Source organism: Allobosea sp. NPDC003192, assembly GCF_050275675.1.
In the GTDB taxonomy this organism is placed as follows: domain Bacteria; phylum Pseudomonadota; class Alphaproteobacteria; order Rhizobiales; family Beijerinckiaceae; genus Allobosea.
On record NZ_JBNNPK010000012.1, the window covers coordinates 53692 to 165425 of the forward strand.

The following is a 111734-nucleotide window of genomic DNA, read 5'->3' on the forward strand; positions in this document are numbered from 1 at the left end:
TGGATCGTGCGGCCTTCGAGATGTCGTTGGCCGTGCAGAAAACAGGCTTTCGGAGGAGTGCCCCATGGCCAATCTGTCCGTGACGGTGAACGGCAAGCCCGTCACCGCGAATGTCGATCCGCGCACCCTCCTGGTGCAGTTCCTGCGTGAAAACCTGCGACTGACCGGAACGCATGTCGGCTGCGACACCAGCCAGTGCGGTGCCTGCGTCGTGCATCTCGACGGCAAGGCGGTGAAATCCTGCACCACGCTGGCGCTGGCCTGCGAGGGCGCTTCGGTGACGACGATCGAGGGGCTCGCAAATGGCGGGGTGCTGCATCCGATGCAGGAGGCGTTCCGCGAGCATCATGGCTTGCAATGCGGCTTCTGCACGCCGGGCATGATCATGGCGGCGGTCGATATCGTGAACCGGCGCGGCAACAGCCTCGACGAGAAGACGATCCGCGAGGATCTCGACGGCAATATCTGCCGCTGCACCGGCTACCACAACATCGTCAAGGCGGTCGCTGCCGGTGCCGAGGCGATGGGCAAGGGCGCTAAGCCGATCCGGCAAGCTGCCGAGTGAGCGATTTTGACCCGCGCCGCCGCGCGGGCAGCAAGCACGATGTGATCCCCGAAACATGCTGATAGCGCCCGCCAAGAGGCGTCACGCCAGAGCAGGATGCGAAAAAGTGGGAACCGGTTTTTCGCGCTGATCCTGCTCCACCGCCAGGAGGAATCCATGTCCGCCACCGGAATCGGCGCTCCCGTCCGCCGCAAGGAAGACCATCGCTTCATCACCGGCCAGGGCCGCTATACCGACGACATCAACCGGCCGGGGCAGGCCCACGCCTATTTCCTGCGTTCGCCGCACGCCCATGCCACGCTGAAGAAGATCGATACTAAAGCCGCTGCGGCGATGCCGGGCGTGCTTGGCATCTTCACCGGCGATGATCTCGCCGCCGACAAGGTCGGGGGCCTGATCTGCGGCTGGATGATCCATTCCAAGGACGGCTCGCCGATGAAGGCCGGGCCTCATCCGGCGCTCGCGCAGGGCAAGGTCCGCTATGTCGGCGACCATGTCGCGGTGGTGGTGGCCGAGACGCTGGCGCAGGCGCGCGACGCGGCCGAGGCGATCGTGGTCGACTATGGCGTGCTGCCGGCGGTGGTCGACACTGCGAGCGCAGCCAAGTCGAAGACACAGGTGCATGCCGAGGCGCCGGACAACACGGTGTTCAACTGGCATCTCGGCGATAGGGCTGCGACCGATGCCGCCTTCAAGGCGGCCAAGCACGTCACCAGGCTCGACATCGTCAACAACCGGCTGGTGCCGAATCCGATGGAGCCGCGCGCCGCGGTCGGTGATTACGACCAGGGCGAGGGCACCTTCACGCTCTACACCACCAGTCAGAACCCGCATGTGGCGCGGCTCGTGCTCTCGGCCTTCATCGGCATCGCGCCGGAGAACAAGCTGCGGGTGATCGCGCCGGATGTCGGCGGTGGCTTCGGCTCGAAGATCTTCATCTATGCCGAGGAAACGGTCTGCGTCTGGGTGGCGAAGAAGGTCGGCCGGCCGGTGAAGTGGACCTCGGACCGGACCGAGGCCTTCCTCTCCGACGCGCATGGCCGCGACCATGTCACCCATGCCGAGCTTGCGATGGACGCAGACGGCAAGATGCTGGCGATGCGGGTGCACACCACCGCCAATCTCGGCGCCTATCTCTCGACCTTCTCCTCCTCGGTGCCGACCTATCTCTATGCGCCGCTGCTGTCGGGCCAGTACGACATCCCGGCGATCTATTGCGAGGTCGACGCGGTCTACACCAACACCGCCCCGGTCGACGCCTACAGGGGCGCGGGCCGCCCGGAGGCGACCTTCGTGGTCGAGCGGCTGGTCGAGGTCGCGGCGCGCGAGCTCGGCAAGGACCCGGCCAAGTTCCGCACGCAGAACTTCATCAGGAAGTTCCCGCACCAGACGCCGGTGATCATGATGTACGACACCGGCAACTACGGGGCATCGCTGAAGAAGGCGATGGAGATCATCGACTACAAGGGCTTTCCGAAGCGCCGCCGTGACTCGGCCCGTGCCGGCAAGCTGCGCGGCATCGGCTTCTCTGCTTACATCGAGGCCTGCGGCATCGCGCCGTCAGCGGCGGTCGGTTCGCTCGGCGCCGGCGTGGGCTTATGGGAATCGGCCGAGGTCCGGGTCAATCCGATTGGCACGATCGAGGTGCTGACCGGTTCGCACAGCCACGGCCAGGGCCATGAGACCACCTTCGCCCAGCTCGTCTCCGACCGGCTCGGCGTGCCGCTGGAGAACGTCTCGATCGTCCATGGCGACACCGACAAGGTGCAGATGGGCATGGGCACCTATGGCTCGCGCTCGGGCGCGGTCGGCATGTCGGCGATCTTCAAGGCGATCGACAAGGTGATCGCCAAGGGCAAGAAGGTCGCGGCCTATGTGCTGGAGGCGGACGAGGCCGATATCGACTTCAAGGACGGCAACTTCACCGTCAAAGGCACCGACCGGAAGCTCGATTTCGGCTCCTGCGCGCTGCAGGCCTATGTCGCCCACAAGTTCAATGGCCAGGATCTCGAGCCGGGCTTGAAGGAAGGGGCGTTCTACGACCCGACCAATTTCACCTTCCCGGCCGGCGTTCATATCTGCGAGCTCGAGATCGATCCCGACACCGGCGTGACCAGGATCGAGCGCTGGGCCGCGGTCGACGATTTCGGCAATGTCATCAATCCGATGATCGTCGAGGGGCAGGTCCATGGCGGCATCGCCCAGGGCGTCGGCCAGGCCTTGCTCGAAGGCGCCCGCTACAATGCCGACGGTCAGCTCGTGACCGCGAGCTTCATGGACTACTGCATGCCGCGCGCCGACGACCTGCCGTCCTTCGAGGTCGGCATGACGGTGACGCCGTGCCCGTCGAACCCGCTGGGCATCAAGGGCTGCGGCGAGGCCGGCGCCATCGCCTCGCCGCCCGCCGTCATCAACGCCATCACCGACGCGCTCGGCCATGAGGACATCGCCATGCCGGCGACGCCGCAGGCCGTCTGGCGCGCCGCGCAGAAAACGCTCAGCCGCATGGCTGCCGAGTGATCTGAAAGGACGAGACGATGTACGCCTTCACCTATCACCGCCCGGCGACCGCGCGTCAGGCCGCCAGCCTCCTTGCCAAGAAGGAGGATGCCAAGCTCCTCGCCGGCGGCCATACCCTGCTGCCGACGATGAAGCAGCGCCTGGCCTCGCCCAGCGCGCTGGTCGATCTCTCGTCCTGCACCGATCTCAAGGGCATCGCCCGCAAGGGCCGCAATCTCGTGATCGGCGCGATGACGACCCATGCCGAGGTCGCCGCCTCGCCCGAGGTGCAGGAGGCGATCCCGGCGCTGGCCTATCTCGCCAGCCATATCGGCGATCCGCATGTGCGCCATCGCGGCACGATCGGCGGCTCGGTCGCCAACAACGACCCGGCGGCCGATTACCCGGCGGCGCTGCTGGCGCTCGGCGCGACGGTGGTGACCAACAAGCGCAAGCTCACGGCGGACGAGTTCTTCACCGGTCTCTACGAGACGGCGCTCGACGAGGGCGAGATCATCGTCAAGGTCTCGTTCCCGGTCGCCTCCAAGGCGGGCTATGCCAAGTTCCGCAATCCGGCCTCGCGCTACGCGCTGGTCGGCGTCTTCGTCGCCAAGCGCGGCGGCGAGATCGCGGTCGCGGTGACCGGGGCGGGCGAGGGCGGCGTCTTCCGCTGGCCGGAAGCGGAAGCGGCGCTGAAGGCGCGCTTCGCGCCGAAATCGCTGGATGGCCTCAAGCACACCGCCAAGGGCATCAATGGCGACATCCATGCCGACGCCGAGTACCGCGCCCATCTGATCGGCGTGATGGCGAAGCAGGCCGTGGCGCAGGCGACGGGGAAGGCTTGAGGCCGCCATCGCGCGTCATGCTCGGGCTTGCCCAGAGCATCTCAGGCCGAAGGAGGCGCTGGTCGGCGCCTTCTCGTCATGAGATTCCCGGGTCTGCGCTCCGCTTCGCCCGGGAACGACGCAAGGAGCATCAATAAAAGAACCGCTCCTCGGCGATCTTGCCGTCCTTCACGGTGTAGAGCCCGATCTCGTGCATCTTGCGGCGCTCGCCGCTCTCCTTGACCGTGACGTCGAAGTAGAAGTGCACGGCGAACTGGTCGCCGTTGAGATAGGGGCCCGCGGTGGTGAACTCGTGCACCTCGTGATTGGCGGTCCACCATTCGCCCTTGCCCTTCACCGCCTGCTTGCCATGGCTCTGCGCCATCGGCCCCGGCATGTTCTCGTAGCTGGCGATGTCGTCGGCATTGTAGGTCGCGGCGGCTTCCTCGTGCTTGCCCTCCTTCAGCAATGCGACGAAACCATTGGCGAGTTCCTGCGCGGTCATTGGCGTCTTCTCCGTGAGGCCGGGATGGTAGACTCCGATCCGGTCCCGATCGTGGCAGCAGAGCGCCCTGCGCCGGCGCGACTTCCACCGTTGCCGGTCGCAGAGTAGAGCTTGTCCATGCTGACCTCATCGCGCCTTCCGACCTCGATCGACGCCACGCTCTCTCTGCTGCAGGCGCAGGGCTATGTCGCCGACCGGGCGCTGGCGACCGTGCTCTTCCTGGCGCTGCGGATGAAGCGGCCGCTCCTGCTCGAGGGCGAGGCCGGCACCGGCAAGACCGAGATCGCCAAGGTGCTCTCCGCCGCGCTCGGGCGCCGCCTGATCCGCCTGCAATGCTATGAGGGGCTCGACCTCGCCTCGGCCGTCTACGAATGGAACTATGCCGGCCAGATGATGGCGATCCGCCTTGCCGAGGCCGGCGGGGCCGCCGGCGATCGGGAGCGGCTGGAGAGCGACCTGTTCTCCGAGCGCTATCTGGTCAAGCGCCCGCTGCTGCAGGCGCTCGAGCCGCAGGAGGGCGGTGCGCCGATCCTGCTGATCGACGAACTCGACCGCACCGACGAGGCCTTCGAGGCCTTCCTGCTCGAAGTGCTGGCCGATGCGCAGGTGACGATCCCCGAGCTCGGCACGGTCAAGGCGGCCGAGCCGCCGATCGTGATCCTGACCTCGAACCGCACCCGCGAGATCCATGACGCGTTGAAGCGCCGCTGCCTCTACCATTGGGTCGGCTATCCTGACGCGGCGCGCGAGCTCGCCATCCTGAAGGCGAAGACGCCGGCTGCGCCGGCCAAACTCGCCAAGCAGGTGGTTTCCTTCGTGCAGGCGATCCGCAAGGAGGAGTTGTTCAAGGCGCCGGGCGTCGCCGAGACGCTCGACTGGGCGAGCGCGCTGGTCGAGCTCGACGCCGTGGCGCTCGATCCGGCCATCGTCTCCGACACGCTGGGCGCATTGCTGAAATACCAGGACGACATCCAGGCGATGCAGGGCTCGAAGGTCGGCGAATTGCTCGACCAGGCCAAGCTGGCGGCGCGGGGATAGCGCATCGTCATGGTCGGCCTTGTGCCGACCATCCACGTCTTTCCCTTCATCCGCGCCGTAAGGCGTGGATGCTCGGGACAAGCCCGAGCAAGACGGAGTGAGCAATGAACGACGACATCAAGGCGATCGAGGCAGCGACCTGGACCTATCTCGACGGGCTCTATGAGGGCGATGTCGAGAAGCTGACTTCAGTCTTCCATCCGACCAGCGCGCTGACGCAGTCGCTCGACGGCGAGCTCAAGGTTGTGCCGCGCGAACAGTGGTTCGAGGCAGTTCGCAACCGCAAATCGCCGAAGGAGACCGGGCTGGAGCGCGGCGACCATATCCTCGCGATCGATCTGGTCGGACCGTCCATGGCGCTGGTCAAGGTCAAGTGCCAGATGCCGCCGCGCTATTTCACCGACCTTTTGTCCTTCCTGAAGGTCGACGGCAAATGGGTCGTGGCGCAGAAGGTGTTCATGACCGAGACGGCCGCGTGAAGACGACGTCCGGAGTGAGAGGCGCGGGGAACCCCTCTCCCGGATGGGAGAGGGGCAGGGGTGAGGGACCGCCGCTGATTACTGGAGCGAGGCGGTTGCCGCTGTACCTTCTGTGGCAATGGCAGGCCCTCATCCGGCGCTCCGCGCCACCTTCTCCCATCCGGGAGAAGGAAGGGGGCGTCGCGCGCTTCATCGGCGGCGCAAGACGTGGATGCTCGCCACAAGGGCGAGCATGACGGTGGCGAGATGACCGGCAAGCTCCCCGAGAACGTCGCCTATTTCGCCCGCGCTTTGCGGGGCGCCGGGCTGCGCGTCGGGCCGGGCGCCGTGGTCGAGGCGGTCGAGGCGCTGGCCGATGGCGCGCTTGGCGGGCGCGACGACGTCTACTGGGCGCTGCATGCGATCTTCGTGAAGAAGCACGAGGATTCGGCGGTCTACGATCAGGCCTTCCGGCTGTTCTGGCGTCGGCGCGGGCTGATCGAGAAATTGATGGCGCAGATGTCGCCGGTGACGCCGCGGGTCGACAGCGAGCCGCAGAAGCCGGAGGCGGGGGCGTTGCGCGTCGCCGAGGCCTTCACTCCGCCGCCGCGCGAGGAGGAGCCGCCGGTCGAGCTGACCGAGCTCACCGCGCGGCTCACCGTCTCCGAGCGCGAGACGCTGAAATCACGCGATTTCGCCCAGATGAGCGCGGCCGAGATCGCCAAGACACGTCAGCTGATCGCAGAGCTGCGGTTGCCGAATGATGCCGTGCCGACGCGGCGCTTCCGGGCGGCGCATGTCGGGGCGCGAATCGATCCGCGCCGCACCTTCCGTCGCTCGCTCAGGGGCGGCGGCGCTTCGATCGATCTCGCCTTCCGCGAGCGGGCAGAAGTGCATCCGCCTGTTGTCGCGCTCGTCGATATCTCCGGCTCGATGGCGGAGTATTCGCGGATCTTCCTGCACTTTCTGCACGCCATCACCGAGCAGCGCCGGCGCGTGCATTCCTTCGTCTTCGGCACGCGCCTGACCAATGTCACCCGCATGCTTCGCGCCCGCGACCCGGACGAGGCGCTGGCACTTGCCGGCAAGGCGGCGCCGGACTGGGAGGGCGGCACGCGCATCGCCTCGGCGCTGCACGCCTTCAACCGGGTCTGGTCGCGCCGGGTGCTGGCGGGCGGGGCGGTGGTGCTGCTCTTCACCGACGGGCTGGAGCGGCATCTCGGCCCCGATCTCTCCTTCGAGATGGACCGCCTGCACCGCTCCTGCCGCCAACTGACCTGGCTCAACCCGCTGCTGCGCTATGATGCCTTCGAGGCGCGGGCCAGCGGCATCCGGGCGATGCTGCCCCATGTCGACCAGTTCCGGCCGATCCACAACCTCGCGGCGATGGCCGATCTCTGCGCCGCACTGTCATCCGACGCACGGCAGGTCACCGATCCGCGCCAGTGGTTGAAGAAGGCGGGTTGAGTCATGATCTCAGCCCTATCCGTAGCGGGACCGCTTCCATGATCAGCACCGACACCGATATCCTCGCCACCGCCGAGGCCTGGGCTAAGGCCGGGCGCGGCGTCGCGCTCGCAACCGTGGTCGAGACTTGGGGCTCGGCCCCGCGCCCGGTCGGCTCGCATCTCGTGATCGACGGCGAAGGCAATTTCCTCGGTTCGGTTTCCGGCGGCTGCGTCGAGGGCGCGGTCGTCGCCGAAGCTGGCGACGTCATCGCCGAGGGCAAGCCGCGCACGCTCGAATTCGGCGTTGCCGACGAGACGGCCTGGCAGGTCGGCCTCTCCTGCGGCGGCCGCATCAAGGTCTATGTCGAGCCGGTCCGGGCTTAAGGAAACGAACCGATGGCCTCCTGGGAAACGCTTCTCGCCTTCGCGACGGTGACGCTGGTCATCGCCTACTTCCCCGGTCCGGCGCTGCTCTATACGGCGGCGCAGACCATCGCCCATGGCCGCAAGGCCGGGCTGATGGCGATGCTCGGCATCCATCTCGGCTGCTATGTCCATGTCGTCGCTGCGGCCTTCGGCCTGTCGGCGGTGTTCAAGCACGTGCCCGAACTCTATGTCGCGGTGAAGATCGTCGGCGCGCTTTATCTGGTCTGGCTCGGCATCGGCATGATCCGCTCCAAGCTCGGCGGCGAGATGCAGGCCGTGGCGCCGGCCAAGACGGTCCGGCGCGCGCTGGTCGATTCCTTCATCGTCGAGGTGCTGAACCCGAAGGTCGCCCTGTTCTTCATCGCGCTCCTGCCGCAGTTCGTCGATCCCGCTGCGGCGCTGCCGGTCTGGGCGCAGTTCCTGATCCTCGGCACCATCGTCAATTTCGCCTTCTCCTCGGCCGATCTGATCACTGTCCTCGCCGCCAGCCTGGTGATGAAGACGATGAAGGCGAGCCGCGCCGGCTTCGCCTTCGGGCGCTGGCTCGGCGGCTCGCTGATGATCGGGCTCGGCCTCAAGCTCGCCACCGACAAGGGCTGACCCGATGGCCTCGATCGAAGTCCTCTTCGCGCTCGTCCTGGCGACGCTCGTCTTCGCCTATATCCCAGGGCCGGCAGTGCTCTACATCGCCGCCCAGACCATGTCGCGCGGCCGCAAGGCCGGCTTCATGGCGGTGCTCGGGGTTCACCTCGCCGACTATGTCCATGTCCTCGCCGCCGCCTTCGGCCTGTCGGCGATCTTCCGGCATGTGCCCGAGCTCTATCTGGCGATGAAGCTGCTCGGAGCGGCCTATCTGATCTGGCTCGGCATCAGCTTCTTCCGCCGTGTCGCGCCGATGCAGGCAACTGCTGAAGTATCGCCGCGCACGCCGATGCGAGCCCTTGCCGACAGCCTCGCGGTTGAGCTGCTCAACCCGAAGACGACGATCTTCTTCGTGTCGTTCCTGCCGCAATTCGTCGATCCGTCGGCGAGCCTGCCGCTCTGGGCGCAGTTCCTGATCCTCGGCGTGGTGGTCAACCTGCTCTTCACCTCTTCCTCGATCCTGACGGTGCTGACCGCCTCCTATATGCAGGCGAAGGTCGCCGCTAACGGCGCGGCGCAACGCGTGATCCGGGCGATCGGCGGCACCATCCTGATCGGGCTCGGCGCCCGCATCGCGCTCGACCGGAACTGAACCATGGAGCTTGCGCTTCTCTCCACGCTCAATGCCGAGCGCGCCGCCCGGCGCGCGACGGTGCTGGTGACCGATCTCGGCTCGGGCGAACAGCGTCTGGTCAAGGAGGTCGATCTTGCCGGCGATGTTCTGGCCGAGGCACTCGACAAGCAATTGCGCAGCGGCAAGAGCGGCACTGTCGAGGTCGACGGCAAGGCCTGGTTCCTGACCGTGCAGGCGCCGCCGCCGCGCATCGTCGTCACCGGCGCCGTCCATATCTCGCAGGCTCTGGCGCCGATGGCCAAGCTCCTCGATCTCGACGTCACCGTCATCGACCCACGCACCGCCTTCGCGACGCAGGAGCGCTTCCCGGAGGTGACTCTGCTCGCCGAGTGGCCCGAAGAGGCACTGCAGAAGGTGCCGTTCGACGGCTACACCGCCTTCGTCGCGCTGACGCATGATCCGAAGATCGACGATCCCGCATTGCAGGCGGCGCTGCGCTCGGACTGCTTCTATATCGGCGCGCTCGGCAGCCGGAAGACGCATGGCAAGCGATTGGAGCGGCTCGCCGCCGTTGGCTTCGGCGAGGCCGATGTGAAGCGCATCCACGCGCCGATCGGGCTCGACATCGGCGCAGTGTCCCCGGCGGAGATCGCGCTCGCCATCCTCGCCGAGATCGTGCAGGGCCTGCGCGGCCCGCGCCGCAAGCCTGCCTGAGAGACGCCTGATGAAATTCGGTCCCGTTCCCATAGCTGAAGCCGTCGGCGCCGTTGCGGCCCACACCGTGCGTGCCGGCGAGGGGATCGTGCGCAAGGGCGCGACGATCGGCGAGGACGATGCGCGCAAGCTCGCCGCGGCGGGCCTGCGTGAGGTCGTCGCCGTGCAGCTCGAAGCCGGCGACATCGACGAGAACGCTGCCGCCGAGCAATTGGCGCGGGCGCTGGCGGGCCGGGCGGTGGTGACCGAGGCGCCGTTCACCGGCCGGGTCAACCTGTTCGCCGCCGCGGCTGGCGTGCTGCAGATCGATGCAGGCGTGGTCGATGCGCTGAACGCCATCGACGAGGCGATCACGGTCGCGACGCTGCCGGCGCTGAAGCCGGTGGTCGCCGGCGAGATGGTCGGCACCGTCAAGATCATCCCCTATGCGGTGCCGGAAAAGCGCATCGCAGAGGCATTGGAGCGGCTCGGCGCTGACAAGCCGATCTCGGTCGCCGAATACAGGCTGAAATCGGTCGCGGTCGTTTCGACCCTGCTGCCGGGCCTGAAGACCAGCGTCGTCGACAAGACGCTGCGGACCATGGCCGAGCGGCTCGAACCGGCCCGCGCCGCGATCGAGCGCGATGCGCGTGTGCCTCATGAAAGTCCGCCGCTGGCAGAGGCGATCCGTGCCGCGGTCGCCGGGCCGGCCGAGCTCGTCGTTGTGTTCGGAGCCTCCGCCATCACCGATCGACGCGACGTCGTGCCGAAGGCGCTGGTCGAAGCCGGCGGCACGGTCGAGCATCTCGGCATGCCGGTCGATCCCGGCAACCTCCTGATGCTCGGCACGCTCGACGGCAAGCCGGTGATCGGCGCGCCGGGCTGTGCCCGCTCGCCCAAGGAGAACGGCTTCGACTGGGTGCTGCAACGCAGCCTCGCCGGCGTGCCGGTGACGCGCGCCGAGATCCAGAAGATGGGCGTCGGCGGACTGCTGATGGAGATCGTCTCGCGGCCGCAGCCGCGCGCGCCGGGCCATGGCGAGGCCGCGCCCGTCGCCGGGATCGTGCTGGCGGCCGGCCGCTCGACCCGAATGGGCACCGGCAACAAGCTGTTGCAGGAAGTCCGCGGCAAGGCGCTGGTGCGCCACGCCGTCGAGGCGCAGATCGCCTCGCGCGCCGCCCCGGTCATCGTCGTCACCGGGCACCAGCAGGACGAGGTTCGCGCTGCGCTCGCGGGGCTCGACGTCACCATCGTGCACAACCCCGTCTTTGGGGATGGGCTCGCCGGCTCGCTCAAGGCCGGGCTCGCTGCGCTGCCGGCGGAGGTGACCGGCGTCGTCGTCTCGCTCGGCGACATGCCGAACGTCACCGCCGCCGTGATCGACCGGCTGGCCCAGGCCTTCGCCGACCGGCCGGATGCGCTCGCTGTGGCGCCGACCCTGCTCGGCCGGCGCGGCAATCCGGTGCTGCTGGCGCGCAAGCTCTTTCCGGAGGTCGCCAAGCTCGACGGCGATCAGGGCGCGCGCCGCCTGCTCGATGCGGCCGGTGACGCGGTCGAGGAGATCGCGCTCGACGACCCGGCCATCGCGCTCGACATCGACACGCCGGAAGCGTTGCGGGCGCTGACGGGGCAGGGGGCGCGCGGCTGAGCTGCCGGTCTCGTCACCGTTTCCAGTGCAGTCCCAGCGTGACATAGGCGCCGGCCTTTCCGCCGCTCGCCTTCTGGAGGCCCGCGGCGAGGCGCCAGTCCAGTCTGAGTAGGCGCAGGCCGGTCAGATGCGCACCAAGACGCACCTTGTGATAGTCGCGTTCACGATAGCCTTCTATCTCGGGCCCGAGATGGAGGTCGCCGATCACCTGCCAGCCTGGTGCGAGGCGGCCCCAATAGCGGCCGCCTTCGGTCAGGATCGCGTAGGCATTTGCCTGAAGAAACGAGTTCTCGGTCGGCTTCGACCAGAAGTCCGCCTGCAGGCGCAATGCCGTGCGCTGCTCGAAGCTGAGATACCGGCGCGTTTCGCGATAGGCGGTTTCGACCGTGGGCCCGGCGGAAAGGGCGAGATAGCTGTCGCCGATCCGCCATTCATAGCCCGCCAGCGTATGGACTTCGGCTCTGTAGAGGCGGCCCTCTCTTGGCCTGCGATGGGCGGGCTCGGCGCTCGCCTCCCACTTCATCCCGAACCGGAAGCCGCTGGCGTCGAGGCCGCCGAAGGCGCCGAAAGCCCGTTTGAAACCGATCGAGCCATGGGTCTTGCTCGGGTCGGCTTCGAGCGAGCCGAAGATCACCAGTGAGAGCGGAGGGCGCTCCATCAGGGCAGGGTCGGCCCGCGACGCCGTGGAGGCGAGCATGATCGCCGCGCCGATCCCACGCGCGAGCATGCCAGACCGGCTCGCGACCCCCCACGCCACGCCAACGCCCCTTCCATCCGTCTGGATGGCTCCTTACATGTCATAAGTGTGGCAGTTGGAGAATTTCCCGCAAGCGTTTGTTAACCATAGCGGCGCAGCCTGATGACAGCCGGCTCATCGTCTTCTCGGCAAGGAGCGCATCGGTCATGGTCTCGCAGGACTTCATCCGCCAATTGGCAGGCTACGGGTTGACGACCGCCACCATCCTCTACCGGATGCCGGACCACCCCGACTTCCTGCAGAGTTACATCTGGCAGGAATACGACCTGGCGCCACGCTTCCCTGAGCTGCACAAATTCCTCGATTTCTGGCGGCGCGAGCTCGAGGGGCCGCTGCATTCGATCACGGTGGCGCATTCGCGGCTGATCCGGCCGGCCGAGATCGTCAATGTGAACGGCGTGTTGACGTTGCACTGACAGGCATGCGCCGCCGCGGGGTTGTTGGCGCGGCGGCGGGCATGCTAGGCCGCAGGCCCTGCTCATCGCCTGGCGAGCCTGCTTGTCTTCCCCTTTGCGCACCTCCGGACTGCTGATCGCGCTCGCTCATCTGCCGGGCCCGCGCGTCGCCGTCCGCGACATCGTCGCAGCGCTGCGGGACCGCGCCTATGCGCTGCTGGTCGTGCTGCTCGGCCTGCCGAACTGCCTGCCGATGCCGCCGCCGATCCCGTTGGTCTGCGGCCTCGTCCTCGCCTTCATCGCGGCGCAGATGCTGATGGCGAGGGCTACGCCCTGGCTGCCGCTGCGGTTGCTCAACCGCAGCATCGCGCAGGCCGATCTCGCGCGCGCCGTCGAGCGGGCGCTGCCGCCGCTGATCCGGCTCGAGCGCTTCTCCAAGCCGCGGCTGACCATGCTCGGCGGCCGCTTCGCGCTGCCGGTGCTCGGCGCCGTGCTGCTGATCCTGGCGCTCGGCCTGATCGTGGCGGCCCCCTTCATCGGCCAGATTCCGCTCGGGCTCGCGGTCTGCCTGGTCGGGCTCGGCCTGGTCGAACGGGACGGGGTGCTGATCATCGCGGGCGCCGTGGTCGGCATCGCCGGCCTCGCTCTGTCGGCGGGCTTCGCCTATGCGCTGGTGAGCTGGATCGCGAGCTTCTTCTGAGAGGCTGTCCCAAAACTCTACTCCAGCGGCCGTCTGACGGCGTTTTCTGCGCTTCCGGTGCTCACGGGCCAATGTCCGCTGCGCTCCGGTTCTCGAAAACACTGCTAGCCAACTCGCAGGAGCGACTTTCGAGATGGCCTCTGGATCTGCCGCTCAGGCGGCGAGGGCTTGCTCGAACGGCAGGTCGAGGGTCAGCAGCCGGTCGATCTCCTCGGGCGGCACGCCCTTGGAGAACAGGAAGCCCTGCAATTCGTGGCAGCCGATCGCCTGCAGGAAGCGGTGCTGCTCGGCGGTCTCGACGCCTTCGGCGCAGACGCGCAGGCCCAGAGCGCGGCCGAGATGCACGACCGAATGGACAAGGATCGCCGACTCGCCGGTCGCTTCCATGTATTCCAGGAAGGAGCGGTCGATCTTGATCTTGTCGAAGGCGAAGCGGCGCAGATAGATCAGGCTCGAATAGCCGGTGCCGAAATCATCGAGCGCCAGGCTGACGCCGTGGGCACGCAAGTCCATCATCGCGGCTTCGGCCGCATCGGCGTCCTCGACCACCACGCCCTCGGTCAGCTCGAGCTCGAGCCGCTCGGGATCGAAGCCGGTCTCGTCGAGGACGCGGATCACGCTCGCGACGAAATCCTTGTGGCGGAACTGGATCGGCGAGACGTTTACCGCGAGCTTGATCCCCGGCCATTGCCGGGCCTGCTCGCAGGCGCGGCGCAGCACCCATTCGCTCAGCGGCACGATCAGGCCGCGCTCTTCGGCGATGCCGATGAACTCCGATGGCGGCACCATGCCGTGCTCGGGATGCGGCCAGCGCACCAGCGCCTCGACGCCGACGATACTGGTTCCGTCGATCGAGACCTGCGGCTGATAGTGCAGCAGCAATTCGTTGCGGACGATCGCGTTGCGCAAATCCTCCTCGACCATGCGCTTGAGCTGCAGGGCCCTGTTCATCTGCGGTTCGAAGAACGAATAGCGGTTCCGTCCTTCGTTCTTGGCCTGGTAGAGTGCGGTGTCGGCGAGGCGCAGCAGCGTGCTGCGGTCGGCGCCGTCGCGCGGCGCATGGGCGATGCCGATCGAGCAGCCGATTGTGACGGCGACGCCGGCGATCTCGAAGGGTTCCGTCAGCGCATCGAGGATGCGCTGGCCGAGTGCGGCGCTGGCGTTGGCAGCGGTCATGTTGGTCTGGATGATGCCGAACTCGTCGCCGCCGAGGCGGGCGACGGTATCGCCGAGGCGCAGCACCGTGGTCAGGCGCTGTCCGACCTGACGGATCAATTCGTCACCGGCATTGTGGCCATAGGTGTCGTTGACGGCCTTGAAGCGGTCGAGGTCGAGCATCAGCACGGCGAGCCCGCTCTTGGTCCGGCCGAGCTGTGCGATCTCCTGATCGAGCCTGAGATCGAAGGTCCGGCGGTTGGGTAGGCCGGAGAGCTCGTCCTGGCCAGCCAGGCGATGGATCTGGCTCTCGCGCAGCGCAATCTGCTGCGCGGCGTTGCGCAGGCGGTGAAAGACGTAAACGAAGAGCGCGGCGAAGAGGGCGGTGATCGCACCGAGTGCCCAGGCGAACTGGTTGATCATCGCATCGCCGGGCCGTTCCGGTGTCCAGCTCAGCCAGGCATTCACCGAGCCGTCGGGCGAGGGAATGTCGCGCCGCCGCAGCGGGTCAGCTGGGCGTTCGGCGACGATTTCCAGGCGCGGAACGCGATAGCGCCGGCCGAGCTCGTCGAGCTGGGCCTGCGCTACCTTGCGATAACCGACGATGAAGGCTGCCGTCTCGGGCGCGGCCGCGTCGCCTGCGGTCTGCTGACCCTTGCGCAGGTCAGCGGCGATGATGCCGAACGTGTCCGAGCCGTTCTGTATCAGCATGACGCTGACCGGGCCGTTCCCGATGCCGCGCGCTTCCGGCGTGGCGGAACCGCCCGGCAGGTCGGGCCTGAGACGAACCAAGGCATCGTAGCCCGCCTGCGATCCGGTTTCGCGCTGCTCGACGCCGGCGAGGACACGGCCCGAAGCGGTCACCAGATAGGTGCCGTCGAAATCGAGGAAGCGATTGGCGACCTGGGCGAAGGCCCATTGCAGGGTAGCGTTCGGCAGGAGGCTGTTGAGGACCGGCTGCAGCACGCCGGCAGCCTGCAAATTCTCGAAGCGCAGCCGGCGCAGATGCACCTGCGTGGTCAGTGCCGCCTCGACGCGGTCACGCTGGCGGGTCGCCTCGAGCTGGTTGGCGTCGCTGACCATCGCGGACATCACGCCGAGCACCGCCGCCAGGACGAGCGCGAACGCACCGGCCAACGTCGCCAGCGTGCGAGTCAGCATGCGCGCCGACGATTCGGTGTTCGTCATCTTAACGTTTGTCGGCAAAGACCCGGACCTGTAGCGGCACGCTGACAGCGGACCTTGGCAGGGGAATCTTGCCATCCGGTTTCCAGAACCACCGGGAAGCCAGCGAAGTTGCCGAACTTTCGACTGAAATCGCCTCGTCGAGGGCTATTCGCCAGTCGGCTCATAGGGCGGTCGCGGGATCGCCATATGGGCGGCACGCAGGGCGGCCGACCAGCGCTCGCGCAGATCGTGAAAATAGGGCTCGCCCGCCTCGATGCGTCGGTCGAGCTCGGGCCCCGCGGCGTCGCGGCGGAGCACGATCAGGTCGATCGGCAGGCCGACGCCGAGATTGGAGCGCATAGTCGAATCCATCGAGATCAACCCGACCTTGAGCGCATCGTAGAGATGGGTCTTGAAGGTGACGGCGCGGTCGAGGATCGGCTTGCCATATTTGTGCTCGCCGATCTGCAGGAAGGGCGCGTCCATGCCGCATTCGATGAAGTTGCCAGCCGAGTAGACCATGAAGAGGCGCATCGGCTGACCGATGATCTGGCCGCCGAACAGGAGCGACATGTCGTATTTGAGGCCGGCTTCGCGCAGCGCCTCGCCGTCGGTCTCGCGCACGATGCGCACGGCGCGACCGACGAGTTGTGCGGCGCGGAACATCGACGGGGCGTTCTGCAATGTCTCGAGCTCGCCGGTCTCCGGATTGGGGATGCCCTCATGCAGCAGGCTGACGACCGACTGGGTGACGGAGAGATTGCCGGCGGTGGCGACCGCCATCGTCCGCTCGCCCGGCCAGGAGAAGACGTGCAGCTTGCGGAATGTCGAGATGTCGTCGAGCCCGGCATTGGTGCGGGTGTCGGCGATCATCACGAGCCCGTCCTGGACGAGGATGCCGGCGCAATAGGTCAAGATCGATCTCCAGGGCGAGCCGGGACGGTGCGCGAGGCTGGTATCAGGCGCTCATGACGGGGACAATGCGCCGGACGGCTATTGCCCCTGGAAACGGGGCTTCGCTGCCTGGGCGCTGACCTCGACCAGCAGACTCTCGCCATAGCCGCCGGTGCGGGCGCCGCGGACGGGGGCGGCATCGGCAAAGTCGAGCCCGGCGGCGACGCGCACATGCGTATCGATCGGGCAGAGCCCGTTGGCGGCATCGAAGCCGATCCAGCCATAGTCGGGCAAGTAGGCCTCGGCCCAGGCATGGGCGCCATCGGCATGGGGCAGGCTGTCCGAGGCGGCGACATAGCCCGAGACATAGCGCGCCGGGACGCCGAGCAGGCGGGCACAGGTCATGAAGACATGGGCGATGTCCTGCGGAATGCCTTCGCCGGCCTCGGCGCAGGCGGCCGCGCCGATGCCGAGATGGTCGGCGGTCGGTACGCAGCGGAGTTTCTGATGAATCGCCTCCATCAGCGCGTGCAGCCTGGCGAGGTCGCCGCCGTCACGGCCGGCGGCCTTGTCGGCCAGGGCGCGCAACGGCTCGTTCGCCTGCGTCAGGCGGGTGTCGCGCATGAAGACCTCGGGCGGGACCTTCTCGTTCACGCCGCGGACCACGCCGGCGAGATCGACGGTCTCGACCAGGCCGTTGATCTCGATTGCGTAACTTTCGATCGGGCCGTCGGCCGAGAAATCATGGGTGATGTTGCCGAACGCGTCCTGCCCGGCGTGCAGGCGTCCATCGATATTGGGCGCGATGCGCCAGGAGACGACGTGCTGGCCCTCATGGTCGCGCGGCGTCAGCCGCAACACCTGCCGGAGCTGGCGCACGGGCTCGGCGTAGGAATACGCGATGCTGTGGGAGATCCGGATCCGCATGTGGCGTGGAACCCAAATTCAAGAAAGCGGGCGAGCAGCCCTTACTGCAGATACTGCTCGACGATCACGTTTCCGAGGCGGTTGTTCTCGGAGATGAAGTCCTCGATGAACTCGTGCAGCCCGCGCTGGAGCACCTGCTCGATCGGCGTGTTGTCGAAATTGGTCAGGGTTTTGCGGGCCTGGCGCTGGGCGGGGCCGTGCCGGTTGTAGGCGTCGCCGATCTGGTCGAGGAAGCGCGAGATGTTCTCGTAGCAGCTCGCCAGCGAGCGCGGCATGCGCTTGTTGAGGATCAGGAGGTCGGCGATCAGCGTCGGTTTCACCGCCTGGCGATAGACCCAATGATAGGCGGTCAGCGCCGAGACCTCGCGCAGCATCGTCGTCCACTGGAAGTAGTCGAGCGAGCCGCCGACCTGCTCGGTCTCCGGCAGGAGGACATGGTATTTCACGTCGAGGATGCGGGCGGTGTTGTCGGCCCGCTCGAGATTCACGCCGAGCCGCGAGAACCAGTAGCCGTCGTCGCGCAGCATGGTCCGGTAGGCCGAGCCGTCGAAAGCGAGCGAGACGTTCTTGACCCAGTCGAGAAAGCGGGCGAATTCCTCGCGGTCCATGCGCCTGCGCTCGAAGCGCTGCAGTTCGAGCCAGGCGCCGTTGAGCGCATCCCACATCTCCGAGGTCAACGCGGTGCGCACCGCGCGGGCGTTCGAGCGGGCCAGCGCCAGGCAGTTGCGGATCGAGGACGGATTGTCGGGGTTGAAGCTGAGGAAGTCGCAGACATTGCGCTCGTTCGCCTCGCCATAGGCCTTGGCGAAGGTCTCTTCGCAGCCGGCTGTGGCGACCGCGCTCTGCCATTCGGTGCCGGCGCCGCCATAGGCGGAGGGCAGGTTGGTCAGGCGGGTGGTGGCGTCGAGGATGCGGGCGAGGTACTCGGCCCGCTCCACATAGCGCGAGACCCAGTAGAGGCTGTCGGCGGTACGGGAAAGCATGCTCAGGTCCGGGATTCCGGGGTGACGCGAACTACGGTGAAAACAGGATTCGTCATGCGTCGAGCACCCAAGTGTCCTTGGTGCCGCCGCCCTGGCTGGAATTGACCACGAGCGAGCCCTCCTTGAGCGCGACGCGGGTGAGCCCGCCCGGCACGCAGGAGATGCCGTTGGCGCCGGAAAGGACATAGGGCCTGAGGTCGACATGGCGCGGCGCCACGCCCGAGGCGACGAAGGTCGGGCAGGTCGAGAGCGCCAGGGTCGGCTGGGCGATGAAGCCCTCGGGCTGGTCCTTCAGCTTCTGGCGGAAGGTGTCGAGCTGCGCCTTGCTGGCATGCGGGCCGACCAGCATGCCGTAGCCGCCGGAGCCGTTGACCTCCTTGACGACGAGCTTTTCGAGATTGTCGAGTACATAGGCGTTGGCCTCGCGCTCGCGGCAGCGATAGGTCGGCACGTTCTTCAGGATCGGCTCCTCGCCGGTGAAGAACTTCACGATCTCCGGCATGTAGCTGTAGACCGCCTTGTCGTCGGCGACACCGGTGCCGACCGCGTTGGCCAGCGTGACGTTACCGGCCTTGTAGGCGCCGATGATGCCGGGCACGCCGAGCACGGAATCGCTGCGGAAGACCAGCGGGTCGATGAAGTCGTCATCGATGCGGCGGTAGATCACGTCGACGCGCTTGGGCCCCTGCGTCGTGCGCATGTAGACGACGTCGTCCTTGACGAGGAGGTCCGAGCCCTCGACCAGCTCGACGCCGAGCTTGTCGGCGAGGAAAGAGTGCTCGTAGAAGGCCGAATTGTACTGGCCGGGCGTCAGCAGGCAGATCGTCGGATCGGACGAGGCGGTGCGCGGGGCGACCGAGCGCAAGGTCGCCAGCAACTGGTCGGGATAATTGTCGACCGGCGCGACGCGGTGGGTGGCGAAGAGCTCGGGGAAGAGCCGCAGCATCACCTCGCGGTTCTCCATCATGTAGGAGACGCCGGAGGGGGTGCGGGCATTGTCTTCCAGCACATAGAAGGTGTCGGCATCGACGCGGACGATGTCGATGCCGGCGATATGGCAGTAGATGCCGTGCGGCACCTGGAAATCGACCATCTCAAGCTGGTAGCAGGCGTTGCGATAGACCAGCTCGGGCGGGATGATCCCGGCCTTCAGGCACTCCTTCTTCCCGTAGACGTCGGCCAGGAACATGTTGAGCGCGGTGACGCGCTGGCGCAGGCCCTTTTCCAGCTTGGTCCATTCCGGCTTGGTCAGGACGCGCGGGATGATGTCGAAGGGGATCAGGCGCTCGGTCGATTCCTCGTCGCCATAGACGGCGAAGGTGATGCCGATCCGGCGAAAGAACAGCTCGGCCTGCGACCGGCGCAGCGCCAGCATCTCGGGCGGCGCCTCCTTCAGCCAGCGATCCAGTTCGCCATAGGCAGCCCGCAGGCCGCCTTCTCCCCCTGTCATCTCGTCGAATGCGACCATGCAGCCGTCTTCCCCTGTTTCGGGTAGCCTATGCTCATTCGCTCCAGTTGGGGAAGAGGGGGTGTTGCCCGCGCTTTGACGTGCTCCTGCTCATTTCTTGGGCGGGCCGGGAGGCTCGAAAGCGGCCGGGCTCAGCCGGAGAAGGCGGGCTGGGCCCGGATCGCCGCGGTGATCAAGGCTGCGAGGCTCCTTGCAGCTCGCGCCTCGTCGATATGGCCGCGCAGCAGCTCCAGCGAGATCGCCTCGCCGGCGCCGAGAATGCCGATGCAGCGCAGGCTCAACTCGTCCGGCGGAAGATGGGCCGCGTGCGGCGCGAAGGCATCTCGCCAGATTCCGACATAGCGGGCCACGAGCTCGCGCTGCACCGCCTCCATCGCCTCGCTGCCCTTCAGCGCGGCCGAGAGCGCGTACCACTCGGTACCGACCTCCAGGGCGCAGCTCATATAGGCAGCCGCGATCGTCGCGGCGATGGCGTCGAGCCGGCCTTCCGTCGACTTCAGCGTATCGACGAGCAGGGCCGTCTGCCGGTCATCGATGCGCCGGAAGAGCTCGACCATCAGCGTCTCGCGGGTGCCGAAATGGTCATAGGCGACCGGCTTGGTGACGCCGGCGCGTTCGGCGACGCGCGCCAGGGTGAGCGACTCCGTGCCCTCTTCGCGGATCATCTCCTGCGCGCAGGCCAGCAACTGCTCACGGCGTTCCTGCTTCGGCAGCTTGCGGGTCGAGGCGACGGCGAAGGTCGGTGGCATGGCGATTCAAGAATCCCGGCGAAGGCCCGCTTGACAAGAGGGAAATCACATTCCTACTTATAGTAAGTTACTTTTAGTAGGAATGCCAGCTCCCTTGCGACTGGCCCCGTCACGGAGACCATCAGATGTCCAGCATACAGCATCCCGTTCTCGTCATCGGCGGCTCCGGAGTCGTCGGCGCGCAGGCCGCCGCGATGATCCGCCGCCTGCATCCGAACCTGCCTGTCACGATCGCCGGTCGCGACCTCGCCAAGGCGCAGGCCGTCGCCGACAAGCTTGGCGTCGAGGCACTTGCCGCCGACCTGTCGAAGCCCGATCTCGGCCTGCCGGAGACCGTGCGCTTCAGCGCCGTGATCGTCTTCGTCAAGGATGACTGGGGCAATGCGCTCCGTTTCGCTCAGCAGCACCGCATCCCGCATCTCAGCGTCTCCAGCGGCGCCTTCGAGATCGGCATCGAAGCCGCGCGCTTCATCCATGCGCCGCAGGCGGCCCCGGTCGTGCTCGCCAGCCAGTGGCTCGCCGGCGCGGCGCTGTTCCCGACATTGGAATACGCCAGGGCCTTCCGCTCGATCGAACGGATCCATGTCGGTGTGCTGCTAGACCAGGAGGACATGGGCGGGCAGGCGGCGCTCGCCGACTATGAGCGCATCACCCAGGCCGGCTCTGCTGCATTGACGCTGAAGGACGGGCGCTTCGCCTGGATTGCCGGCGAGGAGGCCCAGGCGCGCTATCGCAGCGTCGACGGCGTCGACTTGCCGGCGGCGGCCTACGGCCCGCTCGACGTGCTCAGCCTGGCGACTGCCACCGATGCGAAGCATATCCGCTTCGACCTCGCCTTCGATGTCTCGGCCAGCCGCCGAGCTGGCGAACCATTCTCGACCGAGAGTGTGATCGCGATCGAGGGCGTGCTGCATTCGGGCGAGCGCGTGACGCGGACCTATGAGGTCGTGCACCCGCAAGGGCAGGCGCCGCTGACCGCGCTCGGCGTCGCGCTTGCTACGGAGCGAGCGCTCGGCCTCGCTGGTGGCGAGGCGCTGAAGCCCGGGCTCTACTTCCCCGACAGCATCATCGAGCCCGCCTATTACATTGCCCGGATGAAGGAATTCGGCGCGGTCTTCACGGAGGCCAACGCCAATGGCTGATCCGGTTTTCGGCCCCGTCCTGATCCTCGGCGGCTATGGCAGCGTCGGCTCGCGCACAGCCCGCGCTTTGCGCCTGCTCCATCCCGAACTGCCGCTGGTGATCGCCGGGCGCGATACGGCCAAGGCGCAGGCGCTGGCGGCGGCACTCGGGCACGCAACCAGCGCTCCGCTCGATCTCGAACGCGACGATCTCGGTCTGCCGGCTGAGTTGAAGCCGGCGGTGGTGCTGATGGCGGTGCGCGACCTTTCGCTGCGGACGCAGCGTTGGGCAGCAGGGCAGGGCGCGGCCTATGTCGCGCTCTCGGATGGCGTCTTCGAGGTCGGGCCGGCGATCGCCGGCTTCATTCGCCAGCCCCAAGCTGCGCCCGTCGTCCTGCTCGGCCACAGCATGGGCGCGGTGCCGGCGCTTGCGGCTCTGCATGCTGCCTCCGAGTTCGAGCGCGTCGATGCGATCGAGGTCGGCCTCGTCTTCGATCCGGCTGACCCGCTGGGGCTCGCCTCGCAGAAGGACATGGACCGGATCGGTGCGATCGGCCCGGCGCCGCTGGTTAAGTCGGACGGTCTGTGGCGCTGGATCTCGGCGCCGCAGACCGAGCGCAGCTACGCCGGCGTCGACGGGCGCGAGCACCACGGCGCGACCGTCGGCCTAGTCGACGTCTTCAGCCTGTCGGCGAGTGAGGCGGGAAGCGTGCGCGTCGATTTCGCCGAAGGGCAGACGGCGAGCACTTTGCGCGGCGAGGAACCCTCCCACGAGGTGATCATCGAGATCGCCGGAATGCGTAAAGACGGCCGCGACGGCCGCTTCCGCTGGGAACTGGTCGACCCGGATGGCTATGCCGCGCTCAGCGCCAAGGGCATCGCCGTGGTGATCGAAGGCCTGTTCGGCCTCGCCGGCAAGCCGCGCCCGACCTCAGGGCTGCATCTGCCGGAGACGCTGGTCAACACCGGCCATTTGATGCGGCGGCTCGCCGAGTTCGGCATCGTGCTGCGCGAGGTGTGAACTTCTCCCGTCGTGGTCGGGCTGTTGTCCCGACCATCCACGGCGGCGGCACTCAGATCAGCCCCAGCCCCTTGAAGCTGGCATGGCCGTCGCGGCCGACGATGATGTGGTCGTGGATGGCTATGCCCAGGGGCTTCGCGATATCGACCAGCTCGCGGGTCATGCGCATGTCGGCGCCGGACGGCGTCGGGTCGCCGGATGGATGATTATGGACTAAAATCAAAGCCGTAGCTGAGAGTTCCAGCGCCCGGCGCATCACTTCGCGGGGGTAGACCGGAGTATGGTCGACCGTGCCGGTCTGCTGCACCTCGTCGGCGATCAGGGCGTTCTTCTTGTCGAGGAAGAGGATGCGAAATTGCTCGCGCTCGGCGAAGGCCATGGCGAGGCGGCAATAGTCGATCACCGACGACCAGGAGGAGAGCACCGGCTTCTTGGCGATCTGGCCCTTCATCGTCCGCTTCAGCGCCGCCTCGACGATCTTGAGGTCGAGCGCGACGCTCTCGCCGATGCCCTTGACCTCACGCAGCCGCGAGACCGGCGCGCCGATCACCTCGGCGAAGGAACCGAAATGCTGGATCAGCTGCTTGGCGAGCGGCTTGACGTCGCGCTGCGGGATGGAGCGGAAGAGCAGCAGCTCGAGCAGTTCGTAGTCGGGCAGGGCGGCATCGCCGGCGTCGAGGAAGCGCTGGCGCAGGCGCTCGCGATGACCGAGATGGTGTGGCGTAGCGTCGTCCGGGGCGGCGGCAATCGGGGCTGACTTGCCGCTGCCGCCGTTCTTCATGTGCGCGGCGCGAGCGGGTTGTCGAGGCCGGCGGGCGAGAGCGTGAAGATCTCGCAGCCCGTCTCGGACACGCCGATCGTGTGCTCGAACTGGGCCGAGAGCGAGCGGTCGCGGGTCACCGCCGTCCAGCCATCGGAAAGCACCTTCACGCTCGCCTTGCCGAGATTGATCATCGGCTCGATGGTGAAGAGCATGCCGGGCTTGAGCTCGACGCCTTCGCCGGGGCTGCCATAGTGCAGGATGTTCGGCGCGTCGTGGAAGACCTGGCCAAGGCCGTGGCCGCAGAAATCGCGCACCACCGAGCAGCGCTCGCCCTCGGCATAGCGCTGGATCGCGAAACCGATATCGCCGGTGGTGGCGCCCGGGCGCACGGCGCGGATGCCGCGCAGCAGGCTCTCATAGGTGATCTCGACCAGCCGCTCGGCCTTGCGCGGGATGTCGCCGACCGCGAACATCCGGCTGGAATCGCCATGCCAGCCATCGACGATCAGGGTGTAGTCGATGTTGACGATGTCGCCTTCGCGCAGCGGCTTGTCGTCCGGGATGCCGTGACAGACGACATGGTTGATCGAGGTGCAGATCGACTTGGTATAGCCGCGATAGAACAGCGTTGCCGGGTAGGCTGAATTGTCCATGGCGAACTGGAAGGCGAGGTCGTCGAGGCGCTGGGTGGTGACGCCGGGTCTGACCTCGCCGGCGAGCATGTCGAGGCCACGCGCCGTGAGCTGCCCAGCCTTGCGCATCGCCGCGAAGGCCTCGGGGCCATGCAGCTTGATGGCGGGGTCGCGCCGCGCGCGTGAGATCGATTCGTTCAGGGTCATTCCGTAAGGCGCTCCTAGCCCTCCTTATCTATTGGGTTTGAGTTGCGGCGCAAGGCGGATGCGCTGAACGACCTGACTCGCGCTTGGCCGCACGGGGCCTGCGCTGGCCGTGAGGCGGTCGCGCCGGCCGCTGCCGCGCTCGTAGGCGGATCAGGATGACGTTGCGGCACAAGATGTCGTTCGATATTTGAAGTATATGTTGTCGGCATTTCCTTGTAATAATTCAAAACTATAATGTATTGACCGCTCGATTTTCGATTGTTAGGCCGCGATCGTCGTTTTCGTCGAGAGTCGTGTGCCGTGAATATTCGTTCTGCCTTGCTCGGTTCGACCGCGCTGCTGTTCGCCCCGATCGCCGCGCTGGCGCAGGGGACCGAGCGCATCCAGCTCGACACGATCGTGGTCGAAGGGCAGGGCAGCGGCGAGAAGGGGGTCTTCAGCGCCAACGGCTATGTCGCGACCTCGGGCCGCAGCGCCAGCAAGACGGACACGCCGCTGCTCGAGACGCCGATGTCGATCTCGACGGTGACGCAGACGCAGCTCGAGCAGCGCAAGCCGCAGAACCTGCTGGAGGCGCTGGCCTATACGCCAGGCGCACGCATCGGCACCTATGGCTTCGACCCGCGCTATGACGCCTTCACCATCCGCGGCATCGACGTCACCCACAACGCCGTCTTCCGCGACGGGTTGCGCCAGATCGGCAGCCCGAACGGGCTGATGCGGCTCGAACCCTATGGGCTGGAGGCGATCAGCGTGCTGCGCGGGCCGGCCTCGGCGATCTACGGCGCCAGCACCAGCGCCGGCATCGTCGACCTGATCTCGAAGCGACCGATGCAGACGCCGTTCCGCGAAATCGAGGTCCAGGGCGGCTCCTTCGGCCGCAAGCAGTTCAATTTCGACATCTCCGGCCCGGCCAATCCGGAGGGGACGCTGCTCTACCGGCTGACCGGCGTCGTCCGGGATGCCAAGAGCGATATCAGCGCGATCAAGGACGACCGCATCTTCATCGCGCCGGCCCTGACCTGGAAGCCGAACGAGGCGACCAAGCTCACCGTGCTCGGCGAGTACATGGATTCGACCACCGGCGGCACGGCGGCCTATCTCAACCAGTATGGCCCCTATGTAGACCGCCAGGGCAATGTGCTGTCCAAGACGCTCGGCGCGACCAAGCTCTATGTCGGCGACAAGCGCTACAACGACTTCCGCCAGCAGCAGGCCCGCATCGGCTATGAGTTCGAGCACAAGTTCGACGAGGTCTTCACGCTGCGCCAGCGCGCACGCTACCAGCAGCTCGGCAACAACCAGCAATACGTCTATTTCGGCTCGGGCCTGACCCGCGAGAACACCGCTGGCTTCTCGGTCGACACCTCGCTGGAGGCGAAGGTCCGGACCGGCGCGGTCGACCATACCCTGCTAGCCGGCGTCGATGTCAGCCGCCTGCACTACAAGAGCAAGGAAGCCTTCGGCGGCGTACCGCTCGGCTACAATCCCGCCTTCCTGTGGCGGACCGAGCAGACGCTGACCACGACCGGCGTCTATCTGCAGGACCAGATCAAATGGGGCGGCTGGCGCCTCTCGGCCGGCGTCCGCCAGGACTGGGTCGACAGCAAGTTCGAGGCCGGCGCGGCCGGCGCCGTCCCCACCGAGAGCAAGCGCACCGACGGCAAGTTCACCGGCCGCGCCGCTTTGTCCTACGTCACCGAGTTCGGCCTCGCGCCCTATGTCAGCTACGGCACCTCCTTCGTGCCCAATCCCGGCACGGTGCTGAATGGCGGCGTCGCCCAGCCGACCACCGGCAAGCAGGCCGAGCTCGGCGTGAAATACGACCTGCCGGGCTACAATGCCTCGCTGCGCGCCGCGGTGTTCAACATCCGCCAGGACAATGGTGTGGTCTACGAGGTCGTCGACGGCCTCAACCGCCAGGTCCAGATCGACCTGCGCTCCAGCGGCTTCGAGATCGAGGGCGTCGCCTCGCTGGCGAACGGGCTGAGCCTGCAGGCTTCGTATTCGTACAACGATGCCCGCATCAAGAAGCTGACCGAGGAGACGGTTGGCAACCGCCTCTCCAGCATCCCCTACCATATGGCATCGCTCTGGCTCGACTACACCGTGCAGGACGGGCCGGCGCGCGGGCTCGGGATCGGCGGTGGCGTGCGCTATGTCGGCTCCAGCCTCGGCGACAATCTCGGCCGGCCGGTGATCGACAACAAGGCGCGCGCCTTCCTCGACGGCTCGATCCGCTATGATCTCGAGAACCTCAGCCCGCAGCTCAAGGGCATGCGCTTCCAGGTCAACGCGACAAACCTGCTGAACGAGGTCCAGCAGACCTGCACAGCGGGCTATTGCTATTTCGACGAGGGACGCAAGGTCATCGCCAGCCTGCGCTATCGCTGGTGAGGGCGCTCATGCTGTCACCGGCGGCGATCGTCCTCGCCATCGGGGGCTTATATGTCGGCCAGAGCATCATTGGCGGGCTGACCTTCATCGCCCTGCCGAGCGTGCTGCGCGAGCGCGGCCTGCCGCTCGACCAGATCGGCCTGACCTATCTCGCCGTGCTGCCCTGGGCGCTGAAATTCTTGTGGGCCCCGGCGATCGAGCGCTACCGCCTGCCGGATACCGGCCCGGCGCGGTCGCGGACGATCGTGCTGGTAACGACGTTGATCTCGGCGCTCGGGCTCGTCGCGGTCGGCCTGATCGGTCCGGTCGCCTTCGTGCCCCTGATCGCCGTCTTCGTGCTGATCGCCTTTTCTGCCGCGACCGGCGACATCGCCTGCGACGGCCATGCGGTCGAGACGCTGGCGCGGGCCCATCATGGCTGGGGCAATGCCGCCCAGGTCGGCGGCGCCTATCTCGGCTCGGCGCTCGGCTCCGGCCTCTTCCTAGTGCTGGTGGCGAGGCTCGACTGGCAATTCGCGACCTTCGCCATGGCCGGGCTGCTCTTCGTGCTGGCGCTGCCCTTCCTGCTTTCGCCGGCCCCGGCCGCGCCGGCACGGCGCACACACCAGCCCGCGCTGAGGGAAGCGCTGAGGCGGCCGGAGATGCGCTCCGGCCTCCTGCTCGCCGCCATCTACGTGCCGGCGCAGAAATGGGGCGTCGCCATGCTCGGCGCCTATCTGGTCGATAGTGGGCTCGATCTTGAATCGATCGGGCTGGTCAACGGCATTGGCGGCCTTGCTGTCGGCTTCGCTTGCGCGCTGCTCGGTGGTGCGCTGGTGCGGATTCTGGGCGCGCGCAGCGTGCTCGTGCTGGCGCTGCTGTTGCAGGCATTCTCGCTCGCAGGCCTTGCCTTCGCCGCCTGGCGCGGCCTGCCACAGCCGCTCGTGCTGGCGCTGGCTCTGGCGAGCTCGTCGGGCATCATGGCGCTGGGCTTCGTCGCGCTCTATGCCCGCTTCATGGCGCTGTCCGATCCGCGCCAGGCCGGCGTCGACTTCACCTTGCTGCAATGCATGGACGGGCTGGTCAGCATGGCCGGCGGCATCGGCGCCGGCTGGGTCTCCCAGCATTTCGGCTATGGCGTCTGCTTTGGGCTGGCTGCCATCGTCGCCCTGATCGCAGCGCCCCTGGCGGCCTTGCTCGGCGGCTGGTCCGCCACTTCGCAGCGGCCGGCGGGGCGGGAGCAGGCGGCGCTCGGATGAGCGAAGCAGGGCCGCTGCCGTCCTTCGCCACGTGCTTTCCCGAGGCGCTGGCCTGGTACGGGGACAAGCTGGTGCTGCCTGGCGGAGCACGGGACGTCATATCCGGGCAGGAGCTGCTGGCGAGCGGAGCCGAGCAGCTGATGGCGCGCTTCGCCACGCTTTATCCGGACAGCGACCGGCGTGCGCTGGTCTCGATGTGGTCGCAATGGCATTTCGGCGCACTGATCATCCCGGCGACGGTGGCGATCCTGCTCGGCGACCGCGACCTGCCGCTGGAGCTTGATCGGATCGCGATCGTGCCGCAGGAAGCCGGACTGACCAGCGCGATCGTCATCGCCGATGAAGGCGTCTTGCGATGCGCTGACGGAGACCCGTTCGCGCGTCTGTTCGAGGGCCATGTCGCGCCGTTGGTTACTCTGCTTGCCGAGCAGTTCCGGGTCTCACCGCGGCTGCTCTGGGCCAATGCCGCGGCGATCTTCGAATGGACGCTGCAACAGCTGCCGGCTGATCTCGCCGATCCGCAGGCGCTGGCGGCGGCGCATCTGCGGCTGGAGCGGCGTCTCGAACCCTCGGGCCAGCGCAACCCGATGTGCGAGGCGGTGCGCTATCCGGTCGAGCAGGGCGAGCCGGTCCGGCGTCGGAAACTCTGCTGCTTGCGCTATCTCCTGGCCGGCGTCGCCGATTGCGGCAGCCTCTGCCCGCTGCATGCCGATTGCGCTTCGGCGGCGAGCGATGCCGCCTGACACGTCTTCGCGCCGCCTCTGTGATGATCCGGCTCTGGCGCCATCGGCGCTGGGGGTGTACAGCGCGCCAATGGCATTCAATGAGATCAGACCGGCCGAGGATCAGCCCTTCGGCACCTTCGCGCCGCGGGGCAGCATCGCCCGCATCATCGCCTGGACGCGCTGCGCCTCCGGCTCCTTCCTCGGTCGCAAGCTCGCCTTCGCGCTGCGCCGTCTCGGACTCAACCGGCTGAAGGGGCAGCCGGTCGACATCGAGGCGCTCGGCGCGCAGATGCGACTCTATCCCGAGGGTAATGTCTGCGAGAAGCGGGTGCTGTTCACCCCGCAATATTTCGACGCGCAGGAGCGCGAGATGCTCGCCTCGCGCATCCGCGACGGCTTCAGCTTCATCGATGTCGGCGCGAACATCGGCGCCTATTCGCTCTTCGTCGCCGCCCGTGCCGGGCGCGGGGCGCGCATCCTGGCCGTCGAGCCGCAGCCCGACATCTTCGCGCGGCTGACCTACAACATCGCCCAGAATCCCTTCGGCACGGTCAAGGCGATCGCCTGCGCGCTCGCCGACAAGCCGGGCGAGCTGACGCTTTTCCTCGACCCCGCCAACAAGGGCGAATCGAGCGTGCGTATCCTGCGCTCCAGCAATGCGAACTCGGTGCGCGTGCCGGCGACGACCTTGCTCGCGCTGGTGCAGAGCGAGGGCTATGAGCGGATCGACGCGATCAAACTCGATGTCGAGGGCGCCGAGGACCTGATCCTCGAACCGTTCCTGCGCGATGCGCCCGAGGCGCTCTGGCCCGGCTTCGTCATCGTCGAGGATTCGCGCGGCCGCTGGCAGGTGGACCTGCCCGCTCTGCTGGAGAGCAAGGGCTACAAGCTGGTCGCCCAGACCCGGCTCAACCTGGTCTACGAGCGCACGACCTCGTGACCCGCTGCGCCGCGCGCGCATAGCCGCCCCGACTGGCGTGACGCTTGAGCAGTTGTGCGCAAGCAGCTTAGCTCGCTGGCGTATCGGGGCACGCATGCGGCGACATCGAAAAGTAGGGACAAGCCCATGACGGCAGCGCCAGCGCCCGCCTTCCAGCCGGTGGTCACCGCCGCGATCCTGGTGATCGGCGACGAGATCCTCTCCGGCCGGACCAAGGACAAGAACATCGGCTACATCGCCGAGTACCTGACCAATATCGGCATCGAGCTGCGCGAGGTCCGGGTCGTGCCGGACCTGACCGACGAGATCGTCTCGGCGCTGAACGCGCTGCGCTCGCGCTACACCTACGTCTTCACCACCGGCGGAATCGGCCCGACCCATGACGACATCACCGCCGATGCGGTCGCCACCGCCTTCGGCGTACCGATCGACTACGATCAGCGCGCCGTCGACATGCTGCTGGAGCGCTTTCCCAAGGACCAGCTCAACGAAGCCAGGATGCGCATGGCGCGCATCCCGGAGGGCGCCGACTTGATCGCCAATTCGGTGTCGAAGGCGCCCGGCTTCCGGATCGGCAACGTCCATGTCATGGCCGGCGTGCCAGCGATCATGCAGGCCATGCTCGACGTCGTCGCACCGACGCTGAAGACCGGCGCCAGGATCCTGTCCGAGACGGTGAGGGCGGGCCTGAAGGAAGGCGATATCGGCACGCCGCTCGCCGAGATCGCGAAAGCCCATCCCGATTGCTCGATCGGCTCCTATCCGTTCTGGTCCGAGACTGGCCCGGACACCAACATCGTCATCCGTTCGCGCGACCCCGAAAAGCTCGCTCTGGCGACGGCGGCCGTGCAGGCGATGGTGGAGGAAGTACGACGACGCCTGAATGCATAGGATGTGTATTTAATTCAGCACAATCTATGATTGCGTATATCCAGATTTCTAACGCCGTTCAAAGTTTAGCCAATTCGGGATTCTGAACAACTGGCTGGTGACCTCAGGGAAGGGGTGAGACTCATCCTTGATTGATCCGAGTTATAATAAGATTGTATCGATTGTAATCTGACATGTATTTGCTGCTGCTGAATGTGAGTTGGCGGCCGCGGTTAGGATAATTATCGGGGATTTTTTTATTCAGCGCTGCGATGTCGTGATTTAAGTTCTCGCCCAATCTTTGGATTAGCGGGGCATAAACCATTTTCATCCATTCTGTTCTTGCAGGTCAGGAACCTGCGGGGCTGAATGCGGGGCAAGGGGCATGCGGCTGAATCCATTTGGAGGCGGCGTTTCGCGCCGCGAATTGGAAGGCGAGATGGCGGCGCTGAATCGCGCCATGGCAGTGATCAGTTTCAAGCTCGACGGCACCATCCTGGATGCCAACGAGAACTTCCTGAAGACGGTGGGCTATACGCTGGAGCAGGTGCGGGGGCGCCATCACAGCATCTTCGTGCCGAAGGATGAGGCGCAGAGTGCGGAGTACAAGGCGTTCTGGGAGCGGTTGCGGCAGGGCGAGTACGATGCCCGGCAGTTCCTGCGCGTCGCTGCCGACGGCAGCGAATTCTGGATCGAGGCCAGCTACAACCCGGTCTTCGATTCCAGCGGCAAGCCGATCAAGGTCATCAAGTTCGCGACGGTGGTCACCGACCAGAAGAATCGGGAAGCCGACATGGCCGGGCAGGTCGCGGCGATCCGCAAGGCGATGGCGGTGATCGAGTTCACGCTCGACGGCCACATCCTCGACGCCAACGAGAATTTCCTCGCCGTTACCGGCTATTCGCTCGACGAGATCAAAGGCAAGCATCACGCCATGTTCTGCGATGCCTCTTATCGTAGCTCGGCGGAGTATCGCTCGTTCTGGGAGAAGCTCGGACGCGGCGAATACGATTCCGGCCAGTACCAGCGCTTCGGCAAGGATGGCCGCGAAGTCTGGATCCAGGCGAGCTACAACCCGATCATGGACGCCAAGGGCCGGCCGACCAAGGTGGTGAAATACGCCACCGACATCACCGAGCAGAAGGCCGCGCGCCAGCTCGCCAAGGCGGTCGGCGAGGCGCAAAGCGTGATCGGTCGGGCCAAGGACAAGGATCTGACCAGCCGGATCGACATGGCCGGCAAGGAGGGCGAGGTCGCGGTCCTCTGCGGCGGCATCAACGAGTTGATCGAGATGATGGCGCAGGTGATCGGCGCCATCGGCGCGATCTCCGGCAAGGTCGGCGCCGCGGCCGACAAGATGGCGAGCGAAAGCATCGAACTCGCCGAACGGGCCGAGTCCCAGGCTGCGAGCCTGCAGGAGACGGCGGCGACGACCGAGGAACTCGCCGCTTCGATCAAGACCAGCGCCGGCAATTCGCGCCAGGCGGCGGCGCTGGGCGACGAGGCCAGGTCGGTGGCCTCGCGCGGCGGGGCGATCGTCAGCGATGCGGTCGCGGCGATGGGCCGGATCGAGCAGGCCTCGGCCTCGATCGCCGACATCATCTCGATGATCGACGAGATCTCGTTCCAGACCAATCTGCTCGCGCTCAACGCCGCGGTCGAGGCGGCGCGCGCCGGCGATGCCGGGCGGGGCTTTGCGGTCGTCGCCTCGGAGGTCCGGGCGCTCGCCGGCCGCTCCAGCGAATCCGCCAACGGCATCAAGTCGCTGATCGCCAATTCGAGCGAGCAGGTCCGCTCCGGCGTCCAGCTGGTCAAGGATGCCGGCCGCACGCTCGAGGAGATCGTCGACGCGGCCAACCGCGTCGCCGGCACCATCGCCGAGATCTCGAGCGCCGCGACCGAGCAGGCCAATGGCGTCGAGGAGATGGCCAAGACCGTCGCCCATATGGACGAGATCACCCAGCGCAACTCGCTGATGGCGGATGCCAGCTCGAAGCTGTCGCGCGACCTGCAGGGCGAGACGCAGGCGCTGGCGGCGCTGGTCGGCGCCTTCCGGCTCGGTGATCAGCCGGCACGGCTTGCAGCCGATTTGCGCTCGGTGCTGCCGGCGATGAGGGCTGCGGCCGCGCCGGCGAAGCCTGCGCCGCTCCCACGCGCCAGGGTGGCCGGTGGTGGCCGGGGTGACGACGGCTGGGCCGAGTTCTGAGGCTCAGCTGATCGCGACGGAAGCTGCGATCAGCACCAAAGCGAGCGTCGCGAAGACGGCGCGGATCGCATGTCCGCGCTCCCAGCGATCGCGCAGGGCTCTCCAGTCGGCGCCGGCCTGATCGCCGGCGCCGATGGCGAAGAAGCCCTGGCTGGCGGCGTCGACTTTCGAGTCCTTCAGCCAGAACTTGTTCACCGGATGGACGAGCAGCCAGTAAAGCGCCTGCACGGTCAGGGCGCTGGCGCAGGCGATCCAGGCGAGACTCGATGCGGCGCTGCCCGAAGGCAGCATCAGCGCCAGCCCCGCGCTGGCGACGATCGTGCCGATCTCGCCGAGGCCGCCGCCGATGGTGAAGCCGGGATAGTAGATCGGCTGGACCGCGAGATAGTGTTCCTGCGCCAGCCTGAGCTTGCCCGGCATTTCCAGCGCATGGCCGAGCGCGGCCGTCATCGAGAGCGCGGCGAGCAGGATCGCGAGGATCTGGACGGCGACGAGCATGGCAGGACTCCACGTGCTGTTCGGTGTCCTTCGAGCAACCGCCACCGGGCGCGATCGTTCCTGAATCGGGCCGTTGCGGCGGGGATTGTGGCAGGCATGCTCTTGCCAGCGTCCTCCGGATGCGCTTTGCGGAAAGGCTCTTTCTTCGCTTATTCCGCAGGACCCGCCATGGCCGACGCTTCCGCCAACAAGGCCTTTCCCGTTTCCTGGGACCAGTTCCACCGCGATGCCCGCGCGCTCGCCTGGCGCCTTGCCGATGCCGGCCCGTTCGAGGCGATGGTCTGCATCACCCGCGGCGGTCTGGTGCCGGCGGCGATCATCTGCCGTGAGCTCGGCCTGCGCCTGATCGAGACGGTCTGCGTCGCGAGCTATCACGACTACAAGAACCAGTCCGAGCTCAAGGTGATGAAGGAGATCGCTCCCTCGATCCGCGCCATCGGCGACGGAAAGGGCAAGGGCGTGCTCGTCGTCGACGATCTGACCGACACCGGCAAGACTGCCCGCGTCGTGCGCGAGATGCTGCCGAATGCCCATTTCGCCACGGTTTACGCCAAGCCGGCCGGCGTGCCGGTGGTCGACACCTTCGTCACCGAGGTCAGCCAGGACACCTGGATCTATTTCCCCTGGGACATGGGCCTGTCCTATGTCGAGCCGATCGCCAAGGACCATAAGGGCTGAGCGCGACTCTCAGGCGCTGCTCGGCGCCCTGAGCGCGACCAGCATGCCGGTGACCGCCAGCAGCATGCCGGCGATTTCCAGCGTCGAGGCCTGTTCGCCGAGGAAGGCGGCGCCCGAGAGTGCCGTCACCACCGGCACCAGCGGCAGGAAGAGGGCGGCCCTGGCGGCGCCGAGGATGGCGACGGCTTCGGTGTAGAGGAAGAGCGCCACCGCGCCGACCAGCACGCCCTGATAGAGCGCCTGCAGCGCGATCGCCGGCAGCGGCACCTGGAGCAGGTGGACCGGCTGGACCAGCGCCAGCAGCGGCAGCAGCGGCACCGAGAGCAGGCAGGTCGCCATGGTGACCTCGACCGCATCGGCGCCCCAGCGCCGGGCGAGCAGGCCGAACACCGACCAGAGCACCGCGATCAGCACGAAGAGCAGGTCGCCGATCCAGGCGCCTTCGCGGGTCGGCGTGTTCGCCATCGCCTCGAAGGAGAAGACCACGATCCCGGCGACGATGATGGCAAGGCCGATCACCCTGAGCGGGCTGATCCGGTCGCCGAGCACGAGGACGGCGAGCAGGGCGGTCGCGACCGGGATCAGCCCGGGCGAGATCACCGAGGAGTGCAAAGCCGGGGCGAAATGCGCCCCGCCGACCAGGATCAGGCTGTAGCTCGGGCCGACGATGGCGGTGAGGATCAGCGCCCGCTTCCAGCCGAGCTTGCCGACCGGGAAGGGTTTCAAGCGCTTCAGCGCGAAGGGCAGCAGCACCAGCGCGGCGGCGAGGAAGCGCAGGATGGTGACGTCGCCGGCCGAGAGCCCGTCGACCACCGATTGTCGCGAGACCACCGACTGGATGCCCCAGATCACGGCCGCGAGGATGCCGCAGGCAAAGCCGATGGCGAGGCGGGGGGAGGCGGGATTTGACACTGGCGATGAGCCTTGCGGGAGCAGGGCGGCTTATGGGCGCAAGGGGAAATGGCGGCAAGGGTGGTCGGCGAGGGCGGTTCTACGCTGGGCGCATGGGCGAGGAGCGGTGTGAGGGGCGCGGGGAACCCTCTCCTTGAAGGAGAGGGCAGGGTGAGGTGTGGGCCCTGTGACCAGTTCCGCGAGCGCTCACGGCGCGGTCAGGTTCGGGCTAACGACCTCTCTCCCGAACACCTCACCCCTGCCCCTCTCCTTCCAGGAGAGGGGTTCTGCGTCGAGGTCCCCTCACTCCACCGCCGCGACCAGCCGCTCCAGAAACCCGTCGATGGCCCCCTTGTCGATCCAGCGCAGCACGGCGACGAGGTCGTGCTCGGGGTCGATCCAGATCAGGTTGTTGCCCGCTCCTTGCGCGCTGAAGGCGCTCGCCGGCAGCTTGGGATTGGCCGCCGGGCCGCGGTTCAGCCACCAGAGGAAGCCGTAATTCGGCAGGGTCGGCGAGGGCACGACCGACTGCGCCAGCCAGGCGGACGGGATCAGCTCGCGCCCGTCCCAGACGCCGTTCTGCGCGATCAACTGGCCGAAGCGGGCATGGTCGCGGGCGCTGATGAAGAGGCCGCCGCCCCAATGGCCGCCGCCGGGGACCGACTGCATAAGCTGTCCGTCGATCTCGACCCACGAGGTCTCGTAGCCCTCCCAGCGCCAGCCCTGCGAGGCGCCAATCGGGTTCATGATCCGCTCGCGCAGCACCTGCGGCAGCGGCCGGCGGAAGCGGCGCAGCAGCGCATAGCCGAGCGCGTTCACCCGGACGTCGTTGTATTCGTAGAGGCTGCCGGGTTCGCGCAGCTCGCGGCGCTGGCCTTTCCGGCTGTTGTCGGCGCCGATGCCGATCTGCCTGTAATGGTCGACCTGGTCGGATTTGCCGAAGATCTCGCCCTGCCATTCGCTGTTCATGTTGAGCAGATGGCGCCAGGTGATCCCTGCATTGTGCGGGCTGGAGAAATGCGGGCCGTCGACGCTTTTGCCCACGGGCTCGTCGATATCGGCGATCAGCCCGTCGGCGACGGCGAGGCCCGCCAGCACCGAGAGATAGCTCTTGGCGATCGAGAAGGTCATGTCGGCCCGCTCGACATCGCCCCATTCGGCGATCGTCTCGCCGCCCTTCAGCACGACCCCGGCCGGACCGCCGCGCGGCTCGACCGGCCCGACGATCTCGGTCCACGGACCCTTCTCGTCCCATTCGCGATTCCCGACATAGGCGCCGTCCGGATAGAACATGCTGCGCGGCCAGGGGGAATCATGCGCCTGCGCGAAGTCGATGGCGGCCTGGAGGCGGGCGGGGGAGAGGGGGTCGGGCAAGGCGGGGACTCGGGAGGGAGAGGCTGACAGGGTAGGTTTAGCATCGTTGTCGCAAGGCGTCTGCGGCTGCTGGCGCGGGCTTCGTGGCGGCTGAAAGAATGCCTGCTTTGCGTGGGACGCGGACTTCTCGCACGAAGGCGGTGACTATCCAATTTCGGACGGGCGTGAATGTCCGCTCATGGAATTGACAGCAGTTTGACATTCTACCACGCTGTAATTTTGGCTCTCACGCGCAATCGCGACCAAGCTACGGCCTCATATTGCCAACTGAATTCTGACGCGACTCGTGATCTTACAGGGAGGAGCACGCGATGGCTGAATTCAATGCGAGCTTATCGCCCGTCGGCGATACTGATCGCGCGGCTACCCATAAATTGGAATCTGTACTAAGGCAAAAGAATCAGATAAATCGTTATCTTTCAGCCGCATCATATATTAATTTGAGCTTTCGTTCGAGGGTTCTTAATGAATTTGCAAACGTAAAATTCCGCGGAATCGCACCTGATTTGGCGGTTGATACACAATTAATCATTTCTCATTGTATAAAAGCGCAAAATATAAAAATTGTACGTGATTTTGCACTTTTTATTGTATTATTGTTTTCAGCTTTTATATTCTTCAACGTAAAATCTAGCTCGATAACTGAAGTTGAATTTATTGGCAATTCGGAAATATTTATTATTTGTGTTGCTCTAACTTTGGCATCAATTATAATATTTGTTGAAGCTGTATATGTAGAGTTGGTTATAGTTCGACAGAAGTTTTCAGCGGCAAACTGGCGTGCTTCTCAAAAAAGCAATGAGGCCAGAGATCAGAATGTTATCGTCTATAGTGGCTTTTCGCCGTTCGTTGGGGCCGGCGTCGAGCTTGCCTCCTGGTCGTTCGCGGTCAACTTGGAAAAGGGCGCGCACGGCGTCCATGGTAGGGAGTCGCCCAGGGGCTTCACTCCTGAGCAGCTATATAATCAAATTGCGGCAGGGCTGGAGCGTTTGGCGATAGGTGGCATGTCACTGGAGGACAAGCTGTTCGTGGACGGGAGGGCGATTCGAAATGACCGCCGGTTTCTTCCTAGAATAATTTCACGCCCAAAGAATGTCATAGATGATAGCATAATATCTACCTATAAAGGACTAAATTCTGATCGAATTCGCCACTATTTACTTATTAAAATTGTCGACTGGAATGGCGATTTAGTTACAACTTGCTTTACAAGATTTACTAAATCGGGGAGTCAGTTATTTATAGAGGCTAATTTTTTTGTTACACCTCCGTTAAAGAGCGAGTTTTATCAAATAGATAATAATAGCACAACGTTGCTTGTGAGCAATATTATTGGGTTGATGTTCTATTCGGCCTTATGTGCGATAATGCTGCTTCCGCTATCTTTATATAACATTGCATCCATTTCTTTGTTGCCCCTCGCGCAAGGTTTACGGGGGCGCAGCGAGCGAAATGAGATCCTGCATAACGAATTATTTGACTACGGCGCTAGAACAACGATTCGAATGATCGCGTCTGATGATAAGTATCGTAGCTATTTTCAACGACTTGACTCTCAAATGCACTGGAAAGTAATTCAAAAGCAATTACTCGACAGTTTGAGTCAATTTCTCGAAGACCACAACATCGATGCGTCGGACCTGGCTGATCGGGGTTCGGCGATTATTAATAGTGGGATCATTGTCTCAGGAGGCTCAATTTCCGCGGAGGTTATGGCAGTAGGCTCCGGCGCACAAAGTAAGCTTGCTCGAAACGTAAATCCACAAGGAGGTCAGCGTGGGAACGCGCAATAGCGGAATTATGATCTCAGGCAAAGGCCAGGTTGTGGCCGACCAGCTCGCGGTTGGGCCGAATGCAAAGGCAACAAAATTCGTCGCGGACACAGCCAGAGATCCTCCATATCCACAGGCGGGAAGTTCGGAGGCGCCGATTGGCGCGCTGACGACCGGTTTGCGGGACGCCGAACAAATCGAGCGGAGATTACTTCTTTTTGTTCACGGCCTTGGAGGGGATGCACGAGCAACTTGGGGTAAACTCCCAGGACTCCTCGTCGAGGGCGCAGCGTTCCAGGAACCGCCAACGATTGGATACTATACCTTCCCGACGTCATTATTTCGTCTGCCGTTCATGGCGAAGGCCCCTAAGATACAGGAATTGGCAGCCGGGTTACGTAGCCAAATTGAAAACCGATACGCAGATTTCAACAAGGTGGATTTAATATGTCATAGCCTTGGTGGATTGATTGCACGACGTTATCTTATCGAAGAGGTTAAGGCGTCCCGCTCTCTGCGAGTAAAACATTTAGCACTTTTGGCTACACCAAATAATGGAGCCGGCCTAGCAATTCTGGCAAATTTAGTGTCTTGGAGGCACAATCAAATTTCGCAGCTTTGTAGAAATGCGGATATAATTGAACTTTTGAACGAAGATTGGGTTCGTTTTGAGCTTCAGAAGAAGGTCGCGACAAAATTTATTATCGGAACGCAAGATAGGGTTGTAGATAGATTCAGCGCCTCTGCCTATTCAGGGAATTCTGACGTCGAAACTGTCGTTGGCCGCGATCATATCGATCTTGTCAAGCCCGTTAACTCGGATGACGACGTTTTGATTATATTGAAGCGATTTATGCAGCTGTAATGTGTGGTGGAGCGTCGCTCAACAACGTCCTCGCAATTGTTCGTCCGAATGTAGACCGCGCGAGCGTTCACTCCTCCATCATCGTCTCCACGAAGGTCGCCGGGTCCAGGCAGAATTCGCGGATCAGGCGGAAATGCTGGGTCTGCTCGATCGTTACCGGATCGAGCCCGTATTTGCTTAAGGCCAGCAGGCGGGCGCCGGGATAGGCCATCAGGATCGGGGCGTGGGTCGCCATGATCACCTGGCACTGGCCGAGCCGGTCCATGCGGCGCAGCAGCTTGAGGAACTCGATCTGGCGGGCCGGCGACAGCGCCGATTCCGGCTCGTCGAAGATGAAGATGCCGCGGCGCTGGCAGCGCTCCTCGAAGAAGCGCAGAAAGCCCTCGCCATGCGAATGGGAGAGGAAATCGGGGCCGCGCTGGCCGGCATCGAGCGCGGCCTTGTCGAGATAGCGGGCGACGCTGAAGAAGCTCTCGGCCCGGAAGAACCAGCCATCGGTGACCTTGGGCAGCCAGCTCGCCTTGAGCGAGCGGGCGAGCGCCCCGCCCATGGCCTCGACGGCCTCAGCATGATCGACCGGGCGGTAGCCCTTGCCGCCGCCGGCCTCGTCATAGCCGGCGAGCACGGCGATGCCTTCGAGCAGCGTCGATTTCCCCGTGCCATTCTCGCCGACGATGATGGTGATCGACCGGTCGAAGGAAAGCTCGAATTCCTCGCGCAGGAAGGGCAGGCACCAGGGATAGGCTTCGGCGTCCGGCACCGCCTCGCGGTCGAGCCAGATGCGCCTGAGATAGGGCGCGGGCAGGCGGGTCTGGCTGCTTCGTCGCATCGGCGCTCCGCTCGGTCTCTCGATCGTCTCCTATCGCCTGATCAGCATCACCCCGGCCACCAGCAGCACGATGCCGGCGAGGCGGGGCAGGTCGGCGCTGCGCTGGGGCAGGCCGAGCCAGCCGAAATGGTCGAAGGCGACGGAAGCGGACATCTGGCCGGCGATCAGCAGGGCGATGAAGGTCGCGGCGCCGAGCTGCGGCACGAGATAGATCGCCAGCACGATGAAGACCGCGCCGAAGACGCCGCCGCCCCAGGCCCACCACGGAATCCGGGCCGCGAGCGCGGCGGAGGGCAGGGGCTCGCGCAGGGCGGCGACGACGACGGCCATCGCGATCAGGCCGACCAGATAGCTGATGAAGCCGGCCCAGGCGGCCGACTCGAGCGCGAGGCGCAGATTGTTGTTCAGCACCTGCTGGATGACGATGCTGACGCCCGCCAGGATCGCGAGCGCCACGGGCAGGATCAACTGGATGCTCATGCTCGGCGCGTGCCTCCCGATTGCGCGTTTCGTCGCGCTCTTGCGCAATCTCTCCCGGTTTCCCTGCCGCCGGGAAGGGCGGCCGGCGAATGGCCGGGTGCACGCGAACGGGCGTTGCGCCCGCCGGAGCGTCTTTCCGGGGCAGGCAAAGGCCTGGGCCCGGAAGCGATGGACACCGCCATTCTTCGTCATGGTCGGGTTTGTCCCGACCAGCCACGTCTTCATACCGGCGCGGCGTTCAAGTCGTGGATGCTCGCCACAAGGGCGAGCATGACGCGGCTCCAGACAGGCCGATGCGCTCGCCGGCTCTTCGCCGCGAGGGTTCGATTGGTCGCCATCCGAGGGAGGCGCGGGGTCAAGGCGGCGTCGCAGTCGACGGCTGCGTGCCGAATGTCGATGTCATCTGTCGAGGCAGCGCCACTGGCCACTGCCCAACCCCGCGCGCGGTTCTCTTTAAGGTGCTCTCGCCGTCTGGTTACGTCCGGCAGGACTGGGAGGGCCTCTCCCATCGACGAAAATCCCTCCGCGCTACTGCGAGCTTGCAAGGCTCCTTCGCCACGGACACCGCTCTCCCGCCCGGCCTCATGATGCCTCGCGAAGCCCCCTCGGTTCGGGCGGGACAAGGAGAAGCATAACCCAGGTTTGAAGGGCGGGGATTGATTGGGGAGTTGTCCCCGCTGGCGCGACCGTCATGCTCGCCCTTGTGGCGAGCATCCACGTCTTGAACAGGGCCTTGCCCGAAGGAAGGCGTGGATGTCGGGACAAGCCCGACCATGACGAAGGAGGCGCGGGGAACCCTCTCCTGGAAGGAGAGGGCAGGGTGAGGTGTAGGCCGTTGGACCAGGGACGCGAGCGCCGACCGCGGCTGCGTTGCAGCTAACGAATTCTCTCCCGAATACCTCACCCCTGCCCCTCTCCTTCCAGGAGAGGGGTTCTGCGTGGTGGTTCCGGTGAGGCTCAGTTCTGCTGCAGGCTGCCGCGCAGGGGGCGGGAGGGCGGCATCAGCGCCGCGAGGCGGCCGTCGTTTTTCGGCGGCGCGATGAAGGCCTGCGCGGTCTTCCGGGACATGCCGAGATCGTAGGGCCGGCTCGGCGGCAGCGTCATGGTGCTGACGAGATGCGTCGCCGGGCTGGCGGGCGCGGCTGCGGCGGCCGGGGCCTCCGGCGCGAAGGCGAGCGGGGCGCTGGCGAAGGAGGTCGAGCGGGTCGAGCCGGCGGTGGCGAGCGGCGCGGGCTCGGTGACCGCGGCGATCTGGTAGCTCGGCTCCTCGATGCGGCGGCGCTCGGGGCGCTCGCCCTTGACGTAGAAGGCGTTGCCGCCGGCCACCGTCACATAATGCATGTTGGGATAGGAGAAGCGCAGGCCGGCCATGTGGAAATGCTTGGCGTTGCCGACGGCCTCATGGCGCTTGCCGGCGAGGATGGCTTCGGCGGCGGCCTCGGCCTTGGGCATTTCGCGGGCGGCCATCTGGCGGGTCAGCACGCCCGGGGCGAACTGGCGCGGCGCGCCGACGACGCCGCAGATCGTCTCGGGATAGCGGGGCGAGCCGACGCGGTTCATCACCACCGTGCCGACGCCGAGCAGGCCCGACTCACTGGAGCGGTTCGATTCGAAATACATGGCGCGGACCAGGCATTCCTTCTCGCGCGGATCGGCCTTGGCCAGTTCGATGGCGCGCTTGCGGATTTCCTGGGTCTGCTTCGTCGTCGTCGCCGGGCTCGCCGTCGCGGTCGAGGCGGTCTGGACCGGGGCGGTGCTGCAGGCGGCCAGCGCCGGGGCAGCGAGAGCCATCAGAAGCGGGATCGCTGCGCGGCCGTGGCGGTTCTCACCGGTGGAACGAACGGCTTTGGCAGCGATCATGGCCCGCTTCATGCGGCAACCTCCTGAATACGGGACCCGGATTGCCGCAGGCAGCAGACGGTCGTCACCGGCAAGGAAACCCGATCCTCTTACCAGAAAGTTAATCACGGAAGAAAGATGCAAAGCTGCGCCAGGGCGGAGCGGCCCGATTCGGTGATGTGCGGCCAGCCTGTCCCGCTCATGCACGGACATTCGGCCGGCGGGTACGCGTGAAGCGTCAGACCACGCCGCAATCGGAATTGGACGTGCCAGGGGGTGCAACCGTGACGGTGAAATCCTTGCGCGCGAGTTCCTCGCCGCGCGACGAGACGATCATCGTCCAGGGGCCTGGCACCATCTCCCAGTCATGATCGAAGGTGAAGCCGACATGGCTGACGCCGTCCACCACGAAGCTGGGAAAACGCGTCTCCGCGCTCTCCTTGCCATCCGGGCGCGTCAGCTTCGGGTGCAGCACCCGCACCTCGACCCGATGCGGCATCCGAAAGGGCGGCGGCGCAGAGAGCTTCACCGTGATGCCGAAATTCCGGCAGAGCCGGGCCTCGATGCGATCGGTACGCTCGATATAGCGGGGTTTCTCCATGGCCCGGATCGGTTCGAGAGCGCTCTGTCCGGTATCGGGTGGAGTGTCGAGACGGCGCCCGGCCACCATGCCGAAGTCGAGGATTTCACCTTTGGGGCCGGCAGCGGCGGGCTCGGCCATGGCAATGAGCGCCAAGGCAGCCCAGGTCGTCGCAATCCATCGTGATCTCATGATCTCTTCAAAGCGCGATCCGATGGAGAGATTGTGGCAGGCGTGGCAATGCGTCTCCGGAGCCCGGCGGGCGCGCTCCTCGAATCTCAGGCCGCGGTGCCGCCGATCAGGCGCAGATAATGCTCGGCATGTTGGTAATAGCGCTCGGCCTCGATGCGATCGCCGGCAAGTGCCTTGGCCTTGGCCAAGGCGAGATAGCGCTCGTAGTTCGCCTGCGGGTTCGCGTTTCGGCTCGCCGCGGCGCCGGCGCGTGATGCCGGGCGCTTGTCGAAGGCGGCGGATTTGCTTTGGTGGATGGCCATGTCCAGCCTCCTCATCCCAGGATTTTCCTGACGATCCGGCGCAGCTCGCTGCGGGAGAGGCCGCAGGACTGCGGCTTCCAATCGGGGGCGGCGGTTTCGGATCTCGGTGGCGTGGTCTTCTTCGGTGACGTGGTCCTGGCGATCGCATTGGCGAGGCGCCCGGTCTCGGGTGACTTCAGTCGTGTCGATACTTGCATTGATATCCATGTTCCGCCCGGCCGGGGCCGCGCGGTCTTGTGACGATATCGCCGGACCCGAAGGTTTGCGGCGATGGTGCTGTCCTGACGGCAGCGCTCGGTTTTCGATGGGTAGGGTTGCAGGCGTGCCGCGGGTTCCTCGAAGGGGAACCGGCCGGTCGTTCCTAGCCTGCTCCTCACCTTCTAAAGAGGCAATGTGGCCAAAAGAGGTTGAGCCGAGCCTGGGCTCGGGCGGGTCGCTGCTGCGCTGCCGCAATGCTTTTCGCAGTTGCGATAGAATCGGAATCCTGCTCACCTGCGGCCCGCCTCATCAAACGATTTAAAAAAGCGGAGAGCGGCGTGGCGGGTGTGGAGGAATTGTCGCCATCGGCGCTGGCGAGCGAATTGTCGGCGGCGATCGTGCAGGCGCGCTCGGATGCGCGCGAGGATCCGTTCGGCAACCCGGTGCTACGTGTCACGCTCTGGCTGACGCGCAAGATGGATCGTGGCGAGGTGACGCTTGCCGATACCGCCGCGCTGATCCGCCAGCTTGGACGCGCCGCCCTCGCCGACCGGGCGGCGCGCGTCGCCTCCTATGTCGGGTTCGAGCGCGACGAGAGCGAGGCCTATGCGGCTTTGGCCCGGCGCGTCGCCGAGGAGGCGAGCGGCTCGGCGCAGCCCTTCGAGGCCTATGGCGCGGCGCTGGCGCGGGTGCGCTTCGCCGCCGTCTTCACCGCGCATCCGACCTTCGGGATGAGCCGTGCGGTCGCGCATGCGCTGGCCGAGCTCGCCTCGAACGAGGGCGAGGCGGCGGCGCTGATGGCCGCAGACCTGTCCTTCCGGCCGGATGCGGCGATCACCCTGCAGGACGAGTTCGAGCAGGCACGCTTCTCGGTGCGCAACGCTCGCGATGCGATCGACCGGCTCAACGCCGCCTTCCTGGCCGAGGCGCGGGCGCGCTGGCCGCAGCGCTGGCGCGAATTGAAGCCGCGCGCCTTGCAGCTCGCCTCCTGGGTCGGTTGCGACACCGACGGGCGTACCGATATCGGCTGGTGGGACACGCTGCGCTATCGGCTGGAATCGAAGCGCGGCCAGTTCTTCCGCCTGCTGGAGAAGCTGCCGGAAGCGCCGGCGACAGCCGAGGTGAGGGCGCTGGTCGAAGGCGCGCTGGCGGCCGTCGAGCGGCAGCTTGCGCTCTGCCCGCCGCTCAACAGCAAGCCGGAGATCGCGGCGCTGCAGGCGTTCTCGCTTTCGCTGGTCGGCGAGCGCGAGGCGGCCATGCCGGAGTCTTCGAAGCTGCTGGCGGCGCTCGACAAGGCGATCGTGCTGGCCGAGGACGAGGCGACGGCGAGCGCGCTGGTGCTGGCGCGCGCCGGGGTGATCGCCCATGGCGTCTCGATCGCGCTGCCGCATTTCCGGCTCAACGCCTCGCAGCTTCACAATGCGATGCGCGGCGTCATTTCGCTTGAGGAGGAACCGACCCAGCCGGCGCAGCGGCGCGCGTTCCTTGCCGCTGCGAACCAGGCGCTCGCCAGGGCCAAGCCGACGCCGGTCGATTTCGGCGCGCTCGCGGTCGAGCGCGCCTCGGCGGCGCGGATGATGATGATGGTCGCGCAGATCGTGAAGCATGTCGACGGCTCGCGGCCGGTGCGCTTCCTGATCGCCGAGACCGAGACCGGCTATACGCTGCTCAGCGCGCTCTACCTCGCCAAGCGCTTCGGCATCGCCGACCTCGTCGAGATCTCGCCTCTCTTCGAGACCTCGGACGCGCTCGAACAGGGGCCGCGCATCATCGACGAGGCACTGCGCAGCCCGCATTGGCGCGACTATCTCAAGCGCCATGGCCGGCTCTGCGTCCAGTTCGGCTATTCCGATTCCGGCCGCTATATCGGCCAAGTCGCGGCGACCTTCTGGGTCGAGCGATTGAGGAGCCGCATCCTCGAATTGCTGCAGCGCTACGGGCTGACCGAGGTCGAGCTGGTGATCTTCGACACCCATGGCGAGTCGGCCGGGCGCGGCGCCCATCCCGACAGTCTGACCGACCGGCTCGCCTATCTCGATCCGGAATGGCCGCGGCGCGCCTTCGCCAAGGCCGGCGTGAAGGTCGCCCGCGAGACCAGCTTCCAGGGCAGCGACGGCTATCTGCTGTTCGGAACCAAGGGGCTAGCGGGGGCGACGGTCGCGCGGATCGCGGAAAGCGTCTTCGCCAATCCGGCTGCCGGCGCGGACGATCCGATCTATGCCGAGCCCGACTTCGCCACCGAGTTCTTCCAGACGGTGCGCGAGGAGATGACCCATCTCGTCGACGATCCCGGCTATGCGGCGCTGATCGGCACTTTCGGCCCCTCGCTGCTCGACAAGACCGGCTCGCGCCCGGCGGCGCGGCAGAGCGATGCGGGCGGGCCGGCGGTGATCCGCCATCCGCGCGAGCTTCGCGCCATCCCGAACAATGCCATCCTGCAGCAGCTCGGCTGGCTGGCGAACAGCGTGCACGGCATCGGCCAGGCGGCCGCGCGGGCGCCGGAGCTGTTCGCCACCATGCGCGATGGCTCGGAGCGCTTCGGCCGGGCCTATCGGCTCGCCGCCCATGCCATGGCGAACAGCGATCTCGACGTCCTGCGCGCCTATCTCGACACGCTCGATGCCGGTTCATGGTTCGATCGGGCTCGGCGGACCGAAAAGGAGGGACGGCGCGACGAGTTGCTCGCCGTCGCCGAGGCGCTGGCACAGCTCGACCTTGCTCCGGCGCTGCGACGGCTGTTCTGGCGCTTCGCCTCCGACCGGCTGAAACTGAAGGAAGCGGCGGGCGAGCCGCCGGCGATGCCCGTCAGGTTGGTGGCGCTGCATACGCTACGGCTGGCGCTGCTGCACCGAATCTGGCTGTCGGCGACGCATATCCCGGATTTCCGGCCGCATGCCGGCGTGACGCGCGAGCTTCTGTTGGAGCGCATCCTCAGGCTCGACATGACCGGCGCGCTGGCGCTGCTGGGCGAAATCTTCCCGCTCAATCCCGATCCGGCGCTCGGCCTCGATTTCGGCGAGCCGCCAGGACCGCGCGAGGGCGGCGCCTACACGGCCTTGCATCGCGATGTGGTCGAGCCGATGCGCGAGTGCTTTGCGCTGCTGCGCGAGATTTCCGGCGCGATCCAGCACGAGATCGGGGCGTTCGGCTGACGTTCGCCATCGGGCGTTATCCTCGGGGAACCCTTCTCCCACACGGGAGAAGGGTTCTCGCGCGGAGTCGGGAGGCCTATGCCCTAAGCCGCCTTGTCGAGCGCGACCACGATGTCGGTGTATTCCGGCTCGTGCGGTGAGAGGTTCCTGCGGGTCTCGTCGCCCCAGCGCGCAAGCTTGACGACGCGGCCCATGACCTCGGCGGCTCCATCCGTCTTGACCGGCTCGAGGATGGTCAGGCCGCCGGCGTCGAGGAAAAAGGTATGGTCGCCGAACAGCTCGCTGAGCTGGACCGTGGCAGGGTGGTTCTCCGGAATCGCCTGAGCCTCGATCTGGTGCAGGGCGCTGTCGATGCGTGCTTCGGTCAGCTTCATGATCTGTCCTTTCGAGCTGGCGCTGCGAGAATTCGGGCAGGAGCGCCGGACTGCCCGTGGAAACGCTTCGGCCGTGCGGCCGGCATCCCTCGGATCACCTGGTCTCTCAGATCGATTCTTCGGCGATCAGCGTCAGATCGCCGTCCTCGTCGAAGGCGACTGCGATCACTGCGGCCGCGTTCATGCCCCTGGCCTGCAAGGCCCTGGCGGCGGCCGGAATGGTTTCGATCGCCTGCCTGAGCTGCCGCAGGTCGTCCGGGCTTGTCTGGGCCACGGCGCTGTCGACCTGCACGCGCAGTTGCGGCGGCAATGAGCGGCGCTCGATGACGGTGGCGTTGCGAATTGCGGCGGGGTCCTGAAGACCCGGACTGTCGGGGGTGGGGACGGCAGGCGACTGGGCCTGCGCCGCCGCGGCGCCGGCGACCAGCACGAAGGATAGGCCGACGGCCCTGGCGAACTCTCGCATCCTTGGCTCCTTTCCATTGCTGGAGGGAGGGGCAAATGCCCGATGCGGCGCAAAACTAGAGGCGAAATCCGGTCAGCCTCTGGCGCTGGTCTGACCGTTCGAAGGTATCAATGCGACGGTAATGCGATGGTGCGAGCCTCGCCCCGGGCTCAGCGCGTGCGCTCGGAGAGTTCCGCCGAAGCGCTGGTGTTGCGGTCCGAGATCGACTGGACCGGCTCCCAGACGGTGTAGTTGTCCCGCGGAGTCGAGATCAGGTATTTGAGCTGGCTCTTGGCCTTGGTCGAGAGCAGCTTGCTGGTCTGGAAGCTGGCGAAATTGGCGTAGTCGCGGGCGCCGCCGTCGAAGACGACGACCCGGTCCTTCAGGACGATGATATCGCCCTTCTTCAACGTCTCGTCCTTGAGGTACCAGAACGGATCGTTGGCGTACTCCATCGGCTTGACGAGCTTCGGCTTCGGCCCGTCCTTGCCGGCGTCGAGCGTGGTCGCGGCCTTCTTGCGCTTCGGCCGCACCGTCATGTGCAGCGGATTGCTCTCCTGCATCGGCGCGTAGGCCGGGCGCTGCGGAGCGCCGAACAGCGTCTCCCAGAAGCCCGCGGCGCTCGCCGGCGAAGCGGCAACAGACACCACCGCAAGCGCGGCGGCGGCGATGATCTGTTTCGAAATGGTCGGCACGGCTGCAATCCCCAGCTCCGCAACCGGAGATAGCGATTAGTATGCCCGATCTCAATGACGATGGCGCGACGTGATGAACGGCTTCTTCGTCAAATTTCAGCGATTGCGCCGCCGCATTTTCAGGATCGTTGAGATGTGGACGGTTTCGGGCTGATTCTTGTTGCGATGCAGCATGGCTGCCGCGTCCGGCGCATTGCAACCATGCACCGGATCGCTACGTTCCGCTGTGGAGAGAGACGAACCCGGAGCGCAAGCCGAAATGGCCGCAACCGAACTGCCGGCACAGCCCTTCGACGTAGAAGGCGCCCGGATGACCCTGTTCCAGGCGCTGCTGGCCGCTGCCGGCAAGCATGGCAAAGCCAGAGTCGCGCTGGAGGATCCGGAGCGCAAGCCGATCACCTATGGCCGGCTGGTGCTGGGCGCACTGGTGCTTGGCCGCAAGCTTTCGGTGCTGACGAAGCCCGGCGAGACTGTCGGCCTGATGCTGCCGAACGTGCAGGGCATGGCGGTGACGCTGTTCGGGCTCTCGGCCTATGGCCGCGTGCCAGCGCTGCTCAACTTCACCGCGGGCCTGAAGAACCTCACCGCCGCCTGCGAGATCGGGCCGATCTCGACCATCGTCACCTCGCGCCGCTTCATCGACCAGGCCAAGCTCGACGACATCGTCGAGGCGCTCGCGCCGGGCCGGCGGGTGATCTATCTCGAAGATGTCCGCAAGGAGCTGACCAGCCTCGACAAGGCGCTCGGTGCGCTGGCCTCGCTCGTGCCAGGCAGGGTGCATGCGCGTCATGCCGCCAGGCCGGACGATCCGGCCGTCGTGCTGTTCACCTCCGGCACCGAGGGCAAGCCGAAGGGCGTGGTGCTGAGCCATGCCAACCTGGTCTCGAACGCGCGCCAGATTTTCCAGCTCGCCGCCGGCTTTCTCAGCGAGCGTGACGTGGTGATGAACCCGCTGCCGGCCTTCCATTCCTTCGGGCTGACGGCGGCGCTGCTGATGCCGCTGACCCATGGCATGAAGGTCGTGCTCTATCCGAGCCCGCTGCACTACAAGCAGGTGCCCAAGCTGATCGGCGAAACCGGCGCGACCTTCCTGTTCGCCACCGACACCTTTCTTCAAGGCTATGCCCGCGCTGCGGACGAGGGCGACCTCAAGAGCGTGCGCTATGTCGTCGCCGGGGCCGAGCGGGTAAAGCCGGAAACGCGCCGGATGTGGCAGCCCTATGGCACCACCATCCTCGAAGGCTATGGCTGCACCGAATGCTCGCCGGTGCTGGCCTGCAACACGCCCGTGGCGATGAAGGACGGCAGCGTCGGCCGGCTGCTGCCGGGGATCACGGCGAAGCTGGAGCCGGTCGAAGGCATCACTGAAGGCGGGCGGCTCTGTGTGGAGGGGCCGAACGTGATGCTCGGCTATCTCAACGCCGACAATCCCGGCGCGATCGTGCCGCCGGAGGGCGGCTGGCACGACACCGGCGACATCGTCGCCATCGACGACGGCTTCATCACCATCAAGGGCAGGGCGCGGCGCTTCGCCAAGCTCGGCGGCGAGATGGTCTCGCTGGCGGCGGTCGAATCGATGATCGCCGGACTCTGGCCCGGTCACAATCACGTGGTCGTGGCGCTGCCCGACATGCGCAAGGGCGAGCAGCTCGTGCTCGTCACCGAAAAGCCCGATGCCGAGAAGAAAGCCCTGCAGGACGAGGCCAAGCGCCAGGGTTTCCCGGAATTATGGCTGCCCAAGGCGATCCTGGTCACCGGCTCGATTCCCGTCCTCGGCAACGGCAAGATCGATTATGGTGGCACGCGCGAGCTCGCCATCACGATGAGGCCGCTGCTGTGACGCCACAATCGCATGATCAGGGAAGCCGCATGATCACGCTTCTTCCCCTCGTCCTCGCCCGCGCAGCGGCCTTTGCCGTTGCCGGGATCGCCCTGACGCCTGCCGATGTTGTCGCCCAGGCTGCCGGCCAGACCTATGTCCGCCGCGACGAATGCATCGAGGCCGGCAAGCTCTCGGCCGAGCAATGCGAGCATGCCTATCGCAATGCCCGCGCCGAATTCGAGCAGAAGGCGCCGCGCTATGCCTCTCGCAGCGCCTGCGAGCGCGCCCATAAGCGCTGCGGCGCCCAGGTCTCGACCACCGGCGGCTGGGATGCGCTGGCGCGCGGCGGCGGCGGGCAGACCTACGTGCCGCGCTTCATCGGCATCCGCGTCACCGGCGAGGGTGCTGCGGGCAAGGCCTTTCCGATCATCGAGGGGACGGCCAAGGTCGCCTTCTCGGCTCGCCAGGTCGCGGGGCTCGACGACAAGGTCGCCGGCCGCCGGGCGGTGATGGGCGGGGGCAGCGGCGGCGGCCAGCATCAGCAGGCGAGCGGCCCCTATATCCGCCGCGGCGACCGCGACGACACGGTGCGCGTGCCGATGCAGGAGAAGAAGATCGGCTCCGACGTCGCGCCCGGGCTCTATGTCGATCCGGACGGTGTCGAATGGTACAAGCCGGCGCACCGGCGCTGAGGACGGATGCGCAACCGGCGCTTGTCGCCGGGCGCTGGTATCGCTAACCAGTCTCGCCGCGCGGACGTGGCGAAACTGGTAGACGCAAGGCACTTAAAATGCCTCGCCGGCAACGGCATGCGGGTTCGATCCCCGCCGTCCGCACCAAGCTTCTGAAAGGCTGCTTGAGGTTGCGTATTGGATCGCGGTTGCGATGGGCTCGCTACCAGCTGATCCTGAGGCCGGCCCGTCCAGTGATGCCATTGCTGTCGGCGAAATGGGCGAGACTGGTCCGCGCCTCGACCTCGCCATAGAGCGCATAACGATCCCATGCGTATTTGGCGCCGAGGCCGAGACCACCCTGGAGCCGCTCCTGGCGGCTGGTCAAGCGGGCGTCGGCGACCACTGCCGTTATCCCGCCGAGAAACTCGTAGTGCAGGTTGGCGATGCCGTAGAAGGCCATGTCGGCCTTCTGCCCGACAGCATTGCGCCAGCTCGCCCGATAGTCGGCGGAGAGGCCGAGGCGGCCGCTTAGGCTGTCGCCGCCGCCCGCGGCGACGCGGGCTCCGAACGGATCGACGAAGCTGTCGGCATCGATGCGGGCATAGCTCAGCTGCGCCTGTGGCGTCAGCGACCAGCCGCCTGCAAGCGCGAAGCGCTGCCCGAGCTCAAGCCCCAGAGCATAGCCGAGGCCTGCCTTGCCCTTGGCAAGCCGGCGCCCGGTCGTGGTCGAGGTAAGATCACTGTCGAACCAACTGAGCTGCGCCTGGGTATCGGCATAGAAGCCGCTCGCTCCATACCAGGTCAGCGAGCCGCCGAAGCCGCTGCCATGCGAGGCGATCCTGCCATGTCCGAAGACCGAGGAGACCTCGGCCAACGCCTTGCCATGGTGCAGCGAGAGCCCTCCCACCAGGAACCCGGCACCGTTGGTGAACATTTGCCCGTCGACACCGGCCTGCAGCCGCAAGCTGTCGATCTTGTAGCCGGTGCCACTGCTGGAAAAGCTGGGCGCCACCCGGCTGCGGGCGCCGTCGATGCGCGCCCAGATCGCGCGCCCCGCCGCCGGCGAGGATGCGTCCGGCCGGTCGTCGAAGCGCTCGCCGACGCGCTGGCGCAGCGTCTGCAGCTGGTTCAGGCTCTGCAGCACCTGACCATAGGCCTCGTAGAGCGGCGCTCCCGGCTGGTAGATCGGAGAGATGACCGCTCCGGACGATGCGCCCGGCGACGAGCCCGATGGCACGATGTAGGCTGAGCGCAGATACCAGTCGCCGTCATTCGGCGTGCTGACGCCGTTTTTGTTCAGTGTGTAGGCATAGGCGCCGGCGATGACGGCTTGCTGTCCCTGGAAGGCATAGTCGCCCTGCAGCGTGAAGGCGCCGTTCGAGTTTCCGCCGACATCGATGACCTTGATGCCCTCGACGGTCGGCGCGCCTGTCCCACCTCGATTCAATACCGTGACCGTGGTGGTGCCGGAGGTATCGCCGGTGACGACGAGACGGTCGGATGGCGAGGCATCGCCGCCGAGAACGGCCTCGATCTCGAGGCGGCCACCATTCCCGACATAGTCGCCGTTGACTGTCAGCGTACCGATGGAGTTGCCCGGCGCGATCGTGCCGCCTGGCCGGTTGATCGTGGCGCCGACCGTGCCGATGCCCTGCAGGCGGCCGCCGATGACCTCCATCGTCCCGCCGAGGACGCCGTTCACGGCGAGCGTGCCCGCCAGCACGCTACCGGCGCCGGTGAAGGTCGAGCCGCTGTCGCCGGTCAGCGTCAGCTTGCCCAGGCCATCCTTGATCAGGGCTCCCGCGCCGGTCAGGCTGGGGGAGATGCCGATATCATGGCCATCCGTGTCGATTACGATGCCATTCGCGCCGATGGCGATGGTGCGCGTGTCGAAACCTGCGAAGAAATTGGGGTTGTCCGATGTGGCGCGCAGCAGGCCGCCATCAAAGGTGACGCTGACAGCGCCAGCGCCACCAAATATCCGGCTGGTCTCCAGAATGCCGCGATTGTTCGTGGGTCCCTGCAGAAGCAATGTCCCGCCGGAACCCGAGGCAACGCCGAGCAGGACGCCGCCTTCGGCGCGCACCAGCCCACCATTCTCGACCGTCAGCGAACCGGTGCCTATATTGCCGATGGTCAGGCTGAATGGCGACATCGACCATTTCGAGCCCGCTCCGGTCACCGTGACGGTACCTGTATCGTTGGCGCCGATATAGCCCTGATTGCTGGTGACGGTTGCGCCGTTTTCGATACGCAAGGTGCCCGCGCCAAAGCTGCCGACGGTGAACTGTCCGGTATTGGTCCATGTCGTGCCCGTGCCGGTCAGCACGGCACTGCCTTGGGCGCTACCGCCGACGATGCCGTCCGCGCTCGAAACCGTCGCACCGTCTTCGACGCGCAGAGTTCCGGCAGTGAACCCGCCGACGGTCAGTCGGCCACTGTTCTGCCAGGACGAGCCTTGCCCGCTGACCAGCGCGGTGCTGTTGCTATTGATGCTGCCGGTGATGTTTGAAACCCGGCCGCCAGCCAGAATGTTCAGTGTTCCGGCGCCATCGTATCCGACATAGAGATCACCGGTGTTGGTCCATGTCGAGGCCCTGCCGTTGCTGTCGGCGCCCGAAACAGTGACTGTCCCGACCGCCGTGGAGTCGGCACCGATATAGCCGTCCCGATTGTTGACGACACCGCCGCCGCTGATCACCAGCGAGCCGGTTCCTGCCTGGCCGATGACGAGGTCGTTCGCATTGGACCAGGTCGATCGATTGCCGCTGCCGTCCTGCCCCGAGACGGTGACGCTGCCGTCGCTGCCGTTCTGATTGCCGATGAAGCCTGTGCCGGCGGCGCTGACGGTGCCGCCGGCCACGATGGTCAGCGTGCCGACCCCGGCATCCCCGATCGTGAGGTCGCCGCCCACCGCCCAGTCCGGCGATAAGACGGGACCTGGGGCCACCTCGCCACCGCCCGTCACGGATTGCGCGCTCGCCGGCCGCATGCCGGAGACCGCATAGATCAGCGTGGCGAGCGCCGTCGTGAGTAACAAGGATCGGCGATAGGTCGGAGCGGCCGTGCCGTGCTTCACCGTTCGCATCGTCAAGCGTCATCCCCCGGCGACAATGTCTCAACGTGATCTGGGACGCCATACGAACGCGACACACAGTCCCGCGAACTCAACTGAAGGGCGAATCGAGGATGATGCTAGACCGTCGATTCTTCTTCAAATCTTAAGGCGGCGAGAGACCTAAGCCCGCTTGGGATTGCTGGTCTGTTCTGGAGCGGAGCTGTCACGTCTAAGCCGTCGCTTCCGGACGCCACGCCGCTTTCGGTCAGAGTGGTCGGCATCGGATTCGGCTGCCGCTGGCCGGCGATGTGAATTGACCGGGACAGGGTAACCGCCGGCGTCATTTCAAAGGCGGATCCCGACCTTCCTCGCCGATCATGGCAGCAGTTATCCCCGCCGGTGCTCCACCTTCGGCAGAAACCAGGCCAGCAGCCCGATCGCCGGCAGGAAGGCGCAGATCCGGTAGACCGCCTCGATGCCGATCCAGTCGGCGACTTCGCCGAGGATCGCCGCCGCGAGGCCGCCGAGCCCGAAGGAGAGGCCGTAGAACAGGCCGCCGATCAGGCCGATCCGGCCCGGCATCAGCTCCATCGCGTAGATCAGGATCGCGGCGAAGGAACTCGCCATGATCAGGTTGATCACCACGGTCAGCACACCGGTCCAGAACAGGTCGGCGAAGGGCAGGATCAGCGAGAAGGGCAGGGCGCCGAGGATCGAGAACCAGAGGATGCGGTTGCGGCCGATCCTGTCGCCGATGATGCCGCCGGCGAGCGCGCCGACGGCGGCGGCCGCGAGGAACAGGAACAGCATCAGCTGCGAGCCCTGCACGGAGATGCCGAACTTCCCGATCAGGTAGAAGGTGTAATAGGAGCTGAAGCTCGACGAATAGGCGTTCTTCGAGAACAGCAGGATCACCAGGATGGTGATCGCGAAGGCGATCTGGCCCTTGGTATGCGCAGGCACCGCGGGCGCGGCCGCCACGACCTTCGCGGGTTTCGGAGCGGCCGCGGCCGCCTTGCTTAGCTCGGCATAGCGGCGCGCCGTCCAGACCATCAGGATCATGGCGAGCAGCGCCGCGGCCGAGAACCAGGCGACGCTGGCCTGGCCGCGCGGCACGATGATGAAGGCAGCGAGCAGCGGGCCGAGCGCACCACCGCTCTGGCCGCCGACCTGGAAGATGCCCTGCGCCAGCCCCTGCTGGCCGCCCGAGGCATTGCGGGCCATGCGCGTCGCTTCGGGATGGAAGATCGACGAGCCCAGGCCGACGCAGGCGGCCGAGACGAGCAGCAGCGCATAGCTGCCGGCATAGGCGAGCCCGATCAGCCCGGTCAGCGTGCAGCCCATGCCGACGACCATCGAATAGGGCATCGGGTTCTTGTCGGTATAGGCGCCGACGACCGGCTGCAGCAGCGAGGCGGTGATCTGGAAGGTCAGCGTGATCAGGCCGATCTGGCCGAAATCGAGCGCATAGGCCGTCTTGATGATCGGGTAGATCGCCGGGATCAGCGACTGGATCATGTCGTTGAGCAGATGCGTCGCGCTGAGCGCGAACAGCACCGGCAGGTCGGCGCGGCGGGTGGAGGCAATCGGCTGGCTGACGTTCATGCGGATGATCTATCCGGGCGCAGCTCCGGGCGACGACCCGCCGGATGGTTGCAGAGCCGGCTCATAGCACTGCGTCCGGCTGACCACCCAGAGCCACGGGCACAGAGCCGTTCTGATGTGGACGCGGGATGGGCGGCGGCAGGCGAGTTGCCGCCGCGATCCGCCCGCTACTTCACCTCGCCGGCGATCTCCGTGAGCGCCGGCGCCTTCTTGATCAAGCTGCGTTCGACGAGGAAGGCGCCGAAGCGCTCATAGCGGCCCTGGTCGAGGGCGCGCGGGCGCTTGGCGAAGCGCGGCAGCGTGTCGGTCCAGGCCTGGCGGTTGAGCGCGTCGTCGAGATCGGGATGGGCGGCGATGAAGAGCTTCCAGGCTTCCTGCGGATGGTTGGTAAGATAGAGCGCCGCCTTCTCGATGGCGTCGAGGAAGCGCGGGAGACGGCTGTCAGCGAGGGCGTCGCGGCGGGTGATCAGGATGAGCTCGTCATAGGCGGGAACGCCGTGCTCCTCGGGATAGAAGGCCGTGCCGGGATGGCCTTCGAGCTTCATCTGGGTCAGCTCGAAATTGCGGTAGCCGCCGATGGTGGCGTCGACTTTGCCGCCTATCAGCGCGGCCGAGAGCGCGAAGTTGACGTTGACCAGCTTGACGTCGTCGAGCTTGAGGCCGGCCTTGGCCAGCATCTGGCCGAGCAAAGTGGTCTCGGTGCCGGAGACGGCATAGCCGACCGTCTTGCCCTTGAGATCGGCGAGCGACTTGATCGGCCCGTCGGCCTTGACGATGACGCTGTTGAGCGGGGTCTCGACCAGCGTGCCGACGCGGACGATCGGGATGCCGGCGGCGTGGTCGAGATAGAGATTGGGCTGGTAGTGGATGCCGATATCGGCCTGGCCGGCGGCGACGAGGCGCGGCACGGCGGAGGGGTCGGAGGGCGGCACCATGGTGACGTCGATCCCGGCCTCCTTGAACAGGCCGAGCTTGTCAGCGACGACCAGCGGGGCATGGTCCGGGTTGACGAACCATTCGAGCATCACGGTCAGCTTGTCGGCGGCGCGGGCCGGGCTGGCGAGGCCGGCGGCGAGGGCGATGCTGCCGGCGAGGAGGGCGCGTCGGGACAGGGCGCGTAGGGTCATCGGGCGAAATCCTTCTGCGTGATCGATTTGAAGCGGAGTGGCGTCATGGCTCGCTCGCCCAGGGGAGGAGGCGCGGGCCGAGCGCATCGACGAGATGGCGCAGGACGAGGCTAAGCACGGCGAGCACGGTCATCGCGGCGAAGACCGTGTCGGTCTGCATGCGGGCATTGGCCTGGACCATGACGAAGCCGAGCCCGGCCGAGGAGCCGACCCATTCGCCGATCACCGCGCCGAGCGGTGCCAGCGGGGCCGCGACCCTGAGGCCAGTGAGGAGGGCTGGCATCGCCAGCGGCAGGCGTACATAGCGCAGCGTCTGCCAATGCGTCGCCGAGGTCAGCGCTGTGGCGTCGATCAGCTCGGGGTCGGTCCGGCGCAGGCCGTCAGTGAAGGCGGAGGCGACCGGGAAGAAGATGATGATCGTCGCCATGATCACCTTCGAGCCCATGCCGAAGCCGAACCAGACGACCAGCAGCGGCGCGATGACGAAGACCGGGAAGGACTGCAGTACCAGCAGGATCGGCCAGAGCAGGCGGCCGAGCCGCGGCAGCGCCACAATGGCGAGCGCTGTCAGCGCGCCGAACGCTGAGCCGAGCACGAAGCCAAGAGCCATCTCGGCGATGGTCGTCAGGCTGTTGCTGAAGAGGAAGCCGGGCTGGCGCTGGAAGGCCAGCGCCACGTCGAGCGGCGAGGGCAGGATGTAGCGCGGCGGCTGGAACAGCCAGACCGCGCCCTGCCAGGCCAGAAGCAGGACGAGAATGGTGCGGAGCGCCGGCGCGAATGCCGCCATCACCGGCTTCACGCCGAGAGTTGGGCTGCGCTCTGTCGCGTCCTGCGTCGTCAAAATCCGCCTTTCCGGGGGAAGGCGGGCACGGGGAAAAGCACTGACGAGGCTGCCCCGAGCGACTCCCTCCGCCAGCATGATCTGGTTCAGGTTCGAAGGGTGCTTCTCAGCCCGCCTTGCGGCGAACGCCCCCGTCTCTCGATTGTGCTTGTGGCAGAAAGACTTGTGCCTGTCACGCCTATGTCAGGTTAGAGGCGCGCCGCTCAGGCTTCCACAAAAGCCGAGTCAAAAAAGGCCTTCTCCAGCGCGACAGTGCGCAGGAAGAAGTCCCGGCTGGTCTCAGCCTCGCTTGGACCAACCCGGTCGAGCTCGCTCCGCAGGAAGCCGACGAAATCGCGGAAATCGGGATTGTCGTGCAGGGTGACCCATTCGGCATGGACGAAGTTCGCCGGCAGCGGCTGCGAGGCCTGCAGGGCCCAATCGAGATAGAGCCATTCGGCCACGACCAGCACGGAGAGGGCGGCGGCGTAGGAGCGCGTCGCGGCGGCCTCGCGCATGATCGCCTTGAAGCCAGCGGTAGGCTTGGTATCGGGCGGGGCGATGCGATCCTGCTCGCTGACGCCGAGCGCGTCGAAGGAGCGCAGGAAATAGGTGTTCTCCTCGCCGCTGACCATGCCGATGAAGCGGCCGAAGCGGATGCGGGCCTCGAAGCTGTCGGCGCTGGCGAGCGCCGCTCCGAGCAGGGTCAGGAAGCTGTCGAGGAAGCGGTGGTCCTGAATCAAATAGCGGGACATGACCGCATCGGAGACCGACCCGTCGAGCAGTTCGCGGACAAAGCGGTGGCCGACGGATTGCGACCAGGCCGGCTGGCTGGCCTGGCGGAGAGTCTCGGTGAAACGGGTGGTCATCGTCATCGCCTTCTGCTGATCGGGCTCTCCCTATCAGCAGCGGCGCTGCATCGGAACCAGCGGCCGGACATAGGCTCCGGCCGCCAGTCTTCAGAACGAAGGCTCAGCCCTGCGGCGGCTTCCAGTCGCCGGTCGGAATGGTGTTGACCATCCACGGCACGCCGAACTTGTCGACCAGCGAGCCGAAGCCCGGCGACCAGAAAGTCTCGCTGAACGGCATCACCGCCTTGCCGCCTTCGGAGAGCTGGTCGAACCAGCGCTGGCCTTCCGCCTTGTCATTGGTGTGCAGGGTGACGTCGAAGCCGTTCTTCGGCTTGTCGATATTCTGGGCCCAGTCGACATCCATGTCGGCGCCCATCAGCGACTGGTCGCCGACATCGAGCCAGCAATGCATCAGCCAGTTCTTGTACTTGCCGTCGGTGTCCGGCATGCCCATGCCGGGCGGTGCATCGCCATAGGGCATGGCGGCGGTGATCTTGCCGCCGAGGACCTTGGCGTAGAATTCGAAGGCCTCGCGGCACTGGCCGCGGAAGCTCAGGCTGGTCACGATCTTCATGGTCGTCTCCTCTCACTTTTGGGGCATGTCGGGTCGGCAAACCGGCCGTGGCCGATGCGGCTCAATTGAGTTGATATCAACGTTCTATGTCTCGGCCATGTCAATTGTTCCAACTCTCCTCTGGCAGCTTCGTTCAAACTCAGGATCGCAGAAAGCGGCGCTTGTCCGTGTCAGCAGACGATGGGAGCGCGATATCCGCTCCCATCCGGAACCTTCGCCGCCTACTTCAACCGCCCCGCGACGATCTTCGCGAGCTCGCCGACACGGGCCTTGGCCTCAGCGTGCAGCGCCTGGTCGCGTTCGCCGCCGGAGACGCGGACGTCGACGGTGGTCAGCCCCTTGCGGATATGGATGCGATTCATGATGTCCAGCGCCGCCTCGTCGCCGAGGCCTTCGATCGGCGTCTTGGCCTCCGAGACCTTGATCGCGCTCTGGAACCAGCGCTTCGACAGATCCTCATTGGCGGCGACGTTGCGGACGCTGACCTGGATCTGGTTGAGCTCGACCGTGCGCTTGCCGTCCTTCTCGACGGTGCGCTTGGCGTCGAACTGACAGCCGATCGGGTTCGGCAGCGCCTCCTGCCGGTTCTCGCGGCTTTCATGGGTGATCTTGCCCATCAGCTTGCGCGGCTCGCTCACGCTCATCTCGGGGAAGGCGGCCTTGACCTCGGCCGGTGTCAGCAGGGCGCAGGCATCCGGCCATTGCTCGACAGGCGCGACGGAGGAGATGCGGGTATCGGCCGGCACCGTCACCGCGCTGTTGCTGGCGATCTGTGCCGGCGCATCGATCATGCCTGTGCCGCCCCGCCAGCGCGCCGCCGCCTGCTTCGCCAGAGCGAGCGCGTTCGGCGCGGTCTGCTCGGAATAGAGATCGAGCGAGACGGTATAGATCAGATCGTCCTTGCGGGCGCGGATCATCACGCTGGAGCTGTTGGTCTCCTGGAAGGCCTCGTCGCCGATGCCGGAGAGCGGCTCGAGCTTGAGCGTCAGTCTGGGATCGGCCGCGACCTTCTCGCGCGTTCCCTTGATCGAGGCGAAGGCCTGCGTCGGCGTCTCGCGGCCCTTCGAGACGCCGTCCCAGCGGATCACGGTGAGCGAGGCGAAGCGGGCGTGGTCGAGCTTCGAGGTCGGGCTCGGCAGTTTCACGGAATACATGCAGCTCTCGGCATATTGCGGGCCGCGATGGATCGGGCTCAGCGTCGGGCCCTTGGCCGTAATCGGCCGGCCGGGGAAGAGCGCTTCAAGGTCGGCCTGCGGCAGCAGGCGGCAGGCATCGGGCGCCTTGCTCGCGGTCGGCTCGGTGGCGGCAGGCGCAGCTGTCGTCGTTGCAGTCTGGGCGAGGGCAGGGGCGGCGAGCGCCAGCAACAGCGGGGTCGCGAGCAGGGAACGGGCGGGCATCGCATCGGTTCTCCAGGGACGGGCGCGCGCCGCGATCGCTCGCGGTGCGTGCCGTTCAGGAGCGCCACGCTAGGCGCGATGGTGGCGCGAGCATGGCGCTGCGACAGGTCATGGGCGAGATTGCTGACAAAGGCTGTCAGCCGGAATGGTCTCAATACAAACTAATCGGTATGTATCGGAGGAGGCGATGATGAAGCTCTATGGTTTCGGGCCGACGCGGACCTTGCGGGCGATGTGGGGCCTCAAGGAGCTCGGCGTGCCGTTCGATTACATCCATGTCGACCTGCTTGGCGGCGAGGCGCAGACGCCGGAATTCCTCAAGATCAACCCGGCCGGCAAGCTGCCGGTGCTGATCGATGGCGACAACGTCCTGCCGGAGTCGGCGGCGATCATCCTCTATCTCGCCGAGAAATTCCCGGAGAAGCGCCTGCTGCCCGATGATCTTAATGAGCGGGCTCAGACCTATCGCTGGATCCTGTTCGCGATGACCGAGCTGGAGCAGCCGCTCTGGCGCATCACCAAGCACAGCTTCCTCTATCCCGAGGAGCACCGGCTGCCGCAGGACATCATGCTCGCCAGCGAGGAGTTCCGGCTCATGGCGGCCGTGCTCGAAGCCCATATGGAGGGGCGCGAGTTCATCGTCGGCAACAGGATGGGGGCCACCGACTGCGTCACCGCCTATCTGATGGACTGGGCGAACGAGCAGGAGCTGCTCGACGGTTTCCCGCGCCTTCAGGGTTATCTTAAGCGCATGTATGCCCGCCCGGCCGCGCCGCAGCGGATCGCCGAAGCCTTCGCCAGCGTTCAGCCGACGGCGTAGTCAGGGCGAGGCGGTCAGCGGTGCGGAGCGCCGTCCGTGTGCCTGACGGTCGCGCGGGTAGGCGAGCGCTTCCACCAGAAGCGTTCGCACAGCGCTGCCACGGCAAGCCCGGTGACGCCGCCCATGACCTTGACGGCTGCGTCCAGCGCCCGGGCATGCCGGCTCGCCTCGAAATGCTGGGCGAGCTCGAGCCCGGCGGCGCCGGCGACGATGCACAGCAGAATCACGCCCTTGCGCGCCGGGTAGGCGACGGCGAGAGCCGCGGCGGCGACCAGATAGGCGACGAAACGTTCGATCTGCGGTCCGAGATGCGCGATATGCGGGCGAGCGCCGATCGGGGACAAGGTCGCGACGATGACGAGGGCGACCGCGCCCCAACCGATCAGGGCGGCCGAGCGACGCACGGTGAGTTCGAACCCGAAGAGCCGCAGCATCGCTGTTTGCCTCTCGCGCCGCACCATTTTCGTCCCGGAAAGCAAAAGGGCTCAAGCGGTCGTCGCTCAAGCCCTTGAAACTGCTGGCTCCCGGAGCAGGATTCGAACCTGCGACCAATCGATTAACAGTCGATTGCTCTACCGCTGAGCTATCCGGGATCGGTGGGGGGCGTATAGCGACGCTCCCGGGATGGCGCAAGCCTTTTGCTGGCATCGCGATGGAGAAAATCGTGGGCAGTCGATCTGCCCCATGGTCAATTCACATTGTCGGCAGAGTTTCGGTTGCGGCGCGCTGCGGCATGTGGTTATACGCCCGCCGAGGAGCGCGCTTCGGTGTCGCTCCGGGATGGCCTCGTGGCGGAGTGGTTACGCAGAGGACTGCAAATCCTTGCACCCCGGTTCGATTCCGGGCGAGGCCTCCAAATTTCATCGCGGCAACGACCGATACGCCGCGCTGCTCCTCAGACAAGATAGAATATCGTCAGCACCCCGCCTGAAGCAGGCTGAGCGGCGGCGTACAAATGCCTCGGCCGCGCGGGCGAGCGCTGATGCGGATTTATCCGTTTCATCGCCAAGCCCCATGTCGCGGTCAATGTGACAAGCGACGCGGGCACGGCGCTCCTGAACTCAGCTCATCGGCTGGCGGCTTGTTCTCATTGTCTACCAGGGCCGCTTCAAGCACTGCGAGTATCAGCCTGATCTTGCCGATCGGCTTCCTGCAATGTTGGCATTCGAGGACGGTTTGATCGTCCGTCCATTCCGGGATTTCGATCGTGGTGGCGCCACATTCGTTGCACGCAAATTCCGGGGATCGAGAGTCGATAGCCAAAGCATATCCCTCACCTTCCGCACCGCATTCTTTCTGCACTTGCTGGCTGGACGATGGGCTCAGGCGTAGCGAATTCCAGCCAGGTCAAGCTTTTGAAGCGTAGCCGCTCATCATACGTTTGCACTACCCATTTGGGGGTGGTTGCCGCGGAAGCTAAGCGGGTGCGGCCGCGCTCGCGCTGGCGATCGATCAACCCGGACGGCGATTCCTGAAACGCTCGATCAGTCCCAGGCACCAGTTGGCGAAGCGCGCCATCGGCCGCTGCAGAAACGGGATGTCGGCCGCGAGCAGCATCAGGCCCAGCGGCAGCATCCAGGCCCCGAGGATCGGCAGGAACGAAAAGATGCCGCCGATGATCAAAGCGAGGCCGGCCGGAATCCTGATCAGGCGCGAATCGCGATGCCGGAGCCAGCGCATCGCCTTGGCGAGGCGGGGAGGGAGCTCGGCCTCGATTCGTTTGAAAGCGGCTCTCAGCTCTTGCCGTCCGGATGAAAAGTGCATGTCACCTCAGTCTTTGCCACCCGGCTGAAACGCCCGGCTTGCCCGATCGTTCGCCTGTGATGGAGATATCGCGTGCCGGCGCGAAGAGGCGCGGCGGATCGAAGACGAATATGGCGAGAGCGGCGCAGATTTCCGCAAGGGCGCGGCATCGAGGCGAAGCGGCCATGTGTCGCGCCGGCGGGGCGGGGAAGGGGGCGGCATGGGCTGGAAGGATCTCGTCCGCAGCGTGCGCGACAAGATGCTGGGCAGGCCGGCAGCGGAGCCGGCCGAGGAACTGACCAACTACGAGATTCTGCTGCGGGACTACGATCTGCATTCGCTGTTCCTGCACGACGAGATCCCGCGCCTCTTCGGCGAGCGCGATGCGATGCGCCGGGCCTGGCAGGAACGGGATTTTCCGGCCTATCGCGCCGCCTTCGAGGCGGCACGGGTGCAAGGCGATCTCGCCGAGAACGGCAAGCCGCGCTACCTCCTGATGAAGGACTGGTTCCTCGAAGAGTTCATGGCGCTTCCCGACGGCGACGAAGCCGGGCCGCGGCACGAGGCGCTGCTCGACGGCTTCGCCGCCTATTTCCGCAACGACCCCTCGCCCTTCTCGGCGGCGACCTATGCCGATGCGCTGCGGGTGACCGCCTATGCCTGGCGTGGGACCGCCTGCGCCGCCGATGTCAACATGGATCAGGCCGAGCAGTTTCGCAGGTTCCTGCAGCAGGCGGATGCGGTGCTCGACAGCCAGCCCGATCCCGATGATTTCGCCTGGAGGGCCAGCCATTTCCGGCGCGGCGCCGAGACCGGCTCCTTCAGCGAGTATCAGCGCCGCTTCGAGGCGGCCTGGGCGCTCGATCGCTACAATATCGACCTGTGCCGCAACTTCGCCCGGATGATCATGCCGCGCTGGCTCGGCCGCGACGAGCATGATCTCGAAGTCTTCGCCCGGCGTGCCGCCGAATTGACCAAGGACCGCTTCGGCTACGGCTTCTATGCCTTGATCCAGGCGGCCAATACCGAGGTCGGGGAGCACGAACTCGAGGACACGCTCTGCGATCCCGTCCTGGTCAAGCAGGGCTTCGAGGACCTCGTCGCCCGCTTCCCGACGCCGAGCAACTTCAACCTCTATGCCGACATGCTGGAGTGGATGAAGGATACGCAGGCCCTGGCCGACCTGCTCGAGAGCCGCTTCCGCACGATCGTGCCGGAGATCTGGTACGGCGACACGCTGGACGACAAGTTCGTCTACGCCTTCGAGACGCTGCTGGAGGCCGACGAGGTGCTGAAGGCACGTCGGCGGCTGGCCTGAGCGAAAAGAAACCGGCCCCAGGGCCCGAGTAACCCATGGGAAGATTTAGGCTTTGCGCCGCCGGATCATGAGGTTAGCCTGATTATTCGGCCGCATTCCGCGGCCGGTGCCGTAGCGGACGATGCCGGGCCGAGGGGGAAGGCCAGGTTTCGCCGGCAAAGCGTATGGCTGGCCGAGGGCTTTGATGGTGCGGGCGAATCTCGATGCGGTCACCGGCGCCGTCGACGGTCTCCTGGATGCGGCGCTCGACTTCCGCCAGATGCCCGGCGCGATCGAGATGGTCCGCCATCTCTTCGACGGCTCCAAGATCTGCCTCGGCTATTTCGGCCCGGATTCGCATCCCGACGATGCGATCACCAACGCGTCGGATCCGGACCTCAACGCCTTCCTCTATCGCGAGCTGATGCCGGATGCCGTGCGTTTCAGCGCGCGGGTCGCGTCGGTGCCGATCGGCTCGGCCTATCGGGATCACATCCTGTTCGGCGAGGACTTCCGTAACAGCCGCCTGTGGCGCGAATGGATGGCGCCGCAGGACATGTTTGGCGGGATGGCCAGCCGCGTGCTCGATATCGACGGCTCGTTCTGGATGTTCGACGTCCAACGCGGACGCCGGCAGGAGCCGTTCGACGCCGCCGAGTTCGAACTGTTCGAGCGGGTGGCGGGAGTGATGCGACGCGTGACGTTGCTGCATCAGCAGCTCGGAGGCGTCAGCATCGAGCGTGAGATGGCGCGCCGGGCGCTCGACGAACTCTCGCTCGCCGTCATCATCGTGGATCGTAACCTGCAGCTCGCCTATGCGAACGCTGCCGGCGACGAATTGCTGGCCGATCCGGCGGGGCCTCTCGGCCTGCGAGGCGGCAGATTGTGGGCCCGCGCGGCGCCCGAGCAAAGCGGGCTCAAGGATTTGGTTGCCGGGGCGAGCGACCTCGCCGGCGCGCGCGGGCAGATGCTGCTGCGGGCGCGCACCGGGGCGGCATGTGACGTCTCGCTCTGCGTTACGCCGCTGCCTGCGGCCTATGCCCTGCCCGGGCGGATGAACGATGTCATGCTCGTGGCGCGTCCGCTCGAACCGGCCGGCGGCGGCCTCGCCGCCGTGAGGCAGATGTTCGACCTGACCGAAGCCGAAGCGAAGCTGGCGCTGGGGCTGGCCTCCGGCCTGTCCCTGATAGACTTGGCGCGGCAGCAGGGCATCAGGATGACGACGGCGCGCACCCATCTGGCCCGGGTCTTCTGGAAGACCGGGACAAGGCAGCAAAGTCAGGTCGCCGCCCTGTTGCGGGCGGCGGAGTTGCCGATGCGGAAGCGCTAGGACGGCGTTGCTGCCCACGGCTCAGCGCCGGACCAGTTCGACGCGGCGATTGCGCGCCCGGCCAGCTTCGTCGGCATTCGATGCGACAGGCTGCTCCAGCCCCCTGCCGAGGGCGTTGAGGCGGCTGCGATCGATGCCGTAGCGGGTCGCGAGCTCGGCTACGACGGAGAAGGCACGCATGTCCGAGAGCTTGAGATTATAGGCGGCGCTGCCCTGGTTGTCGGTGTGGCCGACCACGTCCAGCCGCAGGGCCGGGCTCTTGCCCAGCAGTTCGGCGATCGCCTTGAGCTGAGGCTGCGATTCCGGCCTGATGTCGGCCCTGTCGTAGTCGAACAGGATGCCATAGACGTTCGTTCGGCCATTCTGATCGATCTCGCGGCCGAGCTGGCTGGCCTCGACCACCTGGATCTGGCCCGTCTGCATCGCGCCCGCTTCGATGACACGGGCGATCACCGTGCGGCCCCGGCTCTCATCCTCGGAGAAGGCGAGGCTGACATGGACTGCGCCGCCCGGCCGGTTCAGCCTTGCGTAGAGATAGCGGCCATTGCCATTGCCGAAGAAATTGCGGACGAAATCGCCGAGCTGCAGCTTCGGCAGATCGGTGGTCCCGTCCAGCGCCAGGCCAAGGAAAAGGCCGGGATATTTGCGCCCGTCGCTGAAGCAGGTCCCGGCCTCGGTCGAGCAGGTGAAGGGTATCTCGAAGCCGGCGCCGGTCAGGCTCGCCTGATAGTTGCGCAGCGCCTCCAGGCCGGTGCGGCCGGGCGGCAGCTTGTAGTAGAGCGTGAAGACCTTGCCCTCGACGCTCTGCCAGCCGGCGCCGCTCTGCTCTCGCGAGCTGCGTTCGTCGATCGGGCCGGTGATAATCCGGGCCTCGTCGAAGGCCGCCTCCTTGAAGCCGACCTGCTGCGACCCCTGGAAACGGCCGAGCAGGGGATGATCCTGGGCCAGCGCCGGCATGGCGAGATGGCAGGCCAGTGCCAGTGCCGACCAGAGGAGAGGCTTTGCTGTCATGGCTCGTCACCCGCGATGAAAGGAAAAGGCATGTGAGGACCGCCCGCGAACGTTGGGTGAGCAGCATTGCGACGATGCCTGGAGGGCTGCATCCTTCATTCGAACGAGCCGGCGCCTTCACCCGGCCTTGCCTTTTACGGCGGCCTCGCCCAAAAACCGCGGGCAGGCTCGAGGTGCCCGTCCGGGTGCCTTCCTCCGGAGATTTGAGTATGAGCAGCTTCGCCGAACTGCGGCGCATGATGGTCGATTGCCAGTTGCGCACCTATGACGTGACCGATCGCGCCGTGCTCGCCGCGGCCGACACGGTGCCGCGCGAGGCCTTCCTGCCGGGCGAACTGTCGCATCTGGCCTATCTCGACCGCCAGGAGCCGCTGCCGGGCACCGGCCGGGCGCTGCCGGCGCCGATGGTGACGGCGCGGATGATCCAGGTTCTCGATCTGCAGCCGGGCGAGGAAGCCCTCGAATATGGTGGTGGCTCGGGCTATGGCGCGGCGCTGATGGCGGAGATGGGCGCCAGGACGACGCTGCTGGAGCCGGACGAGGCCGCGCTGGCGCTGGCGCGCACCGCCTTCGCCCAGCCGGGGGTCGTGGCCGCCGAATTGGTCGCGAGCCTGCCGAAGGAGCGCCGCTTTGACGCGATCCTGGTCAGCGGCTCCTGCGAGACGCAGCCCGAGCCGATCTTCCACCATGTCCGCGAGGGCGGACGTCTGGTCGTGATCGAGGGCGCCGGACGTTCGGCGCGCGTGATGCTTTACCGGAAAGCGGGCGAATCGCTCTCCGGCCGGCCGGTCTTCGATGCGGCGGCGCCTGCGCTGCGCGAGTTCCGGAAAGCTGAGGTGTTCGCGCTCTGAGTGGCCGATTGTCCCCAGAGAGGTACGTCGTCGGTATTAATCGCCGGCGAAGTGTCGCATTTTTGCGGCAGTATGGAATTGAAAAGCGGCCGGTTCGTCCCGCAACATTGGCGAGACGAGCTGCGAAGCTTATGATTTTAAATCGAGTGCCGAGGCTGGGGCGATGCCTGGGCGTGACTAGAGTCCGCACAAGAGGCGTCCAGTGATTGTAACGCGACCGACCTTGAAGAAGACCGCCAGCCGTCTGCTGGTGGCCGGCATGCTGGGAGCCGTGACGGGCTCCCCGGTGCTGGCGCAGACGATGGACGCGGCGCTGGGGCGTGCCTATTCGGCAAATCCGACGCTGAATGCGCAGCGCGCCGCAGTGCGCGCCACCAACGAGAACGTGCCGCAGGCGCTCTCCGGCTACCGGCCGCGCATCACGGCCTCGGCCGATATCGGCGCGAGCATCACCGAGAGCGACACCCCGTTCAATGCGCAGGGCAGCGGCAGTGCGCATAGCCGCAATCTCGCGCGCCTCAATCCGCGCGGTGCCGGGCTGCAGATCGACCAGAACATCTTCGACAGCGGCAAGACCCGCAGCACCGTCAGCCAGGCCGAATCGCAGGTGCTGGCGGCGCGCGCCACCCTGCGCAACACCGAGCAGAACGTCCTGCTCGACGCGGCGACGTCCTATATGAACGTGCTGCGCGACACGGCGATCCTCAACCTCAACCGCAACAACGTCGAGGTGCTGGAGGAGCAGCTGCGCCAGACCAAGGACCGGTTTCAGGTCGGCGAGGTGACGCGCACCGACGTGGCCCAGGCCGAGGCGCGCCTGTCCTCGGCGCAGTCGCAGGCGATCCTGGCGGAATCCAATCTCAAGACCTCGATCGCGCGCTATCGCCAGAATGTCGGCGCCGAGCCGAAGCAGCTCGCCCCCGGCCGGCCGGTGGAGAACCTGCTGCCGAAGTCGCTGCCGGCCGCGCTGAACGGCGCCTTGCAGGGGCATCCGGCGATCATCGCGGCGCTGCACGGCGTCGATGCGGCGGAGCTGCAGGTCAAGGTCACCGAGGCCGATCTCTATCCGGTCGTCGGCGTACGCGGCCTCGTGCAGCAGCGCTACGACAACCAGTTCTTCGGCGACAACCGTACCTCGGCCAGCGCCGTCGCGACGCTGACCATCCCGATCTATGAGGGCGGGCAGGTCTATTCGCGGACGCGCCAGGCCAAGGAGACGGCCGGGCAGCGCCGGATCGAGGTCGACACCTCGCGCGACAACGTTCGCGCCGCGGTCGTGTCCGCCTGGGGCGCGCACGATGCGGCCAAGGCGCAGATCACCGCCGCGCAGGCGCAGGTGCAGGCGGCCGAAACCGCGCTCGCCGGCGTGCGCGAAGAGGCCAAGGTCGGCCAGCGCACCACGCTTGACGTGCTCAACGCCCAGCAGGAACTGGTCAGCGCCCGCTCGACGCTGGTCACGGCGCAGCGCGATCGGGTCGTGGCGTCCTATGCCGTCCTCTCCGCGATCGGCAAGCTTTCGGCCGAGACATTGCGGCTCAAGGCGGAAATCTACGACTCCCGCAAGCACTACGATCAGGTCAAGGGCCTGCTCTGGGGCACGCAGACGCCGGACGGTCGCTGAGCCGGCTTTCGTTGACCTGAGAACCGCTGGTCCTTCCGGGACAGGCCCAAGGCCTGTGCCCGGAACGGTCGCTGCCTCCGGAAGGGCGTCGGCACCTGGCCTCGGTTCCAGATTCCCGGCGCTTGGCTGAGGCGGCCCGCCGGAACGACAGCGCAGCACCGGCGCAACACTCCGGATTTCTCCTGTGGGCCGGCCTCCAGCCGCCTTGCCTGCCGGTTTTCCGGTGAAATACTCATGCAGCGGGGCGCACTGATTCCATAGGCGTCCCTTGAGTCGAGTGACCGGAATCAGCATGAGCGCGCAGCCCAAGGCCAATGAACCTTCGATGGAGGAAATTCTCGCCTCCATCCGGCGGATCATCGCCGATGACGAGAAGCCTGCCGCGCCGCCGGAGGAGGCCGCTCCGGAGCCGGTCGCACTGGCTCCACAGCCCGAGCCTGAACCCGAACCGGAGTCGATCGAGGACGACGTGCTCGATCTTGGCGCCGAGGCCGAGCGCATAGAGGAAGAGCCGGCCGCGGCCGCGCCTGTCGAAGCATCGGCGGACGATATCGACTTCGTCGAGCCGCAGGCCGCGGCGCAGCCTGCGCCCGAGCCGGAACCGCCTCAGCTCCAGGCCTTCGTGCCGCCTCCGATCCAGCCGCAGCAGCCGGCGCCCGTCGATATGTCGGCGCTGATCTCCGACCAGACCGGCGCTGCCGTGCAGAACGCCTTCGGCGCGCTCGCCAACACCGTGCTCAGCAACAATGCGCGCACGCTGGAGGATCTGGTCAAGGAGATGCTCAAGCCGATGCTCAAGACCTGGCTCGACGACAACCTGCCGGCCATGGTCGAGCGGCTGGTCCGGGCCGAGATCGAGCGCGTCGCCCGCGGCGGGCGGCGCTGAACGCTTCTAGAGCACGCTGATCTTCCTCGGGAGCACGCCGTCATCCCGGACAGGAGGCGAAGTCGCGCAGCTCCGGAATCCGTCGTAAGGCTGCGGAGCTCTACGATGGATCCCGGGTCGAGCTTCGCTCGCCCAGGATGACGATGCGGTTCCGCGTGACGACAATGCGCTTTAACGACGCCGCTTCCGGGCCGCTTCGCGGCGCGGTCCGAAAGCTCCGCCTTCGTTGAGGCTCTGGATGGCATAGCCGGCAAGCGCCATCAGCGCCGTCTGCGGGCCGAGCCGCGAGACCAATAGCTGCATCCCGAGCGACAGGGGGCGAGGATAGCGGCCGGACGCTGCTTCCGACGCGACCCAGGCGCCGACCAAATGAACGAGAAGTCTCATTATCGCCCCCTCAGAGCAGGACTTTGCGGTTGCTGCCGAGATCGGGCCGCGAGCCGGAGATGGCTGCGGCCGCCATCTTCACCGTGGTTACGATCTTGCCCGGGCTGTCCCAGAATTCCGCCAGGCTGGGGCGGACCTTGAGGATGCGGATGTTCGGATCGTCCTTGCTCTCCCAGAAGGCGCGCGCCGCCGGTGACCAGAGCTCGGCGACGCGGAGGCGATCGTCGAGCAGATTGGCGGTGCCGGAAACCGAGACATAGGTGTGGGAGCCGCTGCCGGAAAAGCAGAGGCAGACAGTCTCGTTGATCTCGATCTCGTCATCCTTGTGGGAGCGCAGATCGGTCAGGAAATAGATCGCATCCTCGTCACGGCGCGGATGGGCGCTCATCGGGCGAGCGCGCAGGATTTCGCCGCCTTCGTCGTGGCTGACGAGCATGCACAGACCGATCTCCTCGATCAGCTCCCAGGCGCGGTCCTGGTCCCTCTTGCGGGTCATGTCTCGGCTCCTTCTGCAGTCCTTCTCCCAACTACGGAAGCGGGGCCGGGGTTCCGTCTCGGACTGTCGAGGCAGAGCCTTGCTAGATGATCGCCTGGGCGCGCCGGCTCCCCGAACCCGCCGTGCGCAAGCATGCTTGCCGACCGTACTGGCGCGGGCGGCCGCGCCTCCCCATCTGGAAAGCGTTGACGCGGGGGCGTTGCATAGGCTCTTAAGACCGCAGACCTTTTGGCTTTCGTTTTCGCGGCCGGGGCAGGCTCCCCGGCCGTTTGGCGTTCGAGCAGAGCGATGATGGACAAGACATTCGAGCCGGCCTCCGTCGAGGCGCGCATCAGCAAGGCCTGGGAGGAGGCGGACGCCTTCAAGGCGGGGCGCGGGGCCGCGCCTGGGGCCGAGCCCTATTGCATCGTGATCCCGCCGCCGAACGTCACCGGCTCTCTGCATATGGGCCATGCGCTCAACAACACGCTGCAGGATGTGCTCTGCCGCTTCGAGCGCCTGCGCGGCAAGGACGTGCTCTGGCAGCCGGGCACCGACCACGCCGGCATCGCGACACAGATGGTGGTCGAGCGCAAGCTCGCGGCCGAGAACAAGACCGATCGCCGGACCATGGGCCGCGAGGCTTTCCTGGCCGAGGTCTGGAAGTGGAAGGAAGAATCGGGCGGGACGATCGTCAACCAGCTGAAGCGCCTCGGCGCGTCCTGCGACTGGTCGCGCGAGCGCTTCACCATGGATGAGGGCCTCTCGGCCGCGGTCCTCAAGGTCTTCGTCGGCCTGCACAAGCAGGGGCTGATCTACCGCGCCAAGCGGCTGGTGAACTGGGACCCGAAATTCCAGACCGCGATCTCCGACCTCGAGGTGCTGCAGATCGAGAAGACCGGCACGTTCAAATGGCAGCGCGACGGAGAGGAGGCGTTCGACGCCGGCAAGCTCGAGAAGGCGCTGGCCAAGGATCCGAACGGCCATCTCTATTATTTCGACTACCCGATCGAAGGCACCGCCTACGATCCCGAGAACCCGGCAACCTACATCACCGTCGCGACCACCCGGCCGGAGACGATGCTGGGCGACACCGGCGTCGCGGTGCATCCGGAGAACGAAAACCTCAAGGGCCTGATCGGCAGGAACGCCGTTCTGCCACTGGTCAAGCGCGTCATCCCGATCTTCGGCGACGACTATGCCGATCCGGAGAAGGGCACCGGCGCGGTCAAGATCACCCCGGCGCACGACTTCAACGACTTCGATGTCGGCAAGCGCAATTCGCTGAGGGTCGTCAATATCCTGGACGGGGAAGCTCGCATCCTGATTCAGGACAATGCCGACTTCCTGGAAGGCGCGGCGCCCGAGGCCGAGACGCTGGCGCTGGACGGCCTGGACCGCTTCGCCGCACGCAAGGCCGTGGTCGGGCTGATGGCGGCGCGCGGCATCTTGCGCAAGGTCGAGCCGAACACGCACACCGTGCCGCATGGCGACCGCTCGGACGTGGTGATCGAGCCCTGGCTCACCGACCAGTGGTATGTCGATGTCTACCCGCTGGCGCAGCGCGCGCTCGGGGCGGTCAGGGACGGCAAGACCAGGATCACGCCGGAAAGCTGGACCAAGACCTACAATGACTGGCTCGAGAACATCGAGCCCTGGTGCGTCTCGCGCCAACTCTGGTGGGGCCACCAGATCCCGGCCTGGTACGGGCCGGACGGCGAATGCTTCGTCGCCGAATCGGAAGCCGGCGCACAGGCGCTCGCGCTCGCCCACTATGGCGGCGCGGTCGAGCTCAAGCGCGATGAGGACGTGCTCGACACCTGGTTCTCCTCGGCGCTGTGGCCGTTCTCGACGCTCGGCTGGCCGGAGGAGACGCCGGAGCTCGAGCGCTATTACCCGACCGCGACGCTGGTGACTGCCTTCGACATCATCTTCTTCTGGGTCGCCCGGATGATGATGATGGGCCTCAACTTCATGGACGAAGTGCCGTTCAAGGACGTCTACATCCACGCCATCGTTCGCGACGAGAAGGGCGCGAAGATGTCGAAGTCGAAGGGCAACGTGATCGACCCGCTGGTGCTCGTCGACAAGTACGGGGCGGATGCGCTGCGCTTCACGCTGTCGGCGATGGCGGCGCAGGGACGCGACATCAAGCTCGCGACTTCGCGCGTCGAGGGTTACCGCAACTTCGCGACCAAGATCTGGAACGCGGCGCGCTTCGCCGAGATCAATGGCTGCCTACGGGCGGAGGGCTTCGATCCGGCTGCGGTCAAGCAGCCGCTGAACCGCTGGATTCTCTCCGAGGCGGCGCGCACGGCGGAGGCCGTTGCGGCCGGTATCGAGAGCTTCAAGTTCAACGAGGCGGCGGATTCAGCCTATCGCTTCGTCTGGGGCCAGTTCTGCGACTGGTATCTCGAACTGTCGAAGCCGGTGCTGCAGGCCGAGGAGCTGGATGCCGCCGGTACCGCGGCGCGGGCGGAGACGCAGGCGACCGTCGCCCATGTCATCGACCTCATCTGCCAGCTGCTGCATCCGTTCATGCCGTTCCTGACCGAGGAGCTCTGGGCGCAGAAGGCCAATGCCGGCGCCCCCCGCGCCGTTCCGGCCGGGGAGGCGGGGCTGGTCTGCCTGACGCGCTGGCCGGAGCTCGCGGCACTGGTCGATGAGAAGGCGGAGGCCGAGATCGGCTTCGTCGTCGACCTGATCTCCGACATCCGCTCGATCCGTTCGGAAACCAATGTGCCGGGCGGGACGCAGGTGCCGCTGGTGCTGGTCAAGGCGAGCGATGCGACGAAGGCGGCGGTCGAGGCCTGGGCGCCGATGATCGAGCGGCTGGCGCGGCTCTCCGCGATCGAGTTCGCCGAGCAGGCGCCCGGTCAGTCGGCGCAGATCATCGTGCGCGGCGAGGTCGCGGCGCTGCCTCTGGCCGGGATCATCGATCTCGACGCCGAGCGGGCGCGCCTGACCAAGGAGCTCGGCAAGCTCGACCAGGATATCGTCGCGGTCGAGCGCAAGCTCGGCAATCCCGACTTCATGGCGCGCGCGCCCGAGGAGATCGTCGAGGAGAACCGCGAGCGCAAGGCAGCGGCCGAAGCCCGCAAGCTCAAGATCAGGGAGGCGCTGGAGCGGCTCGCCTGAGCCGCTCCCGCAATCTCGTCACGAATCCGTCGCGCAATTGACGGAGACATGCGCGATTGACTCTAGCCCAAGAGATTAGTGGTCTGATCGCGCCAAGTGGATTAATGCATAGAACGCAGGGCAGCCCTGCAACCGGCGCGAGAACCCAGGAACGGTTTCCCCTACATGCTCAAGCGTGCTTACGACTGGTGCGTTTCCTACGCGTCACACCCGGCCGCGCCCTGGCTGCTGTTCGCCATCACCTTCGTCGAAAGCTCGGTGAGCCCGCTGCCGCCGATCCCGCTGCTGATCCCGATGTGCATCGCGCGGCCTGACCGAGCCTGGTTCTATGCCGGCGTCTGCTCGCTCGGCGCGGTGACCGGCGGCTATCTCGGCTATGCCATTGGCGCGCTGCTCTATGAATCGGTCGGCGCCTGGCTGATAGGCATCTACGGACTGCAGGAGAAGGCCGCGCACCTGATCCATACCTCGCAGGACTACTGGTTCTGGGTGCTGCTGACCAAGGGGCTGACGCCGATCCCGTTCAAGATCGTGACGATCATGTCCGGCTTCCTGCATTTCGACATCTGGAAGTTCACGGTCGGCATGGTGATCTCGCGCGTCACCTTCTTCGCGATGATCGCGGTGGCGCTGCGCTATTACGGCGACGACATCCGCATCTTCATCGAGAAGCACCTGCCGATGACGGCGCTGGCGCTGGCCGTGATCGTCATCGGTGGCTTCTTCGTGCTGCCGATGGTGCTCTGAGCCTCTGATCTACCGCATTTTCTTTACGCGAACCGGTATCCACTTCGCTCGAAAATGCTCTAGCGAAAGCCCCTCAGACCTCCACAATCTGCTGACGGACCGGTTGCTCGCCGCCTGACCTTCGAGCGGCGTTGCCTTATGGTCTGTCCGATGATGCAGCGGTGGAGGGTTCGATGCGCCCATTCCAGCGAACGGATGGCGAGGCATGAGCGCCCGGCGCCCCGATCTCGCCGAGCTTGATTTCGGCAATTTCGCCCGGCAGTTCGACCGTTGCCTGCGCCAGGATCGCGTCATCGCCTTCTCGCGCTGGCGCGACATCGTCGATGCGGTGCCGCCCGGCCTGCAGGATTTCTTCTGGCGCGTCGTCGAGGTGAATCTGAGCCCGGCCGCCGAGACGCGGTTGCGGGCCATACGGGAATGGCGCGACTTCTACAGCGAGGTCCTCGACGCGCGCTTCCGCCGCCCTTCGGCCGACCGTCCGCAATTCCGCACGCCGAAACAGGCCTTCGATTCCTATTCGGCGATCTTCTGGCGCTTCGGCTCGACCGATGCGCGCTTCGACCTTCGCTTCGGCCGCCTCGTCCTGCTGGCGCTGCGCAAGGAGAGCAGCACGATCGCCAATCACGGCAAGGGCTCCTATGACGACCTCGTCGTGGTGATGCGCCGGACCGGGCGCTTCCGCGAGCTTACGAGCTTCCCGATCTGCACCGAGCCGGGCGCACAGTATTCTCAGCGCGCCGGCAGCGGCGACAAGCGCTACAAGGGGGTCGGCTTCAGGAAGGCCGATGGCGTCGACATCAACAAGGACGGCATCAAGGACGCCGGCCGCCTGACCGAGGGCACCTACCGCTATTTCGAGAAGAAGGGCGGCTTCCTCGGTGACCGCGCCTTCCAGGTGAAGGACACCCAGGTCGCCGAGCGCGACACCGATGGCGACGGCCGTTTCACCCAGGACGACAAGAGCCGGATCGACCCGTCGGGGGCGGGGACGAGCATGTATATCCACCGCGGCGGGGCGGACAATGTGCTCGAGCCCAACACCTGGTCGGCCGGCTGCCAGACCATCCCGAAGAATCGCTATCCCACCTTCCTCAAGGCGGTCGGCAAGCCCAACGCCTTCTATTATGTGCTGGTCAATGCTGCGTCGTGAGGCTCTTGCCGCCGGCCTGACGGCTGCTCTGTTGCTCGCCGTCCCGGCGGCGCAGGCGCAATCCGAAGCGGTCGCGCCGGCTCCAACCGGGCAGGTCGCCTGCTCCTTCGGCGCCTTCGTCAGCGAGACCGACCCGGAGGGGCTGAATGTCCGCGCCGGGCCGGGCACGACTCACAAGGTGCTCGGCACCCTGCCGCCGGTGAAGCTCAGCGGCGACGACCCGCCGGTGCGCGCCATGGTCGAGGTCGAGGTCTCGGCCGGCGCCAATGGCTGGTTCCGGATCGCCAAGGCGCGCGACAACGAGATGCTGACCGATGCCCCGCCGCGGCCGATGTTCAAGGGCTCGGGCTGGGTGAGCGGGCGCAAGCTGACGGTGAAGTCGCAAGCCACTGCCGGCCGGCAGCGGTCGGACGCCAAGGCGCCGCCCGTGCTGTCCGGCCATGACGGGGCGAGCTTCGATGGCGACGCCTTCGTCCAGAACGGCCGCCTTCTCGGCTGCAGCGGCAAATGGGTCCTGGTCGAGTACGGACTGCCGGCTGACAGCGAGGTCCTGTCCGGGCTGGAGATCAAACCGGCTGCGAAGGCCGGAGCGGAGCCCGGTCGCTTTCGCGCCTGGGTCGATCGCATCTGCGCGACGCAGGAGACGAGCTGCGACGGGGGGTGAATCACCTCTTTCGGGTCATCCCGGACAAGCGGCGATAGCCGCGCCGACCGGGATCCATGCCTGAGCTTTTCCGAACGAGGTTCGAGCATGGGTCCCGGGTCTACGCTGCGCTCCGCCCGGGACGACTCGGCTAGAGACGCCGAAACACGACGCTGAGATTGTTCGCCGGCATCGCCGTCACCTGCGGCTCGTTGAAGCCGGCGACCCTCGCCAATTCGGCCACGGCATCGAGCTCGCGCAGGCCCCATTTCGGATTGCGCCGGCGCAAGCTGTCGTCGAAGACGGCGTTGCTTGCCGCCAGCGGCACATCGCTCTGGCGATAGGGGCCGTAGAGATAGAGCGGCCCACCCGCCGGCAGGAGCTGCGCAGCCTGCCGGATCAGCCCTTCGGCCGCCGCCCAGGGCGAGATGTGGATCATGTTGATGCACAGGATCGCATCGGCCTCCGTGACCGGCCAGCGCGACGCGGTCGCGTCGAGACGGATGGCCGGCCGCAGGTTCGGCAGGGTGCTCTCGCCGGCCCAGGCATCGATGCTGGCGAGTGCGGCCTGATCGGGGTCGCTCGGCTGGAAGGTCAGGTTCGGGAAGGCATTGGCGAAGTGGATTGCGTGCTCGCCGGAACCGCTGGCGACCTCGAGGACCAGCCCCTGTGCAGGCAGAACGTCGCGCAGCACGGCGAGGATCGGCTCGCGGTTGCGCTGCGTCGCCGGGGCGAACTGGCGGGAATCGTCCTGGGTCATCCTCTTCTCCCATCGCGTTCGGCCGTCAATGCGTTATAAGCGGCAAAGAAGCAGGCCGATACAGATGGCGGTCCTGCAGCCCCCGAGCCGGTTTTGTTAACGGAGATATTGGTCGTCATCGTCCTCACCGTCATCAACGGTGTGCTTGCCATGTCGGAACTCGCGGTTGTCTCGTCCCGCCCGGCACGGCTGAAAGTCCTCAGCGATCAAGGCAGCAAAGGGGCCGCGAAAGCGATCCGGCTCGCCGAAAATCCGGGCCGCTTCCTCTCGACAGTGCAGATCGGCATCACGCTGGTCGGCGTGCTTTCCGGCGCCTTCTCTGGCGCTACGCTCGGCGCGCGCCTGTCGGAATGGCTCGGCACGCATGGATTTTCCAATGCCGCGGCCGATGCACTCGGCGTCGGCACGGTCGTCGTCCTGATCACCTATCTCTCGCTGATCATCGGCGAACTGGTGCCCAAGCAGATCGCCTTGCGCGATGCTGAGCGCGTCGCCTCGCGCGTCGCGCCAGCGATGATGGTGCTGGCCAAGATCGCTTCGCCGCTCGTCTGGCTGCTCGACACGTCGGGCAAGCTGGTGCTGGCGCTGCTCGGTCAGAAGGGCGAATCGGAGGAGACGGTCACTGAGGAGGAGGTCCGCACCATCATCGCCGAGGCCGAGAATGCCGGCGTGCTGGAGCGCGACGAGCGTGAGATGATCTCGGGCGTCATGCGCCTCGCCGACCGCTCGGCAAGGGCGCTGATGACGCCGCGCCGCGAGGTCGAGGTGATCGATCTCTCCGACACGCTCGACGAGATCCGTGCGCAGATCCGGTCGACGCGGCGCAACCGCCTCCCGGTGCAGGATGGCGAGGCCGATTCGATCATCGGCATCATCGAGATGAAGGAGCTGTTCGAGGCGCTCGCCGACGACAAGGTCGAACTGCGCAGCCTGGTCCGCGAGGCTCCGGTCGTGCTCGACACCACCGGCGCGCTCGACGTGCTGCGCGCGATCCGCGCCACCCATGTCCATATGGCGCTGGTTTTCGACGAGTACGGGCATTTCGAGGGGATCATCACCTCGAGCGACGTGCTGGAAGCGATCACCGGCGCCTTCCAGGACGAGGACGAGGAGGAACCGGCGATCGTCACGCGTGCCGACGGCTCCTTCCTGGTCGCGGGCTGGATGCAGGTCGACGAGTTCTCGCACGAGCTCGGCATCCATGTGCCGCGCGATGCCGACTACCAGACCGTCGCCGGCTTCGTGCTGGCCGAGATGAACCGGCTACCCAATGTCGGCGAGAGCTTCGAGAAGGGCCATTGGCGCTTCGAGGTGGTCGATCTCGACGGCAGGCGCATCGACAAGCTGCTGGTGAGCCGGCTGGATTGATGGTCCGGCGGTAAGGCGGAGGTGAGGGGAGAGCCATGCTGGGCATCACCTTGTGTGCAAGCTCAGCAGCAAAGCCCTTCTGGGAACAGGCCGACCGGGCTTCGGCCCTGGAAGGCGTGCCATCGATCCGAGCGCTCGGCTATCGGCCTCACCTGACGCTGACGCGCTATTCAGCGATCGATCCCTCCGTGCTCCGACAGGGCATGGCGGTGTTCGACGGCCAAGCCGCGGTCTCGTTATGTTTCGATCGGGTCGATTTCTTCGACATCGAGCCGCTCGTGCTCTGGTTGGCGCCACGACGCGACCAGCGCCTGCTCGACCTGCATCGCAGGCTGCATGCGGCGCTGGAGTCGAACACGCCGCCTTGTGATCCCCACTATGCTCCGGAACAGTGGAAGCCTCATCTGACCGTCGCGATGGCGATTCCGGTTTCGAGGCGATCAGATGCCCTGAAGCTGGTTTCGCGACCGTTCGATGCATTCGAGCTGAGATTCGACAGTGTGGATTGCGTCTCTTGGCCGCCCGTACAGGTCTTGCACAGACTGACCCTGGTCGAACGGTCGGATCGCCGTTGACGCCGCACAGGCCGGATGGTTTAAACTCCCCATAGGGGCTCATCGCGACCGCCCCGTGAGGCGTCAGCCCAAGGATCGCGTCCACTCTCCTTCGTGCAAGGATGGACGCTCATGTCTTCCAATATCCAGATCACGCCTGCGCAATTGTCCCGGCTCGTCGGCCTGCCCGATGCGCCGGTGCTGGTCGATGTCCGCATCGACGAGGATGTCGCCGCGGATCCGCGGCTGCTGCCGGCCTCGGAACGCCGCAGCCATCGCGACGTCGCCGACTGGGCGAATGCCTATGTCGGCCTCAAGGTCGTCGTCATCTGCCAGCGCGGCCAGAAGCTCAGCGAGGGCGTCGCCGCCTGGCTGCGCCATGAGGGCGTCGAGGCGGAGAATCTCGCAGGGGGCTTCGAGGCCTGGCGCGAGGCAGGCGGGCTGCTCGTCGAGACCGGCACGCTGCCGAAGCGCGATGCCAAAGGGCGCACGCTCTGGGTGACGCGGGCGCGGCCCAAGGTCGACCGCATCGCCTGTCCCTGGCTGATCCGCCGCTTCGTCGACCGTGATGCCGTCTTCCTCTTCGTCTCGGCTTCGGAGGTGCCTGATGTCGCAGACCGCTTCGGGGCGACGCCGTTCGACATCGACGGCGTGTTCTGGGGCCATCGCGGCGAGCGCTGCAGCTTCGACACGATGATCGAGGAATTCGGCTTGTCATCGCCGGCGCTCGACCAGCTCGCGACGATCGTGCGGGCGGCCGACACGGCCCGGCTCGACCTCGTGCCGCAGGCGGCGGGCTTCCTTGCCGCTTCGCTCGGCCTGTCACGGATGTATCGTGACGATCTGGCACAGCTCGACGCCGGCATGCTGCTTTACGACGCCTTCTATCGCTGGTGCCGTGACGCGAGCGAGGAAACCCACAACTGGCCGTCCGTGCCGGTGAAGAACTGAGGACGGGCGATGACGACCGTGACGAACGAAGGGGCGGCGACAGCCGCCCCTGCCACGCCGACGCTCGCAGAGGCGGCGCGGGTCTGGCTCAAGATCGGCCTGCTCTCCTTCGGCGGGCCGGCCGGGCAGATCGCGCTGATGCACAAGGAGCTGGTCGACGAGCGCCGCTGGATCGGCGAGCGCCGATTCCTGCACGCGCTCAACTACTGCATGCTGCTGCCGGGCCCCGAGGCGCAGCAGCTCGCGACCTATATCGGCTGGCTGATGCACCGGACGGCGGGCGGGCTGATCGCCGGCCTGCTCTTCATCCTGCCGGGCGCGCTGGTGATGTGGGGCCTCTCGCTGCTCTACGTGCTCTACCGCCAGGTGCCGCTGGTCGATGCGATCTTCTTCGGCGTCAAGGCGGCGGTGCTTGCCGTGGTCATTGAGGCTGGCCTCCGGATCAGCCGGCGCGCGCTGAAGAACCGCGCGATGGTCGCGATCGCAATCGCCGCCTTCCTGGCGCTCTTCCTGCTCAAGGCGCCGTTCCCACTGGTGATCTTCTGCGCCGGGCTCGTCGGCTGGCTCGGCAATCGCTGGGCGCCGGCGCTGTTCGGCGGTGGCGGCCATGCCGGCAAGGACGGCGCGCCGGAGTTCAAGGGCGTCGTCGACCTGATGTTCGAGCGCGGCGAGCTCGGACATGCCGAGCCTTCGGCGGGCAAGGCGCTGCGGGTGCTGGCGGTCTGGCTGCCGCTCTGGCTCGGACCGGTCGCGTTGCTCTGGGCGCTGCTCGGCGGCGGCAATGTCTTCACCCAGATCGGCGCCTTCTTCAGCGCCATGGCGATCGTCACCTTCGGCGGCGCCTATGCCGTGCTCGCCTATGTCGCACAGGCTGCGGTCGACACCTACGGTTGGCTTGCTGCCGGCGAGATGGTCGATGGGCTCGGCCTCGCCGAGACGACGCCGGGCCCGCTGATCCTGGTACTGCAGTTTGTCGGCTTCCTCGCCGCCTGGCGCGGGCATGGCGGGCTGGATCCGCTCGTCGCCGGCAGCTTGGGCGGTTTGCTGACGGTCTGGGTCACCTTCGCGCCCTGCTTCCTCTGGATCTTCCTCGGCGCGCCCTATATCGAGGCGCTGCGCGGCAACAAGGCGCTCTCGGCGGCGCTGACGGCGATCACCGCAGCTGTCGTCGGCGTCATCGCCAATCTGGCGCTCTGGTTCGGTCTGCATGTGCTGTTCAGGACGGTGCAGCCGGTGGTGATCGGACCGCTGGCGCCTGACCTGCCGGTGCTGGCCTCGCTCGACTGGCGAGCTGCTCTGCTCGCTGCTGCGGCGATGATCGCGCTGCTGCGCTTCAAGCTCGGGATGATCCCGGTGCTGGCCGCCTGCGCGGCAGCGGGCGTCGTGCTGGTGCGGTTTGCGGCGTGACGGCGATTGTTCCCCAGTCTGGAATTCTGAACTGCTGGCCGCGGTGATTGCGACTTGAAGGTGAAATGGTCATCTCGTTGGGCGGAGGCCCGTAAGATGACCCACCGTTTTCTCGAGATCGCGACGACACCGGCCGTGAAGGCGGCGCAGGAGGCGCAAGGCAGCCGGCGCTCTTATGCCAGGCAGGAGGAGGGCGAGCCGCACAACCACCTCCTCGGCGAGGCCGAGGCCGGCTTCATCGCGACGCGCGATTCCTTCTACCTCGCGAGCGTGTCGGAAACCGGCTGGCCCTATCTGCAGCATCGCGGTGGGCCGGCCGGCTTCCTGCGCGTGCTCGACGAGACGACGCTGGGCTTTGCCGACCTGCGCGGCAACCGGCAATATCTCAGCCTCGGCAATCTCAGCGCGGATGACAGACTCTGCCTGTTCCTGATGGATTACGGCCACCGGGCGCGGCTCAAGATCTTCGGCCGGGCGCAGTTCCATGACCTCGCCGCCGAGCCGGAACTGGCGCGGCGCCTGATCGTGCCGGGCTATCGCGCCGTGCCGGAGCGCGGCGTCACCATCAAGGTCGAGGCCTTCGACTGGAACTGCCCGCAGCACATCACGCCCCGCTTCAGCGAGGCCGAGCTTGCGCCGGCGCTCGCGCCGGTGCGGCAGCGGCTGGAAGAGCTGGAAGTGGAGAATGCCCGGTTGCGGGCCGAGCTGGCCGCAAGCGCCAGCGCTTAGCGCCGCTCGCCCGGCTCGATCACCCGATACTCGGCGTCGACGATCTCGCCATGGGCGGCATCGGACTGCCTGCGCTCGAACGGGTTCTGCGGGTCGATGCCGGCGGCACGCATGCGGCGACGCATCTGCCAGGCGGCGAAGGCGCCGCCGGCGATGACCAGCGGCACGAGGATAAGCGCCAGGCTGGCCGCGACCAGAAAGATCAGCACCCCGACGACGAAGGCACCGGCCATGACAAGCCAGCTCGCCCAGCGGGGCAAGCGGACCAGGCGGGCGCTGGCGGCGTTGTTGAGGTCGATACGGATCATTGGCTCGTTTCGTTTCGTGTCACCCGCCGACAATCTAGGAAGCGAATGCGGCGTTGACGAGATCAGGCGAGCCCAGCCGATGACGATTTCGTCAGGACGGCGCGCGCCAGTCATAGATCCAGGCATGGCGCCGGCGCATGCCGTCGGAGCCCATGCGGCGCATGGCGAAGTCGCGCGCAAAGCTCCAGGGCCGGCCGAGATGGTAGGCCTCGCCATTCTTGCGGCTGGCCTGCCGGACCCGCGCCGCACGCTCGCCGCGCGCCTTGGCATAAGCCGCCAGCGCCGCCGGAACCGAGGCTGATCCTTCGCTCGCCAATCGCGTCGCGAGCTCATGCGCGAGAACGGCGGCGTCCTCGATGGCGAGGGCCGCGCCCTGGGCGAGGAAGGGCAGGATCGGGTGGGCGGCGTCGCCGAGCAAAGCGATGCGGCCTTTCGCCATTCGGGCCGGTGCGCGGTCGTAGAGCGACCAGATCCGCCAGTTCGGCGCACGCTCGATCAACTCGCGCAGGCCGGCACCGGCGCTGGCGGCGATCTCGGTGAGCTGCGAGGCCTCGCCCTCGCGCGACCAGCCTGCCTGCGCCTCGCGCCCGGCGCGGATCAGGACGAGGTTGATCTCCTTGCCGCCGGAGACAGGGTAATGCACCGCATGACGGCCGCTGCCGAGATGCAGCGTCACCGCCGGGCGGCGCAGCGCTTCCGGCAAGCCGTCCGCCGGAATCAGCGAGCGCCAGGCCTCCCAGCCGGTGAAACCGGGCTCGGTCGTGTCGCCGATGAGGGCGCGGGTGCGCGACCAGAGGCCATCGGCGCCGATCAGGGCCATGGCCTCAACCGTTTCGATGCCGCCGCTCTCGCTGGCGAGGGTGACGGTGACGCCCCCCTCGGCCTCATTGGCGTCGGCGAGGCCGCGGCCGATGATCCAGCGGATGTTCGGCAGGGTCCTGGCCGAATCGAGCAGGAGTTGGTGCAAGTCGGCCCGCTTCAGCGAGCGCGAGGGCGTTGCGCCCTCGACCGGCGGGGCGAAGGGCATGGCGAGCAGTGGTTTGCCGCCGCTCCAACGGCCGATCGCCAGCGCTTCGGGGCGAATCGCGGCGCGGCGCAAAGCGAGGCCGAGATCGAGCGATTCGAGCACCCGCCCGGCATTGGGCGAGACCTGGATGCCGGCGCCCGCCTCGTCGAAGCGGGTGCGCTTCTCGGCGATGGCCACGGCGATGCCGCGGCGGGCGAGCGCGATCGCGGCGGTCAAGCCGCCGATGCCGGCGCCCGCGATGAGGATGGGATGGTTCGCCATTGGTTCAGTCCCGCCGCGCCCCCGGCGGGAGGCGCCGCTCACGCCGCCTTGGCGGCGGTGTCGTGGTATTCGCACTCGGCCGGCTTGCAATGGCCGTGGCCGAGCGAGGGCTCGTATTTGAATAGCGTCGAGCAATAGGGGCAGACGATCTCGCCGTCCGAGCCCATGTCGAGGAAGACATGCGGATGGTCGAAGGGCGGCTTGGCGCCGATGCACATGAACTCGCGCGCGCCGACATGGATCACGGCGACGCCGGGATCATTGTGGAAATGCGGGGTGCCGTGATCGGCCATGGTTCTCGTCCTTGCAAATTCGGCGGCACCATAATCGTTCGCCGCGGGCCGCGCCAGCGTGTGCGCCATGGATTTCGCAATCGAAGAGCTAGGCCGTCTTTCCGGGGCTTTGCGTAGCAAAGAGCCCGGAACCCAGAACCGATGCCGATTGTCACCTTGGGGCTGCGATCGATGCGCCTTTCCGAAAGCGCTGTCGGTTCTGGATTCCGGGCGCAGGCCTACGTCTGCCCCGGAAAGACGGTGAGGTCAGGGCTGGCGGGCGCAGGTCGCACCGATCTCGCGGGCCCGCTCGGTCTCGGCCGGGCTCAGCGCATCGCCGAGCGCCTTGACCCAGAGATCGGCCTGCTTGAGCCCGTTCATCGAGCAACCGCAGACGCGCTCGCAGGCCTCTTTCGGTGTACCTGTGCCGGTGCAGGAGCGCTGGCAGGCGGTCAGGAAGGGCACGGCCTCGGCGTCCGGCAGCTTCGGGGCGGCCATCTGGCCGGTCGCCTGCATGAACAGGAACAGTGCGCCGATGAAGAGCGGCTGATGGACGAGGTAGACGAACAGGCTGTTGCGGCCGCCGAGGACAATGACTTTGGCGGGAGTTGATGTCGCCCGCCAGCTCGCCCAGCCGCTGCCCTGCGCCTTCGGCAGCGCGATCCGCGCCAGCGCCATGCCGGCGAGGACACAGCCGAACCAGGGGAAGACCGGGACGAAATCAGCGGTGAGCGGCCAGGGGCCGAAACCGAGGAAGGATAGCCAGTCCTGCGTGAAGAGATCGTGCCCCAGGATGAAGGGCAGGGCGAAGACGGCGAGCGCCGCGAGCGCGATGATGGCGGTGGGCAGGAACAGGAAGGGCAGGGCCAGCACGCTCGCCAGCGCGATATGATGCAGGATGCCGAAGAAGATGAAGACATCCGGCAGGGCGAACCAGGTCGCCGAGGTGACCAGGACGGCGGCGCAGGCGACCAGAGCGAGGCGGCGCAGATAATTGCCGCGATCGAAGCCCTTGCGCGTCGCCAGCACCAGGCTGAAGCCGACGATCGCCAGGAAGGAGCCGGCGATCAGCCGGGCGAAGGCGCGCCAGGCCGGATCGGTGACGACGTCGACCCGGATCAGCCGGAAGTAAGAGAGATCATAGGCGAAGTGGTAGACGAACATCGCGAGCAGCGCGATGCCGCGGGCCAGATCGACCAGTTCGATACGGCCGCCGGCCGAGGGTTGGGCTTGCTCGCTCATGGCTTCGTCTTAGGCGGTGCGCGACGTTGCGAAAAGGGGTGGCGGGCTTCTCCTCAGCCCTCATCCTGAGGAGCGCTCCTTAAGGAGCGCGTCTCGAAGGATGCTCCAGTTGGTTCGGGAGCCTCCTGAAGCATCCTTCGAGACGCCGCTGTGCGGCTCCTCAGGATGAGGGCTCGATAAACTCAAGTCAGTCTTGGCGCCGGCTGCAGCTACCCAAAGCCGTGCTGCCATGGCAGACCTGCCTTGAGATCAAGCAGCCGGCGGCAGGGCCATGCAGACATTCGATTCCGACGGCGTGTCCATCGCCTATCTCGACCTCGCTCCGACCGGGGAGGGCAGCGGCGATCCGATCATGCTGATCCATGGCTTCGGCTCGAGCCATGCGGTGAACTGGGTCAACACGCAGTGGACGAAGACGCTGACCCATGACGGCCGGCGCGTCGTGCTCTACGACAATCGCGGCCATGGCCGCAGCCAGAAGCTCTACGATCCCGAGGCCTATCACTCGAACATCATGGCCGAGGATGCGCGCCGGCTGATGGACCACCTGTCCATCGAGCGGGCCGACATCATGGGCTATTCGATGGGCGCCCGCATTTCCTCGCACCTGACGCTCGCCCACCCTGAGCGTGTGCGCTCGCTGCTGCTCGGCGGGCTCGGCATCCATCTGGTCGAGGGCGTCGGGCTGCCGCTCGGCATCGCCGACGCGATGGAGGCGCCATCGCTCGCCGATCTGACTGATCCGATGCAGCGCATGTTCCGCGCCTTCGCCGAGAACACTGGCAGCGACCTCAGGGCCCTCGCGGCGTGCATTCGTGGGACGCGCCAGACGCTGAGCAAGGAGGAGGTCGGCCGCATCACCGTGCCGACTTTGGTCAGCGTCGGCACCAAGGACGACGTCTCCGGCTCCGGCCCGGAACTGGCGGCACTGATCCCGGGTGCACAAAGCTTCGCCATCGAAGGGCGCGATCACAATCTTGCGGTCGGCGACCGCACGCACAAGCAGGCAGTCGTCGAGTTTCTGGCGCGCCGGCCGTAGAAAAACATTCTCTGCTTGTAGAATATTATTCTCCATCAATGGCTTGCGACGCTTATCTCGCAAATCGATTCTTGTTCTTCACGGCTTGATTCAGCTAGAAGGCGGCACCACGTGCTCTGACGCCACCTTCTGGTGCCAGATTGATCTACGCGCGAACCGTAGCGGAGAACGCCATGCCATCCGGGCGCCCGAACATCGAGATCCGCGATCCCGCCACCGGCCTCGACCGGCTCGACCCGGTCTGGTCGCGCCTGCGCAACGAGGCGGAGCAGGCGATCGCGAGCGAGCCGGCGATGGCGAGCTTTATCCTGGCGACGATCGCGAACCAGCCGAGCTTCGAGGCGGCGGTGGGCCACCGCATCGCGGCGCGGCTCGGCCATGGCGCCGTGCCGGCCGAACTGATCGCCCAGGCCTTCGACGAGGCGATCGAGGCCGATCCCGAGATCGGGCAGGGCATCCGTGCCGATGTCCTCGCCGTGCTCGACCGCGATCCCGCCTGCTATCGGCTGATCGAGCCAGTGCTCTACTTCAAGGGCTTCCACGCGCTGCAGACGCATCGCCTGGCGCATTGGCTGTGGCGGCAGGACCGGCGCGATTTCGCGCTCTACCTGCAGAGCCGCTCCTCCGAGGTGTTCCAGACCGACATCAACCCGGCCGCGAATATCGGCAAGGGCGTCTTCCTCGATCATGCCACCGGCCTCGTCGTCGGCGAGACCACGGTGATCGAGGACAATGTCTCGATGCTGCAGGACGTGACGCTGGGCGGCACCGGCAAGCAGGGCGGCGACCGCCATCCCAAGATCCGCAAGGGCGTGCTGATCGGCGCCGGCGCCAAGATCCTCGGGAATATCGAAGTGGGCCAGTGCGCTCGCGTCGCCGCCGGTTCGGTCGTGCTCGCGGCGGTGCCGCGCAACACCACGGTCGCCGGCGTGCCGGCCAAGGTGGTCGGCGAGGCCGGCTGTGCCGAGCCCTCGCGCTCGATGGACCAGATCCTGGCCGGCGATTGCGGCGGGGGGATTTGAGGCCGTCCCGAAACTCTACTCCAGCGGCCGTCTGACGGCGTTTTCTGCGCTTCCGGTGCTCACGGACCAATGTCCGCTGCGCTCCGGTTCTCGAAAACACCGCCAGCCGACTCGCCGGAGCGATTTTCGAAACGACCTCTGAGCGGTGGTCTGGTCGATGGCAGGCGCAGGGCCGCTCAGCTCTGCACGAGCTTCTTCTTGTGGTCGTCTAGATGGCCGAGATCGCGCTCGGGGTCGAGCCGGTCGCGCACGCGCTGCTTGAGCTGCTTCACATCGGGGAAGCCGCCATCGACAGTGCGATCCCAGATCAGATCGCCGTCATAGTGGATCTGGAAGATGCCGCCGGTGCGCGGGATCAGCACGACCTCGCCGAGATCCTGGCCGAAGGTCTGCAGCAGCTCCTGCGCCATCCAGGCGGAGCGGAGCAGCCAGTTGCACATGCTGCAATAGGTGATGGCGATGCGTGGACCGGGCTTGGGGGCGGTCATGGTCAACTCCGAAGCGGTGCCGGGCGAGGGGCCGGCGGATTCGAAAACGGTTCTGCCGCCATGACGCGACGACGGCAAGCGGTCCCCGAGAATGGCGCTCAGGCGCGATACTTTGCCTTTGGCTTGCATCGCGCCCCAAAACCCCCTAATGCGACCGCGTTTTCCGGCCCTGCGCGGGCGTCGTCAGGAACAAGGTGTCATGGCCAAAGAGAAGTTTTCGCGGACGAAGCCGCACTGCAACATTGGTACGATTGGTCACGTCGACCATGGCAAGACGTCTTTGACGGCGGCGATCACGAAGGTTCTGGCGGAGTCGGGCGGCGCGTCGTTCACGGCGTATGACCAGATCGACAAGGCGCCTGAGGAGAAGGCTCGCGGCATCACGATCTCGACGGCGCACGTCGAGTACGAGACCCCGGCCCGCCACTATGCGCATGTCGACTGCCCCGGGCACGCCGACTATGTGAAGAACATGATCACGGGCGCGGCGCAGATGGACGGCGCGATCCTGGTTGTGTCGGCCGCCGACGGCCCGATGCCGCAGACCCGCGAGCACATCCTGCTGGCGCGCCAGGTCGGCGTTCCGGCGCTGGTGGTGTTCATGAACAAGGTCGATCTGGTCGACGACGCCGAGCTGCTCGAACTGGTCGAGATGGAGATCCGCGAGCTTCTGTCGAAGTACGACTTCCCGGGCGACGACATCCCGATCACCAAGGGCTCGGCCAAGGCGGCGCTTGACGGCGTGACCCCGGAGATCGGGCATGACGCGGTGATCGCGCTGATGAAGACGGTCGACGACTACATCCCGCAGCCGGAGCGTCCGGTCGACCAGCCGTTCCTGATGCCGGTCGAGGACGTGTTCTCGATCTCGGGCCGCGGCACGGTGGTGACCGGCCGCGTCGAGCGCGGCATCGTCAAGGTCGGCGAGGAAATCGAGATCGTCGGCATCCGCGACACGCAGAAGACGACGGTGACGGGCGTCGAGATGTTCCGCAAGCTGCTCGACCAGGGCCAGGCGGGCGACAACATCGGCGCGCTGCTGCGCGGCACGAAGCGCGAGGACGTCGAGCGCGGCCAGGTGCTGTGCAAGCCGGGCTCGGTGAAGCCGCACACCAAGTTCAAGGCCGAGGCCTACATCCTGACCAAGGAAGAGGGCGGTCGTCACACCCCGTTCTTCACCAACTACCGCCCGCAGTTCTACTTCCGCACGACGGACGTGACCGGCGTGGTGCACCTGCCCGAGGGCACGGAGATGGTGATGCCGGGCGACAACATCGCCATGGAAGTGCACCTGATCGTGCCGATCGCGATGGAAGAGAAGCTGCGCTTCGCCATCCGCGAAGGCGGCCGCACCGTCGGCGCCGGCGTCGTCGCCAGCATCATCGCGTAAGCTTCGGCTCCGCGACACATACGAAAAGGGCGGCGGCATCGCCGCCCTTTTTGATTCCAGACGACGATGGAACAGGCACTGGCGTCTCCCGGTCGGGCATGCAAGGCTCTTGTATCTTGCATACGGACTGGAGATCGCGATGAGTCCCCGCCATTCGCTTGCCGACAGGCTGCGCCAGCCCGGGCTCGTCGTCGCGCCCGGTTGCCATGATGCCATTGGCGCGCGGGCGATCGAGCAGGCGGGATTCGAGGCGGTCTACATGACCGGCAACGGCCTCTCCGCCAGCCTGATCGGCGCGCCCGATATCGGGCTCCTGACCATGACCGAGATGGTGGCGCGCGGCCGGGCTCTGGCATCGGCGATCACCGTGCCGCTGATCGCCGATGCCGATACCGGCTATGGCAACCTCAACAACGTCGCCCGGACCGTCGCCGAATACGAGGCTGCCGGGGTCGCCGCTGTTCATCTCGAGGACCAGGTCACGCCCAAGCGCTGCGGCGCGATGAAGGGGCTGGCGCTGGTCACGCCGGAGGAACATGCCGACAAGATCCGCATCGCGGTGGCGACAAGGCGCGATCCCGATTTCCTGATCATCGGCCGCTCGGATGCGCGGCTGCCGCTCGGCCTCGACGAGGCGATCGCGCGCGGCAAAGCCTATGCAAAGGCCGGTGCCGATCTCGTGCTGCTTGAGATGCTGCAGTCTGAGGAGGAGATGAAGCGGGCGCTGGGCGAGATCGAGGCGCCGCTGATGTTCAACTATGTCGAGGGCAGGGTGCCACCGTTGACGGCCGCGGATTTCGAGCGGCTCGGCTTCAAGGTGCTGAGCTATCCGGTCGCCTCGACCTTGGCCTACGCCCATATGATGGCGGCCTTCGCCCGCGAGCTGAAGCGCAGCGGAACGACGCGCGGGCTGGAAGGCAGCATGCTCGACCTGCCGAGCTATGAAGCCTTCCTGGGACGCGAGCACTATGCCTGATCTCAAGGTCGAGCAGCCGAAATCGCTGGTCGCCATCGTCGAGGAGCGCCTGCGCAATGCGATCGTCGACGCCGAGATGCGCCTGGGCGAGACCTTGTCGGAGGAGGCGCTGAGCGAGGCCCTGGGCGTCAGCCGCACGCCGGTGCGCGAGGCCCTGGCGCGGCTGCAATTGCAGGGGTTGGTTACGATCGTGCCGAAGAAGGGCACCTTCGTCTTCGCGCCGACCGAGGAGGACGTCGCCGAGCTCTGCGTCTTCCGCTACATGCTGGAGACGCAGGCCCTGCGCGAATGCATGAGCAAGGCGCGGGCGGCGGCGCTGGCCGCGATGAACGATGCGCTCGCGGCGATGGAAGCGACGCAGGCCAGCGGCACCCGCCGCGACTATGCCCGGGCCGATACCATCTTCCACGAGGTCTTCTTCCAGCATTGCGGCAACCGCTATCTCGGCAACGCCTATCGCGGCGTCTCCGGCCGCGTCGCGGCGCTGCGGACGCATCTCTCGGTGCCGCTGGAGGGCGAGCAGGAGCGTTCCATGGCCGAGCACCGGCTGATGGTCGAGGCTTTCGCCGCCGGCCGCCTGGCCGATCTCGATTCGATTCTGCACCGGCACATCATGCGGGCCTGGGACGCCTATGCCGATGTGTTGCGCAGCGGGGGGAGCCCGACCTGAGCGGAGCAGGGCGGCTCGCTGAGGCCGCCTGTCAAATCATCTTGCATACAGTGTCCTAGAGATTATGCTCGCGGGCCAGAGCCGTTAACGGCCGTCGAAGATCGGGAGGAGCGCCATGACTATCGCCCTGAAAGCTGCTGCCCTGGCGTTCGCGCTGGCGGCCACGCCAGCCCTGGCGCAGGACAAGGTGAAGCTCGTCACCATCGCCGAACTCTCCGGACCCGGCGCGACCGCTGGCACCAACTGGAAGAGTGGCATCGAGCTCGCGGTCGAGGAGATCAACGCCAAGGGTGGCATCCTCGGGCGCAAGATCGATCTCGTCGCCTATGACACGCAGACCAATCCCGCCAATGCCCGGGCCGCGGTCCAGCGCGCGATCGACGAGGGCACTCATGCGGTGCTCGGGCCGGTCTATACAGGCTCGATCATGGCCTCGATGCAGATCGCCCAGCGGGCCGAGATCGCTCAGCTCGCCGCCGGCGACGGCACCGCCTACACGGCCCAGGGCAATCCTTTCATCTTCCGGACCTCGCTCAGCCAGTCGGCGGCGATGCCGAAGATCGCCGCCTATCTCAAGGACCAGGTCAAGGCCAAGTCGGTCGCCGTGGTCTGGGTCAACAACGACTTCGGCAAGGGCGGGCACGAAGCCATCCTGAAGGAGCTGAAGAGCCGCGGCATCGAGGTGCCCGTCGACCTCTCGACCGAACAGGGCCAGGCGGATTTCGCCGGTGAGGCGATCAAGGTGAAGAACGCGCAGGTCGACGCCGTCTTCGTCTATCTCAATGAGGAGGAGAGCGCCCGGCTGCTGGTGGCGATGCGCGACCAGAATGTCGGCAAGCCGGTGATCGGCGAGACCACGATCCTGAGCCAGAAGGTGATCGAGCTCGCCGGCAAGGCAGCGGACGGCGTGCGCGGCCATGTCGGCCAGACCGTCGATGCGCCGATCCCCGCCTTGCAGGATTTTGGCAAGCGCTTCGAGGCGCGATTCAAGTTCGTGCCCGATCATAACGGCATCAAGGGCTATATGGCCGTGCATGCGGTGAAATGGGCGACGGAGAAGCTCGGCAAGTTCGAGCCGACCAAGGTCGCCGCGACGCTGCATGGCGCGACGATCAAGCCGGAGCTGGAGCCGGGCATCCTGATGGAGACGACCTTCGACGCGAAGGGCGATGTCCAGCGCGAGAGCTTCCTGGCCGAGGTGGTCGACGGCAAGCAGAAGATCATAGGCCGCCTGCCGAAGTGAGCCACCGGCGCCCGAAGCGGGTTTGAAAGGGCGACGGCAGCGCTGCCCTTTCTCGTTGTGCACGGGAGGTCGCACCATATGCGTGACGCAATCTCCCGATACGCCAAGACCTTGGCGCGACCGGCTGACGAATTGAGTCGACTTCCGATATCGCCGTGACGATTTCGACTTGAAAAGCCGGCAGGGTTCAGGCTAAGCAACCGGCGCTACAGGGGTGTAGCTCAGTTGGTAGAGTACCGGTCTCCAAAACCGGTTGTCGCAGGTTCGAGCCCTGCCGCCCCTGCCAGCCGTCCGTTCGTGCTGCGATGACTCAGAACATCTACGACGACGCCGGCTTCTTCCAGAATTACAGCCAGTTACCGCGCTCACAGCGCGGGCTTGACGGCGCGCCGGAATGGCCGGCGCTGCGCGCGCTGCTGCCGCCGCTCGCTGGCACGGCTGTGCTCGATCTCGGCTGCGGCTTCGGTTGGTTCTGCCGTTTCGCTGCCGGCGAGGGCGCGGCGGAGGTTGTCGGCGTCGACGTCTCCGAGCGCATGCTGGCGCGGGCGAGGGCGGAGACGTCTGCGACGAGCGCGCGCTACGAGCAGGCCGATCTCGAAGCCCATGAACCGGCCGCCGGGCATTTCGACCTGATCTATTCCTCGCTCGCCTTCCACTATCTCGTCGACCTGCCGTCCGTGTTCGGCCGCGTCGCGCGGGCGCTGAAGCCGGGCGGGCGCTTCGTCTTCTCGGTCGAGCATCCGATCATGACGGCGCCGCGGCACCAGACATGGGGCGAGGACGCCTCGGGCCTGCCGGTCTGGTCGGTCGGGGCCTATCTCGACGAGGGCAGGCGCGTCACCGACTGGCTGGCCGAGGGAGTCGTCAAGCAGCACCGGACGCTCGCGACCTACCTCAATCTGCTGATCGGGCTCGGCCTTCGCCTGCGGCATATCGAGGAATGGGGGCCGACGCCGGAGCAGATCGCCGCCGAGCCGGACTGGGCCAGGGAGCGCGAGCGCCCGGCCTTCCTGCTGATTGCGGCCGAGAAGCCCTGAGCCGGTGGACTCAAAACCGCTTGGCGAGCGGGCATTCGCGTTGTAAGAAGCGCTTAACGACGGCGCGCGGCTCCCTGAGCCCCGCGCCGCGAATCTTTCAGGACCACCGAATCGCTGCTTCAAAGCGGTGATCCGGAACCGAGGTGACGAGCCCGATGGCGAAGACGAATCCGTTCCAGTTCCTGCAGGAGGTGCGCAGCGAAGCCGCCAAGGTGACCTGGCCCTCGCGCCGCGAGACGCTGATCACCACAGGCCTGGTCTTGCTGATGGTGCTGGTCTCCAGCCTGTTCTTCCTTTTCACCGATACGGTCATCCGCTGGGGCCTCGGCCTCATCCTCGCGCGCTGAACGGAAGCAAGAACGTGAGCACACGCTGGTATATCGTCCACGCCTATTCCAACTTCGAGAACAAGGTCGCGCAGTCGATCAAGGACCAGGCCGCGCAGCGCAACCTGTCCGACAAGTTCGATGAAGTGCTGGTCCCGACCGAGAAGGTCGTCGAGGTCCGTCGCGGCCGCAAGGTCGACACCGAGCGCAAGTTCTTCCCGGGCTATGTGCTGGTGAAGTGCGAGATGACCGACGAGGTCTATCACCTCATCAAGAACACGCCGAAGGTCACCGGTTTCCTGGGCGCCGACAAGGCCAAGCCGATGCCGATCCCCGAGCATGAGGCGATGCGGATCAAGGGCCAGGTCGCCGAGGGCATCGAGCGGCCGAAGCCGACCGTGGTGTTCGAGGTCGGCGAGCAGGTGAAGGTCGCCGACGGCCCGTTCGCCTCGTTCAATGGCGTCGTCGAGGATGTCGACCATGCCCGTGCCCGCCTCAAGGTCGCGGTCTCGATCTTCGGCCGCGCCACGCCGGTCGAGCTGGAATACGGCCAGGTCGAGAAGCTCTGACGGCCGAGACAGTCTGAGATATTGCCGAAGGGTGCCGGAAACGGCACCCTTTTTGCGTGAGTGTCGTAGTTAACGCCTCCTTCAGGCGTGTATGAGATGGTCCGCGCCGGCTATCGACGCGGGCGGGCATGTTTCCCAGGACATTCAAGGCGACGGTCGGACAGCGTCTGGCGCTGTGGGGCGTGCTGCTCGGCGCGCTGTCGTGCCTCTATGTCGCGACTGAGCTGGTCGGCTCGCGCAAGCTCCACGGCTTCACACAGGCGCTGGCGGCCCAGAGCGATCTCGCCCGACGCCTCGAAGCGACGACCATGGTTTTCGAGCGGATCAGCATCGCGATCTTCTCGGGTTCGCGCGCGGAGCCTTCCGATCTCGAGGTGCTGGCGATAGCGGCCGAGGACATCGCCACCCGGCTCGACGGCAGGCTGCAGGCCGATACGCAGGCGATCGCGCTGCGCGCCATGGCGATGCGCGAGGCTGCCGATATCCCCACGGCCCGGGCCGAGCTCAGGGTGATCGCCGACAAGCGCTCCGCCTTGCGGCGCGGGCTCGGAGAGGAGATCGGCCGGTTGAGCGCGAGCCTGTCGCAGCATGTCGAGAGCGCGCATCAGAACAAGGTCCTGCTCTCGCTGCTCGGGCTGTTCAGCCTCGTCTTCATCGTGGTGCTCGAGCATCGCTGGCTGGTTCGGCCGATCGCCGGCATGGCCCGTGCGCTGGCGGATAATCGCAAGGATGAGCGCGGACTCGACAGGCTCGCCATGCGCCGCGACGAGATCGGCATGCTCGGGCAGGCTCTGCTGGCGCGCCAGCGCGGGCTGCAGGCCGAACAGGAGGCCGCCCAGGCGCGGGTGAACGCGCTATCGGGCGAAGTCGCGCGCCAGGAAGCTGCCCAGGCCCGTAACGCCGCGTTCCAGGAGCAGATCGCCGCGATCGCCCAGGCGCTGGAGCAGCACGGCGCCCGGCTGTCGCAGGCTGCCAGCGAGTTCGCGCAGCTCTCCAGCGTGGTCGACGAGCGGGCCGGTGCGGCGACGCAGTCGACGCAGCGCGTCTCCGGCCATGTCGACCATGTCGCCGGCGCGATCACCGAAGTATCCTCGCTGCTCGCCACGGCGGCGAGCGAGGCGCAGCGGACCTCCGAGGTCGCGGATGCGGCGAAGGCACTGGTCGACGAAGCCACCGCCGACACGGTCGTGCTATGCGAGGCGGTCGGCAAGATCGTCGATGTCATCGACATCATTGGAACGGTCGCCAGCCAGACCAATCTGCTCGCGCTGAACGCCACCATCGAGGCGGCGCGCGCCGGCGAGGCGGGCAGGGGCTTCGCCGTCGTCGCCGGCGAGGTGAAGCAGCTCGCACACCGGACCGCCGAGGCGACCGGGGACGTCCGCAAGGGGCTCGACCAGATCAATGTGGCGGCGCAGCGCATCACCATGCGCGTCGGCGCCCTGGTGACCTCGGTCGAGAAGGTCGACAGGGCGGCGGTTTCGATCGCCGAACTGACCGCGCGCCAGGATGTCGGCTCGCGCTCGATCAGCGAGACGACGACGCGGACGGCAGGCGATGTCAGGCTCGTCGCCGAGCAGGTCGAGCAGCTCGCCGGCACGCTGGCCAATTGGCGCCAGACCGCTGGCTCGGTCACCGCGGCCTCGGCCGATCTCGACCGGCAGGCCGCCGAGCTCAGGCAGACGGTCGACGGCTTCATCCGGCGCAGGGAGCAGGCGAGCGCATGAGCATCGCGATTCCGAAGCCCGAAGCCGCTACGGCCGCCGAGCTGCCGCTCGTGGCGCAGGCCCTCCATTGGCTGACTGCGGCGCTGGTGCTGGCGCTGTTCGGCACCGGCGTGCTGATGAAGCAACTCGGCGAGGGGCCCGTCGCCGATCTCCTGCATCTCTGCCACAAGACCACCGGCGCCGCGCTGCTCTGCCTCGTGCTGGTGCGCATCGCCTACCGCCTGTTCGCTCATCTGACGGCGCGCTGGCAGAAGGGTGCTGCGAGCCGACCGGTGCATGCGCTGCTCTATCTCGCCCTGCTGGTCGTGCCGCTGCTGGGCTGGGCCGGAGTCGCGGGCTTCGGGGCGCGGCAATTGCTCTTCGGCCTCTCGCTGCCGGAAATCTGGTCGCCGGAGGCGGGCCATGCCGAATTGCTGCTGGCGAGCCATGCCTGGCTCGCCTTCGGCTTGATCGCGCTCGTCGTCGTCCATATCGGCGTGGCGCTCGGTGACTATCTGACCCGGGACGCCAGGGCCGACTGAGCCTGTGCTGACCGGACAACACCTGCGCCATCTCGGCCGCGATCCGCGTCCGCGAGCAGCCATCCGAGCTACGCGATTGCAAGCATGTAGTCCGCCAGGCTGTAGCAGTGGCTCGCCTGGTAGGCGTTCCGACCGCGGTTCATGTGGGTCAGATTGAACCTCCGAACGGCGCAGAGGACACGGCGCGCCGCGAGGAAACGGCGGATCGAAGCGGAACCCCGCACATTGATACCGAACATGTCCGTGGCGCCCGGGACGAAATAGCTGACATCCTCTGGCGTCGCGGCGCAGTGCTCGAGAAAAGCCTCGTCCAGACGGGCCCGATCGAGGGAACTATCCGAGGTGAAATCCGAAAGATGTACCAGGAATCGCGCACGGATGCCCTCGCCGTCGCCATACAGCGTGAAAAGCTCCATCCAGCTCGCATTGACGCGCGTGAGCGGCTTGTCGGACGTCGATGGCAGACAGGACACTGACCAGTACTGACGCTCGCTCCTGCGCGGGATGGGAATGCAGTTTTGGCCGTAGAGCCCGAGAATCTCCAGAACCTCCTGCGCCTGCGGGCGGCGAAGCAATTTCTGAAACCGCGGGACGTATTTGAATCGAAGCTCGAGCGACTCCGACCGTACGCCGGCGTCGGGCACGTCCGCCTTGCCCTCGATCCAATCGCGCTGCTGCTCGGGATCCAGAAACTGGCGCAGGCCGGTGGTGCTGCGGCGAGAAGTCGTGCTCACTTCAGGGGTCATGACGATCCATGCGCTGGGCATTGCGGTGCGTAGATCATGGACCGGTCTCCGGACAATCCGCGACCGGAGCCAGTTAGCGAAAGGGCTGCCCAAGGCGGCCGCTGCGAGGATGCCAGGGGCGACCGAGGCTGCGTTAACCGGATAACACCCGCGCCATCTGCGCTGTGCGTATTCTTCCGATCCACAACAGGATGCCAGGGAGGATAGCGATGAGCGGCAAGCGCATTTTGATGATCGTCGGCGATTTCGGCGAGGACTACGAGATCATGGTGCCGTTCCAGGCTCTGCTCGCCGTCGGCCACAAGGTCGATGCGGTCTGCCCCGACAAGGCGAAGGGCGACAGCGTTGCGACCTCGATCCATGATTTCGAGGGCCAGCAGACCTATTCGGAAAAGCGCGGCCACAATTTCGCGCTCAACGCCAGCTTCGCCGATGTCGATGCGGCAGCCTACGACGCGCTGGTGCTGCCGGGTGGGCGGGCGCCGGAATATCTGCGCCTGAACAAGCAGGTGATCGCGATCACCAGGCACTTCTTCGAGGCGAACAAGCCGGTCGCCGCGATCTGCCATGGCGCGCAGATCCTCGCTGCTGCCGATGTGCTCAAAGGGCGCAGCTGCTCGGCCTATCCGGCCTGCAGTCCCGAGGTGGAGCTCGCGGGCGGACGTTATGCCGATATCGCCATCGATGCGGCCACGACCGACGGCAATCTCGTGACCGCGCCCGCCTGGCCGGCGCACCCGGCCTGGATCGCGCAGTTCCTGGCGGTGCTCGGCACCAGGATCAGCCATGGCGAGTTGCGTCAGGCGGCTTGAGGCGGGTCGCTTTGGCTGGCCGCCGCGCTATGATGCGCGGCGGTTGCGCGCGGGGAGGGCGCCATGTGCAAGCTCTTCATCAATGCCGATGCCGATCTCTGGCGCACGCGCCTGAAATCGGTGCGGCTCAACGGCTTTTCGACCAGCGTGCGGCTGGAGAACCTGTATTGGCGCGTGCTCGAGGAGATCGGCGGGCGCGATGGCATGAGCCTCGGCCAGCTTCTAGCCAGGCTGCATGGCGAGCTGATCGAGACACATGGCGACGGCGAGAACTTCGCCTCCTTCCTGCGCGTCTGCTGTGGCCGCTACCTGATGCTGCAACTCGCCGGCGAGGTGCCGCGCGAGCTCGATCGGCCGATCCGTGAGCTCGACGCGGACGGCATCCTGGCGCGCGAGGCGCGGCGGCTCGCGCCTGCGACACGGCGCCCGACTCGGCCGGTCCCGCCAGGGGCTTCCCTTTCGGAGCGGCCTGTGCCATAGGGCGGCCCTCACATGCGTGGGAGGCGTGCCGGTCAGCCAGCCGGAGGTTCTCGTCGCACCACGCCCTGCAACACCCCGATCCGGAGCGATAGCAGCTCGCGGGCGGGGCGTCGTCGTTCCGGTCGGCACCGGGGCGGACGACAGGAGCAGCCATCATGGCAAAGAAGATCACGGGCTACGTGAAGCTTCAGGTTCCGGCGGGCGCCGCCAATCCGTCGCCGCCGATCGGTCCCGCGCTCGGTCAGCGCGGCCTCAACATCATGGAATTCTGCAAGGCCTTCAATGCGAAGACCGCGCAGATGGAAAAGGGCATGCCGATCCCGGTGATCATCACCGCGTATCAGGATCGCTCCTTCACCTTCGAGATGAAGCAGCCGCCGGTCTCGTACTGGCTGAAGAAGGCTGCCGGCCTGACCTCGGGTTCGAAGACCCCGGGCAAGGGTGGCAATGTCGGCAAGGTCACGACTGCTCAGCTCAAGGAGATCGCCGAGAAGAAGATGGCCGATCTCAACTGCGACAGCGTCGATTCGGCTGTGGCGATGATCCGTGGCTCGGCCCGTTCCATGGGCCTGGAAGTCGTGGGCTGAGGGGGAACTGACAATGGCACATGTCGGAAAGCGCGTCGTCAAGGGCCGTGAAGGCATCGACCGCATCAAGCTCTACCCGCTCGCCGAGGCTGTCGCGATGGTCAAGGCCCGCGCCAACGCCAAGTTCGACGAGACCGTCGAGATCGCGATGAATCTCGGCGTCGATCCGCGTCACGCCGACCAGATGGTCCGCGGCGTCTGCAACCTGCCGAACGGCTCGGGCCGCACGCTGCGCGTCGCCGTCTTCGCCCGCGGCGCCAAGGCCGAGGAGGCCAAGAAGGCCGGTGCCGACATCGTCGGCGCCGAGGATCTGGTCGAGACCGTGCAGAAGGGCGAGATCAATTTCGACCGCTGCATCGCGACCCCGGACATGATGGGCCTGGTCGGCCGCCTCGGTAAGGTGCTGGGCCCGCGCGGCCTGATGCCGAACCCGCGCGTCGGCACGGTCACCATGGACCTGACCGCCGCCGTCGCCGCCTCGAAGGGCGGCTCGGTCGAGTTCCGCGTCGAGAAGGCGGGCATCGTCCACGCCGCCGTCGGCAAGGCTTCGTTTGATGCCGACAAGCTTGGCGAGAACATCAAGGCCTTCGTCGATTCGGTCTCGAAGGCGAAGCCGGCCGGCGCCAAGGGCACCTATATCCAGCGCGTCGCGATCTCGTCGACCATGGGTCCGGGCGTCAAGATCGAGCCGAACACGGTTCTCGGCGGCTGATATCGCGCGGCGGCTGCCTGAACGGCATCCGCGGCCCCACCTTGCGCTTTGGCGCGAGGATTACCACTTGGCAGAAACCGGGGGAGGGTCTATAGCCTCCCTCGCGTTTCCATGAGTGACGGGGCTTCCGCGTGCTTGGCACGAGGAGGTCCATTTCGCGTTTTTCGGCGGTTCGCCGCCGAAGAATGGGTGTTTTGGTCGAGGAGAGCGATCTCCGAAGGCCGGGCATCCAGTCCTGTCTGAGACTGCAGGTGCGCCTTTGGCTCCGGCCAGGGGGCATAATTTCGCCAAGAGGCCTGCATAGACGGTGCAAGAACTTTTCCGGCACGAAACGTGCCGAAAGAGGTTCGAACCATCTCGCCCTATCACGGCGTCAAGCCATGGCAGGGGACAGGGCACAGAGCGTCGCTCCGGCAAGGGGTCGGTGTCAACCGGTCACTTCCAGAGCGGCACGTGCAACTGGCGGCGGGCCTCAAAACCTGTCGCCTACCGGAGAGAGCCCAGTGGATAAAGCGGCAAAATCTGATGCCGTCGCGACGCTGAACGATGTCTTCTCGAAGACGTCGGTCGTTGTCGTGGCCCACTATGCGGGCTTGACGGTGGCCCAGTTCCAGAAGCTTCGTCGCGAGATGAAGGCCAATGGCGCCACCGTGAAGGTCGCAAAGAACCGGCTGGCCAAGATCGCTCTTGAAGGCACCGACGTCGCGTCCATCAGCAAGCTGCTGACGGGTCCCACCCTGATCGCCTATTCCAGCGATCCGGTCGCGGCGCCGAAGGTCGCCACCGCCTTCGCCAAGGAGAACGACAAGCTCGTCATCCTCGGCGGCGCGATGGGCAAGACCGCCCTGAACCCCGATGGTGTCAAGGCCCTGGCCACGATGCCCTCGCTCGACGAACTGCGCGCCAAGTTGCTCGGCCTCCTGCAGGCTCCTGCGACCAAGATCGCCCAGCTCTCGACCGCGCCTGCTGCGAAGCTCGCGCGCGTGTTCCAGGCATATGCCGACAAGGACGCTGCCTGAGCAGCCGACAACCGTTAATCGTTCGAACCTCTTACATCAGGAACTTAAACAATGGCCGATCTCGCCAAGCTCGTCGACGAACTCTCGTCGCTCACCGTTCTCGAGGCTGCTGACCTCGCCAAGATGCTCGAAGAGAAGTGGGGCGTCTCGGCGGCCGCCGCCGTCGCCGTTGCCGCTGGCCCGGCCGCTGGCGCTGGCGCCGGTGCTGCCGCTGCCGAAGAGCAGACCGAGTTCACCGTTGTCCTGGCTTCGGCCGGCGACAAGAAGATCGAGGTGATCAAGGAAGTCCGCGCCATCACCGGCCTGGGCCTCAAGGAAGCCAAGGACCTGGTCGAGGCCGCTCCGAAGCCGGTCAAGGAAGGCGCTGCCAAGGACGAGGCCGAGAAGCTCAAGAAGCAGCTCGAGGCCGTCGGCGCCAAGGTCGAGCTCAAGTGAGCCGGGCCGGCTGATGCCGGTCCGTATCTAGTCGACAAGGACAGTCCCGGGGCGGTTCGCCGCCTCCGGGGCTGTTGCGTCGTTTCCGGCAAGCCGGAGCGGCGCTTTGCAGGGCCTGCCACGATGCAGGTCGATCCAGTTCGAACGTCGGCGCGCATGAAGCGCCGAGCGGCTCACCCGGCGGCCCGTTCCGCCCGAGGCCCGGACCCCCGGGTGAGCCGTCCGAGATTGCGAGGAACATGATGGTAACTTCCCTCCAGGGTCGCAGGCGCGTCCGCAAGTTCTTCGGCAAGCTCAAGGAAGTGGCGGAGATGCCGAACCTCATCGAGGTTCAGAAGGCGTCCTACGACCAGTTCCTGATGGTCGAGGAACCCAAGGGCGGCCGTGGCGACGAGGGTCTGCAGTCGGTCTTCAAGTCGGTGTTCCCGATCGGCGACTTCTCGGGCGCGTCGCTGCTGGAATTCGTCAAGTACACCTTCGAGCCGCCGAAATACGACGTCGACGAGTGCCGCCAGCGCGGCATGACCTTCTCGGCGCCGCTCAAGGTGACCCTGCGCCTGATCGTGTTCGATATCGACCCGGACACCCAGGCCAAGTCGGTCAAGGACATCAAGGAGCAGGACGTCTACATGGGCGAGATGCCGCTCATGACGGACAACGGCACCTTCATCGTCAACGGTACCGAGCGCGTCATCGTCTCGCAGATGCACCGTTCGCCGGGCGTGTTCTTCGACCACGACAAGGGCAAGACCCATTCCTCGGGCAAGCTGCTGTTCGCTGCCCGCATCATCCCCTATCGCGGCTCCTGGCTCGACATCGAGTTCGACGCCAAGGACATCGTCTACGCGCGCATCGACCGCAAGCGTAAGATCCCGGTCACCTCGCTGCTGTTCGCCCTCGGCATGGACGGCGAGGAGATCCTGTCGCGCTTCTACAACCGCGTCGACTATGTCCGCGACAAGGACGGCTGGCGCGTGCCTTACGACGCCGAGCGCATGAAGGGCTTCAAGGCGACCGTCGACATGATCGACGCCGACACCGGCGAGGTCGTGATCGAGGCCGGCAAGAAGCTGGTCGCGCGCACCGCCCGCCAGCTCGCCGAGAAGGGCCTGAAGTTCCTGCGCGCCACGGACGAGGACCTCTACGGCCAGTATATCGCCGAGGACCTGGTCAATCCGCAGACCGGCGAGGTCTTCGCCGAGGCCGGCGACGAGATCGACGAGAAGAGCCTGAAGGTGCTGCTCGACGCCGGCTTCGACGAGCTGCCGGTGCTCGACATCGACCACATCACGGTCGGCCCGTACATCCGCAACACGCTCAAGGTCGACAAGAACTCGCGTCGTGAAGAGGCGCTGTTCGACATCTACCGCGTGATGCGCCCGGGCGAACCGCCGACGCTCGAGACCGCCGAGAACATGTTCCAGTCGCTGTTCTTCGACGCGGAGCGCTACGACCTCTCGGCCGTCGGCCGCGTCAAGATGAACATGCGTCTCGACCTCGACGCCGAGGACACCGTGCGCATCCTGCGCAAGGAGGACATCTTCGCGGTCGTCAAGGCGCTGGTCGACCTGCGCGACGGCAAGGGCGAGATCGACGACATCGACCATCTCGGCAACCGGCGCGTGCGCTCGGTCGGCGAGCTGATGGAGAACCAGTATCGCCTGGGTCTCCTGCGCATGGAGCGCGCCATCAAGGAGCGCATGTCCTCGGTCGACATCGACACCGTGATGCCGCAGGACCTGATCAACGCGAAGCCCGCAGCCGCCGCGGTGCGGGAGTTCTTCGGCTCGTCGCAGCTCTCGCAGTTCATGGACCAGACCAACCCGCTCTCGGAGGTCACCCACAAGCGCCGTCTCTCGGCGCTTGGCCCGGGCGGCCTGACCCGCGAGCGCGCCGGCTTCGAGGTGCGCGACGTCCACACCACGCATTACGGCCGCATCTGCCCGATCGAGACGCCGGAAGGCCCGAACATCGGCCTGATCAACTCGCTCGCCACCTTCGCGCGCGTCAACAAGTACGGCTTCATCGAGAGCCCGTACCGGCGCATCCGCGACGGCAAGCAGACCGACGAGATCATCTATCTCTCGGCCATGGAGGAGGCGAAGTACAACGTCGCCCAGGCGAACGCGGTCGTCGACAAGGAAGGCCGTCTGACCGACGACCTGATCGTCTGCCGCCGCGCCGGCGAAGTCATCGTCGTGCCGGTCGACAAGGTCGACTTCATGGACGTCTCGCCCAAGCAGGTCGTCTCGGTCGCCGCGGCGCTGATCCCGTTCCTCGAGAACGACGACGCCAACCGCGCGCTGATGGGCTCGAACATGCAGCGCCAGGCGGTGCCGCTGGTTCGCGCCGACGCGCCGTTCGTCGGCACCGGCATGGAGGCCGCGGTCGCCCGTGATTCCGGCGCTGCCATCGCGGCCCGCCGCGCCGGCATCGTCGATCAGGTCGACGCGACCCGTATCGTCATCCGCGCCTCGGACGAGATGGACCCGACCAAGCCGGGCGTCGACATCTACCGTCTGCAGAAGTTCCAGCGCTCCAACCAGTCGACCTGCATCACGCAGCGTCCGCTGGTCCGCGTCGGCGACATCGTCAAGAAGGGCGACATCGTCGCCGACGGTCCGTCGACGGAGTTCGGCGAGCTCGCTCTCGGTCGCAACGTGCTCGTCGCGTTCATGCCGTGGAACGGCTACAACTTCGAGGACTCGATCCTGCTCTCGGAGAAGATCGTCTCGGAAGACATCTTCACCTCGATCCATATCGAGGAATTCGAGGTCATGGCCCGCGACACCAAGCTGGGTCCTGAGGAAATCACGCGCGACATTCCGAACGTCTCGGAAGAGGCGCTGAAGAACCTCGACGAGGCCGGCATCGTCTATATCGGCGCTGAGGTTGCGGCGGGCGACATCCTCGTCGGCAAGATCACGCCGAAGGGCGAAAGCCCGATGACCCCGGAAGAGAAGCTGCTGCGCGCCATCTTCGGCGAGAAGGCCTCGGACGTGCGCGACACCTCGCTGCGCGTGCCCCCGGGCGTCCAGGGCACGATCGTCGAAGTCCGGGTGTTCAACCGCCACGGCGTCGACAAGGACGAGCGCGCCCAGGCGATCGAGCGCGAGGAGATCGAGCGTCTCGCCAAGGACCGCGACGACGAGCAGGCGATCCTCGACCGCAACACCTTCGCGCGTCTGGCCGAGATCCTGACCGGCAAGACCGGCCTCGCCGGTCCGAAGGGCTTCAAGAAGGACACGGTCATCACCCGCGAGGTGATGAGCGAGTTCCCGCGCTCGCAGTGGTGGCTGTTCGCCACGGCGGACGACGCCCTGATGACCGAAATCGAGGCGATGCGGAAGCAGTACGACGAGTCGAAGAAGCGCCTCGAGCAGCGCTTCCTCGACAAGGTCGAGAAGCTGCAGCGCGGCGACGAGCTGCCTCCGGGCGTGATGAAGATGGTCAAGGTCTTCGTCGCGGTGAAGCGCAAGATCCAGCCCGGCGACAAGATGGCCGGCCGCCACGGCAACAAGGGCGTGGTCTCGCGTATCGTGCCGGCGGAGGACATGCCGTTCCTCGAGGACGGCACCCATGCCGACATCGTGCTGAACCCGCTCGGCGTGCCCTCGCGCATGAACGTCGGCCAGATCCTGGAGACGCATCTGGGCTGGGCTGCCGCCGGTCTCGGCAAGCAGATCGGCAAGGCGATCGACGCCTATCGCAAGGCGCACGATTCCAAGGCCCTGCGCGCTTCCTTCGACGCCGTCTACGAGGACAACGAGATCATCGCCTCGATGGACGACGCCGAGCTGGTCGAGATGGGCCAGAACCTGCGCCGCGGCGTTCCGATCGCGACTCCGGTGTTCAACGGCGCCAAGGAGTCCGACATCGAGCGGCTGCTGGAGCAGGCGGGTCTGCACTCGTCCGGCCAGTCGACGCTGTATGACGGCCGTACCGGCGAGCCTTTCGACCGCAAGGTCACGATGGGCTACATCTACATGCTGAAGCTGCACCACCTGGTGGACGACAAGATCCACGCCCGCTCGATCGGTCCGTACTCGCTGGTCACCCAGCAGCCGCTCGGCGGCAAGGCCCAGTTCGGCGGCCAGCGCTTCGGCGAGATGGAGGTCTGGGCGCTCGAAGCCTACGGAGCCGCCTACACGCTGCAGGAGATGCTGACGGTGAAGTCGGACGACGTCGCCGGCCGCACCAAGGTCTACGAGTCGATCGTGCGCGGCGAGGACAACTTCGAAGCCGGCATCCCCGAGAGCTTCAACGTGCTCGTCAAGGAAATGCGCTCGCTCGGCCTCAACGTCGAGCTGGTCAACACCAAGCCGAAGCCGGGCGAAGTCCCCGCAGAGGCAGCCGAGTAAGGCGTCACGCCCGCAAGGGCGCGACGGCGTTCGTTACTCATGCCGGCGGCAGTGGCGCCGCCGGCCGATGGATCAAAGGTCGGGCAGGGCGGTTTCCCTTGAAATCCCACCGGCCATAGGAGACAGGCTATGAAGCAAGAGGTCATGAACCTTTTCGGCCAGCAGCCGGTGCAGCAGGCGTTCGACGCGATCAAGATCTCGATCGCCAGCCCTGAGAAGATCGCATCCTGGTCGTTCGGCGAGATCAAGAAGCCCGAGACGATCAACTACCGCACGTTCAAGCCGGAGCGCGACGGCCTGTTCTGCGCCCGCATCTTCGGGCCGATCAAGGATTACGAGTGCCTGTGCGGCAAGTACAAGCGCATGAAGTTCAAGGGCGTGATCTGCGAGAAGTGCGGCGTCGAGGTGACGCTGGCACGGGTCCGGCGCGAGCGCATGGGCCATATCGAGCTCGCCGCCCCGGTCGCGCATATCTGGTTCCTGAAGTCGCTGCCCTCGCGCATCGGCCTGCTGATGGACATGCCGCTCAAGGACCTCGAGCGCATCCTCTACTTCGAATCGTATGTCGTCCTGGAGCCGGGCCTGACCCCGCTCAAGGATCGGCAGCTGCTGACCGAGGAAGAGTATGTCCGCGCGCAGGAAGAGTACGGCGCCGACACCTTCACCGCCCAGATCGGCGCGGAGGCGATCCGCGAGATGCTGCGCGCGCTCGACCTCGACCAGATCAACGCCGACCTGAAGCATGAGATCGCGACGACGACGTCGGAGCTCAAGCCGAAGAAGCTGATGAAGCGCCTCAAGATCATCGAGGCCTTCCAGGAGTCGGGCAACAAGCCGGAATGGATGGTGATGACCGTGATCCCGGTCATCCCGCCGGATCTGCGTCCGCTCGTGCCGCTCGACGGCGGCCGTTTCGCGACCTCGGACCTGAACGACCTCTATCGCCGCGTCATCAACCGCAACAACCGTCTGAAGCGGCTGATCGAGCTGCGCGCGCCCGACATCATCATCCGCAACGAGAAGCGGATGCTGCAGGAGTCGGTCGACGCCCTGTTCGACAACGGCCGCCGCGGCCGCGTCATCACCGGCGCCAACAAACGTCCGCTGAAGTCGCTCGCCGACATGCTGAAGGGCAAGCAGGGCCGCTTCCGGCAGAACCTGCTCGGCAAGCGCGTCGACTATTCGGGCCGCTCGGTCATCGTCGTCGGCCCGGAGATGAAGCTGCACCAGTGCGGGCTGCCGAAGAAGATGGCGCTCGAGCTGTTCAAGCCGTTCATCTATGCGCGCCTCGACGCCAAGGGCTACTCGACCACGGTCAAGCAGGCCAAGAAGCTGGTCGAGAAGGAGAAGCCTGAGGTCTGGGACATCCTGGACGAGGTCATCCGCGAGCATCCGGTGCTGCTGAACCGCGCGCCGACGCTGCACCGCCTCGGCATCCAGGCCTTCGAGCCGGTGCTGATCGAGGGCAAGGCGATCCAGCTGCACCCGCTGGTCTGCGCCGCGTTCAACGCCGACTTCGACGGCGACCAGATGGCCGTGCACGTCCCGCTGTCGCTGGAAGCGCAGCTGGAAGCGCGCGTCCTGATGATGTCGACCAACAACATCCTGCACCCGGCGAACGGCATGCCGATCATCGTGCCGTCGCAGGACATCGTGCTCGGCCTCTACTACCTCTCGATCATCTCGGATGGCGAGCCGGGCCAGGGCAAGGTCTTCGGTGACTTCGGCGAGCTCGAATACGCGCTGCACGAGAAGGTCGTCACGCTGCATTCGAAGATCAAGTATCGCTGGACCGGCACCGGCCGTGACGGCCAGCCCTACACGAAGATCTACGACACCACGCCTGGCCGCGTGATCCTCTCGACCGCGCTGCCGGACCATCCGGCCGTGACCTTTGACGTCGTCAACAAGCTGATGACCAAGAAGGAGATCTCCAACATGATCGATGCCGTCTATCGCGGCTGCGGTCAGAAGGAGTCGGTGATCTTCTGCGACCGTGTCATGGGCCTCGGCTTCAAGCACGCCTTCAAGGCCGGCATCTCCTTCGGCAAGGACGACATGGTGATCCCCGCGAACAAGTGGGAGATCGTCGATGCGACCCGCGTGCTCGCCAAGGATTACGAGCAGCAGTACCAGGACGGCCTGATCACCCAGGGCGAGAAGTACAACAAGGTCGTCGACGCCTGGGCGAAGTGCTCCGACAAGCTCGCCCAGGAGATGATGGCCGGCATCTCGACCGTTAAGAAGGACGAGAGCGGTCGCGACAAGCCGATCAACTCGATCTACATGATGAGCCACTCGGGCGCCCGTGGTTCGCCGGCGCAGATGCGTCAGCTCGCCGCCATGCGCGGCCTGATGGCCAAGCCGTCGGGCGAGATCATCGAGAGCCCGATCATCTCGAACTTCAAGGAAGGCCTCGACGTTCTCGAGTACTTCAACTCGACCCACGGCGCCCGCAAGGGTCTCGCCGACACGGCGCTCAAGACGGCGAACTCGGGTTACCTGACCCGCCGTCTCGTCGACGTGGCGCAGGACGCGATCATCTCCGAGGTGGATTGCGGCTCCGACAACGGCATCAAGATGCGCGCCATCGTCGATGCCGGCCAGGTCGTGGCCTCGCTCGGCATGCGCATCCTGGGCCGTTCGGCGGCCGAGGACGTGGTCGATCTCGACGGCAACGTCCTGGTCGCCAAGGGCGCGGTGATCGAGGAGAGCCACATCTCCAAGATCAACGCCGCCGGCGTCCAGGAGGTGAAGATCCGCTCGGTGCTGACCTGCGAGACCAAGAACGGCGTCTGCGCGACCTGCTATGGGCGCGATCTCGCCCGCGGCACGCCCGTCAACATGGGCGAGGCCGTCGGCGTCATCGCGGCGCAGTCGATCGGCGAGCCGGGCACGCAGCTCACCATGCGTACCTTCCACATCGGCGGCGCGGCGACGATCGCCGACCAGTCCTTCGTCGAGTCGAACTTCGAGGGCACGGTCAAGATCCGCAACCGCAACGTCGCGCGGAACTCGGACGGTGACCTGATCGCGATGGCGCGCAACCTCGCCATCGTCATCACCGGCCCGGACGGCGCCGAGCGCGCGGTTCACCGCGTCCAGTTCGGCTCGAAGCTGCGTGTCGACGAGGGCGACAAGGTCAAGCGCGGCCAGCGCCTGATCGAGTGGGACCCCTATTCCCGCCCCATCCTGGCGGAGGTCGACGGCAAGGTCGGCTACGAGGACCTGGTCGACGGCATGTCGATGACGGAGACGACCGACGAGGCGACCGGCATCAGCAAGCGTCTGGTGATCGACTGGCGTGGTTCGGCCCGTACCTCGGACCTGCGTCCGGCGATGACCCTGAATGGCCCCGACGGCAAGATCGCGAAGCTCGCCCGTGGCGGCGAGGCTCGCTACATCCTGCCCGTCGACGGCATCATCTCGGTGGAGCCGGGCTCGTCGGTGAAGGCCGGCGACGTGCTGGCGCGTGTCTCGACCGACTCAGCCAAGACCCGCGACATCACCGGCGGTCTGCCGCGCGTCGCTGAGCTGTTCGAGGCGCGTCGTCCGAAGGATGCCGCGATCATCGCAGAGAAGGCCGGCGTCATCGGCTTCGGGCGTGACTACAAGAACAAGCGTCGCGTCACGCTGACCCCGCATGATGGCTCGGATGGCGTCGAGTACCTGATCCCGAAGGGCAAGCACATCCACCTGCAGGATGGCGACGTCGTCGAGGTCGGTGACTACATCCTCGATGGCAACCCGGCGCCGCACGACATCCTGGCGATCAAGGGCGTCGAGGAGCTTGCCGCTTACCTGGTCAACGAAATCCAGGAGGTCTACCGCCTCCAGGGCGTGACCATCAACGACAAGCACATCGAGGTCATCGTCCGGCAGATGCTGCAGAAGGTCGAGATCACCGAATCCGGCGATAGCGACATTCTCACCGGCGACCAGATCGACCGGATCGAGCTGGAAGAGGTCAACGCCAAGCTGCGCGAGGAGGGCAAGAAGCCGGCCTCCGGCGTTCCGGTCCTGCTCGGCATCACCAAGGCCTCGCTGCAGACCCGCTCGTTCATCTCGGCCGCCTCCTTCCAGGAGACGACCCGCGTCCTCACCGAGGCGGCGGTCAACGGCAAGATGGACATGCTGGAAGGCCTCAAGGAGAACGTCATCGTCGGCTCGCTGATCCCGGCCGGCACCGGCGCGCAGGTTGCCCGCATCAAGCAGGTGGCGACGCGTCGCGACGACCTCATCGTCGGCCAGAAGGCGGATGCTGCGGCCAAGGCGGCGGCTGCCGCTGCGGCGGTGCTGCCTGCAGCGGAGTAATACCGGCGAACTTGCTGGCTTTGTGGAACGGCCGCCTTCGGGCGGCCGTTCTCGTTTCAGCACTCTTGACCTTTTCTAGTACAATCGGGCTAAGCTTACGTTGCGAAACCTGTCGGGGGGCAGCGATGCGCCAGGGTGTCTTTCTTTGTACGGCTGGAAGCAGCCGAGTGACGAAGGGCATGCTGTCACGCCATGCGGAGGCATGGTCGGCGAATGGGAGCCCCGTTCTGCGGACCATACCTGGGTGCGACCGGGGCTATGGACGAAAAGTTTCTCGACAGTCTTTACGAAGCGGCGGTGGTACCGGAACTGTGGCCGCAGGTTCTGCGGCGTTTCCAGGAGATCGCGCGTGGCGCCGGCGCCGTGCTGGTCGCGGTGACGCCGAGCTCCAGTCGCTGGATTTCCTCATCGGCCGAGTTCGATCAGGTCGTCGCGACGCATTTCAATAACTTTCCAGGCAATGAGCGGACGCGGCGCCTGCTCGAGCGCCGCCATGCCGGCTTCCTGCGCGACATCGACATCTTCTCGGAAGGCGAGATGGCGAACGAGCCGGTCTATCGCGACTTCCTGCTGCCGCAGGGCCTGGGGATCGGGGTCGCGACCTCGATCGCGTCGCCGACCGGCGAGGCCTTCATCCTGCATGCCGAGCGCGAGTTGGAGGAGGGCCATGTCGAGGACAGGCTGATCGCGCGCTTCGACCTGATGCGGCCGCATCTGGCACGGGCGATGCTGCTGTCGGCCAGGCTCGAGTTCGAGCGGGCGCAGGGCGCCGCCCGCGCGCTGGAGGCGATCGGTCTGCCGGCTGCCATCCTCGACCGCGAGGGCCGGGCGCTTGCGCTCAATCCCCGCTTCGAGGCGCTTATCCCCTCCGTCGCGGTCGATCGGCCCTCGCGCCTTGGGCTCGTCGATGCGGCGGCGGATGGTCTGCTTGCGGCAGCCCTGCAGGCGAGGGGCCAGATCACCGGCATGACGGTGCGGTCTATCCCGGTAGCGCGGCGCGAGAGCCAGCCGCCGCTGATCTTGCATCTGACGCCGATCCGCGGCGCTGCCCACGACATTTTCTCGCGGGCCGCGAGCATCCTGGTGGTGACGCCGGTGGTGGTGAAGGACGTGCCGACCGCCGATGTCGTGCAGGGACTGTTCGACCTGACACCCGCCGAGGCCAGGCTGGCCGCCCTGATCGCCGCCGGGCATCGCCCGCGCGAGGCGGCAGCGGCGCTCGGCGTGATGGAGGAGACCGCGCGTTCGACCTTGAAGCGCGTCATGGCCAAGACCGGACTACACCGCCAGGCCGACCTGATCGGCCTGCTGCGCGGCGCTGGGGTGACGACCAGCGCTTCCGGGCCCGGGCGAGACCAGGCCTGAGAAAAACGGTCGCGCAGACATATCCGGCCGCGATTGTCGTACTGGCGATCGCAAGGCCTTGCCGGTGATCCGGATGCGGCCATGTCGACGTCCAGGCCTGTCTCGAAGCGATGTCGCTCAGCCGGGCGCGCCTGCGCGGCCGCAGGCGCGATCCTTCCTTTCGGGAAAGATGTGGCGAGACGGGTCACAGCGAAACAGAGGCATGGCCGCGGTAGTAAAATTATGGCAACTCCGTGGCGCTATAAGTCTCATAACAGAGCGTGAAACGCGATACGTTGGGGCAGGGCGGGTAGGATGCTGGAAGTTGCGATTGTCGGGGGCGGTCCCGGCGGGCTGATGACGGCCTGGCAAGTCCGTAAGAAGATGCAGGGCCTGTGCCGGGTGACGCTGTTCGAGGCGTCCGAGCGGCTCGGCGGCAAGATCGTGTCGCGTCGCTTCGACAGCGCGCCGGCGCTGTACGAAGCGGGTGTCGCCGAAATCTACGGCTACTCCCAGCTCGGTCACGATCCGCTGCGCGAGATGATCGAAGGCTTCGGCTTCCAGACCATTCCGATGGACTCGCAGGTGCTTCACCTCGACGGCAAGCTCGTCGATGGCGTCGAAGGCATGCGCCGCCGCTATGGCGATGCGACCGCGGACGCCATCCTGGCGTTCCGGGCGCGCTGTGCCGAATTGATGTCGCAGCAGGCCTATTACGAAGGTGCCGGCAAGCACGACAACAGCCATCCCTGGATGTTCATGAGCGCCGACGAGGTGCTCGAGCAGGAAGTGGCCGATCCGGTGGCGCGGCGCTTCTTCCGGGCGATGGCGCGTTCCGACATCGCCTCGGAGGGGCATCTCAGCAACGGGCTCAATGCGCTCAAGAACTATCTGATGGATGTCGACGGCTATATCGACGTCTATTCGATCCAGAACGGCAACGAGCAGCTGGTCGAAGGCCTGAGCGCCAATCTCGACGCCGAGGTCTTCCTGAATCACCGCGTTCTCAGCGTCGGCAAGTCGGATGGCGGCCGCTACAAGCTCGACATGATGAACGGCAAGGGGCCGGAGACGCGCGAATTCGACTTCGTCCTTATGTGCCTGCCGCACAACTGGCTCGGCACCATCGACTTCGGCGAGGGCCGGCTGCGCCAGAGCATGAGCCGCCATCTCGCCCATTTCGACCGGCCGGCGCATTATCTGCGCGTCGC

103 protein-coding genes, 4 tRNA genes and 1 riboswitch (1 of these 108 running past the window's edge) are annotated in these 111734 nt (G+C 66.3%); of the genes, 66 read left to right on the forward strand and 41 right to left on the reverse strand.

The annotated features are described in order from the left end of the window. The first annotated feature begins 64 nt into the window (after nucleotides 1-64). From ACQKLX_RS17060 to ACQKLX_RS17070, 3 genes are all read left to right on the forward strand, one after another. Complete coding sequence (locus ACQKLX_RS17060) at nucleotides 65-565, forward strand: (2Fe-2S)-binding protein (protein ID WP_427362768.1); 501 nt, start codon at nucleotides 65-67, stop codon at nucleotides 563-565. A gap of 156 nt (nucleotides 566-721) precedes the next feature. Next, nucleotides 722-3085, forward strand: a complete 2364-nt coding sequence (locus tag ACQKLX_RS17065) for a xanthine dehydrogenase family protein molybdopterin-binding subunit (RefSeq protein WP_427362769.1) — start codon at nucleotides 722-724, stop codon at nucleotides 3083-3085. Nucleotides 3086-3102: 17 nt separating this feature from the next. After that, on the forward strand, nucleotides 3103-3909 hold the full coding sequence (locus ACQKLX_RS17070; protein ID WP_427362770.1) for an FAD binding domain-containing protein: 807 nt from the start codon (nucleotides 3103-3105) through the stop codon (nucleotides 3907-3909). Nucleotides 3910-4039: 130 nt separating this feature from the next. Here ACQKLX_RS17070 and ACQKLX_RS17075 read toward each other — a convergent pair whose 3' ends face one another. After that, nucleotides 4040-4393, reverse strand: a complete 354-nt coding sequence (locus ACQKLX_RS17075) for a SnoaL-like domain-containing protein (RefSeq protein WP_427362771.1) — start codon at nucleotides 4391-4393, stop codon at nucleotides 4040-4042. A gap of 117 nt (nucleotides 4394-4510) precedes the next feature. Between ACQKLX_RS17075 and ACQKLX_RS17080 the strand changes: the two genes are divergently transcribed. From ACQKLX_RS17080 to ACQKLX_RS17115, 8 genes are all read left to right on the forward strand, one after another. After that, nucleotides 4511-5431, forward strand: coding sequence for an AAA family ATPase (locus tag ACQKLX_RS17080; RefSeq protein ID WP_427362772.1), 921 nt, complete (start codon nucleotides 4511-4513; stop codon nucleotides 5429-5431). Nucleotides 5432-5535: 104 nt separating this feature from the next. After that, nucleotides 5536-5910, forward strand: a complete 375-nt coding sequence (locus ACQKLX_RS17085; RefSeq protein ID WP_427362773.1) for a nuclear transport factor 2 family protein — start codon at nucleotides 5536-5538, stop codon at nucleotides 5908-5910. A 246-nt stretch (nucleotides 5911-6156) separates the two neighbouring features. After that, the gene (locus ACQKLX_RS17090) at nucleotides 6157-7356 is read left to right on the forward strand and encodes a vWA domain-containing protein (protein ID WP_427362880.1); all 1200 of its coding nucleotides are present in this window, start codon (nucleotides 6157-6159) and stop codon (nucleotides 7354-7356) included. Nucleotides 7357-7394: 38 nt separating this feature from the next. After that, nucleotides 7395-7721, forward strand: coding sequence for an XdhC family protein (locus tag ACQKLX_RS17095; RefSeq protein WP_091841110.1), 327 nt, complete (start codon nucleotides 7395-7397; stop codon nucleotides 7719-7721). 12 nt (nucleotides 7722-7733) lie between these two features. Next, a complete protein-coding gene (locus tag ACQKLX_RS17100) occupies nucleotides 7734-8363 on the forward strand; it encodes a LysE family translocator (protein WP_427362774.1) in 630 nt (209 codons plus the stop codon). Nucleotides 8364-8367: 4 nt separating this feature from the next. Continuing rightward, entirely contained in the window at nucleotides 8368-8997 is a 630-nt protein-coding gene (locus ACQKLX_RS17105; protein WP_427362775.1) for a LysE family translocator, read from the forward strand. A 3-nt stretch (nucleotides 8998-9000) separates the two neighbouring features. After that, nucleotides 9001-9693: an XdhC family protein gene (locus ACQKLX_RS17110; protein WP_427362776.1), complete on the forward strand. Its 693-nt coding sequence runs from the start codon at nucleotides 9001-9003 to the stop codon at nucleotides 9691-9693. Nucleotides 9694-9703: 10 nt separating this feature from the next. Beyond that, nucleotides 9704-11320, forward strand: a complete 1617-nt coding sequence (locus tag ACQKLX_RS17115; protein ID WP_427362777.1) for an NTP transferase domain-containing protein — start codon at nucleotides 9704-9706, stop codon at nucleotides 11318-11320. Nucleotides 11321-11333: 13 nt separating this feature from the next. Here the strand turns inward: ACQKLX_RS17115 and bcsS are convergent, their stop codons facing one another. Next, nucleotides 11334-12047, reverse strand: a complete 714-nt coding sequence (gene bcsS, locus ACQKLX_RS17120; protein WP_427362778.1) for a cellulose biosynthesis protein BcsS — start codon at nucleotides 12045-12047, stop codon at nucleotides 11334-11336. Between the two features lie 176 nt (nucleotides 12048-12223). Here bcsS and ACQKLX_RS17125 point away from each other — a divergent pair, with 176 nt between their 5' ends. Beyond that, on the forward strand, nucleotides 12224-12493 hold the full coding sequence (locus tag ACQKLX_RS17125; RefSeq protein WP_427362779.1) for an usg protein: 270 nt from the start codon (nucleotides 12224-12226) through the stop codon (nucleotides 12491-12493). Between the two features lie 82 nt (nucleotides 12494-12575). Further along, nucleotides 12576-13172: an exopolysaccharide biosynthesis protein gene (locus tag ACQKLX_RS17130; protein WP_427362780.1), complete on the forward strand. Its 597-nt coding sequence runs from the start codon at nucleotides 12576-12578 to the stop codon at nucleotides 13170-13172. 153 nt (nucleotides 13173-13325) lie between these two features. On the opposite strand, the gene ACQKLX_RS17135 is transcribed toward ACQKLX_RS17130, so the two are convergent. From ACQKLX_RS17135 to ACQKLX_RS17160, 6 genes are all read right to left on the reverse strand, one after another. Beyond that, entirely contained in the window at nucleotides 13326-15515 is a 2190-nt protein-coding gene (locus ACQKLX_RS17135) for a putative bifunctional diguanylate cyclase/phosphodiesterase (protein WP_427362781.1), read from the reverse strand. 144 nt (nucleotides 15516-15659) lie between these two features. After that, nucleotides 15660-16409 carry a proteasome-type protease gene (locus ACQKLX_RS17140; RefSeq protein ID WP_427362782.1) on the reverse strand — a complete coding sequence of 250 codons (750 nt, stop codon included), beginning with the start codon at nucleotides 16407-16409 and terminating at the stop codon, nucleotides 15660-15662. A 78-nt stretch (nucleotides 16410-16487) separates the two neighbouring features. Further along, entirely contained in the window at nucleotides 16488-17315 is an 828-nt protein-coding gene (locus ACQKLX_RS17145) for a transglutaminase family protein (RefSeq protein ID WP_427362783.1), read from the reverse strand. 41 nt (nucleotides 17316-17356) lie between these two features. Beyond that, the gene (locus ACQKLX_RS17150) at nucleotides 17357-18298 is read right to left on the reverse strand and encodes an alpha-E domain-containing protein (protein ID WP_427362784.1); all 942 of its coding nucleotides are present in this window, start codon (nucleotides 18296-18298) and stop codon (nucleotides 17357-17359) included. Between the two features lie 52 nt (nucleotides 18299-18350). Continuing rightward, nucleotides 18351-19766, reverse strand: coding sequence for a circularly permuted type 2 ATP-grasp protein (locus ACQKLX_RS17155; protein ID WP_427362785.1), 1416 nt, complete (start codon nucleotides 19764-19766; stop codon nucleotides 18351-18353). A gap of 131 nt (nucleotides 19767-19897) precedes the next feature. Next, nucleotides 19898-20515, reverse strand: coding sequence for a TetR/AcrR family transcriptional regulator (locus tag ACQKLX_RS17160; protein ID WP_427362786.1), 618 nt, complete (start codon nucleotides 20513-20515; stop codon nucleotides 19898-19900). 125 nt (nucleotides 20516-20640) lie between these two features. Here ACQKLX_RS17160 and ACQKLX_RS17165 point away from each other — a divergent pair, with 125 nt between their 5' ends. Both ACQKLX_RS17165 and ACQKLX_RS17170 read left to right on the forward strand, forming a co-directional pair. Further along, nucleotides 20641-21657, forward strand: coding sequence for a Rossmann-fold NAD(P)-binding domain-containing protein (locus ACQKLX_RS17165; RefSeq protein ID WP_427362787.1), 1017 nt, complete (start codon nucleotides 20641-20643; stop codon nucleotides 21655-21657). Next, nucleotides 21650-22657 (forward strand): alpha/beta hydrolase family protein, encoded by a 1008-nt coding sequence (locus tag ACQKLX_RS17170; RefSeq protein WP_427362788.1) that lies wholly within the window; start codon nucleotides 21650-21652, stop codon nucleotides 22655-22657. The genes ACQKLX_RS17165 and ACQKLX_RS17170 overlap by 8 nt, the downstream gene beginning before the upstream one ends. 52 nt (nucleotides 22658-22709) lie before the next feature. Here ACQKLX_RS17170 and radC read toward each other — a convergent pair whose 3' ends face one another. Beyond that, nucleotides 22710-23438, reverse strand: coding sequence for a RadC family protein (gene radC, locus ACQKLX_RS17175; RefSeq protein ID WP_427362789.1), 729 nt, complete (start codon nucleotides 23436-23438; stop codon nucleotides 22710-22712). Next, complete coding sequence (gene map / locus ACQKLX_RS17180) at nucleotides 23435-24259, reverse strand: type I methionyl aminopeptidase (RefSeq protein ID WP_427362790.1); 825 nt, start codon at nucleotides 24257-24259, stop codon at nucleotides 23435-23437. The genes radC and map overlap by 4 nt, the downstream gene beginning before the upstream one ends. A 300-nt stretch (nucleotides 24260-24559) precedes the next feature. On the opposite strand from map, the gene ACQKLX_RS17185 reads away from it, so the two are divergent. From ACQKLX_RS17185 to ACQKLX_RS17210, 6 genes are all read left to right on the forward strand, one after another. Beyond that, nucleotides 24560-26656: a TonB-dependent siderophore receptor gene (locus ACQKLX_RS17185; protein ID WP_427362791.1), complete on the forward strand. Its 2097-nt coding sequence runs from the start codon at nucleotides 24560-24562 to the stop codon at nucleotides 26654-26656. Nucleotides 26657-26664: 8 nt separating this feature from the next. Then, complete coding sequence (locus ACQKLX_RS17190; RefSeq protein ID WP_427362792.1) at nucleotides 26665-27894, forward strand: MFS transporter; 1230 nt, start codon at nucleotides 26665-26667, stop codon at nucleotides 27892-27894. Then, on the forward strand, nucleotides 27891-28637 hold the full coding sequence (gene fhuF / locus ACQKLX_RS17195; protein WP_427362793.1) for a siderophore-iron reductase FhuF: 747 nt from the start codon (nucleotides 27891-27893) through the stop codon (nucleotides 28635-28637). The genes ACQKLX_RS17190 and fhuF overlap by 4 nt, the downstream gene beginning before the upstream one ends. Before the next feature lie 70 nt (nucleotides 28638-28707). Continuing rightward, on the forward strand, nucleotides 28708-29559 hold the full coding sequence (locus ACQKLX_RS17200; protein WP_427362794.1) for an FkbM family methyltransferase: 852 nt from the start codon (nucleotides 28708-28710) through the stop codon (nucleotides 29557-29559). Between the two features lie 126 nt (nucleotides 29560-29685). After that, the gene (locus ACQKLX_RS17205; RefSeq protein ID WP_427362795.1) at nucleotides 29686-30450 is read left to right on the forward strand and encodes a competence/damage-inducible protein A; all 765 of its coding nucleotides are present in this window, start codon (nucleotides 29686-29688) and stop codon (nucleotides 30448-30450) included. A 418-nt stretch (nucleotides 30451-30868) separates the two neighbouring features. After that, entirely contained in the window at nucleotides 30869-32635 is a 1767-nt protein-coding gene (locus ACQKLX_RS17210; RefSeq protein WP_427362796.1) for a methyl-accepting chemotaxis protein, read from the forward strand. A 3-nt stretch (nucleotides 32636-32638) separates the two neighbouring features. Here ACQKLX_RS17210 and ACQKLX_RS17215 read toward each other — a convergent pair whose 3' ends face one another. Beyond that, a complete protein-coding gene (locus ACQKLX_RS17215; protein ID WP_427362797.1) occupies nucleotides 32639-33133 on the reverse strand; it encodes an anthrone oxygenase family protein in 495 nt (164 codons plus the stop codon). Between the two features lie 168 nt (nucleotides 33134-33301). Between ACQKLX_RS17215 and gpt the strand changes: the two genes are divergently transcribed. Next, nucleotides 33302-33811 carry a xanthine phosphoribosyltransferase gene (gpt, locus tag ACQKLX_RS17220; RefSeq protein WP_137882035.1) on the forward strand — a complete coding sequence of 170 codons (510 nt, stop codon included), beginning with the start codon at nucleotides 33302-33304 and terminating at the stop codon, nucleotides 33809-33811. 9 nt (nucleotides 33812-33820) lie between these two features. Here the strand turns inward: gpt and ACQKLX_RS17225 are convergent, their stop codons facing one another. Next, nucleotides 33821-34723, reverse strand: coding sequence for a DMT family transporter (locus ACQKLX_RS17225; protein ID WP_427362798.1), 903 nt, complete (start codon nucleotides 34721-34723; stop codon nucleotides 33821-33823). Between the two features lie 282 nt (nucleotides 34724-35005). Next, nucleotides 35006-36076 carry a serine hydrolase domain-containing protein gene (locus tag ACQKLX_RS17230; RefSeq protein ID WP_427362799.1) on the reverse strand — a complete coding sequence of 357 codons (1071 nt, stop codon included), beginning with the start codon at nucleotides 36074-36076 and terminating at the stop codon, nucleotides 35006-35008. Nucleotides 36077-36387: 311 nt separating this feature from the next. Here ACQKLX_RS17230 and ACQKLX_RS17235 point away from each other — a divergent pair, with 311 nt between their 5' ends. Together ACQKLX_RS17235 and ACQKLX_RS17240 are read left to right on the forward strand one after the other, a co-directional pair. Further along, a complete protein-coding gene (locus ACQKLX_RS17235; protein WP_427362800.1) occupies nucleotides 36388-37869 on the forward strand; it encodes a hypothetical protein in 1482 nt (493 codons plus the stop codon). After that, nucleotides 37853-38713, forward strand: coding sequence for an esterase/lipase family protein (locus ACQKLX_RS17240; RefSeq protein ID WP_427362801.1), 861 nt, complete (start codon nucleotides 37853-37855; stop codon nucleotides 38711-38713). Before ACQKLX_RS17235 ends, ACQKLX_RS17240 begins: the two co-directional genes overlap by 17 nt. A gap of 67 nt (nucleotides 38714-38780) precedes the next feature. Here the strand turns inward: ACQKLX_RS17240 and ACQKLX_RS17245 are convergent, their stop codons facing one another. The 5 genes from ACQKLX_RS17245 to ACQKLX_RS17265 all read right to left on the reverse strand — a co-directional run bounded on the left by ACQKLX_RS17245 (nucleotide 38781) and on the right by ACQKLX_RS17265 (nucleotide 42935). Next, on the reverse strand, nucleotides 38781-39542 hold the full coding sequence (locus ACQKLX_RS17245) for an AAA family ATPase (protein WP_427362802.1): 762 nt from the start codon (nucleotides 39540-39542) through the stop codon (nucleotides 38781-38783). 30 nt (nucleotides 39543-39572) lie between these two features. Continuing rightward, a complete protein-coding gene (locus ACQKLX_RS17250) occupies nucleotides 39573-40022 on the reverse strand; it encodes a DMT family transporter (RefSeq protein ID WP_427362803.1) in 450 nt (149 codons plus the stop codon). Between the two features lie 957 nt (nucleotides 40023-40979). Continuing rightward, complete coding sequence (locus ACQKLX_RS17255) at nucleotides 40980-41894, reverse strand: cell wall hydrolase (RefSeq protein ID WP_427362804.1); 915 nt, start codon at nucleotides 41892-41894, stop codon at nucleotides 40980-40982. 205 nt (nucleotides 41895-42099) lie between these two features. Then, nucleotides 42100-42582, reverse strand: a complete 483-nt coding sequence (locus ACQKLX_RS17260) for a DUF3859 domain-containing protein (protein WP_427362805.1) — start codon at nucleotides 42580-42582, stop codon at nucleotides 42100-42102. A 137-nt stretch (nucleotides 42583-42719) separates the two neighbouring features. Then, nucleotides 42720-42935, reverse strand: coding sequence for a DUF4167 domain-containing protein (locus ACQKLX_RS17265; protein WP_427362806.1), 216 nt, complete (start codon nucleotides 42933-42935; stop codon nucleotides 42720-42722). 545 nt (nucleotides 42936-43480) lie between these two features. On the opposite strand from ACQKLX_RS17265, the gene ACQKLX_RS17270 reads away from it, so the two are divergent. Next, nucleotides 43481-46285 (forward strand): phosphoenolpyruvate carboxylase, encoded by a 2805-nt coding sequence (locus ACQKLX_RS17270; protein WP_427362881.1) that lies wholly within the window; start codon nucleotides 43481-43483, stop codon nucleotides 46283-46285. A gap of 83 nt (nucleotides 46286-46368) precedes the next feature. Here the strand turns inward: ACQKLX_RS17270 and ACQKLX_RS17275 are convergent, their stop codons facing one another. From ACQKLX_RS17275 to ACQKLX_RS17285, 3 genes are all read right to left on the reverse strand, one after another. After that, nucleotides 46369-46659 (reverse strand): hypothetical protein, encoded by a 291-nt coding sequence (locus ACQKLX_RS17275; protein WP_427362807.1) that lies wholly within the window; start codon nucleotides 46657-46659, stop codon nucleotides 46369-46371. 106 nt (nucleotides 46660-46765) lie between these two features. Beyond that, entirely contained in the window at nucleotides 46766-47125 is a 360-nt protein-coding gene (locus tag ACQKLX_RS17280) for a hypothetical protein (RefSeq protein WP_427362808.1), read from the reverse strand. 149 nt (nucleotides 47126-47274) lie between these two features. Then, on the reverse strand, nucleotides 47275-47799 hold the full coding sequence (locus ACQKLX_RS17285; RefSeq protein WP_427362809.1) for a hypothetical protein: 525 nt from the start codon (nucleotides 47797-47799) through the stop codon (nucleotides 47275-47277). A gap of 259 nt (nucleotides 47800-48058) precedes the next feature. Here ACQKLX_RS17285 and ACQKLX_RS17290 point away from each other — a divergent pair, with 259 nt between their 5' ends. The 3 genes from ACQKLX_RS17290 (at nucleotide 48059) to ACQKLX_RS17300 (ending at nucleotide 50460) form a co-directional block, all read left to right on the forward strand. Further along, entirely contained in the window at nucleotides 48059-49639 is a 1581-nt protein-coding gene (locus ACQKLX_RS17290; RefSeq protein WP_427362810.1) for an AMP-binding protein, read from the forward strand. Between the two features lie 29 nt (nucleotides 49640-49668). Next, the gene (locus ACQKLX_RS17295; RefSeq protein WP_427362811.1) at nucleotides 49669-50313 is read left to right on the forward strand and encodes a DUF1190 domain-containing protein; all 645 of its coding nucleotides are present in this window, start codon (nucleotides 49669-49671) and stop codon (nucleotides 50311-50313) included. A gap of 60 nt (nucleotides 50314-50373) precedes the next feature. After that, nucleotides 50374-50460: transfer RNA gene (locus tag ACQKLX_RS17300), tRNA-Leu, on the forward strand. Between the two features lie 55 nt (nucleotides 50461-50515). On the opposite strand, the gene ACQKLX_RS17305 is transcribed toward ACQKLX_RS17300, so the two are convergent. The 7 genes from ACQKLX_RS17305 to ACQKLX_RS17335 form a co-directional block, all read right to left on the reverse strand. Beyond that, on the reverse strand, nucleotides 50516-53383 hold the full coding sequence (locus tag ACQKLX_RS17305) for an autotransporter family protein (protein ID WP_427362882.1): 2868 nt from the start codon (nucleotides 53381-53383) through the stop codon (nucleotides 50516-50518). Nucleotides 53384-53740: 357 nt separating this feature from the next. Then, nucleotides 53741-54958, reverse strand: coding sequence for an MFS transporter (locus ACQKLX_RS17310; RefSeq protein ID WP_427362812.1), 1218 nt, complete (start codon nucleotides 54956-54958; stop codon nucleotides 53741-53743). A 167-nt stretch (nucleotides 54959-55125) separates the two neighbouring features. Then, nucleotides 55126-56085, reverse strand: coding sequence for an ABC transporter substrate-binding protein (locus ACQKLX_RS17315; protein WP_427362813.1), 960 nt, complete (start codon nucleotides 56083-56085; stop codon nucleotides 55126-55128). A gap of 43 nt (nucleotides 56086-56128) precedes the next feature. Then, on the reverse strand, nucleotides 56129-56872 hold the full coding sequence (locus tag ACQKLX_RS17320; protein WP_427362883.1) for an ABC transporter permease: 744 nt from the start codon (nucleotides 56870-56872) through the stop codon (nucleotides 56129-56131). Nucleotides 56873-56972: 100 nt separating this feature from the next. Then, a riboswitch (TPP riboswitch) is annotated at nucleotides 56973-57069 on the reverse strand. A 60-nt stretch (nucleotides 57070-57129) separates the two neighbouring features. After that, on the reverse strand, nucleotides 57130-57774 hold the full coding sequence (locus tag ACQKLX_RS17325) for a TenA family protein (RefSeq protein ID WP_427362814.1): 645 nt from the start codon (nucleotides 57772-57774) through the stop codon (nucleotides 57130-57132). A 103-nt stretch (nucleotides 57775-57877) separates the two neighbouring features. Further along, nucleotides 57878-58330, reverse strand: coding sequence for a VOC family protein (locus tag ACQKLX_RS17330; RefSeq protein ID WP_427362815.1), 453 nt, complete (start codon nucleotides 58328-58330; stop codon nucleotides 57878-57880). Nucleotides 58331-58551: 221 nt separating this feature from the next. Continuing rightward, nucleotides 58552-59727, reverse strand: coding sequence for a hypothetical protein (locus tag ACQKLX_RS17335; RefSeq protein ID WP_427362816.1), 1176 nt, complete (start codon nucleotides 59725-59727; stop codon nucleotides 58552-58554). Nucleotides 59728-59917: 190 nt separating this feature from the next. Between ACQKLX_RS17335 and ACQKLX_RS17340 the strand changes: the two genes are divergently transcribed. After that, nucleotides 59918-60547, forward strand: a complete 630-nt coding sequence (locus ACQKLX_RS17340; RefSeq protein ID WP_427362817.1) for a glutathione S-transferase family protein — start codon at nucleotides 59918-59920, stop codon at nucleotides 60545-60547. A 14-nt stretch (nucleotides 60548-60561) separates the two neighbouring features. On the opposite strand, the gene ACQKLX_RS17345 is transcribed toward ACQKLX_RS17340, so the two are convergent. Continuing rightward, on the reverse strand, nucleotides 60562-60981 hold the full coding sequence (locus tag ACQKLX_RS17345) for a VanZ family protein (protein WP_427362818.1): 420 nt from the start codon (nucleotides 60979-60981) through the stop codon (nucleotides 60562-60564). A gap of 84 nt (nucleotides 60982-61065) precedes the next feature. Continuing rightward, a tRNA-Asn gene (locus ACQKLX_RS17350) sits at nucleotides 61066-61140 on the reverse strand. Nucleotides 61141-61329: 189 nt separating this feature from the next. Between ACQKLX_RS17350 and ACQKLX_RS17355 the strand changes: the two genes are divergently transcribed. After that, nucleotides 61330-61403: transfer RNA gene (locus tag ACQKLX_RS17355), tRNA-Cys, on the forward strand. Between the two features lie 596 nt (nucleotides 61404-61999). Here ACQKLX_RS17355 and ACQKLX_RS17360 read toward each other — a convergent pair. Further along, a complete protein-coding gene (locus tag ACQKLX_RS17360) occupies nucleotides 62000-62227 on the reverse strand; it encodes a hypothetical protein (protein ID WP_427362819.1) in 228 nt (75 codons plus the stop codon). A 283-nt stretch (nucleotides 62228-62510) separates the two neighbouring features. Between ACQKLX_RS17360 and ACQKLX_RS17365 the strand changes: the two genes are divergently transcribed. Together ACQKLX_RS17365 and ACQKLX_RS17370 are read left to right on the forward strand one after the other, a co-directional pair. Beyond that, on the forward strand, nucleotides 62511-63608 hold the full coding sequence (locus tag ACQKLX_RS17365) for a hypothetical protein (protein ID WP_427362820.1): 1098 nt from the start codon (nucleotides 62511-62513) through the stop codon (nucleotides 63606-63608). Nucleotides 63609-63792: 184 nt separating this feature from the next. Continuing rightward, nucleotides 63793-64917, forward strand: coding sequence for a helix-turn-helix transcriptional regulator (locus ACQKLX_RS17370; protein ID WP_427362821.1), 1125 nt, complete (start codon nucleotides 63793-63795; stop codon nucleotides 64915-64917). Nucleotides 64918-64938: 21 nt separating this feature from the next. Here ACQKLX_RS17370 and ACQKLX_RS17375 read toward each other — a convergent pair whose 3' ends face one another. Continuing rightward, nucleotides 64939-65928 carry an OmpA family protein gene (locus ACQKLX_RS17375; RefSeq protein ID WP_427362822.1) on the reverse strand — a complete coding sequence of 330 codons (990 nt, stop codon included), beginning with the start codon at nucleotides 65926-65928 and terminating at the stop codon, nucleotides 64939-64941. Nucleotides 65929-66137: 209 nt separating this feature from the next. Between ACQKLX_RS17375 and ACQKLX_RS17380 the strand changes: the two genes are divergently transcribed. From ACQKLX_RS17380 to ACQKLX_RS29840, 3 genes are all read left to right on the forward strand, one after another. Continuing rightward, on the forward strand, nucleotides 66138-66779 hold the full coding sequence (locus ACQKLX_RS17380; RefSeq protein ID WP_427362823.1) for a protein-L-isoaspartate O-methyltransferase family protein: 642 nt from the start codon (nucleotides 66138-66140) through the stop codon (nucleotides 66777-66779). Between the two features lie 223 nt (nucleotides 66780-67002). Beyond that, nucleotides 67003-68400: a TolC family outer membrane protein gene (locus ACQKLX_RS17385; RefSeq protein ID WP_427362824.1), complete on the forward strand. Its 1398-nt coding sequence runs from the start codon at nucleotides 67003-67005 to the stop codon at nucleotides 68398-68400. Nucleotides 68401-68725: 325 nt separating this feature from the next. Continuing rightward, on the forward strand, nucleotides 68726-69286 hold the full coding sequence (locus ACQKLX_RS29840; RefSeq protein WP_465247609.1) for a PopZ family protein: 561 nt from the start codon (nucleotides 68726-68728) through the stop codon (nucleotides 69284-69286). Nucleotides 69287-69457: 171 nt separating this feature from the next. Here the strand turns inward: ACQKLX_RS29840 and ACQKLX_RS17395 are convergent, their stop codons facing one another. Both ACQKLX_RS17395 and ACQKLX_RS17400 read right to left on the reverse strand, forming a co-directional pair. After that, a complete protein-coding gene (locus ACQKLX_RS17395; protein WP_427362825.1) occupies nucleotides 69458-69673 on the reverse strand; it encodes a hypothetical protein in 216 nt (71 codons plus the stop codon). A 10-nt stretch (nucleotides 69674-69683) separates the two neighbouring features. Next, complete coding sequence (locus ACQKLX_RS17400) at nucleotides 69684-70169, reverse strand: pyridoxamine 5'-phosphate oxidase family protein (protein WP_427362826.1); 486 nt, start codon at nucleotides 70167-70169, stop codon at nucleotides 69684-69686. A gap of 288 nt (nucleotides 70170-70457) precedes the next feature. On the opposite strand from ACQKLX_RS17400, the gene ACQKLX_RS17405 reads away from it, so the two are divergent. The 4 genes from ACQKLX_RS17405 to ACQKLX_RS17420 all read left to right on the forward strand — a co-directional run bounded on the left by ACQKLX_RS17405 (nucleotide 70458) and on the right by ACQKLX_RS17420 (nucleotide 75847). Beyond that, nucleotides 70458-73286, forward strand: coding sequence for a valine--tRNA ligase (locus ACQKLX_RS17405; protein WP_427362827.1), 2829 nt, complete (start codon nucleotides 70458-70460; stop codon nucleotides 73284-73286). Between the two features lie 165 nt (nucleotides 73287-73451). Then, nucleotides 73452-74033: a YqaA family protein gene (locus ACQKLX_RS17410; RefSeq protein WP_427362828.1), complete on the forward strand. Its 582-nt coding sequence runs from the start codon at nucleotides 73452-73454 to the stop codon at nucleotides 74031-74033. Nucleotides 74034-74238: 205 nt separating this feature from the next. Continuing rightward, entirely contained in the window at nucleotides 74239-75183 is a 945-nt protein-coding gene (locus tag ACQKLX_RS17415) for a hypothetical protein (RefSeq protein WP_427362829.1), read from the forward strand. After that, nucleotides 75170-75847 (forward strand): SH3 domain-containing protein, encoded by a 678-nt coding sequence (locus ACQKLX_RS17420; RefSeq protein WP_427362830.1) that lies wholly within the window; start codon nucleotides 75170-75172, stop codon nucleotides 75845-75847. The genes ACQKLX_RS17415 and ACQKLX_RS17420 overlap by 14 nt, the downstream gene beginning before the upstream one ends. 130 nt (nucleotides 75848-75977) lie before the next feature. On the opposite strand, the gene ACQKLX_RS17425 is transcribed toward ACQKLX_RS17420, so the two are convergent. Beyond that, complete coding sequence (locus ACQKLX_RS17425) at nucleotides 75978-76586, reverse strand: DUF938 domain-containing protein (RefSeq protein WP_427362831.1); 609 nt, start codon at nucleotides 76584-76586, stop codon at nucleotides 75978-75980. A 108-nt stretch (nucleotides 76587-76694) separates the two neighbouring features. On the opposite strand from ACQKLX_RS17425, the gene ACQKLX_RS17430 reads away from it, so the two are divergent. The 5 genes from ACQKLX_RS17430 (at nucleotide 76695) to ACQKLX_RS17450 (ending at nucleotide 81595) form a co-directional block, all read left to right on the forward strand. Further along, nucleotides 76695-77954 carry a hemolysin family protein gene (locus ACQKLX_RS17430; protein ID WP_427362832.1) on the forward strand — a complete coding sequence of 420 codons (1260 nt, stop codon included), beginning with the start codon at nucleotides 76695-76697 and terminating at the stop codon, nucleotides 77952-77954. A 35-nt stretch (nucleotides 77955-77989) separates the two neighbouring features. Continuing rightward, on the forward strand, nucleotides 77990-78529 hold the full coding sequence (locus ACQKLX_RS17435) for a 2'-5' RNA ligase family protein (RefSeq protein ID WP_427362833.1): 540 nt from the start codon (nucleotides 77990-77992) through the stop codon (nucleotides 78527-78529). Nucleotides 78530-78640: 111 nt separating this feature from the next. Beyond that, the gene (locus ACQKLX_RS17440; RefSeq protein ID WP_427362834.1) at nucleotides 78641-79459 is read left to right on the forward strand and encodes a chromate resistance protein ChrB domain-containing protein; all 819 of its coding nucleotides are present in this window, start codon (nucleotides 78641-78643) and stop codon (nucleotides 79457-79459) included. 9 nt (nucleotides 79460-79468) lie between these two features. Further along, nucleotides 79469-80866, forward strand: a complete 1398-nt coding sequence (gene chrA, locus ACQKLX_RS17445; RefSeq protein ID WP_427362835.1) for a chromate efflux transporter — start codon at nucleotides 79469-79471, stop codon at nucleotides 80864-80866. 96 nt (nucleotides 80867-80962) lie between these two features. Further along, nucleotides 80963-81595 carry a pyridoxamine 5'-phosphate oxidase family protein gene (locus ACQKLX_RS17450; protein ID WP_427362836.1) on the forward strand — a complete coding sequence of 211 codons (633 nt, stop codon included), beginning with the start codon at nucleotides 80963-80965 and terminating at the stop codon, nucleotides 81593-81595. On the opposite strand, the gene ACQKLX_RS17455 is transcribed toward ACQKLX_RS17450, so the two are convergent. The 4 genes from ACQKLX_RS17455 to ACQKLX_RS17470 form a co-directional block, all read right to left on the reverse strand. After that, a complete protein-coding gene (locus tag ACQKLX_RS17455; RefSeq protein ID WP_427362837.1) occupies nucleotides 81592-81903 on the reverse strand; it encodes a hypothetical protein in 312 nt (103 codons plus the stop codon). The genes ACQKLX_RS17450 and ACQKLX_RS17455 overlap by 4 nt on opposite strands. Nucleotides 81904-81994: 91 nt before the next feature. Further along, nucleotides 81995-83191, reverse strand: a complete 1197-nt coding sequence (locus ACQKLX_RS17460) for an FAD-dependent monooxygenase (RefSeq protein WP_427362838.1) — start codon at nucleotides 83189-83191, stop codon at nucleotides 81995-81997. A 38-nt stretch (nucleotides 83192-83229) separates the two neighbouring features. Then, nucleotides 83230-83484: a zinc-finger domain-containing protein gene (locus ACQKLX_RS17465; protein WP_137884269.1), complete on the reverse strand. Its 255-nt coding sequence runs from the start codon at nucleotides 83482-83484 to the stop codon at nucleotides 83230-83232. Between the two features lie 246 nt (nucleotides 83485-83730). Further along, nucleotides 83731-84705, reverse strand: coding sequence for an acetyltransferase domain-containing protein (locus tag ACQKLX_RS17470; RefSeq protein ID WP_427362839.1), 975 nt, complete (start codon nucleotides 84703-84705; stop codon nucleotides 83731-83733). Between the two features lie 271 nt (nucleotides 84706-84976). Between ACQKLX_RS17470 and ACQKLX_RS17475 the strand changes: the two genes are divergently transcribed. Both ACQKLX_RS17475 and cysE read left to right on the forward strand, forming a co-directional pair. Next, nucleotides 84977-85744, forward strand: coding sequence for an alpha/beta fold hydrolase (locus tag ACQKLX_RS17475; protein WP_427362840.1), 768 nt, complete (start codon nucleotides 84977-84979; stop codon nucleotides 85742-85744). Between the two features lie 173 nt (nucleotides 85745-85917). After that, the gene (gene cysE / locus ACQKLX_RS17480) at nucleotides 85918-86766 is read left to right on the forward strand and encodes a serine O-acetyltransferase (protein ID WP_427362841.1); all 849 of its coding nucleotides are present in this window, start codon (nucleotides 85918-85920) and stop codon (nucleotides 86764-86766) included. Between the two features lie 176 nt (nucleotides 86767-86942). Here cysE and ACQKLX_RS17485 read toward each other — a convergent pair whose 3' ends face one another. After that, nucleotides 86943-87254: an Rdx family protein gene (locus ACQKLX_RS17485; RefSeq protein ID WP_427362842.1), complete on the reverse strand. Its 312-nt coding sequence runs from the start codon at nucleotides 87252-87254 to the stop codon at nucleotides 86943-86945. 199 nt (nucleotides 87255-87453) lie between these two features. Between ACQKLX_RS17485 and tuf the strand changes: the two genes are divergently transcribed. From tuf to ACQKLX_RS17535, 10 genes are all read left to right on the forward strand, one after another. After that, nucleotides 87454-88644, forward strand: a complete 1191-nt coding sequence (tuf, locus tag ACQKLX_RS17490) for an elongation factor Tu (RefSeq protein ID WP_038118917.1) — start codon at nucleotides 87454-87456, stop codon at nucleotides 88642-88644. Between the two features lie 139 nt (nucleotides 88645-88783). Next, nucleotides 88784-89620, forward strand: coding sequence for an isocitrate lyase/PEP mutase family protein (locus ACQKLX_RS17495; protein ID WP_427362843.1), 837 nt, complete (start codon nucleotides 88784-88786; stop codon nucleotides 89618-89620). Beyond that, a complete protein-coding gene (locus ACQKLX_RS17500) occupies nucleotides 89613-90290 on the forward strand; it encodes a GntR family transcriptional regulator (RefSeq protein WP_427362844.1) in 678 nt (225 codons plus the stop codon). The genes ACQKLX_RS17495 and ACQKLX_RS17500 overlap by 8 nt, the downstream gene beginning before the upstream one ends. 115 nt (nucleotides 90291-90405) lie before the next feature. Further along, nucleotides 90406-91533: an ABC transporter substrate-binding protein gene (locus ACQKLX_RS17505; protein ID WP_427362845.1), complete on the forward strand. Its 1128-nt coding sequence runs from the start codon at nucleotides 90406-90408 to the stop codon at nucleotides 91531-91533. Nucleotides 91534-91743: 210 nt separating this feature from the next. Continuing rightward, a tRNA-Trp gene (locus ACQKLX_RS17510) sits at nucleotides 91744-91819 on the forward strand. A 19-nt stretch (nucleotides 91820-91838) separates the two neighbouring features. After that, nucleotides 91839-92570 (forward strand): class I SAM-dependent methyltransferase, encoded by a 732-nt coding sequence (locus ACQKLX_RS17515; RefSeq protein ID WP_427362846.1) that lies wholly within the window; start codon nucleotides 91839-91841, stop codon nucleotides 92568-92570. Nucleotides 92571-92725: 155 nt separating this feature from the next. After that, complete coding sequence (secE, locus tag ACQKLX_RS17520; protein ID WP_427362847.1) at nucleotides 92726-92917, forward strand: preprotein translocase subunit SecE; 192 nt, start codon at nucleotides 92726-92728, stop codon at nucleotides 92915-92917. A gap of 14 nt (nucleotides 92918-92931) precedes the next feature. Then, nucleotides 92932-93465, forward strand: coding sequence for a transcription termination/antitermination protein NusG (gene nusG, locus ACQKLX_RS17525; protein ID WP_092159670.1), 534 nt, complete (start codon nucleotides 92932-92934; stop codon nucleotides 93463-93465). Between the two features lie 128 nt (nucleotides 93466-93593). Next, nucleotides 93594-95192, forward strand: a complete 1599-nt coding sequence (locus ACQKLX_RS17530) for a methyl-accepting chemotaxis protein (RefSeq protein WP_427362848.1) — start codon at nucleotides 93594-93596, stop codon at nucleotides 95190-95192. Then, nucleotides 95189-95713, forward strand: coding sequence for a cytochrome b (locus ACQKLX_RS17535; protein ID WP_427362849.1), 525 nt, complete (start codon nucleotides 95189-95191; stop codon nucleotides 95711-95713). Before ACQKLX_RS17530 ends, ACQKLX_RS17535 begins: the two co-directional genes overlap by 4 nt. A 68-nt stretch (nucleotides 95714-95781) precedes the next feature. Here the strand turns inward: ACQKLX_RS17535 and ACQKLX_RS17540 are convergent, their stop codons facing one another. Further along, nucleotides 95782-96459, reverse strand: a complete 678-nt coding sequence (locus ACQKLX_RS17540) for a hypothetical protein (protein WP_427362850.1) — start codon at nucleotides 96457-96459, stop codon at nucleotides 95782-95784. Nucleotides 96460-96668: 209 nt separating this feature from the next. Here ACQKLX_RS17540 and ACQKLX_RS17545 point away from each other — a divergent pair, with 209 nt between their 5' ends. The 10 genes from ACQKLX_RS17545 to ACQKLX_RS17590 all read left to right on the forward strand — a co-directional run. Further along, a complete protein-coding gene (locus ACQKLX_RS17545) occupies nucleotides 96669-97271 on the forward strand; it encodes a DJ-1/PfpI family protein (protein ID WP_427362851.1) in 603 nt (200 codons plus the stop codon). A gap of 63 nt (nucleotides 97272-97334) precedes the next feature. After that, nucleotides 97335-97751, forward strand: coding sequence for a ribbon-helix-helix domain-containing protein (locus tag ACQKLX_RS17550; RefSeq protein ID WP_427362852.1), 417 nt, complete (start codon nucleotides 97335-97337; stop codon nucleotides 97749-97751). Nucleotides 97752-97906: 155 nt separating this feature from the next. Further along, nucleotides 97907-98338: a 50S ribosomal protein L11 gene (gene rplK, locus ACQKLX_RS17555; protein ID WP_110489241.1), complete on the forward strand. Its 432-nt coding sequence runs from the start codon at nucleotides 97907-97909 to the stop codon at nucleotides 98336-98338. Between the two features lie 13 nt (nucleotides 98339-98351). Beyond that, nucleotides 98352-99050 carry a 50S ribosomal protein L1 gene (gene rplA, locus ACQKLX_RS17560; protein ID WP_091843782.1) on the forward strand — a complete coding sequence of 233 codons (699 nt, stop codon included), beginning with the start codon at nucleotides 98352-98354 and terminating at the stop codon, nucleotides 99048-99050. 503 nt (nucleotides 99051-99553) lie between these two features. Beyond that, nucleotides 99554-100069: a 50S ribosomal protein L10 gene (rplJ, locus tag ACQKLX_RS17565; RefSeq protein ID WP_137884480.1), complete on the forward strand. Its 516-nt coding sequence runs from the start codon at nucleotides 99554-99556 to the stop codon at nucleotides 100067-100069. A 51-nt stretch (nucleotides 100070-100120) separates the two neighbouring features. Continuing rightward, nucleotides 100121-100504: a 50S ribosomal protein L7/L12 gene (gene rplL, locus ACQKLX_RS17570; protein WP_137884481.1), complete on the forward strand. Its 384-nt coding sequence runs from the start codon at nucleotides 100121-100123 to the stop codon at nucleotides 100502-100504. Nucleotides 100505-100746: 242 nt separating this feature from the next. Next, complete coding sequence (rpoB, locus tag ACQKLX_RS17575) at nucleotides 100747-104865, forward strand: DNA-directed RNA polymerase subunit beta (protein ID WP_427362853.1); 4119 nt, start codon at nucleotides 100747-100749, stop codon at nucleotides 104863-104865. A 129-nt stretch (nucleotides 104866-104994) separates the two neighbouring features. Then, on the forward strand, nucleotides 104995-109179 hold the full coding sequence (rpoC, locus tag ACQKLX_RS17580; protein ID WP_427362854.1) for a DNA-directed RNA polymerase subunit beta': 4185 nt from the start codon (nucleotides 104995-104997) through the stop codon (nucleotides 109177-109179). A 258-nt stretch (nucleotides 109180-109437) separates the two neighbouring features. Beyond that, nucleotides 109438-110544, forward strand: coding sequence for a helix-turn-helix transcriptional regulator (locus ACQKLX_RS17585; RefSeq protein WP_427362855.1), 1107 nt, complete (start codon nucleotides 109438-109440; stop codon nucleotides 110542-110544). 294 nt (nucleotides 110545-110838) lie between these two features. Further along, nucleotides 110839-111734 carry the 5' portion of an FAD-dependent oxidoreductase gene (locus ACQKLX_RS17590; RefSeq protein WP_427362856.1) on the forward strand. The gene runs 1192 nt beyond the window's last position, so the window shows 896 of its 2088 coding nt (coding positions 1-896); the start codon lies at nucleotides 110839-110841; the stop codon falls past the right edge of the window.

Excerpts from the sequence above, each read along its gene's own strand:
- ACQKLX_RS17295 (WP_427362811.1), top strand. The coding sequence starts at position 49,669 with ATGATCACGCTTCTTCCCCTCGTCCTCGCCCGCGCAGCGGCCTTTGCC.
- ACQKLX_RS17090 (WP_427362880.1), top strand. The coding sequence starts at position 6,157 with ATGACCGGCAAGCTCCCCGAGAACGTCGCCTATTTCGCCCGCGCTTTG.
- map (WP_427362790.1), bottom strand. The coding sequence starts at position 24,259 with ATGACCCTGAACGAATCGATCTCACGCGCGCGGCGCGACCCCGCCATC.
- ACQKLX_RS17375 (WP_427362822.1), bottom strand. The coding sequence starts at position 65,928 with ATGACAGCAAAGCCTCTCCTCTGGTCGGCACTGGCACTGGCCTGCCAT.
- ACQKLX_RS17200 (WP_427362794.1), top strand. The coding sequence starts at position 28,708 with ATGGCATTCAATGAGATCAGACCGGCCGAGGATCAGCCCTTCGGCACC.
- ACQKLX_RS17450 (WP_427362836.1), top strand. The coding sequence starts at position 80,963 with ATGACCCACCGTTTTCTCGAGATCGCGACGACACCGGCCGTGAAGGCG.
- ACQKLX_RS17145 (WP_427362783.1), bottom strand. The coding sequence starts at position 17,315 with ATGCGGATCCGGATCTCCCACAGCATCGCGTATTCCTACGCCGAGCCC.
- ACQKLX_RS17310 (WP_427362812.1), bottom strand. The coding sequence starts at position 54,958 with ATGAACGTCAGCCAGCCGATTGCCTCCACCCGCCGCGCCGACCTGCCG.
- ACQKLX_RS17420 (WP_427362830.1), top strand. The coding sequence starts at position 75,170 with ATGCTGCGTCGTGAGGCTCTTGCCGCCGGCCTGACGGCTGCTCTGTTG.
- rplL (WP_137884481.1), top strand. The coding sequence starts at position 100,121 with ATGGCCGATCTCGCCAAGCTCGTCGACGAACTCTCGTCGCTCACCGTT.
- ACQKLX_RS17160 (WP_427362786.1), bottom strand. The coding sequence starts at position 20,515 with ATGCCACCGACCTTCGCCGTCGCCTCGACCCGCAAGCTGCCGAAGCAG.
- ACQKLX_RS17085 (WP_427362773.1), top strand. The coding sequence starts at position 5,536 with ATGAACGACGACATCAAGGCGATCGAGGCAGCGACCTGGACCTATCTC.
- ACQKLX_RS17275 (WP_427362807.1), bottom strand. The coding sequence starts at position 46,659 with ATGAAGCTGACCGAAGCACGCATCGACAGCGCCCTGCACCAGATCGAG.
- ACQKLX_RS17095 (WP_091841110.1), top strand. The coding sequence starts at position 7,395 with ATGATCAGCACCGACACCGATATCCTCGCCACCGCCGAGGCCTGGGCT.
- ACQKLX_RS17485 (WP_427362842.1), bottom strand. The coding sequence starts at position 87,254 with ATGACCGCCCCCAAGCCCGGTCCACGCATCGCCATCACCTATTGCAGC.
- rpoC (WP_427362854.1), top strand. The coding sequence starts at position 104,995 with ATGAAGCAAGAGGTCATGAACCTTTTCGGCCAGCAGCCGGTGCAGCAG.
- ACQKLX_RS17115 (WP_427362777.1), top strand. The coding sequence starts at position 9,704 with ATGAAATTCGGTCCCGTTCCCATAGCTGAAGCCGTCGGCGCCGTTGCG.
- ACQKLX_RS17280 (WP_427362808.1), bottom strand. The coding sequence starts at position 47,125 with ATGCGAGAGTTCGCCAGGGCCGTCGGCCTATCCTTCGTGCTGGTCGCC.
- bcsS (WP_427362778.1), bottom strand. The coding sequence starts at position 12,047 with ATGCTCGCGCGTGGGATCGGCGCGGCGATCATGCTCGCCTCCACGGCG.
- fhuF (WP_427362793.1), top strand. The coding sequence starts at position 27,891 with ATGAGCGAAGCAGGGCCGCTGCCGTCCTTCGCCACGTGCTTTCCCGAG.
- rplK (WP_110489241.1), top strand. The coding sequence starts at position 97,907 with ATGGCAAAGAAGATCACGGGCTACGTGAAGCTTCAGGTTCCGGCGGGC.
- ACQKLX_RS17110 (WP_427362776.1), top strand. The coding sequence starts at position 9,001 with ATGGAGCTTGCGCTTCTCTCCACGCTCAATGCCGAGCGCGCCGCCCGG.
- ACQKLX_RS17495 (WP_427362843.1), top strand. The coding sequence starts at position 88,784 with ATGAGTCCCCGCCATTCGCTTGCCGACAGGCTGCGCCAGCCCGGGCTC.
- ACQKLX_RS17235 (WP_427362800.1), top strand. The coding sequence starts at position 36,388 with ATGGCTGAATTCAATGCGAGCTTATCGCCCGTCGGCGATACTGATCGC.
- ACQKLX_RS17380 (WP_427362823.1), top strand. The coding sequence starts at position 66,138 with ATGAGCAGCTTCGCCGAACTGCGGCGCATGATGGTCGATTGCCAGTTG.
- ACQKLX_RS17265 (WP_427362806.1), bottom strand. The coding sequence starts at position 42,935 with ATGGCCATCCACCAAAGCAAATCCGCCGCCTTCGACAAGCGCCCGGCA.
- ACQKLX_RS17205 (WP_427362795.1), top strand. The coding sequence starts at position 29,686 with ATGACGGCAGCGCCAGCGCCCGCCTTCCAGCCGGTGGTCACCGCCGCG.
- ACQKLX_RS17435 (WP_427362833.1), top strand. The coding sequence starts at position 77,990 with ATGCTGGGCATCACCTTGTGTGCAAGCTCAGCAGCAAAGCCCTTCTGG.
- ACQKLX_RS17080 (WP_427362772.1), top strand. The coding sequence starts at position 4,511 with ATGCTGACCTCATCGCGCCTTCCGACCTCGATCGACGCCACGCTCTCT.
- cysE (WP_427362841.1), top strand. The coding sequence starts at position 85,918 with ATGCCATCCGGGCGCCCGAACATCGAGATCCGCGATCCCGCCACCGGC.
- radC (WP_427362789.1), bottom strand. The coding sequence starts at position 23,438 with ATGAAGAACGGCGGCAGCGGCAAGTCAGCCCCGATTGCCGCCGCCCCG.
- ACQKLX_RS17250 (WP_427362803.1), bottom strand. The coding sequence starts at position 40,022 with ATGAGCATCCAGTTGATCCTGCCCGTGGCGCTCGCGATCCTGGCGGGC.
- ACQKLX_RS17425 (WP_427362831.1), bottom strand. The coding sequence starts at position 76,586 with ATGACCCAGGACGATTCCCGCCAGTTCGCCCCGGCGACGCAGCGCAAC.
- tuf (WP_038118917.1), top strand. The coding sequence starts at position 87,454 with ATGGCCAAAGAGAAGTTTTCGCGGACGAAGCCGCACTGCAACATTGGT.
- gpt (WP_137882035.1), top strand. The coding sequence starts at position 33,302 with ATGGCCGACGCTTCCGCCAACAAGGCCTTTCCCGTTTCCTGGGACCAG.
- rplA (WP_091843782.1), top strand. The coding sequence starts at position 98,352 with ATGGCACATGTCGGAAAGCGCGTCGTCAAGGGCCGTGAAGGCATCGAC.
- ACQKLX_RS17260 (WP_427362805.1), bottom strand. The coding sequence starts at position 42,582 with ATGGCCGAGCCCGCCGCTGCCGGCCCCAAAGGTGAAATCCTCGACTTC.
- ACQKLX_RS29840 (WP_465247609.1), top strand. The coding sequence starts at position 68,726 with ATGGAGGAAATTCTCGCCTCCATCCGGCGGATCATCGCCGATGACGAG.
- ACQKLX_RS17370 (WP_427362821.1), top strand. The coding sequence starts at position 63,793 with ATGGTGCGGGCGAATCTCGATGCGGTCACCGGCGCCGTCGACGGTCTC.
- ACQKLX_RS17335 (WP_427362816.1), bottom strand. The coding sequence starts at position 59,727 with ATGCCCGCCCGTTCCCTGCTCGCGACCCCGCTGTTGCTGGCGCTCGCC.
- ACQKLX_RS17125 (WP_427362779.1), top strand. The coding sequence starts at position 12,224 with ATGGTCTCGCAGGACTTCATCCGCCAATTGGCAGGCTACGGGTTGACG.
- ACQKLX_RS17210 (WP_427362796.1), top strand. The coding sequence starts at position 30,869 with ATGGCGGCGCTGAATCGCGCCATGGCAGTGATCAGTTTCAAGCTCGAC.
- ACQKLX_RS17070 (WP_427362770.1), top strand. The coding sequence starts at position 3,103 with ATGTACGCCTTCACCTATCACCGCCCGGCGACCGCGCGTCAGGCCGCC.
- ACQKLX_RS17475 (WP_427362840.1), top strand. The coding sequence starts at position 84,977 with ATGCAGACATTCGATTCCGACGGCGTGTCCATCGCCTATCTCGACCTC.
- ACQKLX_RS17535 (WP_427362849.1), top strand. The coding sequence starts at position 95,189 with ATGAGCATCGCGATTCCGAAGCCCGAAGCCGCTACGGCCGCCGAGCTG.
- ACQKLX_RS17440 (WP_427362834.1), top strand. The coding sequence starts at position 78,641 with ATGTCTTCCAATATCCAGATCACGCCTGCGCAATTGTCCCGGCTCGTC.
- rpoB (WP_427362853.1), top strand. The coding sequence starts at position 100,747 with ATGGTAACTTCCCTCCAGGGTCGCAGGCGCGTCCGCAAGTTCTTCGGC.
- ACQKLX_RS17065 (WP_427362769.1), top strand. The coding sequence starts at position 722 with ATGTCCGCCACCGGAATCGGCGCTCCCGTCCGCCGCAAGGAAGACCAT.
- ACQKLX_RS17530 (WP_427362848.1), top strand. The coding sequence starts at position 93,594 with ATGTTTCCCAGGACATTCAAGGCGACGGTCGGACAGCGTCTGGCGCTG.
- ACQKLX_RS17395 (WP_427362825.1), bottom strand. The coding sequence starts at position 69,673 with ATGAGACTTCTCGTTCATTTGGTCGGCGCCTGGGTCGCGTCGGAAGCA.
- ACQKLX_RS17170 (WP_427362788.1), top strand. The coding sequence starts at position 21,650 with ATGGCTGATCCGGTTTTCGGCCCCGTCCTGATCCTCGGCGGCTATGGC.
- ACQKLX_RS17360 (WP_427362819.1), bottom strand. The coding sequence starts at position 62,227 with ATGCGCTGGCTCCGGCATCGCGATTCGCGCCTGATCAGGATTCCGGCC.
- ACQKLX_RS17405 (WP_427362827.1), top strand. The coding sequence starts at position 70,458 with ATGATGGACAAGACATTCGAGCCGGCCTCCGTCGAGGCGCGCATCAGC.
- ACQKLX_RS17470 (WP_427362839.1), bottom strand. The coding sequence starts at position 84,705 with ATGAGCGAGCAAGCCCAACCCTCGGCCGGCGGCCGTATCGAACTGGTC.
- ACQKLX_RS17100 (WP_427362774.1), top strand. The coding sequence starts at position 7,734 with ATGGCCTCCTGGGAAACGCTTCTCGCCTTCGCGACGGTGACGCTGGTC.
- ACQKLX_RS17340 (WP_427362817.1), top strand. The coding sequence starts at position 59,918 with ATGAAGCTCTATGGTTTCGGGCCGACGCGGACCTTGCGGGCGATGTGG.
- ACQKLX_RS17415 (WP_427362829.1), top strand. The coding sequence starts at position 74,239 with ATGAGCGCCCGGCGCCCCGATCTCGCCGAGCTTGATTTCGGCAATTTC.
- chrA (WP_427362835.1), top strand. The coding sequence starts at position 79,469 with ATGACGACCGTGACGAACGAAGGGGCGGCGACAGCCGCCCCTGCCACG.
- ACQKLX_RS17060 (WP_427362768.1), top strand. The coding sequence starts at position 65 with ATGGCCAATCTGTCCGTGACGGTGAACGGCAAGCCCGTCACCGCGAAT.
- ACQKLX_RS17305 (WP_427362882.1), bottom strand. The coding sequence starts at position 53,383 with ATGCGAACGGTGAAGCACGGCACGGCCGCTCCGACCTATCGCCGATCC.
- ACQKLX_RS17330 (WP_427362815.1), bottom strand. The coding sequence starts at position 58,330 with ATGAAGATCGTGACCAGCCTGAGCTTCCGCGGCCAGTGCCGCGAGGCC.
- ACQKLX_RS17345 (WP_427362818.1), bottom strand. The coding sequence starts at position 60,981 with ATGCTGCGGCTCTTCGGGTTCGAACTCACCGTGCGTCGCTCGGCCGCC.
- ACQKLX_RS17540 (WP_427362850.1), bottom strand. The coding sequence starts at position 96,459 with ATGACCCCTGAAGTGAGCACGACTTCTCGCCGCAGCACCACCGGCCTG.
- ACQKLX_RS17135 (WP_427362781.1), bottom strand. The coding sequence starts at position 15,515 with ATGACGAACACCGAATCGTCGGCGCGCATGCTGACTCGCACGCTGGCG.
- ACQKLX_RS17255 (WP_427362804.1), bottom strand. The coding sequence starts at position 41,894 with ATGAAGCGGGCCATGATCGCTGCCAAAGCCGTTCGTTCCACCGGTGAG.
- ACQKLX_RS17400 (WP_427362826.1), bottom strand. The coding sequence starts at position 70,169 with ATGACCCGCAAGAGGGACCAGGACCGCGCCTGGGAGCTGATCGAGGAG.
- ACQKLX_RS17515 (WP_427362846.1), top strand. The coding sequence starts at position 91,839 with ATGACTCAGAACATCTACGACGACGCCGGCTTCTTCCAGAATTACAGC.
- ACQKLX_RS17325 (WP_427362814.1), bottom strand. The coding sequence starts at position 57,774 with ATGACCACCCGTTTCACCGAGACTCTCCGCCAGGCCAGCCAGCCGGCC.
- ACQKLX_RS17315 (WP_427362813.1), bottom strand. The coding sequence starts at position 56,085 with ATGACCCTACGCGCCCTGTCCCGACGCGCCCTCCTCGCCGGCAGCATC.
- ACQKLX_RS17215 (WP_427362797.1), bottom strand. The coding sequence starts at position 33,133 with ATGCTCGTCGCCGTCCAGATCCTCGCGATCCTGCTCGCCGCGCTCTCG.
- ACQKLX_RS17245 (WP_427362802.1), bottom strand. The coding sequence starts at position 39,542 with ATGCGACGAAGCAGCCAGACCCGCCTGCCCGCGCCCTATCTCAGGCGC.
- ACQKLX_RS17075 (WP_427362771.1), bottom strand. The coding sequence starts at position 4,393 with ATGACCGCGCAGGAACTCGCCAATGGTTTCGTCGCATTGCTGAAGGAG.
- ACQKLX_RS17465 (WP_137884269.1), bottom strand. The coding sequence starts at position 83,484 with ATGGCCGATCACGGCACCCCGCATTTCCACAATGATCCCGGCGTCGCC.
- ACQKLX_RS17365 (WP_427362820.1), top strand. The coding sequence starts at position 62,511 with ATGGGCTGGAAGGATCTCGTCCGCAGCGTGCGCGACAAGATGCTGGGC.
- ACQKLX_RS17105 (WP_427362775.1), top strand. The coding sequence starts at position 8,368 with ATGGCCTCGATCGAAGTCCTCTTCGCGCTCGTCCTGGCGACGCTCGTC.
- ACQKLX_RS17550 (WP_427362852.1), top strand. The coding sequence starts at position 97,335 with ATGTGCAAGCTCTTCATCAATGCCGATGCCGATCTCTGGCGCACGCGC.
- ACQKLX_RS17500 (WP_427362844.1), top strand. The coding sequence starts at position 89,613 with ATGCCTGATCTCAAGGTCGAGCAGCCGAAATCGCTGGTCGCCATCGTC.
- ACQKLX_RS17165 (WP_427362787.1), top strand. The coding sequence starts at position 20,641 with ATGTCCAGCATACAGCATCCCGTTCTCGTCATCGGCGGCTCCGGAGTC.
- secE (WP_427362847.1), top strand. The coding sequence starts at position 92,726 with ATGGCGAAGACGAATCCGTTCCAGTTCCTGCAGGAGGTGCGCAGCGAA.
- ACQKLX_RS17410 (WP_427362828.1), top strand. The coding sequence starts at position 73,452 with ATGCTCAAGCGTGCTTACGACTGGTGCGTTTCCTACGCGTCACACCCG.
- ACQKLX_RS17320 (WP_427362883.1), bottom strand. The coding sequence starts at position 56,872 with ATGGCGGCATTCGCGCCGGCGCTCCGCACCATTCTCGTCCTGCTTCTG.
- ACQKLX_RS17460 (WP_427362838.1), bottom strand. The coding sequence starts at position 83,191 with ATGGCGAACCATCCCATCCTCATCGCGGGCGCCGGCATCGGCGGCTTG.
- ACQKLX_RS17290 (WP_427362810.1), top strand. The coding sequence starts at position 48,059 with ATGGCCGCAACCGAACTGCCGGCACAGCCCTTCGACGTAGAAGGCGCC.
- ACQKLX_RS17455 (WP_427362837.1), bottom strand. The coding sequence starts at position 81,903 with ATGATCCGTATCGACCTCAACAACGCCGCCAGCGCCCGCCTGGTCCGC.
- ACQKLX_RS17150 (WP_427362784.1), bottom strand. The coding sequence starts at position 18,298 with ATGCTTTCCCGTACCGCCGACAGCCTCTACTGGGTCTCGCGCTATGTG.
- ACQKLX_RS17155 (WP_427362785.1), bottom strand. The coding sequence starts at position 19,766 with ATGGTCGCATTCGACGAGATGACAGGGGGAGAAGGCGGCCTGCGGGCT.
- ACQKLX_RS17545 (WP_427362851.1), top strand. The coding sequence starts at position 96,669 with ATGAGCGGCAAGCGCATTTTGATGATCGTCGGCGATTTCGGCGAGGAC.
- ACQKLX_RS17585 (WP_427362855.1), top strand. The coding sequence starts at position 109,438 with ATGGACGAAAAGTTTCTCGACAGTCTTTACGAAGCGGCGGTGGTACCG.
- ACQKLX_RS17190 (WP_427362792.1), top strand. The coding sequence starts at position 26,665 with ATGCTGTCACCGGCGGCGATCGTCCTCGCCATCGGGGGCTTATATGTC.
- ACQKLX_RS17505 (WP_427362845.1), top strand. The coding sequence starts at position 90,406 with ATGACTATCGCCCTGAAAGCTGCTGCCCTGGCGTTCGCGCTGGCGGCC.